This window comes from Bacillus sp. T-10(2022), from assembly GCF_056502895.1.
Map to the genome: position 1 here is coordinate 2,949,690 of NZ_CP113518.1, position 115,343 is coordinate 3,065,032.

Consider the following 115,343-nt stretch of genomic DNA (forward strand, 5'->3'; position numbering starts at 1 on the left):
ACTTTGATATATTTGCCTGTTCAGCAAGTTCAGATAAGGTATATCCTCTTTTCTTTCTTAATTCTGAAATATTTTTTCCAATCATTTGGTTACCTCTTCATTATTTTTTTCAATTAACTTTCACCTTCGCTGTTCGAAAGGATTAATTGCTCTTTTTATTGTATGAATGACTCTCATTTGTTCATCACGAGTCATATTTGATCCGGATGGTAAGCATATTCCCGTATAAAATAATTGTTCAGAAACATTTGTCTGTCTACTATGAGGATAGTAACGGCAGGCATCAAATAGTGGCTGCAAATGGAGAGGTTTCCAGACATGCCTTGCTTCAATATTTTCATCTTCCAATGCCTTAAGTAATTCCGTTGTAGAACTCCCGATTTCTTCGTCGTTTATTGTAACTGCAGTCAACCAGCGATTAGAATGAGTATTTGCTAATTCAGGCATGAATTTAAAACCGGGCAGGGAAGCCAATTCCCGATGGTACAGATCGTATATTGCCCTTCTGGCACTTACTCTTTCTTCTAATACCTCTAATTGACCTCTGCCAATTCCTGCAAGTATATTACTCATTCGATAGTTATAACCCATCTCACTATGTTGATAATGTGGAGCTGTATCTCTTGCTTGAGTAGCTAAAAATCTAGCTCGGTCCAACGCTTGTGTATCATTTGAAATCACCATTCCTCCACCAGAGGTTGTGATTATTTTATTTCCGTTGAAAGAATAGATTCCGAATTTACCAAATGTCCCACTTGCTTTTCCTTTATAAGTGGCACCTAATGACTCGGCTGCATCTTCGATGATTGGGACTTTATACTGATTACAAATCGTTAAAAGCTCATCCATTTTTGCGGGTTGTCCATATAAATTAACGATGATGACGGCTTTAGGTAGTTTTCCAACTTTTACAGCTTCTTTAAATGCTCTTTCTAAAGCAGAGGGTGACATATTCCAAGTTTCAGGTTCAGAATCAATGAAAACAGGTTCAGCTTCAAGATAAAGTATGGGGTTGGCAGTTGCTACAAATGTTAGACTTGAACAAAAGACCGAATCCCCTTTTCTCACACCCAATAAAGAAAGAGCCAAATGAATCGCTGCAGTACCGGAACTGACTGCAACAGCTTCTTTGACTCCTACATATTCTGCTAATTCTTTTTCGAAAGCATCGAGATTTGGTCCTAATGGTGCAATCCAATTGCTCTCAAAAGCTTTTTTCACATACTTCTCTTCATTTCCGCTCATGTGGGGCGGTGAAAGTAGAATTCGCTTTTTTGTTGTTACATTTAACACACTACACACCTTCTATACCTATTTTATTTTTTCATAATTGCAGGAGTTCCTACCGCTAGACTATTAGGTGGAATTTCATTTATTACAGTCGCTCCTGCTCCAATAACAGCCCATTTTCCAATTATCACATTGGGGATCAGTGTTGAACCGGCACCAATATGAACTCCTTCATCTACTCTTACCGAACCAGTTAATGTCGCATGGGGTGATATATGTACAAAATCACCTATTTCGCTATCATGTTCTATCACAGAAGCTGTATTGATGATTGAATGACGGCCAATTTTAGCATCAGCATTGATGACAGTTGATGGCATGACTACTGTCCCTACTCCTATCTTTATGCTTGGACTAATAATGGAAGAAGGGTGAATCACCGATACATAATAAGAATCAGGTATATTCAATTCCTCTACAACTTTTTTACGAATATGGTTATTACCTATTGCAACAATGAATTTTATATCCTTGAATTGCTCTAATAAATCGGATACGATTGAAAGCGGTGCAAAAAACAGATGACCTTTCACGATTGTTCTATCATATTTATCGTCTAGGTATCCAATTAATTCGTAACCATCAGCTCTATCAATCATGTCCTTTATAACTTTACTATGACCGCCTTCCCCAATTAATACAATTTTCATCCCTGCCCCTCTCTTTCCTGATTATCAGATCCCCTAAAGGGAAGCATGGTTTCATTTGTCCCTGAATTTACTCCTTCAGATCTAACCACTTTTACTATCGTGAGTAATAATATTTTAAAATCGAGTAAAAATGATTGATGATTTACATACCAAACGTCCAATGTGAATTTTTCTTCCCATGATATCGCATTTCTACCATTTACTTGTGCCCAACCAGTTATACCAGGACGAACATCATGTCGTTTAGCTTGATCGTCGTTATATAAAGGAAGGTATTCCATTAATAAAGGACGTGGTCCGACTAAACTAAGATCACCTTTAACAACATTAACTAACTGTGGCAATTCATCTAGACTTAACTTTCTAAGTGTATTTCCAAATCTGGTTAATCTCAAATGGTCAGGAAGGGGTATACCGTGTTCATCGGTTTGATTATTCATGGAACGAAATTTATAAAGGGTAAAAGGCTTTCCATTAAAACCTGGTCTTGTTTGTTTAAAAAGTATAGGCGTTCCAAGGTTAAACTTTATTAAAATTCCTAGTATCATCATTATTGGACTTAGGATAACCAATAAAATAAATGAAATTAAAAAATCAATTATTCTTTTCATAATCTTCACTTCCGAGATTTTTATTTACCATTTGTCATGACAATTTTTTGTTTGATTTCTTCTATTATAATAGATACTTTCATATCTGATTGATTACCCAAGTTGTAGGCAACTAATAAAATATCTTTAAAGTTATCCTTCTTTGCTTTTTTGCTCATCCTTTACACCATTTTTCTAATTATTTGGTATTAAAAAATCCTCGCTTTGTATTAAGCGGGGATTTTCCAATTCTTCATTTATTTTATATCCATCAGGATTACGTGATTGCCATCTCCAAGAATCCTCACACATTTCGTGAATGCTTTTGTTTGCAATCCAGTTTAATTCTTTTTCCGCTTTTTTAGGGTCTGCATAACAAATGGCGGCATCTCCCGGCCTGGGATGTGTAATGTTAATGGGGATTTTCACTCCTGTTGCTGATTCAAAAGCTGACACTACTTCTAAAACGCTGTATCCTATTCCGGTTCCAAGATTATAAATATTAACACCGGTGGATTTTATAGTTTTATCCAGTGCTGCTACATGGCCATTTGCAAGATCAACTACATGTATATAATCTCTTACACCTGTCCCATCTTTCGTTGAATAACCATTCCCGAAAATATTAAGTACATTTAACTGACCTACGGCCACTTTAGTGATATATGGCATTAAGTTATTAGGGGTTCCGCTTGGATCTTCACCTATCATACCGCTTTCATGTGCCCCTATTGGATTGAAATATCTCAGGATTGTAATGCTCCATTCATTGTCTGAAATATATATGTCCTGAAGAATTTCTTCGACCATTAATTTTGTCCTGCCATATGGATTCAAAGCTTTTAAGGGAAATCCTTCTGATATTGGAACTGTATCCGGCAATCCATATACAGTGGCAGATGAGCTAAATACCAGTTTTTTTACACTATATTTTTGCATAAGGTCACAAATTATAATGGTCGTAGTGATATTGTTTTTATAATATTTCAAAGATTCTTTAACAGATTCACCTACCGCTTTAAGTCCGGCAAAGTGGATAACTGCATCAATTTGATTTACTAGGAACACTTTTTCTAAAGATTGCGAATCTAAAAGATCTAAATGATAAATCATGATGGATTTTCCTGTTATTTCACAAACACGTTTTAGCGATTCGGGTTTACTATTAGAAAAATTATCTACCACAATAATCTCATAACCTTCATTCAAGAGCTCTATGCATGTATGGCTGCCGATGAATCCAGCTCCACCTGTTACTAATATTTTCAAGAAAAGCCCTCCTCTCTTTATTTGCAATATATTTTCTACCTAAAATAAATTATTAATTAGTTCACTTTTATACAAAATATTCAAACTGATAACATTTTCGTAAAAATAAAAAACAAAAAATAAAACGAGAATTGAATAATATAAGAGCTTTTGATCTTTTTCACTAAATAATTCAATTAGCCAGGAAATCAGAATTAGTTGATATAAATTAAAATAAATTGAAATCCTAGCAAATATCCATTGTTGTGTGGAAATAATCATAAACACCAGTCCCAATAAAGCCATATTCACTATAAAGTCGCTCTTAGGAAATATTTTGCGAAGTTTATCTTTACCCAGGTAGGCAATTAATAATGGCGCTGCACTGACTGCTACCCTAATTACACTAGCCCCACCTTCATTAAAATTAGAATAGTCACTATACTGGGTATCTTGTAAAGCAGAAAATAAAAACGATGTAAATTGCCCAAAACCAAGGACGACAATGACCGAAAAAGATAACCAGGCAAGAGTTGATTTTGTCCATGCCTTTGTTCTAACTAAAAAATAAATGGGTATAAGGATAAGGGCACTTTGGTGAAATGTAGATGCAATTAGTACAATTAATGTGTATTTCACAAAATTTCCGTTTAATAAATATTTGGTAGCTGTAAAAATAATGGCAGCTGCAAGCACTTGCCGTATTCCATTCATTGATACTAAGTGCAAACCACCTGTAATATATACAAAGGTGCTTAGTTCAAAAAGTCGTGAATATTTATATAAAACCATGACAATTAAAACATTTGTGATCATAGCAGTTGTAAAAATCAGTATCTGAGGGTCATCCGAGAATTTCTTTAATAACATCTGCAGAATGCCAAATCCCATATCCTTTTGTGAAGATATATACTCCCAAGTAAAGTCATTTTCGATATAAATATTTTTATAATTGAAAGTATCACCAATGTTGGTCCTTAGTCCTGAAACGCAAACTATACACAAAATAGCTCCAAAAACTAGTACTTTATTTGGCTTAAAAACATACAAACCAGTCTCCGTGTTAAGTGAATATGTTGAAAAATACCTACCTAAATATGAAAAAATAAATACGATGGCGAGATTGATCCAAAGTATGGTCATTTAACATTAATTCCTTTCAATTAACCTAGTCCTTGTTTTACTGATGATCAAAGCATATAAAAGTATGCCTAATGGAAAGGCCAAAACAGTGAGTGCTTTCTTAGGAGTTTCAATGAACAGCTTCGGGTTTTTCATTAGTAGGTTGCTTGATACATAATGAATGGCTTGCTTATATTTGAAAAGCTTCCCTCCAAAAGGTAACTTCATAAGCTCTTTCCGGTAAAATGAGAAGCCTCTAGGATTTTTAAGATATTGGTTATACATATTTCGAGAGGATCCATCAGGAAGATATTCAACATGACACAGCACTTCATTCATCAGTAACAATTCATATTTCTTATCCAGCATATAGTATTTATATGCTAGCCCTACATATTTCTCGTTTTTAAAAACAGGATAGGGATATTGCTTCGTCAATTCTGTTCGATAAACCAATTTCTTGTCTCCTGTTACACCATATTTGTTATAGAGATCAAACAATGTAGAACTTTTTAATTTCTCTGGTAACCTTGACCCTATAATTTGATTATCAATTGTTGCATCTAAAGCTGCTATTCCACTTACATTTTCGTTACCATGCTTTCTCCAAAATGAAAGGATACTTTCTACTGCCCCATCCGCCATATAGTCATCGGAATCAATACAAACATTCAATTCCGTTTCAATTATTTTATAGGCTGTATTATGTGCACCATGCATTCCTTGATTTTCTTGCCAGTAATACTTAATATCAATTTTCTTTTCCTGAATCCAATGATGTGCCATTTCTTTTGTATTATCTGTTGATCCATCATCAATAATTAACCAAATAAAATCTTTATTGTTTTGACGTACTAAGCTCTTATAACATTTTTCTAGACAATAAGCCCTATTATAGGTTGGTGTAAACACTGTTAAAGTTTTCATATGATTCACCCTGACATTGATATATAAAAATCTTTTAGTTCATTGGCTGTTTCATTTATCGAATACCCCTGTTTGGATAATGAATCCGGTTGTATACTTCTTTTCGTATTGTTAGTAGTTAATTTCATTAAATGGGAGGTCCATTCTGATTTACTGGTAATGGGCAGAAATTTAATAAGATTGATACCCAAATCTACCTCTTTGGAAATTTGGTCCGAGATTAAGCAAGGCAGTCCAGCTGCCTGAGCTTCGATAAGTGAAACCGGCAATCCTTCATGTAAAGAAGGAAAGACAAAAACATCGAAGGCTTGTAGGACTTGATTTATATCACTCCGTATCCCAAGGAATTTAACTTTTTCTTCTAATTTATGAGCTTTAACCTTTGCTAAGATTTCTGGTTTCAATGGCCCATCTCCGACTAAAATCAAGTAGGAGTTTTCCTTTTCTCTAATAAAATTTGCAAAGATATCAATCAAAAAAGCATGATTTTTTTGTTGAGCAAATCTTCCAACGTGTCCTAAAACACATGCATCACTTTCGATATTTAATTCTTTTCTTAATTTCCATCTTGTCTCAGGTGAGAAAGAAAATAATTGGTATTCAATGCCGTTTTTTAAAATATTCGCAGTATTTGTCTTATCTTTAAATAACCACTGTGCTGCCTGTCTAGAACAAGCTAATAAATTTGTAGCATTGGGCAGGATCAATGTCCCTGCATACCATTTATATATCCTGGAAGCTAAGCCACCTTCACTTTGGGTGTTATGACTATGTGAAATTCTTTTTGGAATTCCTGCTTTTTTAGCTGCTTGAAGAACGATTCCGCTCATTTTATCCATATGGGCATGAACGACCTTATAGGAATGATTTTTCCTAAAGAATCCATCTAACTGTTTTTTATAAGCAAAGTGACCTACATCAGAAATATAAGGAATTCTATGAATCTTACCGCCAAGTTTTACGATTTCATCATCAAATACGCCTTCTTTGGATGTAAGAAAATCAAATTGAATTTTCGAGCGGTCCATATTGCGATACAAGTTCATGATCAAGGTTTCCGCTCCGCCCCTATTCATATTAACGACAACATGCAGGATCCTTAGTGGATTCCCCATACTCTTTCCTCCGTATCTTCCATGTATGATTTATATAGTTGGCTTTTAGCTTCCAAGATTTTTTTTGTACTATATTTCCTTTCCACCATTTTATAGCTACTTTCACCAAGCATTTTTCTCATACCCATATTTCCAGCAATTTTTATGACCTTATCAGAAAATGATTTTTCATCATTCCTGCCAATTAACCACCCATTTTGACCATTGAAGACCAACTCCCTATGGCCTCTATTTTCATTAGCTATTATTGGCAGCCCACAAGCCATTGCTTCCATGATATTTACCGGTAGTCCTTCTCTCAAACTTGATGCTACAGCGAGATCACTGATTTTTAATAATTCATCAATATCTTTCCGAAAACCAAGAAAATCAACCCTATTTCTAATTCCTAAAGAATCTGCAAGCATCTTGCATTCGTCTAATAATGCTCCATCTCCGGCCAATAGTAACCTTGCATTTGAAACCTCCTCTTTTATCAAGGAAAAAGCTCGAAGCAATAGTTGCTGGTTTTTGTTTTTATTGAACTCGGCTGCATAAAACATAAGGAAATCCTCTTCACAATACCCTTTTTCTAACCTTAGTTCAGTTTTCTTATTTGTGGAGACAGGATGATATTGATTTGTATCAACTCCAACACCAAAGATATGAGTAATCTCATGTGCCCTGAAGTTTCTTTGTATGGCAATTTGAAAATCTTCACTATTGATCGTAATCAAACAATCTGTCATTCTTGCTAAAAATTTTTCAATGGGATAGTAGACTAGCCAGTTTAGGATAGGAGCGCCTTTGAAAAAATGGAAGCCGTGTGCCGTATATAGCATTTTTGTATCACGTTCTCTCGCTTTCCGACCAGCAAGTCTGCCTAGAACTCCCCCCATTGGCGTATGACAATGAATGATTTGAAAATTATTGTTATCGATAATGTACTTTAATTCTTTGTATGCCATAATGTTTTCTTTTTTAAATGGAGACCTCTGAATGGGAATAACGTGCTTTTTATCAACAAATGGGAGATTCAAATCACCATGTGCTGCTGTATGAACCTTATACCCTTGCTCTTTAAACCATTTAAAATATGGCAAGTGAAACGCTTCAAAATGATAATCCTTTGTTGCACAAAATAGGACTTTCTTCTCCATCATTCACTATCCTTTCGATATCCTGTTCCTTGTATCATTCCATGTTTCGTGCAGCAATATTTTCTTATATATAAGATCTTAATTATCGTTTAGTTGTTTAGTTGGAAACTTGCACAAGTAAAGGGGCAGTGTCACGCTCATTCGCCAGATCTACAAGTTTTTTTCTTAGTGATTCTTTATCCATATCAGGATAACTGTTTATAATATCTTCAATCTCCTTTGAATATAAATTCCCTGTCTTTCCTATGTAAATATTTGGATATATTTGTTTTTCATGAATTTCATCTTGATTCAACAGCTCTTCAAATAGTTTTTCACCTGGTCTTGTTCCCGTGAATTCTATTGATATATCATCTTCAGAATGTCCGGAGAGTTTAATCAAGTTTTTCGCCAAATCTACAATCTTCACTGGATGGCCCATATCAAGTACAAAAATCTCCCCGCCTTGTGCTAACGCCCCCGCTTGGATGACAAGTCTTGAAGCTTCAGGGATAGTCATGAAATAACGAATCATATCAGGATGTGTCACTGTGACTGGCCCGCCTTTTTCAATTTGTTTGGTGAATAGCGGGATGACACTTCCTCTGCTCCCCAGCACATTCCCAAAACGAACGGCTACAAACTTCGTTTTGCTTTCTTTATTTATTTGTTGAATCGTCATTTCCGCTAACCTTTTTGTGGAGCCCATAACACTGGTAGGGTTAACTGCCTTATCACTGGATATCATCACAAAAGTCTTTACTCCGCTCCAGCTAGCCGCATTGGCAACATTCCTTGTACCTATTAAGTTATTTTTGACGGCTTCTTCAGGGTTTCGCTCCATCAATGGTACATGTTTATGTGCTGCTGCATGATAAACGACATCTGGTTGATATTCTGCCATAACAGCCAGCATTTTTTTTTGATCTTGAAGATCAGCAATTTCTGTTAAAAACTCGATTTTTTTGTTTTTATATGTTTCTTTCAACTCCATTTCTATTGTATAAATACTGTTTTCACCATGACCGAGTAAAATTAACCTTGATGGATTAAATTTAGAAATTTGGCGGCAAATTTCTGATCCAATTGAACCTCCCGCCCCAGTGACTAGAATTACCTTTTCGGTTACATACTCTGAAATTACATCAATATCTAATTCTACAGGTTCTCTTCCAAGAAGATCTTGAACCTGTACATCTCTAAATTTATTGACTGAAAGCTTTCCTGTTAATAAATCTTCTAACATTGGGAGGATTTGAGTCTTAGCATTTGTTTTTGCACATTCATGGAAAATTCGATTCATTTCCTGTTTATTCAATGAAGGAATGGCAATGATAATATGTTCGATATTCAATGCTTCAACTTTTCCGGAAATTTTGCCCACTCCTCCCACAACAGGTATGCCTAAAATATCAAGATTATGTTTTCGTACGTTATCATCAATAAATGCTACTGGTAATAAATCCACATCATTATTCTTTAATAATTGCCGGGCAACCATCGTACCTGCTGAACCTGCCCCTATTATTAACGTTCTTTTCTTATTTTCATATTTGATTAAGTATTGATCTCTAAACATTCTCCAACAAAATCTTGATCCGCCTATCAATAGCATGTGAAGTAACCAAGTTACCGCCAACAACCTATAATATACATCTTGAAAAAGGAGCGCCTGTACGATTGATGTAGTAAAAATTGATACCGTAACAGTTTTGAATATAATGACTAATTCACCTATGCTCGCATACTCCCACGCTTTTTTATATAGATGAAAGGTAATAGCAAAAATATGATGGCTGAGGAGAATCGTAACAGAGCTGAGCACAATCGGAATAGTAAAAACATAAATACTGGCATCTACTAAAAATCGCCCTAAAAAAATAGCTGATAAGACAATACATGAATCTATTAATATAAAAAGTGATAGTCTTTGCTGATATGTCAATACTTTCCCCCCTTTTAGATCAATTTATTGTTACAGTTAAACGGAATTAAATGATAAAGTGCTAATGAATGCTGTCTTATTAAGACAGCATTCATTAGCACTTTAATAGAATTATAGGGCATTTAACCCTCCCTCACCCCACACTCTTGACGACTGGCGTCTAAGGTCTATTAAACCCACAGCATGATCGAGTGCCTCCGTTTATAATGGCAAGGAGACATCACCAAATACTTTATTAATTTTATTTTTGTTCGCAATAAAGAACATTACTATAAAAATTTTTTCGTCTTTATAGGATTTTCTTCAATAAATTGGTAAAGAGATTTTCTGGATTATCGTTTAAAACGACTCCTACAATCTTTTCTTCAACAAATTGAAGGATTCTTTTTGTAGCTAAAGCTTTTTTTAACTCTGTTTTGCCGTTATTGAACACCAGAATGATCCCATTGCAATAATTGGCCAAAATTTTTGTGTCTGTAACCTCCAATATTGATGGGGAGTCTATCAGAACAATATCGTATTGCTCTTCACACTTAACAAGGAAGTCCTGCATGATTGGCAACCCTATTATTTCGCCTGGATTGAAGGGTATAGGCCCACTTGTCAAAACATCTAAATCACCCATTCCCGTCCTGTATACAGCCTTTTCAAGAGATGTGAAATTTGAATCAGATAAAATATTTGTCAATCCTACTTTATTTGGAATCTTAAAAATCGAGTGAATTGCAGGATTCCTTAAATTAGCATCTATCAGTAAAACCTTTTCTTTGTTTTGGGCCATTGAAACAGCTAGATTTGCAGCAGTGGTTGATTTACCTTCTCCAGATGATGGAGAGGTTATCATGATGATATTCCGTTTTTTCGATACGGAGGAAAACTTAATATTTGTTCGAATCGTTCTATATTGTTCGGAGATAAAAGAATCCGGACTTGAAAAAGCTACAAGATTCCTTTTCTTTAGTCTATCCCCGATTTTTTGTTTATTCATCGTCATTCAAACCACCTCACAATTCTGCTCTTGTTTCTTTTGAATGTTTAGCTTGTTGCACTTCTTTAATTTTTTTTATATTGTTTTTACTGACATTCGAATTCTTTTTATTCATTTTAGATACATGTCCTATAACTGGAAAACCTATGATATCCTCTACTTCTTGCTCGTTACGAATTGTATAATCCAATGAATTCAATAAAAATGTCAGCCCGATGCCCAAAAATAAACCTATAATTCCGCTTTTTATAATTGTTCCATTATTGTCTCCGTTAATGGGCACTAAGTTTACCTTAGCCGGGGACAAGTTTCGTATTTTTTTAAAGTCCACTATATTAGGAGCCTCATTTTTAAATACTCTCGCCGTCGTATTGGCGATATCGGCAGCTGTATAAGGATTGGATGATGTGACGCTGATACTGACTACTTCTGATTCCTCTACACTGGTTACGTTTATAGACCCAGCCAATGCTTCTGGTGATAGCGGTAATTCCATTTCATCGATAACTTTCTGTAAAACTGTTGTATCTTTTATTATGACTTGAAGAGTTTTCATTTTATCTTGATTGGCTTCAATAATAATTCTCGTAGATGCCTGGTAAAGAGGGGTTGTTGTTAAAGTTTTCAAATATCCTGCCAGTATGAATAAGAGTGTGACAATAATGACGATCCAGATACGCCTACTAATGATTCCGATCAGTTCTTTTAAATTTATCTCTTTGGCAGGTTGTTGATTTTCAAAGTTCCTTTTTGAGTAATTTGTCATTGAACCACCTTTTCAACTTACTTTTCTTTATTAAGAACAATAGTGTTTTAAGCCTCGATGTAAAACAGCTAAAACTGTACTATTCTTCTTATGTGTTAATTTTCCTATGAATATATCCTTATTTTAGTTCTTTATAAAGAACGAGTCAACTAGTTATCTACTTTTATTTTAGAAATTCTTTCATGAATTTATCGTATCCACTTCTCTTGTTAGCAATTGTTTAAATAAACCTCTTTCTTTAGACAACTCACTATATTCACCGTTCTGTAAAATTTCACCTTTCTCTAATACGATGACTTGATCGGCATTCCTTATGGTGCTTAAACGGTGTGCAATGACAATGATGGTCATGCGGCCCTGTAAAGTTTCGATAGCTTTTTGAATTTTGGCTTCAGTGTCGTTATCAAGGGCGCTGGTAGCTTCATCCAAAACCAGAATCGATGGTTTACGTAATATAGCCCTTGCTAGAACTAGTCTCTGTCTTTCTCCCCCGGATAACCTAATGCCTCTATCCCCAATTACCGTATCTATATTTTGAGGCAATTTAATCACAAAATCAGCTGCGGCAGAAAATTCCAATGCTTCCCATATTTGTTGGTCGCTTGCCTTCGGATCGACTAAAAGCAAATTCTCCTTTATACTTCCATTGAATAAAAATGGATCTTGGGAAACATAACTAATCGATTTCCTTAAACCGATTAAATCTTTTCTAGAAAGTTTTTTACCATCAACTATAATCTCTCCCACATCAGGGAGCATGAGGCCCATTATTAGATCGATTAATGTGCTTTTACCTGCCCCGGATGGACCAACGATAGCCGTCAACCTATTAGCGGGTATTGCTATATTGATATTTTGCAGAGTATAGTCTGCTTCAGTTTTGTTATAACGAAAAAAAAGATCATGACATTCCAGTTTTTGTTCGATGACAATTGGCATGATATTCTCAAGACTATAAGCCTCTTTGTAGCCTTTCGCTTCACCTTCTATTTTCATAATGGATTTGAAAGCTGGTAAAGTTGAAGAAATATTTTCCATATTGCTTTGTATGGCTGTAAATCTAGGCCATAACCTTGAAAAAATAAGGATAATGAGTAAAAGTTCTTCCTGTTGAGCAGCAAAAAGTGTAATGGATAAAAAAACGAAAGATGCAATAAATAAGGCAGATGATACTTTATATGATAATTGAGATTTTGTGTTTAATTTAATATACTCAACTTGCTCGTCATTCATTTCTTTCGTTAAAGAACTGATCCAATTTACATGCGATTTCTCTAAATGATAGCTTTTTATATCCTTAATTCCATTTAACTGATCGGTAACGCTGGCTAAATATCTTAGTGCTAATTGAGACGTCCTACTTCCTAATGACTTAGCTTTTCGGATGAATTTCCTTGAAAATAAGGCCAGGACCAAACCAGCAACCAAAACGAATATTGTAATTTTCGGAGCTAACCAAAACGCCACACAAATTTGAATGAAAGTAAAGATCACTGAGGCTAATAATTGTAAGATTAAATTAATTCCTGCACTAACTCGTGCTAAATCGTTTGTCATGATATTTATTAAATCCGATTTCCGTGTTTTAATAAAGAACTCCCAGTTGGCATGTAATAATGACTGATACAATTGAATCCTTAAATGACTTATATATGCTTGCTGCATTCTCACATCACGTATTGTAAGATTTCGTTGCAGGATGTTTTGGAGAATCACTAAAACAATATAAAAACCTAAAATAATTGATAGACTTATCATTTTAGGTATCTCGACTATCCATGAGAGCGTGGAAGGAAGATTATTTGATAGATCTATATCTATAATTCCACTAACACTTATCATCGGTACTAATAAAAGAATGCCTACACTGTCCAATAAGCTAACAATGACCATTCCTAGCATATTGATAAAAAGTATTTTCCCTGTGAAAGTGTATAGCCTTTTGAAAAAGAACCACAGCTGTTTCATCTTATCCTCCTATGACATTTCGTATTCTCGTTTTTCTCCAAAACCATAAAAAAGGCCTCAAAGGAAAATATAAAAAATGGAACTTTTGAGGCAACGGCAAGGTTTTTGTATCCTCAAAATAAGGATGAAGAAAACTGAGGATGAATAACAGTTTATTCTGAAATGACATGAGTGAAAATAGATGCTTTTTATGATAACTAGCAATCTCTTCAGATAGTGGTTCATCATGAAGGTTAATGAATCGTTTAATATAAAATAGTGCTTCTTGTGCCAATCGATTGGAACGGTATTTTAATGTAAGATCGTTTACTTCCTTGTATATCGGTGTATTTAACAATTGGGAAGTCAGGACTAATGTTTGACCTGCAACATGCATATATTGATATTTTTTTAGCAGGCTAATGATTTTATCCCAATCCAATTTTTTTTGGCAAAGTCGGTCGATATCCACTAGCCAGCGAAGGCGTGACCATCCATGACGTGCCCCATGTGAAGTTAGAAATAAAAAGAGATCCTCATTACCTAAACAATATATCGGATATGAAGTAGTTAGTGAGCTAACCCTTTTTCTTAGCCATAATTCATTAAAAGTTGGTTCCTTGGCTGGACCTGGGTTTAAACGCCAATGAATTTCAAGTTTAATCTCTTTCTCGGTATGAAAATAGACAAAATGATGATGGCGCCACTTCCAATCATTTAATACGGTTTGTATATATTCATCTTTTACATATCCCATTTGAATTAAAAGGGACTCGATCTTTTCTAGATCATCGATGTTAACCAAAATATCAACATCACTTGACGTCCTTTGGGATATACCTCCATATAAGTCAGCTGCCAGTATAGGTCCTTTTAAAAAAAGCGTGGAAATTTCATTTTCAAAAACAACTCGAGAAATTCTTTCGATTTCCCCACTTAGCTTTAACATTTTAAAGGTGTTTTTTTGATAATCGTAGTACATCGATTGAGTTATAGGTGCAGGAATATAATTTGCGGATTTTAGTTTTGGATAAATAAGTGGGTAAACCCGATGATGCCTGGCTAGTTTCAAGAACAAATTCCAATCAATGTTTTGTTCTACATTAAATGGAGACTGCTTGTTTGTTTCACTTTTCAGACAATCCAATAAAAACTTTAATTCATTAGATATGCTTGAAGAATCGAAATTGGTTTTGTCATTCATTTAATTCCCTCTTTTTAAGCTTTTTTTGTTTTAGCGAATTTCCCGACAACAATGAATTTACCCATTTCTTCTGCGCCCGTTACATAATACGGACCACTCCGCAACCAAGCATGAGCAATCAAATCACCTTTTTCATCTCTTGCCGTGCCAAAGTAAACTGTACTTTCCATTCCTCTTCTTTCAAGCATTTTCATTCCAGCTACCGCCTTAACTAAACATTGGCTCTCCCAGAATGTATAACGGCTCATGATATGTATGGCATCTGAAATGTTCTTGATTACTTCTTTATCTAAATATTTTATAGAATAGCTGGTTTCTTCCATGTGGTTTCCCAGTAATCGGGCACTCTTAATAAATGGAAACAATTTAAAAATACGGCCCACTGCTAAAAAAAATAAAGCTTCAAACAATAACCCCTTCATGCTCCTATTGAATGATATGAACGTGTTAATTTTTTTATAAAGATTCATATTTTGCCCCTATATAAACTGGAATATAAATGCTTAAATTTCAGCTGGTAAGATAATTAACCCCTCATTATATAAATCACTTAAAAACGATAACACTTCTTCTTCGCATTCTTGTTGACTGACGTCATACTGTGAAATCAATTTATCTAGTAAGTCACTAATTATAATTGGTTTTTCAATTAAACTCCAAATTTCCCCACCTAGAACTCCCAGATTATAATAATTCCCTTTTTCAATGCTAAGCATGACCAATTCCCCATCCATATCACTAACAATATTTCCCTGACTTTGAGTAATTACTTTATTTTTTGATAGAACTGATGCGTTAATCATTTATTTTCTCTCCTTTAATTACACTTAGAACCGTGGTTACAATTTCGTGGGCTGTGAATGTTGAGGTTGGACGACTTAATCGATAAATCGGCACGGAATTCATACACTTTGCACAAATCTTGAAATGCCAATCCATCATATGCATTCTTTCAATTAGAGATCGTCTATAGGTATGTTCGTGCATTACTTGAAATCGATGAAGCTTTTCAATAGTTTGAAGTTCAATCGATTCTATATCAGCACCAACTAATTCGAATATCCCTCCAAGTGGCAAAGGTTTGTTATAGAAGTCTGCTTGCACTGGTATCGAAAATTTTGTCGTCCTATCGAATAAAGGTTGGTAATCAGTTGAATTCAATCCAAAAGCGTTTAAACTTTCCTGCCATAACTTTTGTTGAGGGTATGAGGGGTTAACCCATGGCTGGTTTTCCTCCATTAGAGATATTGCCACTACATCATCACTTAAAAGTTTATACCCCTTGTTTACGAAAGAGGAAGCTAGAGTAGATTTGCCAGCTCCTGATTCACCAATAAAAGCATATGCTTTTCCTTCAATCGCTATTGCACTTCCATGCAGTGGCAATACCCTTTTTTGCATCAATAAAATTCCTAAACAGCTTCCTAAAATATAAAGCCGAATTTTATCGTCGTTATCATTGCCGTAAGTTGAAAACGTAATGGTTTTCCCACCTTCTATTAAAAAAACAGCGAGTCCCGGCACTTCGAACATAACCTGATTTCCTTCAACGATAAAACCTCTACTATTTAAAGGGTTTATTTCAGACCAAACATTTGATAAATCTTTCTTTGTGATCGTTAAATCTACTTCCCTCTCTTTATCTGTTACTTGCTCTAATTCAGGTAGGGGCAGTTCACTTTCTACAATTAACCCAAATGTGGTATACGTATATGTTTTTTTGGTGCTTAACATTCTTCTTCACTCCAAACATATCATCACTTTTTTCAATAGAAACCCTTACACTTTCAAGGTGTAAGGGCTTTAATCCTCTTTAAATGAAACTCAACTGTATTTTACCGGATCATCCGGATCTGGTTGAACCGCATCCGGAAGTCTCCTTCCTGGTCCAGCCATTGTCAAATTAACATTAAGTATTTCTAATTTTGGTTTTTCCCATTCTTGTTTCATCGTTTCACCTCCCTTCAAAAATGTTTTTTTATAAATCGTGACACGATTATGCTTCGCATTAAAATCCTGAAATCATCATCAAACACTTTTTCTGGAAGAGGGTTTTGTTCGACGCTACTAAGTGCTTTTCTAACTTCCTCCATATTTAAAAATTCGGACATGACTTCATCTTTACTAAGACTATGCATTTCATCTATGAAAGAACTCCATGATAATGCCATCCTATGAATTCCATCTGATCCTTGTATTCCGCGCGTTTTATTATTCAGCCTAACATTATCAGGCAGATAGTCCTTAGTGGCCCTTCTTATTAAGGAGCGATCCTGACCATTTAATACATATTGTGATTCTGGAACTGAATTGCAAAATTGGATGATACGCAGATCGTTAGTTGGATCACGTTCAGCTATAGAATGTCTTAAGGATAGCTTGGTGGAAATATTCCCATTGATATTCCAATAGTATAATTGTTCAAATTGAGTTCTTTTCATAGTAAAAACATTTTGTCTAATGGTACCTTTAACATCAATGTTATGTTCTTCTAATTTGGTGAATACTTTCGTTCTTCTTGCGAATTCAGGGTTTATTAACATTGGATAAGGTTCTCCTGCTGATGATAATGATGGGAAGGCTTTTTTTCTTACCTCTGTCATAACTCTTGATTTGTTCACTCCATGATTTTCACAGAATGAATGTAATTCTTTGTAAAAGTGAACCAGTTTAAACTGCTTTAATAAACTAGCTTGATAGTCTAAAGCATGTCCCCATGATATGGTCCAATTACCTCTTTGACCATTTAGTAGCACCCTGATATTCTCTTGTGCAGCTTTTTCATAAATTCCTTTTAACCAAAAACTATTTTCATAATATTTATAAGGCATTTCTAGCACTTCAAGCCAATCATCCACCTCTGATAAAGGGCTTTTATCTTTAAAATCCAAATAGTGATCCCTGATATTTCCTACATGTTCAACAGTAGAAGAAATGAAAGGCCTTTCATCAGCTACTCTGCTTTTAGGAGTCCAATCGACAAAATCCTCAACTGGTACATAGCTGTATGTATATAACTGTTTTTTTTGCTCATCTAAAGCCCTGGCTGCAAAGCTAACGACGGATCCAGAGTCCAGTCCTCCACTTAAATGTGAACCAATATTAAATGTGGTCCTTAATTTGGATCTCACTACTTTATCGAAAACTTCTCTGAAAGCTTCCTCATATTCTTCATTAGTCTTTAACTTTAGCTTCACTTCGTTTTTAATAAAGGAATAACGTGAAAACGTTATATTTCCATCAATGATCGTTATTGAATGTGAAGGGGATATCTGTTTAATGTTTTGATAAACTGTTGAAGAGGAATCTACTGATTCCACATTAATGGGAATGGCCAAAAACTCCGATAACCACTCCTCATTCAATCTCTTTTCTATATATGGCAAATTAAGCAACGGTTCAACCGTAGTACAAAATGCTAATTTATCTTGATTTTTAAAAAAATAAAGAGTGCGACTTCCTGAAAAGTCACGAGCTCCAAACAATTTGCGTTGTTTTTGATCCCAAATCATGAAAGCAAATTCACCAACCAAATACTTTGGTGTTTCCTCTTCCCACTTATAATAGGCAAGCAGAATCAATTGGCTATCCGTCATATTCAGTCGGTCAGAATTCTTAACCTGTAATCGTTCAAATAATTCTTCCCGATTATCAATGATTGCGTCGGCGGTAATGGCAAGCTGTCTGGCATAATCATAAAATGGCAGAGTTTCATTCACCGATTCAGGGGTAATCCATTGATTATGGCAGCCAAATAGGACTCTCTCATCATTCCATATTTGAATGCTGTCTGCCGGAAATTTATGTAATGATTTCATTAATATATCCCCATGATGGAGATTGATTGGTTCTTGGTTTAAATGATAGAGGCCAGCGATTGCACTCATATTTTTCCTCCTGCCGGTGAATGCTCAAGATAAAATACATCATATGATATGTACTTAAAAAAGAACTTCCCAAACCATAATTCTTGTAAGCTTTCAATATTCGTTCTTTATAAAGAACGCCTATGTATAAAGTACCACCTTCGTTAATCAACTGTCAATATACAACAAATATATTTTACGAATATTTTGATTTGCCTTTTTTATTGACATTTATTTTATTTTTCGGAAATCATCTTTTAATACTATATTGAACGCGGAACATCATAAAGGAAACAACATTAACATTTTTTAATAAATTGAGGTTTTTCATGAAATTTTATCCATAATATGAATATACTAATCTATAAGGGGAGTGATTCAGATAGCTTTTTTAAATGCCTTCAATAATTTTAAAAATGGGAAAAAGTCTAAGAAAATAAAGAACATGGATTTTAGGGAACAGCATGTCAATAAATCGTCTGAGCTCATTGGAAACAATGAAATTGTCCAAAATATAATTAACAATCACCTTTCCAAAAAAAATAACCACTTGTAGGGTGGTTTTTTTAATTATTATGGGAAATGGTTTCATTCTTTTCCAACTTCTCGCTCGCTTCGTAAATATAGTTATATTGTAAATAGTAATCGTAAATGACGTTTTGCAGGATTTTTAGCAGTGATTTATCGAATGTATCGAATTCAGTTTGATAACTATTTAAGACAGTGACGAATTTCCCGTCCATGTTTTCGAAATAAAAAAGAAGGAAATTCTTGTAATACTCACTATCGCTGTTACTTTTATTCGTAATGCACGGATCGCCGGTTTGAATCGACTTATCAAGCATCGTTTTGATGGATTTAGGCAGCTTTGCTTTTTTGAACTGGTTCAGGGTATAGATATCATAGGTAAAGGAAAGTCCTAATTGATCGGAATAAAAATCCACGGCACAGTCCAATGTATAGACTAAGGGTGCTTTAAAATCCTTGCTGTTGGCAATTTCCTCTGATATCTCCAATTGAAATTCCTCGGATGTTAAATACGCAGCAAATTTCATTTTTGAACTGCTCATGCTGAATACTTCATAAACGGCTGCATCTTGTTTTTCAATTTCAATTTCGATATTAAAAAATTTAAAGTGTTTTAAACGGTAAAAAGCAATCGGTGCTAATAGGAAAAGCAATATCCAAACTAGGTAAAGAAATAACGTGTTAAAGATGATTTGATAAAATTCAGATGTTACGATCGGTTCGATGATTAACGATATCAATGTATGTTCAAAGCCTTGAGAAACAGGGGGGGCAGGTACAACGGTTTCCTCTGGCTTTTTCAAAGTTTGGATACCTAAATGAGCCATCGCAACTAGCGTATAAACAAAAATTAAAATTGTTCCAATCACATAAAATTTCGGCATGAATCCAATAATCCTGTCGAAAACAGAAATCCGTTTATCTTTCTGCTCCTCTATAGCCAATGTGGTTGCTCCTTTTAAGATTATTAATATCAGGAAAAGTCTACAGGGACTTAGAACTTCCTGGAGACTGCCTATTAAATTTATATGTTTGCTATTATGTTAAAATACGTAAAATTCGTTTAATCATTGACATATTCCAAATTACTTTCGACGTTTTCATTAAAATTAATGATATTTCGTCGTTAAAAATGCCCAACCTCTTCATTGAAAATGAAAGGATGAGCAAATGTTTAAGGTTTTATTTAGGACGGCCCTTTATCGCAAATTCTTCGACTTTCCTTAAAAACAACTCCATGGCTTTTGATGCTTCGAAGTCCAACTTTTTCACGATCGAAAAAGGTCTTATAATGGGCTCTTTTTTCAAATGGAAGGTTTTCAATTCATTGGACTTCAATTCTTTTTGTACAGTCAATCGGGATAAAAGGGCAATGCCAAGCCCAGCCATCACCGCTTCTTTCACTCCTTGGATACTGGTGAAAATAAAGGTTTTCTTTATGTCTAACTCCAGACTGCTGAGAAGTTTATCGGAATATGTACGGGTTCCCGATCCTTGCTCCCTTAGTACCCATGTTTGGTTTTGGAGCAAGGTGCCCTCGATGAGATCCATCTGTGAAAGTGGATGATCAGGGGGGACGACAACTATCATCTCGTCATTCATGAATGGTCTGACATTTATATCTTTATAATCCGTTTCACCTTCAATCAACCCGATATCAAGCTTATTCGAACGTATTCCTTGAATGACATCATTTGAATTCGAGATGATGATTTGTATGTCCACCATCGGATATTGAGCCGCAAATTCTGCCAATACTTTTGGAAGGTAATATTCCCCTATCGTGAAGCTTGCACCTATTTTCATCGTTCCGCTAACCACGTTATTAAATTCATTTATTTCTCTTTTTGCTGTCTCATAATGATTAAGCATTTGCTTTGCATGTCTATACAAAATTTTTCCCGGCTCTGTTATTTGAACTTGTTTGGGAGAACGATAAATTAATTTCGTTCCTAACTCATTTTCCAGATTCCTTATGTGAAGACTGACTCCTGGCTGCGACAGGTTCAGAATGTCCCCTGCTCTTGAAAAGTTTTTCTGTTCGATTACGGTTACGAATACTTTTAATGGATCCATGGTTCCCTCCCTATTTACCTATGCGTTTCATTTTATCATAAGTAGAAGTAATCATTGAAATAGCAAAAATATATTTCACTTATTTTTAATTAAGCTTTAAAGTTAAGGCATCAACATAGATGGAGTGATCACACTGGAACAAACAAACGTTATAACTAAAAAACTTGGATTTACAAAAGGAATAGCATTGACTTTGCTAATTGCCATTGCAGCAAAATACTTAGCAGAGCTTCCATTCCTTCATATAATGGGACAGTTAGTCATTGCGATACTGATTGGTGTTGTTTGGAAATCGCTAATTGGCGTCCCAGCCTACGCCGTTGCAGGGACAAATTATTCAAGTAAAGTCCTTTTGAGAGTGGGCATTATCTTATTGGGCATGCGCTTGAACCTAAAGGATATTTTTAATGCCGGTCCGAAAACATTTGCAGTTGGTGCCATTAGTCTTGCATTTGGTATATTAGTAGTTTATGGATTGACCCGCCTATTTAAAGTTGAGAAAAAACTTGGCATATTGACAGCTTGCGGAACGGGAATTTGTGGAGCTGCTGCCATCCTGGCAATTTCCTCGCAAATAAAAGCAAAGGAAAAAGATACAGCAATAGCTGTAGCGACGGTTGCTGTTTTAGGCACAACCTTCACTTTCGGATATACGATCCTATATCCATTATTGCAGTTATCCGATCAAGGATATGGTATTTTTTCGGGTGCGACACTCCATGAAATTGCTCATGTCATCGCTGCAGCAGCTCCAGGGGGAAATGAGGCAGTCGACTTGGCAGTGGTGGTCAAATTGACAAGGGTGGCACTGCTCATTCCCGTTGCCATTTTAATTGGGTTCATCATGAATTGGAAAGACCGATCAACAGTTACCGGAAAGAAATTTTCCTGGAATTCCATTCAGATACCGTGGTTCATTTTTGGATTTTTAATAATGAGTGCCATTTACTCTACTGGTGCAGTTCCTGAACCTTTAGCTGATAAACTTGTTATGCTTTCCTATATCCTCATGGCTATGGCCATGGCAGGACTAGGATTGAATATTGACCTTGTAACTTTTAGAAAATATGGAGGTAAACCTTTTTTAGCTGGACTGATCGGCTCTATCTTATTGACATGCCTCGGGTATGTATTGGTGCAGGCATTCCATTTAAATTAACTTTTCAAAAAAACAAGCATCCCTTAATCGGCATGCTTGTTTTTTTCTATTGGATGCGGAACATTGGCACCAAAAAAAATTTCATCCATCTCCGTTTGAAGCCTTTCTATAATTTCTTGCCTTTCCTCTTTATTCAGCTTTTCCTCTGTATAACCGAATAAGTAATTATTAATATCAAATCTTTTCAGCTTACATTTTGTATGGAATATATTTTCCTGGTATACATTCACATCAATCATGTCATATAAACCCTTTACTTCATCAGGAATATAGTTTTGAATGGAATTAATATCATGGTCAATAAACAATTTCCGCCCATCTTTATCTCTCGTAAAGCCTCTCACTCGGTAATCGATCGTGATAATGTCGGTATCGAAGGAATGAATGAGATAATTAAGGGCTTTAAGAGGTGATATTTCTCCACAAGTAGAGACATCGATATCGGCCCTGAATGTGCTAATGCCTTCATTTGGGTGGTATTCAGGGTATGTATGTACGGTAATATGGCTTTTATCCAGTTGCATGACCACATTATCAGGTAAAGGCCCTGGTGATTCCTCATAAGTCCCCATAGGTACTTCGACGACAGGTCCTTCTGAAACAAGAATGGTTACACTGGCGCCTTGAGGGACATAATCCTGTTTGGCCGTATTTAAAACATGCGCCCCTATTAAATCCGCAACATTGTGCAAGATCTTCGAAAGCCGCTCTGCATTATATTGTTCATCGATATAATCCAGGTAGGCCTCCCTCTCTTCCCTGGTTTTTGTGTAACAAATATCATACATATTAAAGCTTAAAGATTTCGTAAGATTATTAAAGCCATGAAGTTCAATACGCTGCTCTGGTGTAAGTTTCATGATTGATTCCCCTTATATTTTTTTAGCACTATCCTTATAGTTACCCTTTTTCTGAAATAAAAAACTAAGCAGACAGGGCTCAACTTCCATCTTCTAAAAGGAAAAAGTTATTTTCTGGTATATAAACCTGATAAAAAGAGCCATTGCATCAGCATTGGCTCTGAGTCTGTAGACAACCGTTAAAATGATTTTGCCTATAGTTTCTTTATGGCTTACATTTTGAACGTTGATTTCCGTTCCAGGCACTCGCTTTCCGCTGGCGGTCCGGGAGCCTCCTCGGCTTGTGCCTGCTGGGTCTCCCCTAGACGCGCTTTTCCCGCAGGAGTCTCGCACACCCGCTCCAATCAACTTTGTTATAAAATATAGATAGAAAACATACCTGAGAGTTGAAGGCGTTGCTTCAAATCAGTTGTTTTGGAAACATCACTTGAGGAAAGATTCTATTAAACGAAGAAATCACACCTGCTTTCCCCCTATACACGTTCTCGCACAAAAGAAGGATTCTTTCGCATCAAAAATGACTTTGTTTACGATAAACACTTTAATTGTTAATGTTACCTTTGCCCCTTCGGACGAAATTTTTAATTACTCAACAATTAAAGAAGGTTATCGCGAGTATCGCCAAAACAAATTAGTGCAACATGCTCATCTTTATCACGATGTACAGAAAGCAAAGACCATCAAAAGGTAGTGACACGGCATCTGGCAAGCTTATTAGAAGAAGCAGATTATCTGCGGGAATCATCAAGATGTAAAACCTATATATGCGAAACGCAAAGTAACGAGCGTGTTTTCGCAGATGCAACAGAAAACCAAAGGGAATTTTAAAAGGGGTTCGGAATTTTTTTATTCCGAACCCCTTTTGCCTAGAAATTGAGAGCCGTTTCATCAGCATTGGCTCTTTTATTGTCTTGATTTTGTTCTATGCAGTATGAATTTTTTTCTTTTTTATCGGTGAAAGAATTCGTTCCAGCCATCCGAGTATAAGATCTGAGAGAATGGCCATCATTGCCGTCGGGATTGCTCCTGCAAGTATGATTGCCGTTCCATTTGAAGCATTCGTTCCCCTGACAATGATATCCCCCAGTCCGCCTGCCCCTACGAATGTACCGACAGCAGTTACTCCAATTGCAACGACAAGCGCTGTACGTAAGCCAGCCATGATGACAGACAGAGATAATGGCAGTTCGACCATTCTTAGTAACTGCAGCTTCGTCATCCCCATTGCCTTTCCAGATTCTAAATAAGCATGATCTATACTTGTAATACCGACATAAGTGTTCCTCAGGATCGGCAGTAAGGAATATAAAAACAATGATAAGATTACTGTATTTGTTCCTAACCCCATTACTAGCATCAAGAGTGCGAGCATAGCCAATGCTGGTGTGGTTTGTATGACATTCGTTATCGAAAATACCCAATTACTCAATTTCTTATGTTTAGCGATGAAAATGCCTATCGGGATGGCTACAATTGCTGCAAATAAAACCCCATATGCTGACATTAAAAAATGGCGATAAAATTCAGTAAGTACATACATCCAATTCTGTGAATAATAAGTTCCCAGCTGTTGCAAGGTTTCCATTAGTTTGCACCTCCCATTTATTCAAAATATTTATGTGCTTTAAGGAATTCTGAAGCTACGACCGATGGCTCCTTCAAGTTCCCATCAACTTCATAGTTCAGTTCCTGCATGGTTTCAGTAGTGATTTCGCCAATTAACTTATTAAGTTCATCTTCAATCTCAGGATATCGTTCCAATAATTCTTCGGTAACGACCGGTGAACAGTCATATGGTGGGAAATATTGTTTATCGTCTTCTAAAAGCTTCAAATCATTAACCTTAATCCGTCCGTCTGATGAGTATGCAAGAACAATATCCATCTGTCCATTTTTGACTGCATCGTATACCAGGCCAATCTGCATCGGATAAGTTTCCCCAAATTCCAATCCATATGTATCGACGAACCCTCTATAACCATCCCCTTTTCTTTTCAGCCAAGCACTATCTACACCTAACCTTAAATGATCTGCATCCTTTTCCAAATCAGATATTTTCTGATACCCTTTTTCCTCAGCCAATTCATTTGAAATCGTAAAGGCATACGTGTTATCGAACCCATAGGAATCAAAAAATTTGAACCCATATTGTTCTTTGAATTCCCTTTGAACAATTTCCATCGCCTTTACTGGATCCTTTTCGATTTCCTGTCCCAGGACACTCGTTAAATCCGTCCCTGTATATCGAGTTGCGGCAATGTCTATATCACCGGTCTCCATCGCTTTTTGCTGAACGAAATTGGAACCTAGATTTTTGATGATTTTCGTATCAAGTTCCGTATTCCTTTCAAGGAGTTGAGCAATCATGTTCGCAAGAATTTCGGATTCGGTCATGCTTTGGGCACCGATCTTGACAGTAGATTCAGAAGATGACCCTAAACCAGGTAAAGAACAACCGGTGATCATTAATGAACAAACTAAAAGGGCCATTAAAATTGTACGTCTCATTTTTTTATACATGGTAATCCTCCTCAAGCAACTTCCTTCATACCTTTCAATCCTTTTGGAACGACTTTTCGTTCAATGATCGAGAATACATAATCCACAAGGATAGCCATGATGATTACCGGAACTGCACCTGCGATGATATATTCTGTTTGGTATAAATTCAAACCGATAAAAATGTAATCTCCAAGTCCTCCGCCTCCAATAAAAGAAGCCAAGGTGGCCCACCCGATTAAATAGACGGAAGCCGTACGGATACCAGCCATAATGACTGAAAGTGCCAGCGGGAATTCTACCAGACGAATTCTCTCCCAGCTTGTCATTCCGATGCCGCGGCCGGATTCCAGCAGATTTTCATTCACGCCTTTAATGCCTGTGTATGTATTCCTGAGTATGGGTAAAACAGAGTAGAAAAATAACGCAATTATTGCGGGTGTTTTCCCAACGCCGAGGAAAGGAATGAAAAAGGCCAGGACTGCAAGGCTCGGCAGTGTCTGCATTATGTTTGCAATTCCGATTATTATCGAAGCGCTCCTTTTCATTCGGGTCAACATGATCCCTAATGGTACAGCAACTATTATTCCGAGGAAAACAGCGATCATGGATATATATAAGTGCTCCCATGCCTTAAAAATCAATTCTTGCCAGTTCGTTTGTAAAAAATTGAGCAAAGCTTCCATCTGATTCACCTCCTAAAACATTTCTGCCATTTCTGCCATTTGATTTTCTTCCTCTCCCCAGATGCTGTCATATACGATGTCGACCAATGTTGCCCTAGTGACAATTCCGACCAAATGTTTATTCTGGTCAACCACCGGCACATATTTGAACCCTCGCTTTAAAATCTTTTGAACGGAATCACGGATTAAAGTATCCTGTTTCACTGAATAGATTTCAGTATTAATGACTTCACTGATAAATTTAGCTTTTTTTCGATATTCACTGATCGTTTCAACATCTACGAACCCTTTCAAAACATTTTGCTCATCGACCACAAGTAAAGAATCGACTCTTTTCTCCCGCATTATCGTTATAGCATCGGTAAGGGATTTTTCTTCTGTAATGGATATAGGGTTTCGACTCATGATTTGTTCGACCAACTCAACATTCGGTCTTGTTTGGAGCAATCGATCTTTGCCGATGAATTCTTCAACGAACTCATTGGCCGGGTTTCTTAGGATTTCATCCGGTGTTCCCACTTGGACTATTTCACCAGCCTTTAAGATGACGATCCTGTCGGCTAGCTTAATGGCTTCATCCATATCATGGGTAACAAAAACGATTGTTTTATCAAGTGTGCGCTGCAGATTTTTAAATTCCTCCTGAAGGGCATCGCGGGTGATTGGATCTAGTGCACCAAAAGGTTCATCCATTAAAATGAGTGGAGGATTGGAAGCAAGTGCTCTGAGAACGCCTATCCTTTGTTGCTGCCCGCCGCTCAATTCGTAAGGATACCTTTCCAGGTATTCGGGTCCCATATCGACAAGCTTTAGTAATTCCATTGCGCGTTCCTTTTTCTTCTGTTCATCCCATTTAAGAAGTTTTGGAACGAGGGTGATATTTTCTAGAATCGTCATGTGAGGGAAAAGTCCGATTTGCTGGATAACATACCCAATCTGTCTTCTTAGCTCGACTGGATCTTTATCCATGATATTTTCACCATTAATAAGTATTTTGCCTTCAGATGGTTCGATAAGGCGGTTAATCATTTTCATTGTCGTTGTTTTACCACATCCACTCGGACCAATGAAGCAAATGAACTCCCCTTTTTTAATATCCAAAGAAATATTCTTTACAGCTTTCTTTCCTCCCTTATAGATTTTCGATACATTTTCGATTTTTAACATAACAAGCACCTCCATCATTCGCATACAATTACAAATTTTACAAATATATTAATTTTTCATATGCACAGTCTCTTGTACCCATAAGATAAGCTGTATAAACCTTTTTATTTAAAAAACTAGTCATATGTAATTATATTGAAAAAATGGTATAAAAAAACCACCTCATTTTAATTGAGGCAGTTGATTGATTTAAAGTATTAATAATGAATTAAAACCCGATATTTTTAGCAATCAGAATTTTTACTGTTTCATCTGTCTCTGTAAAGAATGTTGACAAAGGAATGTCCCGGTGACGCCGGGTAATTTTATCGTCTTCCATATATCCGTATCCATCATGTAACTGCATGCACTTTTCAGATATTCGCTTAGACATCTCTGTTATCCAATATTTAGCCATCGATACTTCAGTAATGATATTCTCCCCAGTCATATGTTTACAGATCAACCCATCAACAAACGTCCTTCCCAGGTGAATATCGGTCGCTATTTCAGCAATGGTAAACTGTGCATTTTTAAATTTACTTATTTTCTTATCAAATGCTTTTTGTCTTTTTATAAAATTCATCGTTAAGTGAAGCATGTCTTTCGCTGCGATTAAGGACCTGATCGCACATATTAGTCTTTCCTGCTGCAGTTTTTGCATGACATATGAAAGACCCTTCCCTTCCTCACCAAGGAGGTTGCCAACAGGTACTAAAGCATCATCGAAAAAAAGCTCGGCTGTGTCTGAACTTCCCTGTCCTGCATTACCAAGCTTTCTTCCTCGTGAAAACCCTGGCGTATCTTTATCAATGAGCAGCAAACTGATTCCGTCCTGAGAAGGAACAGCATTAAGATCAGTTTTGCATGCTACTATCATGAAGTCAGCTGTAAAGCCATTTATGACAAACGTTTTAGCTCCATTGACAATATAATATCCATCTTTCTTGATGGCAGTGGTTTGAATATCCGCTATTTCCGAACCCATTCCCGGCTCTGTGAATGCAAATGCGGAAATCATTTCTCCTGTAATGGACTTTGGTAAATACCTTTGTTTTTGATCTATTGTTCCGAATGAAGCTATATAAGGGGCTACAACATCCGAATGAATGGATATTCCCCCTAAGGCTGATCCAACCATTTCCAATTCTTCTGCCAGCACAACTGAATATCCAAAATCTGCTCCTAACCCACCGAATTCCATATCAAGCCACGGACATAAAAATCCATTATCTCCAATCTTTTTCCAAAACGAGCAAGGTATCCCCCCTTCATTTTTCCATTGATCATAAAAGGGGACAGCCTCCTTGGCGAGGAATTCACGAATTGATTGTTTAAATAATAAGTGCTCTTCCGTTAGGAAGGAACGGGAATCATCTTTATTGATTGCCATCGTGCTAACCATGGGTTAACCTCCATTCGCTAATGGTTTTGTTAAATACATCAATGTGAAAATAACCTATAATCACTCCCACGAAAATATGTTAAATGCCCAGATGTAAACGATTACAAGAACACATCATCAAACAGTAAAAATGTTCCACAATATTCATGTTCAACAAAAGTATTGAATTCCCTTTAACAAATCTATTTTTTACCATTTTAATTATGTATTACTTAACTGCTTTGAATATGGTTTTATCATATATTCTACCGAGGTTATTTTTGGAATACTGATTGGAATAAATTAACACGACTTCTTTTTTAAATCCCATATCCCATATTTTCGACAAATTGTTCAATTAAATTATCTCAATATAGATGTTAGCAGAATAAGAAACAGTTATATAACAACGTTTATGGTATAATTAACAGGGAAACCGCTTACAGAAACTAATTGTTCGGAAAATTCATTCTTTTAGGAGTCGATGAAAGTTGACAGTTAAAGAACAAACCATCTTTAATCATATTGGAAATAAAATTATAACAGAAGATCGAGAAATTAACGTAATTGCTAGATTAGAAGAACCTCTAATTGTAGTTTTAGGAAATGTTTTAAGTGAGGATGAATGTGACGAACTTATTAGATTGTCAAAAGACAAAATGCACCGTTCCAAAATTGGAGTTACACACGAGGTAAATGAAATAAGAACAAGCAGTAGCATGTTTTTTCAAGAAAATGAATTTGATATCATAACCAAAATTGAAAAAAGAATATCAACCATCATGAATATCCCCATTGAACATGGAGATGGTATTCAAATTCTTAAATATACTCCTGGTCAAGAATATAAAGCTCATTTTGATTTTTTTACATCTACAAGTCTGGCAGCAAAAAATAATAGAATTAGCACAATCATCATGTATTTAAATGATGTGGAGCATGGAGGGGAAACTTTTTTTCCTAAATTGAATTTTTCAGTGTCACCTCGAAAAGGAATGGCTGTATATTTCGAATATTTCTATAACGATAAAAACCTAAACGAACTAACTTTACACAGTGGAGCGCCAGTTATCACTGGTGAAAAATGGGTTGCAACACAATGGATGAGGAGACAAAAAAAATAGTCAGCAGCTTGATAATGTAAACGCTGGACTATAAATGCTTCAATTTTAGGTGCCAAATGAACTGAGGCACCTATTTGTTCATTTGGAATCTGTTTATTTAAAATGGCCAAACGAATGGAATCAAAATATTAATGTTCCCTTGAACTTCATAGCGCTCTGGATCCTAAACAATCGATTCGTTTCAAAACATGCTTTTTCCCTGGAATTCTCGTTAAGTTTGATTTGATCATACTTTGTATTATTTAAACACTCTCATTTACCTTTGTTGCTCTTTCTAAAATTATCGTAATCAGTCTTAATGTAATGAAATACCTTCGCGTTGCCATTATGGTCAGGATGAGTTATTTTTAATAACCCTTTATATTCTGCTAACACTTCTTTATTGCTCGCCATTTTAGAAAGCCCTAATTTTTTACTATAATCATTTGATTGAGCAGTGGAGTCAATATTGTAATTATTTCTGATGTTTTCTTTTAATTTTATCAATTCATTACGTAATTCAATATTTTCTTTTAATAAATCCTTTGTTTCATTCTGTAATTCACTTTTCTCATTCTTTAGTATGGCAACTTCCTTTTTGAACATATCCCTTTGCTGAATCAATATTCTTTTTGCAGTTTCATGAAGTTCTTCGATTCCTTCTATATGCTTATCTTGAGTTTGTATTTTCAATTTTAATCGGTGTATGATTTCGTCCTTATTTTGATCTATAAAATCATTTATAGCCAGCTTTGAAGCAGTTTCATCGCTTATGTATCCAGTGTTCCTCTTTCCGTTTCCCGCCTTTTTAATTTTACCTTCACGAAGCCAGCGCCTAACAGTTTGTAAGCTATTACTTTCTGTTATTCCTGCATCTTTTAACATTTCAAATGCTTGATCTGTGTCATCCATTATGTATCCAGTTTTTCTAATCCCGTTTCCTCCCTCATATTTAATCTTACCTTCACGAAGCCAGCGTCTAACAGTTTGTATACTGCTGCTTTCTGTTACTCCTGCATCCTTTAACAGGTCGAAAGCTTGATCTGTGTTCACGTTGTTCCCCCTTCCCCCTTATTACGCAATGTAATATTACTTCGATTGATATTAGCCTATTAAAAGGAATATATTTTACAAACAATGCGGCTAATTTGTATGCCAATGTTTTAAATGATAGCATAGCCATTTTCTAAACAAAGAACAAACAGATGAAGAATATATGACGAATATCACAGAGAGATAACGATAAGGTATCAAAGTTAAAAGTGGACCAGAACGGAGCACGGAAAATTGTAGATAAGGACAAATGACAGCGAGAGCCCGTATGGCAGTGAAGAAAGCACGTGAATTGACCCGGAGGAAAAGTGTTTTATTTTGGAATCTTTCTGAAGGCCTATATAATACATAAACGTGGTCTTACCTGACATGATATCCTACCGCCGGAATGAACTTAGACAGCATGGGAAAAGCGATAGGTATCATACCTATAATTCCATAAGCAGTAATGTTAAGGATACACACCAATATTAAAAATCCCAATCCCTCAGTGATATAAAATTGAGAAATTGGGTTTTTTATTAAAGCTGTTTTCGCATACTTTGTTGCTATTTACTAAGTAGTGCGGTGTGGTTGATTTCCCCTCCAGATGCTCGCTTTCCGCGGGGCGGGCGGTGAGCCTCCTCGGCGTAAACGCCTGTGGGGTCTCACCTGTCCCGCTGCTCCCGCAGGAGTCTCGCACTTCCGCTCCAATCAACCTTAAATAGTTTCGTTTTAAAAACAACAATCTTTACGAAAAGAGCCTTTAATAACAGTTGTAACTAATATTCACCAAAGCAGCTGCTATTATTTTACTAGAGATTATTGTTGACCCTCTGTATACACTTGAAAGGTTACACCGAATTTGTCTGTTACAATTCCATATGCAGGGCTGAAAAAAGCTTCCTGCAGCGGCATTTTCACTTCTCCGCCTTGAGACAAAGTTTCAAAGATTCTTTTTGATTTTTCAATATCGTTTATTGAAATACAGATCGTGACTTGATCTCCAGATTGACTGGGTTGACCTGGAAACGTATCGGAAAACATGAGGTCCGTTTCCCCAACCCTTAACATTGCGTGTGCCACAAGATTTTTTGCTTCTTCTGGCAGAGGAAATTCCGGATTTTCTGGCATTTCTCCAAAAGATTGATTAAAAAGGACTTTTGCATCCAATGCTTGTTCGTAAAATTGGATCGCTTCCTTCGCATTTCCGTTCATCATTAAATATGGAGATAATCGCATGGTCATAATTAAATTGCTCCTTTTGCTATAAATTTTTATAAAGCGTAACTCAAATTCAAAGTTTCCTTTTGAACTGGTCAGTGGAAACAACCACTATACCATTATTACCCATGATTGTATTTTATAATAAAGAACATGTGTTCGTCAACAAAAATTCACTGGAAACTATCAATTATTTTGGTTTGTTAACGAATGAATAGATGATTGTTTCAACCTTGCAGTATTGTCATTTCGCAAAGTATGTCACGATAACGTAGTCATGGGAAGCTTCTGTTGATTAACAAAATCTGAATTGATTTATTACTGTTTTTCAAATCATGAAGATTTTCAAACTAGAACAAGGTTAAATGAAAAAGGCATGCCCCCAGTAGATTACCGGTTTCATGCCTTCATGACTGCCTAATAAAGAAAATGTTCAATTTTTCAAAGTCGCTGTTATAACGTTCATTCTTATTAACTTGCTTTTATTTCTGAATCTTGTTCTTTTTTAAGGGCAGGTAACTTAGAATCTATCGATAGGAATCGACTTCCATTTAAAACTAGATGAAGTGCAATAATCATAAGAACGAGATCCAGTTCGTACCCTGAAGCTTCTCCACTCCCCATAAAACCTGCAGGGAATTTCACATAAACAATTGCACCAGCCATTATGAATACAAGTAGGGCAGATATTATTCTTGTTCCAAGACCTAAAATTAAAGCAATTCCTCCAAACAATTCAATAACACCGACTACATAGGCCATAAATCCCGGAATGCCTATACTTTGAAACCATCCAGAAGTGTTCTCCAATCCACCTTGGAATTTTGACAATCCATGTAACAAAAATGAAATTCCCAACATAACTCTTAATAAAAAGGTACCGATCTCTTGTTTATTCATGTCACATCTCCTTTTTTTATTTTACACTACAAAGTGTAGTGTAATGTGGTAAAAAAATCAAGTGAAAGTCATCAGACAATCACTATAGTCATTCCCAAAAGTATAAGTAAAACATAAATAGAAACAAAAATCGTAGCAGTTTCAGCCCTCAAAGGAATTTTTTTATGGGGATCGATTAATTGCTGAAGTCTATAGTTAACTGATTCATTGGAGAAGTGGACAAGGACGGGCGAGGATTTATCAGTGTAACCATGTTTAATTAACTTCAACAAAGCAGTACTTATGCCTAATTCAGTCCCCATTTTATTTACCGCATTTTCGTCGGCTGATAATTCACTTATTATTTTGTAATTTTTATGACACCATTTTGTCAGTGGGACAAACCATAAAGCATCCGATATCAACTGTAAAATAAAGATTACCAGCGGATGATATTTTTTTTGGTGAAAGGCTTCATGCTCTACTACCGCTTCTAGTTCATCCAAATCCAATAATTTAATTAAACCCGAACTGAACACAATGAATGGCCGCCCAAAACCAAGCGTAAACGCAAGAGGCTGATCAGCATTCACAACTAAGATATCATCGTTGACCCGGTTGAATGTTTCATTTATAAACCTTGTCTTTTCAACATTTTTGGAAAGAAAAAGCTTTTGTTTAAACCTTCTGGATAAGAAATATTGCTCTGCAATTTTGAATAGGGTGCTCAATATGCTATAGGATATTATTAAACTAAGCAGGGTGACGACTACAAAATAGTATACTGAATCTTCCTTGAATAGACTAAAGCAAAATTTAAAAAAGTTGGCTTTAATATTCACACCAAAAAAGATGTGTACCAAAAACGCTCCCATTTGGCACCATACTACACAGGCAATTAAAAGACTCAGGCTTATCACAAAATAAGACTTCCTCTTCCACATTATAATTTATCCTTTTTTAACGATTGGATTTTTTGTTCCAATTTTTCAATTAAACCTTGGTCAGCGTCTTTCATGGCATCCAGCATATGGCTTATGACCGCTCCACCAAATTCATCGAGCAAATTCTCAGTCAGTTTCTTTGACTGCTCTTCTAAAAACTCCGCTTTTGATTGTACCGGGCGAAATAATGAGAGCCTTCCTTCAGACCTCTTTTCAAGAATGCCTTTTTCGACTAAACGATTCATGACGGTCATTACTGTGTTGAAATTGATAGGTTTGTCAAGTTCCAATGATTGCTGAACCGCTTTGATGCTCTGTTCATCTTTATCCCATAAATATTCCATGATATTAGCTTCCAATGGACCAAAGAAACGATTCAGTCCAACTTCATCATATTTAAAATTTTTAATATTCATCCTTTACCACCTCCCACTACAAATTGTAGTGGATATCACTGTTACAATCAAGTTTCATCTGGAAGATTAGTATCAAGGATTTCTCTAGATTGACTTTAATTAATATTAAAAAATCTTTTGGCCTTGCTTTTTCTTCTGGTTAACTGCCTCTATTACACTCCACTACCTTTTTTCAGTAGCAAAAGGTCATCCGTTCTTTTTCCTTTTAAGCGTATTAGATTAAAAAACGAGCCTTTTGCAGGCTCGTTTCACTAATTAACCCTTTGTGCAAGTTTCTCTATTTCATCAGAATTATAATAATGATATCCTTTTGCCGTCGTTTGGGCAGCAGCGTACATTGCAGCAGCTACTTTGTTTGCTTCTATTGCACGATATGGGCGTAAAGGGCCTACAAAGACAAATTTAGCAAAATTGCTTAACAGCCCAGAAATCTTTTCACCTGCCCTGAATTCCTCGCGTTCTCCAAGAAGTAAGGAAGGGCGGAATATATGTACAGTATTCAATTCCAGGTGTTGTAGTGTTCCTTCCACATCTCCCTTAACACGACTGTAAAAAAACTTTGATTTGGAATTGGCTCCCATGGCCGTTATGACGAGTAATTTTTCAACATTGGATGTCTTCGCCATTTTAGCTGCTTCGATTATATAGTCATAATCAACTTTACGAAAAGCTTCCTTCGATTTAGCCTTTTTGATCGTTGTACCCAAACAAATGAAAACATCGGTGACATTGAACAAATAGGCATACTGGGACAAATTATCGAAATCCACAACATGTCCTGTGCACTTGGGCTCCGCGAATTTCATTTCCCTTCTTGTCAGCAAATGGATTTCACTATATTTATTGCTGTTGCTCATTTCTTTAACCAACTGGGTGCCGACCACACCTGTAGCGCCTAAAATCAATGCCGTCTTATTAGTCATGATATCCCACTTTCCTTCATTAGCTGCTGAATAATATAGGACTAGGATAAATGATTCACTTGATTGAAATCATCAATTATCCAAGAATCGACTTCAAATCTAATCGTACACAAACATGCATTGAACAAGCGCATTTCATTTGATACGATTGACTCGTTTGACATCAAGCGTAAAATAAAATGAATGACTGCACCATGTGCAACAAGGATAACTTTTTTCTCAGGATACTCCTTCTGAATTTCCTGAAGTCCATTCATCAGCCTGCTTCGTAAAGATTCCTGATTTTCCTGACCAGGATATTCTTTATCAATGAATGCTGACGCCCTTTCAGCTGCTGTCATTCCTTCAGCGACGCCAAAGTTCTTTTCAATGAATTCCATTTTTTCAATGACCGGGACTTCAATATAATGCGAAATGATATCTGCCGTTTCCCTTGCCCTTTTTAGGGGGCTCGAGATAATCACATCCCAAGTAGCCTCTTTTGACAAAAATTCACCACATTGCCGTGCCTGTATCCTTCCTAGTTCATTTAAAGGAATATCAGTTTGCCCCTGCAGTTTCCCTAGTGCATTCCAATCTGTTTGACCATGCCGCACTAAACAGATAGTAGTAATTGTCCTCAAACCCTTCTATGTAGATTGTTATTTTTTCACTTCTTCAATGATGGAGTGTCCTTCAGTCTGTTCTAGATCTGACCATTTCCATTTTTCATGCAAGCGTATCCTACCATCTGGCAATAATTCAGGAGTGGAAAGACAGCTGCCTCCTCTAATTTCACCTTTTTCATTGATATGATTATACCTGAATTCTAAGGAACCATCCATATTGACAAGCCCTATTAAAGTTCCTTTAACAATCTCTCCACCATGATAACTTGCTGAAAGAATTGAGCCTTCTTGTGAATAGTGGAAGGAAGTATTTCCTGATACTTCTCCATTTTTAGAATTGACTAAAGCTTTGAAAATCCTACCATCATAATTAAACATCATCATTCCCCCATATGAATTAATAAGGATAATGATACCAAATTTATCAAAAAATGAATATTCAAAAATCTTTCGGGGTTTTAGTTTTGTGTCAATGGAAATGACACAAAAAATACATAATATTCCCCATTGAATTCCCCTATTATGTTGTGGTTAGATTATGGAAGATGTTACTTATGGAATGAACAATTCCTTAGTTGAAACGTCTAATCAAACTGGAAGATGTTGGTGAGGTGCTCAATTGAAAGAAATACTTCTGATTCTACTATTACAACTTATTTATGTTCCGATTTATACGTTGCGAACCATTTTCTTAGTAAAAAATATTACCATACTTGCCTCGATACTGGGTATCGCAGAAATGTTAATATACGTTTTTGGATTATCCCTAGTATTTGGCGGTGACCAAAGCATACTCGCCATGGTTGTATATGCAGTCGGTTTTGGAATCGGAATAATTTTTGGTACGAAAATTGAGCAAAAACTTGCCATCGGTTTTATTAATGTAACCGTAAATACTCAAACCAAAAATGAACAGTTGGTAGATACATTGAGGAACAACGGATTTGGTGTGACTCTTTATACGGGCGAGGGCCGGGATAGCAACCGTTATCGGATGGAAATTTTGACAAAACGCAATCGGGAACAAGAATTGATAGCAACCGTTGAAAAGTACGAACCTAAGGCTTTCATCATTTCATATGAACCACGTTATTTTAAAGGTGGTTTTTTATTGGACCGGTTGAAAAATAAAGCAAGCTGAATGTAATGCAAAAGCCCATCTTTTTAAGATGGGCTTTTGCATTATTTCGTTTTTGATTTTCTAATCTTCACTGCCCTCGTTACCGGCTGTTTTTTGATCCACTTTAAGTATTTTTTTAATGCTTCATCATCTTTTAACAAAAGCACGGTATATAGTCGGATGGCCAGCTCTCGGTTTGAATACAGTGCGTGAATCTGTTTGTGACAAGATTTACAGAGATAGGCAATGGGTAAATGGCTGCCACCTAATTCTCTAGGTGTTAAATGATGGATGGTCAGTTCTATCTCACCCCTGTCACAAAGCTCACAAGTACCTTTCATCTCATTAATCGACCGTTAAGGCTTAACGGATTTTCCTTCTTCAACAATATGAAACATCAAATGGGCAAGATGATGGATTGGTCCATACTCTTCATTGTCATCATCTTCTTCATCTTCCACTTCCACTTCATCCATGCCTTGTAAATAAAGTGCCATGAACTCATAAAAATCATTTTTAGTAAAAGAGTAACAATCACTTGGATCCTGATTATCTTCTTCATACTGTAAAACTAGATGAGATAAATCACCCTCATCATCTTCAGCATCAAAAAATACAAAATATCCGATATTTGTATCCAGTTCAAATAGTCTGCGAAAACCGCGTGATGTTGCTTTTTCAAACTCAGCCGCCGTCAATTTTTGCACTTGCATGCTGTCTACATTATCTTCTTGATGAAAGCCCACGATAAATGTGTTCATAATCAAACCTCCTGTTGAATATGGATAACCATTAGTATCCCCATTTAACCGAATTTATTCCATTTAGAGGTTTGTTTCCAAGACGACCGGGCAATGATCGCTGCCCATGACATCACAGTGAATATTAGCCTCTTTTAAATATTCCGCCAGACGTTTTGAAACAATGAAATAATCGATTCTCCATCCTATATTCCGCTCCCTAACTTTTGCCATATATGACCACCAAGAGTATGCACCTTCCTGGTCTGGATAAAAATGGCGAAATGTATCGATAAACCCTGCATCAAGTAATTCAGTCATCTTTCCACGCTCTTCATTAGTGAATCCGGAATTCCCAATATTGGATTTTGGGTTTTTCAAGTCGATTTCCTGATGTGCAACATTGAGGTCCCCACAAAAGATAACCGGCTTCACCAAGTCCAGTTCACTAAGATAATCTATCATCCCATCTTCCCATTCAAGACGATAATCAAGCCTTGATAAATCCCTTTTTGCATTGGGGGTATAAACGTTCACCATATAGAATTTTTCGAATTCCAGTGTTATGATCCTGCCCTCCGGCTCCTCGTCCAGCTCCCCTACACCATATTTCACTGAAAGCGGTTTTTCCTTCGTGAAAATGGCTGTACCTGAATATCCTTTTTTCAGTGCATAATTCCAATATTGATGGTACCCTTCCAATTCAAGTGTAATCTGCCCTTCTTGAAGCTTAGTTTCTTGAAGGCAAAAAATATCTGCATCCACATCTTTAAAGTAATCTAAAAATCCTTTTTTAACACAAGCTCTAATTCCATTCACATTCCAGGAAACCAATTTCATATTCTCTTAAATTCTCCTTATGGCCAATTAATTTCTTTACATTTCAACTATACTATTTATCTGCTGTTTTTCCCATTAGAGTACATTCGAAAACAATCTGGCAAATGATTCTTTTGAACGTTCCAGCAAACCCCGATTGTTATATCTAATAGGATCTAGTTTGTCACTATCCATCATATCCTCTTTGTAGTGAGTGATGAGATCTTCGATGGAACGGCTGCCCATTAGAAAGACATTCACTTCAAAATTCAGGTGAAAGCTCCTCATATCCATGTTTGCCGTCCCTATGGAAGCCATATCACCATCTACGATAATAAGTTTCTGATGTAGAAAACCTTTTTTATACGTGTATACCTCTACACCGAATTGAAGCAGCTCCCCGAAATAGGAGCGACTGCCGTATTGGGTTAAAAACCCATCATTTACTGCCGGAACCATAAGCCTAACTTGTATCCCCTTAATTGCGGCATGTTTAATTGCTGCTTTAATCGCTTGATTTGGTACGAAGTATGGACTTGCAATCCAGATTGATTTTGTGGCGCTTGTAATAAGTGAATAGTAAAAATCACTCATGATTCCCTGTTGTGTATCAGGTCCGCTTGCCACCACCTGGACAGCTCCATCCCCTTGTTCCACTATATTGTTGAATTCTGGACGCTCTTCTAATACATCTTCCCCACTGACATATTCCCAATCCAAAAGGAAAACAGTATGAAGCATATATACCGCTTCACCTTTAAGGACCATATGTGTATCTCTCCAAAATCCGATCGTTTTATTTCGCCCTAAGTATTCCTCTCCTACGTTTAAACCTCCTACAAAGCCAACTTCCCCATCAATGATGATTATTTTCCGGTGATTCCTAAAATTAAACTTTTGATTAAAAAAACCATGTTTCAATGGTGAAAATGGATAAGCCTTTATCCCTGCATTTTTCATCCGTTTAACTTCATTATTTGAAAGGCTTAAACTACCGGCAGCATCAAAAATGAATAAAACTTCAACACCATTTTTCGCTTTTTCAATAAGGATATCTATAATTTCAGTACCAAGCCTGTCGGAACGAAAAATATAATATTCTATATGAATGAACTTTTCAGCTTTTTTTAACTGTTTAATGATTTCGGTAAACGTTTCGTTACCATTTTTCAACACTTCCGTTTGCGATGATGTACTAATGGTGGTCTCAGATGCATTTTTGGCAAAAGCTGCGAATGATTGCTGATGATCATTCAAGAACGATAAATCTGGAGATGATACATGTGTAACAAGACTCTTCCATTCTTCGCGATCTTTTTTCCTTTTACTTTGAAATAAATACCCCTTTAAATAGAGCTGACCTGAGAATAGATAAAATACATATCCAAATACCGGGAAAAACAAAAGCACATACATCCATAAAAGTGTCTCGTGGGCAAATCTATTTTCGAGCATGAGTGAAAATAGGGTAATAAACATGACCAAAATATACAATCCAATAAAAAATAGCTTCACGTCGAAGCTAACATGAGTGAACAGGATCATATAAACTGCAGCAATTAAAATAATTAAAAATACAAATTCCATTCTTCTTCTTTTCATTGTTTCATTCTCCTACACAGCAATATTTTATATATAAATAACATATACCCATATTTGAAGGTAAAAGAAACAAAACACTTACGAAAACAATGTTCGCAAGTGCTTTGTGTATTACCTATCCAATTATCACTTCATGACAGGAATCAAACTTTCATACAGCTCCATATACTTTAATGAGGATGATGTCCAACTGAAATCTAACTTCATTGCATTTTCGGTCATTTTCCTCCATCTTTTCGGCTGGAATTTGTACAGACCAACAGATTGCTCAATTGTATGGAGCATATCGTGTGCATTATAATTCGTAAAACTGAAGCCATTGCCTTCACCAGTAAATTGATTATACGGGATGACCGTATCACGAAGTCCGCCAGTTTCCCTCACTAAAGGCAGTGTACCATAACGCAGTGCCAAGAGTTGGCCGATACCACATGGTTCGAATTGTGACGGCATCAGGAATATATCAGAACCTGCATAAATCCTTCTTGCCAACCCCTCATCAAAATATGTATGGACTGAAACCTGATTTGGATATTGGTCAGCTAAATGACGAAATGCTGATTCATATTGCTCTTCACCCGTACCTAAAAGAATGAATTGAACTCCTTGGTTCATCATTTCATGAAAAACATGAAGAACAAGATCTATTCCTTTTTGATCAACAAGCCTCGTTACCATTGATAAAACCGGTACGTCATCATTGACAGGAAGACCCAGCGATTCCTGTAGCTGACGTTTATTCTCCATCTTACCCTCATAAGAATCGAATGGAACAGCAAGATGTTCATCTGCTGCAGGATTATATTCCTCATAATCGATTCCGTTGATAATTCCTTTAAGCTCACCTTTTCTCTTACGTAAAAATCCATCCAGATTTTCCCCGAAATAAGGAATCTGAATTTCTTCCGCATAACTTGGGCTTACAGTTGTGACTATGTTAGAAAAAGCTAGGCCGGCTTTCAAATAACTTACATTCCCATGAAATTCAAGACCATCGATATTAAAATATAACTCACTCAAATCGAGTAATTCAGCTAATACAGCTTTAGGATAAACTCCTTGATAGCGTAAATTATGTATCGTAAATATCGTTTTAATATCCTGATAGAACGGATGGTTATGATAATGGGCTTTCATCAAAACGCTGACAAGGCCCGTTTGCCAATCATGGCAGTGTATAACATCCGGTTTTTCTTCTAAATAGGGTAAAGCCTCTAAAATTGCACGGGAAAAGAAGGCGAACCTTTCGCCATCATCGAAGAAACCATAACTACCATGCCTTTTGAAATAATATTCATTATCCAGAAAATAATATGTAATTCCGTTAGCAACAAGTTTTTCGATGCCGCAAAATTGCTGGCGCCAACCAACAGGAACTTCAATACTCGTCATATGTTCCAATTCCTGTTTGAATCGGTTAGGAAGATCCCCGTATTTAGGAAGGATGACACTTACATGGACTCCCTGTTTTTTCAGCGCTTTCGGGAGCGCGCCTATAACGTCTCCGAGCCCTCCCGTTTTTATAAAAGGGGCGCATTCTGAAGCAGCAAATACAATATTCATTGCCGCACCTCCTCTATTAAATTACTTCCGCTTTTTTTATTACAGTAGGCTGTTTTAAACCAATAACTGATTTTTCACTAGTAATTCTCACTTCTTTATCAGTTATGATATTTTCAACGATGGCTCCTTCTTCAATCACGCCTTTTTGCATGATGATGCTGTTTCTTATTATCGCTCCCTTTTTCACCTTTACCCCACGGAAGAGTATACTGTTTTCCACAGTCCCTTCAATATCACAACCGTTGGCTATCAATGAATTGGTAACCTTCGAAGAACTTGAATATTTGGTCGGTGCCTCATGTTTGATTTTCGTATAAACATCCCAAGTATCCCCGAAGAAAGAACGGATTACCGAAGGGTTCAGGAAATTCATATTACTGGAATGAAAGCTTTCAATGGAATGAATGAATGGCATATCTCCAGTAAAATTGTAGCCTTTGACGGTAAAACGATGAAGATTGGCTTTCACGGCGTCTTTCAAAAAGTCATATTCCCCACTCGCAACACAGCTTTTGATCAAATTCACCAATAGCGTTTTACTTATGATGAAAGTTTCCAGACAAACATGGTCACCAGGTCTAGGGATCGTATAAAAGCTAATGTCAGTAATGTCTTCATCCGAATCTACCGAGCAGGTGTGATAGATTGGTTTTTCAATCAATTCCCCTACATAATCCTTATATACGACCGTGATATCCGCTTTATGTTTTTTGTGATAATCAAGCACTTCATTAAAATCCAATTTGCATACATGGCTGCCAGGGGAAATGATGACAGTATCTGCCTCTGCACGTTCGAAAAAGCTGAGGTGATCATAAAATTGCTTCATATCGCCTGTTACCGTTTCATCCGGGTGGATAGGGGGCAAGATGTATAAGCCTCCTGAACGCCGATCCAAGTTCCATTCTTTACCTGAGCCAAGATGATCCATAACTGAAAGATACTTTTCTTTTGGAAAAACGGCTACTTTTGATACATCTGCATTAATGAGATTCGACATCGTAAAGTCAATCAAACGGTAGCGTCCACCAAATGGCACGGATGCTACATTACGGTGAGCAGTCAGATCTTTTAAATGTTGTCTTTCATTGATTAAGTTAATAATACCCAACACATTTTCCATAGCATCTTCCCCTTTTTCTAGTTAAGAGTGATCTTTTTTTTGTTTGGATTGATAATGGTCTGATTTTCACCAATTAAGGTTATATCGGATGTAACCGCTGAATTGCCAACTATGGCACCATCTTCAATAACACAATTGCTGGCTATGATGCTTCTTTCTATATGAACGTTTTCACCAATCGTAACATTAGGCATGATGACTGAATCTTTTATGGTTGACCCGTAGCCCACCTGTACATTATAGGATAAAACCGAATGTTCAATGTTCCCTTGAATCATGCACCCTTCATTGATAAGCGACTGACTGACCTTGGCATCCGGTGATATATATTGCGGCGGGTGATTTGCATTGCGGGCAAAAATTTTCCATTGCTGATCATCCAACTGGAAATTTGGCGTATCCTCCAATAAGTCCATATGGGCCTGCCAAAGGCTTTCGACCGTTCCAACATCTTTCCAATAATCATTAAAACGATAGGCAAATAGCTTTTTTCGGTCTTCAAGCATCTTTGGAATGATGTTGCTGCCGAAATCATTGGATGAATTTTCATCTTTTTCATCATTTATTAAATACCGTCTTAAGGTTTTCCAATTGAAAAGGTAAACTCCCATGGAAGCAAGATTACTCTTTGGATACTTTGGTTTTTCATCGAATTGAGTGACTTTATCATCATCATTGGTATTCATGATTCCGAAACGGCTTGCTTCCTGCCATGGCACTTGAATGACAGCTATGGTAGCCTCGGCATTTTTTTCGATGTGATAATCCAGCATCTTACTGTAATCCATCTTGTAAATATGGTCACCAGAAAGAATCAATACATGTTCCGGATCATAGTTATCAATGTATTGGATATTTTGATAAACAGCATTTGCCGTCCCTTTATACCATTCACCGCCTTCTTTACCTTGATAAGGAGGAAGTACGGAAACTCCGCCAACATCAAGATCAAGGTCCCAAGCTTTGCCATTACCAACATAATCATTTAGAATCAATGGCTGGTATTGGGTCAGTACCCCAACCGTATCAATACCAGAATGAGTGCAGTTACTTAATGGAAAATCGATGATTCTATATTTACCGCCAAAGGGAACAGCTGGTTTTGCCAAACCGATTGTCAATTCACCTAACCTTGAACCCTGGCCTCCTGCCAATAACATTGCTATCCATTTTTTTGCTCCCATTATTCGTTCACTCTCCCCCGCCTTTTTTTTGTTTGCTTCATAAAAATAGAAATGCCTAATGGAGGTACAGTTATTTCCATGCTGTATGGTTGATTATGGTATGGTTCCTTTTTGACATTAATGGGTTCTTCATTGATCTGACCCGATCCACCGAAAGCTGCTGAATCACTGCTGAAAACCTCGATATATTTGCCTTGGGATGGTACACCTATTTGATATTGAGCATGAGCCTGCGCAGAAAAATTACAGACAACGATGCAATAGTCGCCTTTCCGTTTACCTTTTCTTATAAAAGTAATGACACTCTGATTACTATTGTTCGGATCTATCCATTCAAAACCTTCCGGGTCATGATCCAATCTCCATAAAGAGGAAGTTTGCCTATAAAAATCCTGGAGAGTACGGAAGTAATAGGCCAGCGTGTCGTGTGATTCATATTCCAAAAGCAGCCAATCCAATTGTTCCTCATCTTTCCATTCTATGAATTGGCCAAATTCACTGCCCATAAATAGAAGCTTCTTTCCAGGATGCGTCATGAAATACCCAAAGAGCAACCGTAAATTTGCAAACTTCTGCCAGTAGTCACCTGGCATCTTATTCAATAATGACTTCTTGCCATGAACCACTTCATCATGTGAAAAGGGCAAGACGAAATTTTCTGAAAAAGCATAGAAAAATGAAAATGTTAAGAGGTTATGATGATATGGCCTTTCATGTGTTTCAAGTTTCATATAACGAAGGATATCGTTAGTCCATCCCATATTCCATTTATAATTAAAGCCCAGTCCGCCTATATCGGTAGGAGAAGTAATGAGCGGCCGGTCTGTTGCTTCTTCAGCCATCATTAATGCATTGGGATATTTTTTGAAAACCACTTCGTTAAGTTTTTGCAAAAACTGTATGGCTTCAAGGTTTTCCTCACCGCCAAACTGGTTTTTCAGCTTGACCGGCAACGGATTATCATGATTAAGATAAACCATGGACGATACCGCATCGACACGGATCCCATCTATATGGTATACATCCATCCAAAACATAACATTTGAAATAAGGAAACTGATTACTTCCGGTTTGGTAAAATCAAAATTGTATGTCCCCCATAACGGGCGATCTGCTCTAGTGTGTTCAATTGGTTCATAGAGAGGCGTACCATCGAAACGGGAAAGTCCATGTGCGTCTTTACAAAAATGGGCGGGAACCCAGTCAAGGATCACACCTATGCCCTTTTGGTGGCAAAGGTTAATTAAATATTTAAAATCTTCAGGTGAACCGTACCGACTGGTTACCGAATAATAGCCCGTGACCTGATATCCCCACGATTTATCAAATGGGTGTTCCATTATGGCCATGATTTCAATATGTGTAAAACTATTATCAATCACATAATCAACTAATCTATCAGCCAATTCACGGTACGTATAAAATTCGCCATCTTCTTTCTGTTTCCATGTTCCTGGGTGCACTTCATAAATGGACATGGGTTTATGATAAATGTTTTCCTTTTTCCTATCGGCTATCCACTTCGAATCTTGCCATTCAAAATTATCCAGCTTTTTAATGACCGAGGCTGTATTTGGTCTGACTTCCGAATAAAAGGCATATGGATCGGCTTTTAGGATACGTTTATTTCCAGGTGTATGTATTTCATATTTATAGAGTTCCCCTTCTTGTAGCCCTGGTACGAACAACACCCAGATACCTGAACGCTCGATCCGTTTCATCGCATGATCTTTTCCGTCCCAATTATTAAAATTACCGACTACTGAAACTTGCTTCGCATGGGGGGCCCAAACGGCAAACCGTACTCCTTCATTACCTAATGATGTCACAATGTGTGCCCCAAGCATCTTATAGCTTTCATAAAGGGTGCCTTCATGAAACAAATATAAATCGAAATCGCTTGGATAATTCTCTTGCAGCTGGTCCATAATTGTACTCAATAAAACCCCTCCATCAGTATTAACTCGATAGTATTTTACCCATCCTTCCCCAGTTATTATATATATTCGGTAAAAATGGTATTAATCCTTCAAATGGAGGTGAAGTTATTGTAATAAATGCCCGTTTTTTTGATAAATAAAACATTTTTTTGCGAAAAATAGTCATTTATTGTAAAAATATTATTATACCAATAAAAACTCTTCCCATTTTTCAGGAAGAGCTTTAAGGTATCAAGTATGAATGCTTCATGTTATTTGTTCAGTTCGAATACTGTGAGTCTTCGTCAAGAATAAATAGGATAATGAGACTGACCATGCCAAAGGAGTATTCCTGTTTGGTACATTACTGCCTCCTATATATAACTCGGGAACTTCCCAATTTTCCGGAATGATCATTTTCGTTTTATCTATATACTCCTTAACTTTGTTCATCATGCCAAGTTCAAGGTAGCATAAGCCCAGCCATGGAAGCCCGAAACACCATTCCGCTTCTTGACCGTCATTATAATAAAGGTCATTTTCATATCTAATGCAACCTTTTGTTCTTTCTAGGCGCTCTGTGACATTCTTCAATATTTTAAGCGCTATTTCACGGTCTACCAGACGATAAGGATAAATTAAGGATAAAAGGGCTAAATCCGTCTCTTTTGAATAACTTTCCCTTGGAAGCAGGAAACGAAGAGTTTCTTCTCCTTTTTTAATCAGTTCTTCCTTGACGTTGACCAGCATTTTGACTGAATTCAAACCAGCAACACATGCCCCTATGCTTGAAGCATGGATTTCGATATTCTCTTCCCACATCCCGTTATCTTCCGCTTGCCAATATTGCAGGCATTCCAAGTAACTGACCAACTTTTGAACGATCTTTAAATCACGTTGGTTTCTTATCACCTTTTTCCCATGCCTATATCCTTCACCGACACCCCATAAAAAGGCACCTATCGCATCATTTTGGGCATGGCCCCACTCATCGGGCAGTTCTTTAAGCTCAGTGGAATACCGTGCATGGATATGTTCAAATAGAAACTGGGGTTTCTGTTCCGTATGAATATCTATCTTCCACTCATAGGATTGAAATAAGTCGAATAAAGCATGATATGCTTTCTCATAACGACTGGACGGATCATTTATAAAAGGTATTACTGTATAAACGACATCCCTTATCCAGACATAATTATAATCATCGGAAATACTTGCAGTATATGCGCCATTAGGAAGCCGCATGCGATCAAGAACCTCTAGGGCACCATTTACATTCATTAATTGAACACCTCCATAGTTATTTGCTTATTCCCATTGTTGACAGACTCCCATTTTCTAAACGTTGGTTGTTTCATTTTTCAATTAAAAGCGCTTTCAATTCAGTTATCCAAAACGACTTTTTCAGAAGTTCATTCACCATAGTTTATGTAATCACTGCCTTTTTTGATAATCAAGCTTCCAATGTTCATTAAAAAAGCGTCATTTGCCTAACCGTAATGAAGTTGCCGTTATGAAATATGTTCTTTGGAAAATAAAAACCCAGTAATGGCAATCCATTACTGGTTATATCGGCCTATCATTCAAATGTTTAGTAGTTATTAAAAGAATAATCGCAATATCATCAATGAAAGCACGCCAATCATTACCGTACCCAATAGAAATCTCGTAAACATCGCAACCAGGAAAGCTGGTAAAAGCTGCGGCCAATTATAGCATTACCCTTAATTGAAAAGACCTGTTCCGCACAATTGATGCGCCAAGGATGGGGGCAAGGCTATACCCGCTTATTTCCATTTGTCAATCCTTATCGCCGAAGCTATAACCGTTGCAACTATGACGCCAGTACTGCCAGGAAAGAAGAAACCTACTGCAACATCGATTAATACGCTGCTAAAATCGACTGCAAGATCTATAAAAAAGTTTTTTTACTCAATATTCACAAAACTATAAAGGCCGATGAACATGGCTGTCAGGGAGAAATCCATCCCATATTTTTCTCGGGATTTGAAACCCATTGGCGCAAAGAACCGCCGGCATATTTGGTAGTAACCAATTTAAATAGGCTCCAGATTCAGACCTAGCATCCATTTAAAATCAAGCTGTTTCCTCTGCTGTGCCGTTGTGACGGCCACTCCAAACGTTTCTTCAGATAGTAAGGCTCCAAGTTATCAGGTATTGTTTCAAACCTTGCTGCCTGAATTACGGAGCCAATGCAGCAATAGATGACGACTGTTAACAAAAAAATCGTAAAAATCATGGACGAGACTGGATGACTAGCAGCTATCATCCCTGCCGCTATGAATTGTCCAGAGCCTGCATAGAGAAAAAAGCGACATTAGTGCCGCTTCAATTATGCTTAATCCTGATGTATTTTTCGATTACCCCTGCAGCGAAACCGATACATTACTCCTTGCTCAAAGCATTCCCCATAATTGGAAAAGCCATCGCTTTTCCAATCCACCCTTATATTAATAATTTCCTTCAATTGCTTTTCAGCTTGCCAAGCAGAAGTGGCAACTCACTATATATTTCGATGATCTCATCTATCGGCATTCTAACTAAGCCGCTGGAGGAAGGGGCAACGAATTCCATGGATTTATTCGATGAAGGTTCTTCTTGCAGCCCCCAAGAGATTTTTCGTAATTGACGGTATTCCTGATAAACACCCTTGCCTACAAAACAGACAAGTTTTGGTTTATACTTTTCAATTTTCCTTTTTAATTGATTCCTTCCTATTGTGTACTCTTCTTTAGTGATATCTTCCGCACCTTTTGTAGGCCTGGAAACGATATTGGTAAACCCATAACCTAACTCCAGTAATGACGAGTCTTCAGTTGGGGCATATTTCCTTGGTGTCAGCCCGGACTCGAAGAGGATTTTCCAAAAGCGGTTGTTTGGATTCGCATAATGATGGCCAGTCTCGCCTGAACGAATGCTTGGATTGAAACCTACGAACAATATATCCAAATTTCCCTTTAAATGATCAGAGATGCCTTTCATTTTAAAACTCCTTTTCAAATTTGGTATTTAATCATTGTACAAAACTGAAAAATAATTAACTACCTTTTCCGCCATTTACACAACATATATCCAAAACTTAACACGTTTCTTGGAGAATGAGGGATGATTGTTTCATAGTGATAACCTTATTATTGATAACATATAATTCCGCTTTTAATTTACATATAAAATAACTGCCTTTTAAACAGGAAAAAACCAAATTCATGTCTCTGTCTTGACATGAGTTTGGTTTAGAAGTATCAAGAATCATAGGTGATCCCGACCTTTATTAACACAGTTCCTTTTATTTACGAGTGGAATGGCTGATTATGAAATATAAAAGGTAGGGAAACGATGCATTTTACTCGTTCAAAAGAAACAGCCACCTTATAGATGGCTGCTTCTTCATATAGCTTATTGTGCGTGACTTACGCGAACATAATTTATTTGATTTAGTGGAATGGTTATGATATCTAGATTGCCTTCATAACCTGGAGACGTTTCTGTTAATCGGCAAACATCATCAGTTACTTCATGTAACACTCCCTCGAATAAATCACTGCTCGTTGCCACTTCGACCGTGTTCCCAATGTAATGTCTTAATTGTACATAAAAAATACTAGCTAACAATGCATTCTCCTCCTTATATAGGCTCTCTAACAGAATTGATGGAACGGAACGGAACAAATACTACAGTTCCTGCAGCTTCAGTAATTACAATATAATCAGTTTGAATTGAACTTAATATTCCCGTTACCGGGGCAAAATCAGTTGTAATAGTCACCGTTCTTCCTAATAATCTTCGTAAAACACTTCTCAAATCATAGTACACATCTCCTGAAGTTTCCGGTGTCCTTGGTGTTGTTTGACCATTTTCAACAAGCCATTTATAGTAAAGATAGTCGCAACTATTCTTTTTACATTGCTTCTCACTTTGCTTCTCAGTGTTCATTTTTTTACCACCTTTTTTATTTTCTATTTTATTACCTTCGTCATGGTTCTCTTCTTATTCTTTATCCCCATGCTCGCATTTCTTTCCCTTCTCTCCTTTTTGCAACGGTCCCCCCTTCCTTATCTTTACTGCAGCACTGAACTCGTTGTCGACCGAGAATGTGAATCCTTTTATGTCCAACCGAAAATGAATTTCGATTGAATTTTTGAAGAATATTTTGCCTGGATTCGATCTCCTTGAATTCCTTGATCCACTTGATTCCTTTGAGGATCTTGACAATTTGCTGCTGCTTCTATATCGCTTCAAAAGTAGTATATTGATGACTGATGTTTTCGGCTTGGACTAATCAACCTTTTTTTAAATTCCTTTACTTTTTTTTGAAGGTTTTACGAAATCATGTCCATTTCTTTAATGAATGAATATGATACGGTTGAGGTGATAACTATGACAAACAAACAAAAAAAGGATTACATAGGCATTGTAATCCCTTCATGTCACAAAGAGTCTGCATTAAAAGCAGAATGTATGGAACAATCAAAATCCCCATTTTTCAAATATTCTCTTCCTATTAATAAAGGTTTTTCTGAAGCGGACGATACTAATTGTTGCGCACTTATAAATGAGCCAGGTTCCCACATTAAATTGTTACTTTCACCATTAAAATCAAATAAAATTAAGCTTCATTCAATTCCTGGATCGGATGAATTTTCCCAAAGAGGTAAGGCATCATGAAATCCATAAGAGTCCTGATGGTGTTAGATACAATGGATGTAAGCGGAACGGAAACGCATGTATTGAGTCTTGTGAAGGAATTACAGTCTAGAGGAATATATACAGCAGTTGTTACTGGAAAAGGCAGCATGATTAGCCGGTTACGAGAAACGGGATGTAAAGTTCACCAAATGAATTTCCCTAAAACATTAACGATTAACTCGAATGAGGAATCTCCATTATTGAACAGCTTGGTAGAATTGTTACGAAAAGAACAGATTACACTAGTGCACGGGCACCAGATTATATCCGGCTACCTCTCTGCAAAGGCAGCTAAGCTCTCCAATATTCCCTTCGTCTTCACTCTGCACGGGACATACTTCCAGAAATCGGATATAAAAAGTGTGTTACAGTTTACAGATGCTGCGGTTGCAGTTAGTGAACCGGTAAAAAAACATATTCAGCCACTTTTCCCAAAGAATATTTCAGTCATTGCAAATGGAATTGATACAGCAGATTTTTCCCCTTCCCCTTCATTGGAATTAAGAAGAAAAATGAATATCCCCCTGAATGCAAAAGTAATTCTTTACTGCAGCAGGATAACTCGGCATAAAGCAAAGATCTGCATGCTTTTAATCAAAGCTTGCAGGGATTTAAAATTAAAGGATATCCCCAACCTTCATGTAATCATCATCGGTAACGGCAGCCAGCTCAAGGATATTAAGAATGTGGCGGCGAGCATCCAATCTTTATATAAAGAAGAATTCATTCATTTCACTGGGGAACAAAAGAATGTGAAAGACTTTTATGCACTTGCAGACTATGTTGTAGGTACGGGCAGGGTTGCTTTGGAAGCAATGGCATGCGAAAGACCCGTTATTTCTTGTGGAAATCTCGGATATTTTGGGGCAGTGAATAAGAAAAACTTTCAACAAGCCTGGGAATGCTACTTTGGGGATCACGCTGCAAAACAGACTTGCAGCCAAGCCATTCTTTATCGGGACTTACGCAACCTCCATCAATCAAATGCCGGTGCTCAAACAGGCAGGGATTTAAGGAAATTGGTATTGAAACAATTCGATATTAAAAAAAATATATTACCGCTTATTGAATTATATGAAAGTACAATTCAATCATTTGAACAGCAGCAGGCCATAAATTAATGGTTCTGCTGCTGTTCAAACTCTCACGATGGCCATCTTTAGTATAAGGGTTCTATTGATTCTTTATTAGGGGAATTAACTACATAGATATTGGCGGCATAAATCTCTCGATTAAAAACAGCCAATAAATGGTTCTAGAAAATGAATGAATCTATTAAATAGAGTTTAGAACAATATTAAAATTTAAAGGCGGAATCCCATTTGTCAAATGGCTTTACTCGTAGGTATTTATGTACCTACGAGTTTTTATGTTACGTATCGCAATATACTTTTGAGTAAATTCGCTTCTATCAAACTCGGGGTTCAGGAAACATTCTGCCGTTGTTCGATATGATCATGTTTTCTCGCATTGGACATCTTATTGATGGTAACAAGAATTCCAGAAAGCCATATAATCACGATGCCTGTATAAATATATATGTGGGCTTCAATCGGAATCCATGTAGCTAATAATGTTCGTACATTGATCAAGATAATGAAACCACCGACTAAAACACCCATTAATTGAGCAGGAAGCATCCGGACTAACCAGGCTGCAATTGGTGCAGCAACCACCCCGCCAATTATCAACGCTACGACCCAAAGCCAATTGACAGCTTCCCATCCAAGCGAAATGATAAAACCAAGACTTCCGAAGAAAGCAATGGCAAATTCACTCGTATCAACAGTCCCTACAGCTTTCCTCGCCGTCATTCCTTTTTTTGACAATAAAACAGGCGTTGCAATAGGTCCCCAACCGCCTCCGCCTGTTGCATCACAAAAGCCTGCAAAAAGGCCTAACGGAATGGATTGTTTTGCGGTCAATGGCCTTACGGTTTCATTGTCCTTTGACGGTTTAAAAATAAATAAAAAGCGGAATAAAACGTATACACCCAGGCCAAATAAAAATATGGCAATATACGGTTTAGCTAATTCGGCTGGCAGGTTACTCAGGAAACATGCACCTACAAATGCACCAACAGAACCTGGAATGATCAAGCGATAGACCATATTCTTATCCACGTTCCCAAACTTTATATGTGAAGCTCCGGATACGGCTGTGGTCACTACTTCCGATAAATGTACGGATGCTGATGCTACTGCAGGGGCAATCCCGAATGTCAACAATAAGGAAGTGGAACTCACTCCATACCCCATTCCAAGCGAACCATCGATTAATTGGGCTAAAAACCCGATAAAGGCTAAAACGATTAACTTTTTCATGACATTCCCCTTTTTCCACTTAAATAGAACCTAGATAACATCGACCCGACGTTGCAGCCTATATAGATCATTTTGATCCATAAGACACAAAGAGGCACCTAACCAACATGAAATGACATGTTGGTTAGGTGCCTTCAGTTTTTCTGATCAGCCCATATTTTTTTATTCAGCTTCTACTGGCATAAGCCTAGCTAAGAAACGATATCTTTCTTTTAGGGAATATTTATAAATATCCTCTATTGAATCTTTCAATAACTTAGATTTTTCCTCTTTTGAAAAGGAACCACTTTTAATGATCATCCTTGCTTCGAAAAGGAATTCAAGATAATCTTCATAAGATTCATCATATACTTTACCTAGGTCATTCCGAATTTTTTTTGCGAGAGTTGGACTTGCTCCATTGGTAGAAACACTAATGGAAAGCATGCCTCTATTCAATGTGGCCGGTATATGAAAGTTACCCAGCTCATGATTGCTGATTACGTTCACCAGCTGACTTTGGGATGCATTCTCGTACACTCGTTCATTAACTTCAGTAGAATTTGTAGCAACAATGATTAAAAACGCATCTTTATAGTCAGTTTCTTCCACTTCTTTAAGTAAGACTCGAATCTTACCTTCTTTCTCCAACAGTTGAAAACCCGTGCATATCTCGGGGCTTACGACGGTCACTTCGGCACCAGCTTCCAATAAGGGGCCCGCTTTAAAGTAACCTATTTTACCACCGCCGATGATGACACACTTTCTGTTCTCAATATTAAGCGTAATTGGATACATAGGCTCCCTCCCCACTCACTTCATGAATTCGTTCCGATATTGCTTGTTCAATCTTTGGATGATAACCTAGATATCGGCAAAGTATGATTTTTTGCTTCCCCTTTTTTTGGATCTTTTTTATACTATTTTCAATCGACTGCATTAAGAGACCGGTAAACAATAGGTAAGGAATGATAAATACTTGGTTTGATCGAGATTCCCCTGCAAATTCCAATGCTTCTCCAAAGCTTGGTGTGGCAGCTGTCAAATAACACTCTTGCACACGGATTTTAGGAAACCTGTTCCTTAGCAAATCAGCCAATCGAGACAAATCCCTTTTCACGTCGGGATCGCTGCTGCCCCTTCCAACCAATAAAACCAAGGAATCCTCCGAAACCCTTACATTTGTTTCCTCCAACCGTTCCACTAAAATGTCAACCATTTTATCACTGACACCAATCGGTCTCCCATATTTCAATTCAACGGCAGGGTACCGTTCTTTCATTTTGTTCAAAATGACCGGAATATCATGTTTTGCATGTACAGCCGTTAGCAATAGAACTGGAATGGCGATGATTCTCGTCGCACCTTTTTGCACGCATCGTTCGTAGGCCTCTTCTATCGTAGGAGTTTCCAATTCCAAGAAGCATTGCTCCTGTATGGAATTTGGCTGTGCTTGCATACAAACTTTAATAAAATCAATGGCTTGGGCTGAAGCTTCTTTAACGCGGCTTCCATGGCAAATATATAAAATGGCTTCCATTAAAAGGCCTCATTCGCCAACAAATTTTCGGTTTGTTTTCCTTCAAACCATTTAATTTTTTCCCGTAAATTAACGACATCGCCCACGACTATCATGCAAGGATTGGAAATCTGTTCGTTATTGGCGGTTTCCACTACATTAGCCAACGTACTGACAGCTGTTCTTTGCGTTGTTAATGTCCCCCAATGGATAAGGGCTACCGGAGTCTCTGGATTTTTTCCATGTTCCAAAAGTTTCCCTTGAATATATGGCAGGTTTTTAACACCCATGTAAATGGCTAGTGTATCGATACCTTTGGCAAGGGATTCCCACTTGATATTATCCTCTTCATCCTTTTTCCGATGACCGGTAACAATTGCAAAAGATGAAGCGTGGTCCCTGTGTGTAACTGGAATTCCCGCATAAGCTGTAGCGGCGATTCCGGCCGTAATGCCTGGTACGATTTCAAAGCTCACGCCACTTTTGGCGAGGGCTTCAGCTTCCTCCCCGCCTCTGCCAAAGACGAATGGATCGCCGCCCTTCAAACGGGTGACCACTTTTCCCTTTTTTGCATATTTGACCAGGAACCGATTGATGGTATCCTGTTGCAACAAATGATAATCCGGAAGTTTACCGCAATTAATCAGCTCGACACCGTCTTTTGCATGATTCAAAAGTTCTTTATTGACAAGTCTATCATATAAAATGACATCAGCTTCTTGAATGCATTTTAATCCTTTTAATGTAATTAAATCTGGATCTCCGGGACCGGCTCCTACTAGATATACTTTCCCCATTTTTGCAACCTGCCTTCCCTTAGAGAATCGTTTCGAATTCCGATAAAACGAAACCTGCTCCATTTTTAATTTTCTTTTTTTCGTATAATGAGATGTCATCCACTTCAGGCATTTTCAAATAATGCTTTTCCAACTCGATATCAACAAGTTCAAACGCCTTTTCATCTGAATCGGCAACAATGATGACATGAATCGGTTGTTCCTTGATAGTGACTTCAAAACGGTATAGATTCATCGATTGCTTACCTTCCCCTATTAAACGGCCACTTCCGTTAATATATCATCAAGCTTACTTTGTAACTCGGATATCCCTACCCTTTCCACAAAATCAAGAAAGGTTTCCGATAGAAGTTTTGTTTCTTTGAAAAATAGAATCAGTTCTTTCAGAACATGATAGAGCTTTTCAGCTTCCACTTTCCCTTTAAGTTTTTCATTGAATTTCCCGCCCTCATTCAGCGTTCCACCGACGTATATTTCAAAAGCCTCGACCATCTTTTTGTCCTGGTTTTTCATTTTTATGCCTTGCAGGCCAATTTCGGCGATGGCTCTTTGACCGCAATTATTCGGACAACCGACCATATGCATCCTTACAGGAACATCGAGATCTATTTCCTTGTCCAATGATTCAGAAATGGTCCTCATTCGTTCTTTTGTTTCAACGAGTGCCAGGTTGCAATACTCGATGCCTGTACAAGAAACGGAATAACCAATGAATTTTTTTGGGTGGTATGGAAATCTTTCAAAGATGGATTCCTGTTTTAATTCCTCAAGTTTTGCATCCGGCACATTTGGAATGATAAGATTTTGAGAATTACAGTTTCGGATTTCACCATTTCCATATTTCTTCGCAAGTTCGGCAAACTCGATCACTTCGTCTGGGTTTAGGCGACCAACTGGTATATTGACTCCAACATAGTTCAGACCATCTTGTTTTTGTTTATGGATGCCGTAGAAATAACCTGCATTCCATCCCTCCACCGCACTTTCACCCTTTTCAGGAAGCGGACCGGTGTATTCCAGCAGCTTTTCCTTGAATTGTTCAGGACCCCAATCAGCGACAAGGAATTTCAATCGTGAGCGATGACGTTTTTCACGGTACCCGAAGTCACGGAATATCGTCGTGATGGCTGCCGCTACTTCGACTGTTTTTTCAGGTAAAATGAATAAATCAAGTTCCTCTGCCAGCATCGGAACGGAGGACAGCCCACCGCCTACTTTTACGTGAAAACCAACTTCCGTTACTCCATCAATTTCTTTAGTTGCTGGATTGAAAGAAACGCAGTTGATTTCAGCATTTGATGCATTATGGATATTAGCACTTATGGACATTTTATATTTCCTAGGAAGGTTCGAATAGTCTTCGTTAAGGCGGAAATACTCAAATACATCATATAGAACCTCGCGTGTATCGAAAAGTTCGTCAGGATCGATGCCTGCCAATGCATTCCCGATGATATTGCGTGTGATATCACCACAAGCACCAGCCGTAGTCATTCCAACCTTTTCCAAACGATTTAAGATATCCGGGACTTGTTCAATGGTCAGCCAATGGAATTGAATGGCTTGACGGGTTGTAATGTCATATACACCCCTCCCGTAATCTTTAGCGATGTTTGCCAGCGTAATTTGTTGATCATAAGTCAGGATACCGCCGGGAATAACGACACGCATCATCCAATAACCAGCTTCTTTTGGCCGTTGCAGGTAGAGACCTGCCCACTTGAACATATCCCAATTTTCCTTAGGGATGGAATCAAAACCATTTGCTGCGTAATGTGGAATATCATCAAATATCTTCAAGCCGTCTTTTTCCAATTTCCAGACTTCCGTTTTATTTTTAGCGATTAGTGGATTTTCCGACCAAAATTTCTCGTAAACCATTATATTATCCTCCTTGATTAAATCGCTTTCTTTGCTGACAAATAACCGATTACCTGTTCAACGCACTCTTCAATGCTGTATTGGTCGGATTCTAAAATGATTTCCGGTTGTTCAGGTTCTTCGTAAGGAGAGTCGATTCCGGTAAAATCTTTAATGATTCCCTTACGCGCCTTGTCATAAAGACCTTTAGGATCACGCACTTCGCACTCTTCGATCGGACACTTTATGTATACTTCAATAAACTCCCCTTCTTCAAGTAAATCACGTACAATCTGCCGATCTGCCCTGAAAGGTGATATGAAGGCGGTCAATACGAACTGCCCACTATCCACGAATAACTTGGAAACCTCACCGATTCGCCTAATATTCTCGGTTCTGTCCTCTTCAGAAAAACCTAAATCTTTATTCAAACCATGACGGATATTATCACCATCCAAAACATAACTTCGAATATTCCGATTATATAACTCTTTAGCGACTGCATTCGCAATCGTTGATTTTCCGGAGCCCGAGAGACCAGTGAACCATAGAACTGTGCTTTCATGGCCGTTCTGCTTCCGGCGGAGCTCCTTGGTCAATGACGTTTCATGCCAAGTGACATTCGTACTTTTACTCATTAAAAATCCCCCTCTTCATGTGATCCTTCAATTTATGTCCGATCAGTTATAAACTTCATTCTTTTTTAGACCTTCGATCAACACCTCGATGACTTCTTTACGGCTAAAGGTAGCTGGAGGAATTTCTCCGTTACGCAGCATTTCCCTTACCTTCGTTCCAGACAGGATGACATGGTCTTCCTTGCCATGCGGACAAGTTTTAGCGGAAGCCATATTGCCACATGCTTTACAGTAAAAGCTATGTTCAAAGAATAATAGCGTGATCCCTAACTCATCTGCGTTGAAATTCCCAAAGATTTTTTGAGCATCATATGTTCCATAATAATCGCCCACACCCGCATGATCACGTCCGACGATAAAATGTGTGCAACCATAATTTTTACGGACCATCGCATGGAAAATGGCTTCCCTAGGTCCTGCATAACGCATGGCAGCAGGGAAAACTGCAAGGGAGACGCGATCCTTAGGATAATATTTTTCAAGCAGCACTTTATAGCTTTCCATTCTTACATCTGCCGGAATGTCATCTGATTTGGTGGCACCTACAAGAGGGTTTAAGAATAAGCCGTCGACAATCTCCAATGCTGTCTTTTGAATGTATTCATGTGCACGGTGAACAGGGTTCCTCGTTTGGAAGCCGACAACCGTTTCCCAGCCTTTTTCAGCAAAAGCTTTCCTTGTCTCGACTGGGTCCAAATAGTGAGCTTGAAACTGCGGACGCTCTATTCTCTTGATCAACTTTATTTCCCCACCGACATATACATCACCGCGGTTATATAAATTTTTCACTCCAGGATGCTTCTCATCATCCGTTTGATATACTAATGTCGCTTCCAATTGCTTATCTGGCGTGTAAATATCGGAAACGGAGAGAACCCCGTATGTTTCACCTTCATGAGTCAACGTTACTTCTTCACCTATAGTAAGGGTTTCTGCAGTTTCTTCGGTCAAAGGAAGCGTAATTGGGATGCTCCATACATGACCGCTGCTAAGCCTCAAATCCTTGACCACTGTCTCGTAGTCACTTTTTGTAAAGAATCCTTTAATTGGACTGTAGGCACCAGTGCCTATCAATTCAAGATCACTTAAAGCAATTTGATCGATTTCGATTGACTTTGTTATTTTACTAATATCATAATTTGGTTCCCAAAGATCGATTAATGTTCCTCCGTGCGGTAAACTGATTGTCATGCTAATTTCCCCCTATGGTTTCTATTTATTTAAGCCTATGGTTTTTATTTATTTAAGCCTATGGTTTTTATTTATTTAAGATAAATGCAATCCGCATTCCGTTTTTTGAGCTCCTTGCCAACGGCCAGAGCGTAAATCATCTGCATTGAAGGCTGGTGCTGTACATGTTTTACATCCAATGCTCGGATATCCATTATCATGCAGGATATTATATGGAAGTCCGTTTTTGTGGGCGTAGCGCCAAACATCTTTCCATGTCCAATGTATGAGTGGACATATTTTAACTGACTTGAACTTATTATCCTTATTGATATACTCGGTTAAAGCCCTTGTTTCGGATTGCTCCCTCCGCAGTCCCGAAAGCCATGCTGTTGCCGTTGAAAGCACATCGGTAAGCGGAATGATTTTACGGATATTACAGCACTTATTTGAATCTCTAACCCATAATTCATCCCCATATTCCGCTGCTTGTTCCTCTAGCGTCAAGGCAGGTTTCTTCATTTCGATCGAAAGCTTTGGATATCGCTTTTTCACTTGCTCGATCAATTGATAAGTTTCCTCAAAATGAACATCTGTATCAAGGAAAACTATTTTGGCAGAAGGATTGACCTTCGCCAATAAATCCGTAAGCACGATGCCTTCTATGCCAAAACTGCAAGCATAAATCAGTTCGTTTCCATAATGGTCATTCGCCCATTGCAGAACTTCCAAAGCACCTTTTGTCTCACTGTCTTCGGGAAATACAGGGAAATCCCCAGTGTTGAAATTTTCATAGTTTATTAATGCAGCCAACTTTGTAGCCCCCTCTAAAAACTTGCTGTATCAGGTTAGAGTAACTGTTGATCAATGCCCGTTGTAATTGTTTGACTCTAGGAAAAAAGAGACGAATCTAACCAATACTCTCTTTATATCAGTTAAACCCGCCTCTAGTTTTTCTAGTCAGCAGATACCTTATTTAATTCTTAATTTTTCATTTCTTTCCATTTGAATGATTTTACCATCCTGGACAATAAGTGTAATGGATCCATATTTCATAGAATTAAGCATTTCTTGAAGTCGTTCAAATATTTCTTCAAGCTGATTCTCTTTATCCAAGCCTGTTCCTCCTTTAAGAAAATCCGCGAATTTCTTATTTTCACCGCTGATTCAATGAATTTCTTAGATTTATATAATTCCAAACAACCTTACATTGTTATGGTTTGCCTACAACTTTCCCAAAAAACAAAAATCTTTCCATGATGGAAAGATCCCAAGGTAAATATCTTTACCTTATCTTCCAAAATGATCAACATTTTGTTGGAGGTAGCACCTTGCATCGATCATGCAGGTTGCTGGACTTCAAAGGGCCAATTCCCTCCGTCGCTCTGGATAAGTTTTATTATTTTAAATATTAACATATATTTAATCCTTGTCAATGGAGTTTTCTTATAAAATAACTTGGTTTAATATTATGGATGAACTGTTATTTTTATACACACTATTCCGATTATGATTTTATGTTCATGTAAATACGAAAATAGACTCGTCTTTTTAGATAAAGCATCCAAAAAAATGAGTCTATTTTCATTAACAAACCTATTATTGGCGCCTGTCATTCTTTGAAAAAATAATTTCTCGAATTCCAGTCCTTTTTATAGAAGGAATTACTCGAATTCATTAATTTCTTAACTGTATCGCTTCTACAAATTCTTGAACTTGACTCTGGACGCGATCAATTAAATGCAAATCATTTATCGGGTTTTCTGAATTCTGTTTATCTATTTCTTTATCAACGAAATAAATCCCCTGCAGCGGCTCGCCTTTTAATATTGAAATTAATGGTTTAAGTGCATAGTCAATCGCCAATAGATGCCTGTTACTTCCGCCAATCATGATTGGCAGTACTGGCTTACCCTTAAAAGCACCTTCTGGCAGCAAATCGATCAAGGCCTTCAATACACCTGTATAAGAAGCCTTATAAACCGGTGAACCAATAATGACACCTCTAGCTGCTTGAATTTTCTCTGAAAGCTTTAAGATATCTTCGCTATTATATTTGCCTTGGAATAAATCATCTGCTGAGAAATCCGTAATTGAGAAATAAGCTGTGGTAAAACCTTCGTTTTCGACTAATGATTGAATATGTTTTAGTGAAATGTCCGTTCTGGACGGAATAGCCGGACTTCCTGATAAAATTACGATATCGGTCATTTAATCTCCCCCTCCAATATTACATGATTTCAAGATAAAATCTTCGTAAGCATTTCGTACAGCATGCATTTATCGTAATAGTCTGAAAAATATAAGTCAAATCTTACACTCTGGTTTAAAAAATTTTCAAGTTTACTCCATCGGATCTTAAGGAAAATAAAACGGTCATATTGAAGGGCTTGAGCATCAAGCCGCAAATATGACCGTTTCATTATGTATGTTTTTGTTTGCCATGAATACCATATACCAAAAGTTGAGCAATGCTCTTAATTCGTTCAGAAGTAAAATATGGCTCCTTTTTCTGCTGATGGATCTCATAATGTGTAGATAATGCCAATGTGAAAGAAATGATCCCTACATTAAATAGGATAATATCAGAGATATACTGTATCTCACCACTATCTATTCTCTTCTGTATTTCAATATGCCTGGCATTCGGCTTGAAAATCTGATCTACATATTGCTTAGAAATATCTTGATCAAATTGTGTTTCCCTGAATAGTATCGAAAACTGTTCTTTATTATCAAGAATTTTATTTATCATGGTGCAAACATGATTCTCCACTAGATCATCCGTAGATAGATGGCTAGTCCCATCTTCAGATTCCTCTTTCTCATCAGGGGTAATGGTAGCCAATAGCAAATCTTTTTTGCTGTCAAAGTATTTGTAAATAGTAGCTTCGGAAACATTGCAAGCAGAGGCAATTTCATTCGTTCTTGTCATGTCAAAACCTTTAGTGGCAAAAAGAGTCCGGGCTACATTTATGATTCGTTCTTTCGTTTGCTGCCCTTTTTTCAAAAATATCAACCTTCTTTTATAATGATAAGACCGGTTTCACCAATCTATTTTCCATGATATCCCGATGGTATCAATCGGTCAATATTACCTTTGATTCATTAGAATTCAATATTCCCATATATCATAAATAGAAAACATCGTCTGATTGGGACGATGTTTTCTTATAGAGAAAATCACTTAAAGGATGCATAGCCATCATCGACCATGACTACACTTCCATTGATCGCATCCGCTTCCTCTAAAGATAATAGATAGACGGCATTTGCAACGGCTTCTGGCTTAATTAATTTACCGCGCATTTGACTTGCATTCAATTTATCGATGATTCCCATATCTTTATAGCCTTGAATGATAGGAGTGTCAACCCCGCCTGGCGCAATGCCCACTACCCGTATGCCATAAGCACCTAATTCCAAAGCAGCTGTCTGTGTCATCATTCTTACAGCTCCTTTAGTCGCCTGATAGGCAAAGGTTCCGTGGGAAGCTAAGTAAGCAAACACAGAAGCCGTATTAATAATGACACCCTTGTTACCTAGCTCCTTCATTTTCCGTCCTGCTGCCATGATTCCAAAGGCAACTCCGTGCTGATTCACTCCAATCGTTTTGAAGTAACCCTCCATATCTTGATCGAGGATCATACCGCCTGCACCGATGCCGGCATTATTAAACATGATATCGATCCTTCCGAATGTTTCCACTGCTTTATTGATTAAGGATTCAACATCTTCCTGCTTAGAAACATCCGTTTTTACAAAAATGGCCTCTCCGCCATACGCTGTAATCTGTTCAACGGTTTCCTGTCCCATTCCTTCATTAAAATCCGCAACAACGACCTTGTCCCCTTTTGCTGCAAATTTCAAGCATGTGGCCCGGCCAATACCGCTTGCTCCTCCTGTAATAACTGCAACTCTTGCTGTCATGTACATTCCCCTTTCAACACTAAAAATATAGTAAGTGTTTACTTACTTTTTTTATTATAAAAGTAAGGAATATTTAATTCAAGCAATATGTATTTATATAGGGTTTTGAGCTTTCATAAGTAAAGCTGTCCTATTACTAGGACAGCTTCATTTTTTTAACAGGTTTTCAATTCGGCCTTACTTATGGATGTCTTCACCATTTCAATGAAAAGCTGCATAAAACGATCATCACCTGTTAATTCTGGATGAAACGCACTAACGAGGACATGGTCTTGTCTCGCAGCCACTACATTCTCTTCATAAACAGCCAATACTTCTACACCTTCTCCAATTCCATCAGCAAATGGCGCCCGGATGAAAACTGCCTTATAAGGGGTTTCCATTCCTTTGATTGATAGTTCAGCCTCGAAACTATCCTTTTGACGTCCAAATCCGTTCCTTTTCACGGAAATGTCCATTAGTCCAAGATAGGCCTTCTCATCGCCAGTCAATTCATTGGCCGCCAATACCATCCCTGCACATGTACCGAAAATTGGTTTTTTATCTTCGAAGAAAGTTTTGACCGGTTCCATAAATCCATAGCGATCCATTAGTTTCCTCATCGTCGTGCTTTCTCCGCCTGGAATGATCAAGCCATCGATTTCTAGCAACTGCTCCGGCTTTTTTACTATAACTGCTTGTTCGCCGGCAGCTTTGATTTGATTCAAGTGTTCTTCAACTGCTCCCTGTAAACCCAAAACACCGATAGTTATCATATTACCATCCACGTTCCTGCATCCGTTCTGCCGGAGCTAGTTTGGAAATATCAATTCCTTTCATTGCACTGCCTAACTCTTTGGACAACTTGCCAATCAATTCATAATCAGTGAAATATGTAGTCGCTTGAACGATTGCGGATGCGAATTTTTCTGGAGTTTCAGATTTAAAAATACCAGATCCAACGAAAACGCCATCTGCTCCCAATTCCATCATCAATGCTGCATCTGCTGGAGTCGCAATTCCACCGGCTGCAAAATTAACTACAGGCAATTTACCTGTGCGTTTGATTTCTCTTAAAATTTCATAAGGGGCTCCAAGATTTTTTGCCTCTGTCATTAATTCATCATCACTCATGATGCTCACTTTACGAATTTGTGACTGTACCTTTCTCATATGACGCACAGCTTCCACAATATTACCCGTTCCTGGTTCTCCTTTTGTACGAAGCATTGATGCTCCTTCACCAATACGGCGTGCAGCTTCACCTAAATCACGGCAGCCACAAACGAAAGGTACGGTGAAATCACTTTTTAGAATATGGTATTCTTCATCAGCAGGAGTCAGCACTTCACTTTCATCGATATAATCCACTCCCATGGATTCCAGGACCCTTGATTCAACGATATGACCAATCCTTGCTTTAGCCATGACCGGGATGGACACTGCATTCATTACTTCCTCTACAATTCGCGGATCTGCCATTCTTGCTACGCCGCCAGCCGCACGGATGTCGGAAGGAACCCTTTCCAATGCCATGACAGCCACAGCACCTGATGCTTCTGCGATTTTTGCTTGTTCTGCGTTAATGACGTCCATGATTACGCCACCCTTTTGCATTTGTGCCATTCCTCTTTTTACTGTGTCAGTTCCTAATAATTTTTCCATTTTTCTCTTCCCCCTAATATTTGCATTTTTTAGATTTGTTAGACTTAGTATAAAAAAGAGTTGACCGCATTGAAAGTGTCAGTTTTAATAAATTTAATAGGGTCAGTAAATTTATAAAAAAAGGTGGAAACAAAATGAATATGCTTTCTTGCGATTTAAATCGGTTAAGTGAAGTACCTTTGTACGAACAATTATATTCATATATTAAAAAAGAAATCATTGATGGCCGTCTTCTTTACGGCACAAAACTGCCTTCCAAACGGAAATTGGCAGAGTTCCTGCAAATAAGTCAAAATACTGTCGAGACTGCATATGAACAATTGACTGCTGAAGGATACGTTGAAGTCATACCAAGAAAAGGGTACTATATTCAAACATTCGAGGATTTAGAGTATACACAAACTAACCAAGTATCAGTGGAACAAATCAATCATAAAGAAGGGGAATTGCTATATCATTTTCATCCCAGCCAAATTGACACGGAACACTTCCCATTTGAAAAATGGAGAAAATACATGAAAAGCAAAATCGATGAATCACATCAAGATCTTCTTTTACTTGGGGATTCTCAAGGGGAATATGAATTACGATGTGAAATTGCCCATTATTTGTATCATGCACGTGGTGTACAATGTGTTCCCGAACAGATTATCATTGGTGCAGGAATGGAAATTTTATTGCAGCAGCTTGTCCTTCTATTCGATAAAAATGCCATCTATGGTGTTGAAGATCCTGGGTATCACTTGATTCACCGGATTTTACGAAGCTACCCAAATGAAGTCCATCCACTGCAAATTGATGAAGAAGGCGTAAAGGTGAACCAAATTGAAGATTCAAACATCGACGTCGTGTATGTCACTCCCTCACATCACTTCCCCAATGGGACAATCCTATCCGTTAACAGACGGACGCGATTGTTGAACTGGGCTCAAGGGGCTGCAAACCGCTATATTATCGAAGACGATTATGATAGTGAATTTCGTTATAGTGGAAAAACAATCCCTTCCTTACAAAGTATGGATGCTAGTGATAAGGTGATTTATTTAGGGTCATTTTCAAAATCATTGATGCCATCAATTCGAATCAGTTATATGGTTCTTCCCGCTCCATTGTTACAAATGCATCAACAGGAATTATCTTTTTACCATTCAACCGTTTCTCGGATTGATCAGCATGTATTGACACAGTTCATGAAGGAAGGGGATTTTGAAAAGCATTTGAATCGGATGAGGAAAGTGTACCGTCGCAAGTTGGATAAAGTGATCGAGCTGTTTAAACCCCATCAACAAATAAAAATCATTGGAGAGCGTTCAGGATTGCATATCGTCCTCATCGTTAAGAACGGCATGGATGAACAGACACTTATTCAAAAGGCAAATGAAGACCATATTAAAATTTATGGCTTATCGACATATTCGATCGAAAAAATTGACGAACATCCTCCAAAAATCATATTGGGCTTTGCAGGGATCCCTGAATCCGAATTGGAAAAAGCCATTCAACTTTTATTAAACTCATGGGGTTTATAAAGAAAAAAGAAGTTCACTTTCGTGAACTTCTTTAAGTTTGTCGACAAAATGGGGTTCGGAATGGTCTCTTCCTAATTCCCTTTCATGATTTTAACCAATACTTTTATTTGGAATGAAACCACAACAGATTGAACCTACACTCTTGCCGAATGCTGGCTAGCCGAGACCCGCCTAAATGCTTGCTTTGATGAGGCTGGGCAGGAAGTTGGCGGAAGGGAACGGTTTCAATATATGGACCGCAAAATGAATGCACGGGGTCCGAATAATACGGTGAACGGTCGAATAATGTGCGGTGTGGATCGGATAAAATGGGTGAACAGTCGAATAAAGCACGGTGTGGGTCGAATAAACTGCGTGAACGGTCGAATGATGTGTGGTCAAGGTCGAAAAACTGCTTTGGCTGAAACAACTGAGACGTTTTTTCAATAAAAAACTGCAGGCAAACTCGCTTTTCTTCGAGTTTGTCTACAGTCTGATAAATTAACTCTAGTGAACATTTTTTACCTTTTAGATAAATACTGGTCCATCATATCCTTTGGCACCATGCTCCCGCCGGTCGCCCAGATGATATGTGTGGACTGGTTCATTTTATCCAGCAGTTTTTGGTCCATGAGATATTTCTTTCCTTCTGGAGCTTTAAAAAGTTGTACCGGACCCAATGCTCCTGCGAGGGCAGATGGCTCTAAATAATGACCTTCCGTCTCTGCCATTCCCCTGAGCAGATCGAATAACCTTTTATCCTCTATGGTATAGCTGCCGCTTAACATGGTCGTCATCATACGGGAAACCAATGCTGAAGGCCTTCCGACAGCAAGACCATCAGCTTCCGTCTTATTATCGATGCCAAAGTCCTGCACCGAGATTTTGTCATGAAGGCCTGTCATCAATCCGAGCGTCATGCATGGTGAATGTGTCGGCTCTGCAAAAAAACAATGTACATCATCTTCAAAGGCTAACTTGAGCCCATATGTAATACCACCGGGCCCGCCGCCGACTCCGCATGGCAAGTACACAAACAAAGGGTGATCTTCGTCTACTGGTATGGACATATCTTTCAGTTGTTTCTTCAGGCGCGTTGCAGCTGTCGCATAACCTAGCAGTAGATCCATTGAATTTTCATCATCAATAAAATGGCAATCGGGATCAAGTGATGCTTCATTACGGCCTTCTTCTACAGCTTTACTATAATCATCATCATATTCCTTTACAATGACTCCAAGACTTGTTAATTTATCCTTTTTCCACTGTTTGGCATCTGCCGACATATGGACCGTTACTTTGAATCCCAGCTTAGCGCTTATTATTCCAATACTCATTCCTAAATTGCCGGTTGAACCGACTGCAATCGAATATTTTGAAAAAAGCTCTTTGTATTCATCGTTCGCAAGTATCCCATAATTATCAGTCCGTTTTAAACCACCATGCTTCATTGCTATTTCCTCAGCACGTTTTAAGACCTCATAAATACCTCCGCGAGCCTTGATGGAACCTGATATTGGTAAATGACTGTCACATTTCAGCAAAAGTTTCCCAGCCATTTTAGTTCCATAGGATTTTTCCAAGTTTTTTTGCATGGAAGGAATCTCGACTAGTGGTGATTCAATGATCCCCTCCATTGGTTCGGTTTCTGGAAAGGCTTTAATTATATAATTGGCAAATCTATTTAATCTTTCTTCAGCAGATTTAACTTGTTCAGCTTGGACGATTGGGTTTTCTTGCTTGTTACCGTAATCTGGATTCGTCCAGAAGACTTCGTTCATCTTTATCACATTATTAAGTATAGGATCTTTCGCTTTCCAATCCATGATCGATAAACCTGCGATTTTATGCATCTCCACAGCAGTCCCTCCCGGAAATGTAGTTTTCATCTTCTACTATAACTCAACAAACTGCGATAAAGATTACAATTTTCACTTTTTCACGAATAATCAGCTTAGAAAGTCAAATTCACTTTTAATTTCCCTCGCACACTATTAATAAACCAAATTTCCTCAGCGTTATTAAGGTCAGCCTTTGAAATGGGTTTTTCCATGATTTCCTTCTTCCTGATCAAGTCTTGACGAAATGTTCCAGCAAGCAGACCTGCTTCCACCGGAGGGGTATAGAGTTCACCATTTATCTTCACCACCACATTTCCGTTCGTGAATTCCGTGATGAATCCTTCTTCATTCCAAAGCAAAACATCATGGAAGTCAGGATTATTCATTTGAAAGCCTTCATATACATCACGATTGGTGGTCTTATGAAATAGAAATGGATTTGCACTTGATATTGGAGTTTCAGCCAAGATAGCCGTAAATTCTGATTCAAGGGGCTTGATTGCTTGTCCAGAGACTTCAATTTCACCATTTTCATGAAGTAATACTCTTACCTTTTGTAACGTCCCTTGATTCATATCCGCATACTTTTGGAGTTGATCTCTAAGATTCAATTCAGGGAACCGGTAATCGAAGTAATCAGCGGATTGTTTCATCCGATCGATATGATCAGTCAACAAATAATATTCGCCATCGCTGAGCTTCATCGATTCCAATAGTTTGTAAGCAGGCCTTTCTACCGTCAATAATTTGGCTTTTAAAAACGCTTCGTCATATTCTTCAGATAGCTCGGAATCCCAAGTAATTCCACCTCCTACCCCATACTCGGCTTTCCCAGTTTCGTTATCGATCACGACCGTACGAATCGGCACATTAAAAACGGCTTCGGATTCAGGGGTGATGAACCCGATTGCACCGCAATAAACTTCCCGTGGTGAATTCTCGATATCAGCGATGATTTCCATCGTTTTAATTTTAGGTGCCCCTGTTATCGATCCACAAGGAAAAAGAGCCCTGAATATATCAATGATTGTTGTTCCTGGATACGTATCGGCCGTAATCGTGGATGTCATTTGCCAAACGGTCGGATATTTTTCAATTGCCTTAAGCTGTGGAACCTTGACGCTTCCTGGTTCTGCAATCATTCCCAAATCATTTCTGAGCAGGTCCACAATCATGTAGTTTTCTGCTTGATTCTTTTCCGAGGCTGCTAACCAGTCTGCATTAAGCTGATCCATTTTCAGTGTCGTTCCCCGCTTTACCGTTCCTTTCATTGGCCGAGTAATCAGCTGGCCATCTTCCCAACGGAAAAACAACTCGGGTGAAGCAGATAGGATTCGATGTGTCCCCACATTCAAATATGCACTATAGTTCGAGCGTTGAGCTCTCTTCAAGCGATCAAAGAAAGCGAAGTCATCTCCTTCGAACCTGGATTGCAAACGCATCGTGTAATTGACTTGATACGTATTGCCTTTCTCGATTTCAGATTTTATCATTTGAAACCCGGAATGATAGTTATGTGAATTCGTTTCTGATTGCCATTCAGCTAAATTAAAAGCCCCTGTCATTTTTTCAGGTAATTCTTCTTCCGGTTTATCGAAAATCCCGAACCATAATAATGGCATTTTGGCTCCATCTTTTACTTTAAAAGATTTTTCAAAAGCAGGTGCCGCTTCATAGGAAACGTATCCCGCTGCATAATGCCCCTGTTCTATCGCTTCCTGGACTTTTTGGAATTGGGGAATGACATCCTCAATTGAATGGGCGGTGAACACTTTTTTCGGGTTCGTAAAATATAGAGGCCTGCTGTCACCTTGTTTATCTGTGAAGTGAAATATTAAGGATAAAGGATCTTCTCGTTTCATTCTTGTCTCCTAACTTTGTTTATGAAGTAAATCGGTATGTATTTTATAAAAAAGCTTGCAGACACGGAATCTGCAAGCTCATTCTTTGACACTTATTTCATTCCAGTAACCTCTGCAATGATTTCATAAGAACGAAGGCGTGCAACCTGATCATAAATGGCAGAGTTTATAATCATTTCGTCCGCCTGCGTTTCATTTAAAAATGCCTGCAACTGCTCTTTAACCTCTTTTGGATTTCCTATGATGGAAGCGTTCAGCTGCTTCATGACAATGGCCTTTTCATATTCTGTCCAAAGGCCTTCCATTGTATCAACTGGAGGAGCAAGTTGACCGGGCGTGTTCCGTATCAAATTCAAGAACTGCTGTTGATAAGATGTAGCAATCCTTTGCGCTTCTTCTGTAGTATCAGCTGCAAAAACATTGACACCAACCATGACATAAGGTTTATCGAGAACGTCGGATGGTTGGAAATTATTGCGGTAACGGGCTAAAGCTGGTTGAGTATTTTCAGGGGAAAAATGACTTGCAAATGAAAATGGCAATCCCAGCTGTGCTGATAATGCTGCACTGAAGCCGCTTGAACCAAGCAGCCAAATCGGGATATCCTGTCCTTCGCCAGGGATGGCGCGAACACGATTATGTTTGGAATCCGCATCTAAATAACTGCGGAGCTGCGCCAATTGTTCAGGAAAATCCTGACCGTTATTACGTACGTCACCCCTGAGTGCCATGGCTGTATATTGGTCGCTTCCCGGAGCTCGCCCAAGCCCTAAATCTATTCTACCAGGATACATTGCTTCCAATGTCCCAAATTGTTCTGCGATAACAAGCGGTGCATGATTCGGCAGCATTATGCCGCCAGAACCGACGCGAATTCTTTCCGTCTTTCCTGCAACATGGCCTATAAGCACTGACGTTGCAGAGCTTGCGATCCCTGGCATGCTATGGTGTTCTGCAACCCAGAAACGGTTATAATTCCATTGCTCCACATGCTTGGCTAAATCTACTGTATTTTTAAAAGCTCCAGAAACTGTACCACCCTCAACGATTGAAGCCAGGTCCAGAACGGAAAAAGAAATGTCGCTAAGTTTTATTGCATGTTGATCAGCATTCATATCTTCATCTTCTTTCTTTCAATTATGATAAATTGGACGCAAAGCCATCATATAGAAAATGCACACAAAATGCACACAAAATGCTCGAACGGATTAACTGTTAAGAATTTCACTGGCAATCAAACGAAACGAATTAAGCCTATCCTCCAACTTATGAGTGATGGTTATCAGCATGATTTCATCTGCTTGATATTTCTCCTGAATCTCGTATAGCCGATACTTCACTTGTGAAGGGGTACCAAAAATCAGTTTTTCATGCATCGTTTCCATCAGTGCTTTTTCTTTTTCAGTCCAATCATGGCTCCTTACCTCTTCTATGCTTGGAACCTGCTTTCTTCCACCTTGTCCACTTTGAATTTTCCATAGAATGTTGCTAAGGGCGATTTCTTTCGCATGTTCCTCCGTTTCTGAGCAAATGGCCGAAACCGTAACAATCGTTTTAGGTTCTTTAAGCAACCCTTTTGTTTGAAAGTGTTCACGGTACTGATGAAAGCTCTGCACTCCATCATTTTCACTCATGAATTCACCAAACGCGTATGCAGTCCCATTCTCAGCGGCAAGCTTTGCACTTTTCCCGCTTGTTCCCAATATCCATGGTTCAGGCGGCACCTTTGGGATAGGAGCAGCAGAGACATTTGAAAATGGATGTTCATTCGGAAATTCATTTCTTAGAAAATTCAACAGTTCTTGAACTAGTTCAGGCATTTTATAAACATTCTGAAGAAAATTATCGGATAATGCCATCGTTGCTTCGGCAGATCCACCAGGAGCACGCCCGATTCCCATATCAATCCGGCCAGGAAAAAGTGTAGCTAGCATATTATAAGTCTCTGCTATCCTGTATGGCTTATAATGTGGAAGCAGCACTGCCCCTGAACCAATTCGGATATTTTTTGTTTGTGCACCAATATAGCTTATCAAAACCTCTGGAACGGAACAGGCCAATCCTGGGAGATCATGATGTTCAGTTAACCAGATTCTGCTATAACCAAGTCTATCTCCTTCTTGTGCGAGTTGCAGTGAAGCCTGTAAGGCTTCTTGTGCTGATTGTCCTGATGCAATTGGTGATTGATCCAAAATGCTAAGTTTCATTTTGTTACCTCCTTTCTAGTCTTTCGTAATTTAATGGTAAATCATAACTAGTCGAAAGTCGCCTGAAACGCTTGCTTTGTTATTTTAGTTTGCGGCCTTTAGCAAAAAATATAAGGAGCTGAATTCAAATTTGGGGAGTATAAGTAAATGGTATATTCTAGCGAGGTTTTTGATTTAATACATCAAGAAGGCAAGTGACACAAATGGTCGTCACTTATTCTATCGAGGTCTTTTTAGGGATATATGTAAAAAAGAAAAGCCCTTTTAAGGGGCTTTCCAGTTTGTAGACAAAAGGAGTTCGGAATTAAAAAATTTTGAACCCCTTTTGAAATTCCCTCTGAATTTCGCCTAAAGTTAAGAGATTGGGGGCTCTACGAGCCCACTATCTTATGCCATTTTTGGTCCTCGCCATGTCCAATTGGTCATCTTCTTTAAATTAATGGCAGCGAAAGTAAGCATCGCCTGCATCGACAATTTTTTAAGTCCCCTTAAAGTAGTCCAACGCATACCATGCTTTTCTTTTGCATCTGCGAATACACGCTCATTCGTTTCTTTACGCTTCGCATATATAGGTTTTACATTTTGATGATGACGCAGATGATCTGCTTCTTCCACATGTGTTTGCCAGATATGCCGTGTCACCAGGTTTTAATACTTCTATTTTAAAACAAAAATAACTCTAGGCAAAAGTGTTCTATCTAAAAGGTAAGACAAAGTTGATTGGAACGGAAGGTACGAGACTCCTGCGGGAAAAGCGAGTCTAGGGGAGACCCCGCAGGCGAAAGCCGAGGAGGCTCCCGGACCGCCCGCGGAAAGCGAGTGCCTGTAGTGGAAATCAACGTCCAAATTGTACAAGCCATAAAAATAGACAAACTCGATTTTCATCGAGTTTGTCTACAGTCTGAAAAGCCCTTTTAAGGGGCTTTCCAAAGCTATTCACTTTTTTTGAATTGAGATAGTAATTCATCCGCCATTATTTCCGAATCCAAACGAGCCGCTATATATGGAGGCTGGACCCGATTATTGGACTCTACGGGCAAACCTAGCCAGACAACTCGTTTATCCAAGATGATAAACGAAAAGGAAACAGGTGAACAAATAAATTGATCAGAGTGGATATCAGGGTTTCTTTTTGCTGAAATGATCGTCAATTTCACTGCAGGGTTTCGTTTCATTAAATATTGCTGCCATTCTTCTGACAAACTGTTCAAATCCGGAACAGCGAAAACCATATCTTGTTTTGTTGATTCAATATCTTCCTGAAAGTCCCCCAATTTACGGGCATGCATCCATTGTAATCTCGGATGCTGATGTTTAACCCATTTTCCAATGTCTTTCTTTGATACAATCTGATCATTTTGAATTTGATGATCGACAAGCTGACGAAGTGTTTTGCTGCGATAAACGTGTTTGTTAACAAATGAAGTGTCACATACATGTACGAACTTTCCCTTTGTCCTTGTTATGGCCACGTTAATGAGCCTTTCACTTTCTCTCCCTGTCAATAACATTCCAGCCCTGTTTTGCGGATAACTATCAACTGTGTCAAAAATCATCATCTCCCGTTCACTTCCCTGTAACCGATGTACAGTTGCAGCGATGATATCCGCCGTTTGCCGTTCTTTGTCATATAAGTCATCCAATAGTTTTTCCATCAAATCCGCCTGGGCACGATATGGGGCGACATAACCGATTGATCTTGCCCCGCCCACATAAGCTTCATGAATCAGTTGAAAAGATAAAAGCAATTGCCATATATTCATTCTCGAGTGGGATGTGCGTTCAGTGATGCAATATTCCCCTGCTAAGCTAGTATCGAGCAGTGCCGCTGCCTTATTGGCAAATGGTTCCGCCAGCATTATTCCCTCCCTGCTGGTCGCAACACTTTTATGATCGCCAACAAAATTGTTATAGACGACACGATTAGTGAATGCTGAAATATCCGGATGCATGCGGCGCTGTTCCTTTAATAGGAATAAATGGGGATGAAGTTCTCCTTCTTCAACAGACTGGGCGACACCAGCCCGATGAAAAATGTCTTCCTTCAGCCAAAGTTTCACTAGGGAATCTCGAGCCGAAGCAATAGGCGGCAATTGTTTGAAATCACCACAAACGATAATATGCTTGGCTAACGCTGCAGCAAAAGCCACCTGAGGTACGTATGCCATACTCGCTTCGTCCAAAATGACCAGATCATATTCCTTTTGATAAACCGTTTCATCATTTGCGGCTTTAGCCAAGGTCGTTCCGATGACTTTTGCTTCTTTTACGAATTGAATCTCTTTTTGGCGGATTTTCTCCAAGACTTTGGCCAGCTTTTTCTCTATCTCAATTAATTGATCTGTATCCCTTTTACTGAAGGACCCTGCCAAGTCATGCTTTAACAGACGTTTCTCTTCGCCAAGCTCTTCTTTTTCTTTAATTAATGTCGGTTCATGTTTACCTAATAATTGCCCTGTAACAATATCATCATGAATGGCTAGTGATTCACCGATTTGAGATCCATAGCGAAGCACATCGCCTTCTTTGAAACGATCTTTCTTTTTAATGAATGACGAAATTTCAGCCATCAAAACATCGACAGCCTGGTTGCTATGGGACAAAACCAGAACTTTTTTATCCTGTAAATAATGATTGGCTACTGTACGAGCCAATGTATAGGTTTTTCCTGTTCCAGGGGGTCCCCAAACAAAAGTGACAGGGTTGAATTTCGAGCGCGCATATAATTCTTTCACGCTGCTTTGATTTTCAATTAAAGGATGTTTTTGCGGCATGGACGGATCCATCAGGCGCTTGATCCGAAGCCTTTTCCTTTTGCTTCTCTTGGTTTCATCCAAGCGGATGATCAATTGCTCAAGCAATTCCCAGGGGTCGTGGTATAAAAAGGCTTCATCGATCATATCACCTAGCGAGCGATCAAAAACAATGATTATACTTTTCCCTTCAGATGAGAGGATTCTTCCCTCCTGCTTAATCCCTCCCCATTCCAGTCGAACGAGGGAACCGACAGGGATTTTTATCGATGAACCTGTTTCGAAATAATAGTTGAAAGAATCGTCACCTGTAAGCAGATGGCCGTTCGAAACCAGGTATTTTGTACTGCCATATTTTTTTAAATGCAGGATTTCAAGTTGAAGCGCCTGCTGCCATTCTTTTATATAATTAACTGTCGAATTCATTTTTCACTTTCCTCACAAAATATGCCATTGAACAAAGAAACTGGCCCATTGGCTAGGCTCCGAAGTAGAAAGTAACGCTGTTACCCAGACTTTTTTGCGCGATACCTGTTTCATAAGCATATAAAATAAGGCCCAATCAATAGATTGGGCCTCTCCTACGCCAATGTTTTAACTATAGCATTTTTTTAACACACATACCATGGGCTCTTTTGGAAGAAATGGTTTAGATTAGCCTTCTGTCAACTCAGTGAATTGGTCGACAAGATCGCTGAAAATCTTCATTGCGTTTTCGATTGGATCAGGTTTAGTTAAATCTACACCTGTTTTCTTAAGCAGCTCCAATGGGAAATCGGAACTCCCGCTTTTCAAGAAGGTCAAATAACTTTCAAGTGTTTTTTGGTCCCCAGAGAGGATCTTATCAGCGATAGTGATGGCTGAAACGTAACCAGTAGCATATTTGTAGACATAAAATGGACGATAAAAGTGTGGGATTCGTGACCAGCCATACTTCACTTCTTCATCGAAAATCATTTCATCTCCATTATAAGCCCGAAATATCGATTCATAGGCTGTATTAAAAACCTCGGCATTTAGAGGTTCATCATTTTCAGCTTTTTCATGTACGATCTTTTCGAACTCCGCAAACATCACCTGTGTGAAGAATGTTCCTTTAAAACTATCTATGAAATGGTTAAGTAAGTGTTTTTTCTTCTGCACGTCTTTTGTAGTCTTGATTAAATGGCGAATCAAAAGGATTTCATTCACAGTGGAAGCAACTTCAGCGACAAAAATGGAATACCCGGCACTTATTTGCGGTTGATATTTTGAACTATAGTATGAATGCATACCATGTCCAGATTCATGTGCAAGTGTAAAGACACTGTCTAAATCATCACGGTGATTTAATAAAATGAAAGGATGAACGCCATAAAGTCCTAAATTGTAAGCACCTGACCGTTTTCCAGGTGTTTCCCTGACGTCGATATATCTTTTTTCCTTAAAGGTTTTCAAGATTGTGATATACTCTTCGCCAAGAGGCTTCAGTGCTTCAACCATCAAAGAAAAACCATCATCGTAAGAAATCTCCTCTTTAGCGCCTTCGACTAATGGCACACTTAAATCAAAGGCACGCAATTCTTCTACACCCAGCAATTTTTTTCTTAAATGAATGTATTTATGCATGGGTCCGATATTTTCCTTAGTAGACATAATCAAATTATCATAAACCTCTTTTGGAACTTGATCCCCAAATAAGGATTTTTCCAAGGCTGATGGATAATTTCTTAGTTTTGAAAGATTCACATTATTTTTGATTGCCGTGGCAAGTGTGGAAGCGATTGTATTCTTCAACTGTACATATGGCTGATAATAGGCGAAATAAGCCTCTTTTCTTTTATCGCGATCATCGTCTTCAATCAATTTGGAATACATTCCCCGCGTCAGCTCTACCCTCTCGCCGTCTTCATTCGTAACTTCCCCAAATTTTATATCCGCATTGTTGATCATCCCGAACGTTTTTTGAGGTGCTGAAAAGGCTTCGCCTATTTGGGAAAGCACCTCTTCTTGTTCTTTCGTTAACACATGGGCTTTATAGCGGAAGGAATCCAGTAAATCCTCTTCAAAATATTTCAAACCCTCGACTTCTTTTATGTACCCTTTTAATGTTTGTTCTTCCAGGCTTAGAAGAAACGGCATGAAGAATGCAGAAGCATTACTTATTTTCTGCCCTAACTTACCAGCTCGATCCAGCAATGCTTGTGATGAGGTGACCCGTGTATCCAAATCGGCTTGAAGCATGGCAAATACATATAGCTTGTTATAAATGTACCCAACTTCCTCACTTAACCGTAAATACTCGAATAAATCTTGAGCGGACTGAATATGCCCATCGTAAGTTTTTAATTTTTCTGTCATCTTCAGGACTTCTTGATAATCTTTTTCCCAATTAGCCTGATCTTCGTAAATATCCTTTAAATTCCAAGTTTCTTCTATCTTTAATTCGTCACGTGATTTAAACGTTTGCATATTTTCTGCACTTCCTTTCATGCTTATAGCTTACCCTTTATTATAATCGACTTTCAGAAAAATCTGCATAGAAAAACCAGTATGCTAAAAATACATACTGGTTTCCCCTTTAAAGAATTAGAATTTTGCTGCAGTTTCAGCAACTTTCGCCAATCCTTCTGCAACGATATCCTGTGAGCGATCTGGATATTGATTATGTCCCTCGATTACAACTGTTTCTGGGTTTGATATGCCCCATAAGTTTAAATTCATCGTTACGTATTTCTCAGCCATTTCGCCAGCTTCCATTCCAGGCAATGCATAATCGGATCCGCGTGCATTAAGTAAAGCCACTTTTTTATCTCCAGCTAAGCCAACTGGGCCTTCCGCTGTATATTTGAATGTTGTTCCCGCTTGAGCAAGATAAGAAATATAAGTTACCAATGGTGCCGGAACCGTTGCGTTCCATAGCGGGAAGGCAAATACTACTTTATCGGCAGCAAGAAATTGATTCAAGTATTGTTGCACGATATCGGCAATCTCCACTTCTTCTTCTGTCAATTCCATGCCTTGGTTGCGTTTATATAAGGCAGTGATTGCAGTATTTCCGTAGTAAGGCAAGTTCAGTTCAAATAAATCCAATTCAGTTATTTCATCGCTACTATTTGCTTCCTTATATGTGTTCAAAAACGTTTCATACATTTTGACACTGATTGCTTGATCCGCTGGACGGTCATTTGATTTAACAAATAATACTTTAGACATTTTTGTTCCCCCAATTGTTAATTTTGTATGTTTTTTTAAAAATAGCATTTAATCCATATATCTCGAATTAACTGCAATTACTACTTTCACATTATAAAACTGAAAATCTCATAAGGCAAGAAATATGTTTTTTATTTTCATTTTACATTTCATGAATTTGCGCGCCTGTATTATTTTATCCCGACGCCCTCTAAGTAGCGCGAAAAAAACCGAGAGCATTTGCCCTCGGTTAAGTTAACTCTTTATGATGGAAGGGGCACTTACCTTTTATCGGTTCTATATCATCCCCTATGAAAAATTGTTTCCATTCATTATGATTTACATCTCCAAAGTGACTTATATCCGGATGTTTAGGAAGGTTATCCCATTTCTCCACTCGTTCACGAACCTTTTCACGAGACATGATTCCGCCTTTTTCCGTTCCTTCCAAGCCTTCAAATATCATCCGGGGTTGGAATCCAAGTACAAGGCTATTTCCTAAATCACGGGTTTTACGCTGTTTATAAGCAGGTGCATTACCAAAGACAAAGATTGGCTCCCCTGCAAAATGATAGTCCCATAAATAATGCTCAGGGTCTTTCGGCTTTTCAATTGGCCAAGGTTTTTCATCCGCTTTATGCAAGTATTGCAGGATATCCCAAAACCTTTTACGGTAAAATTCTATATCACCCTCTATTGATTCAGGCTCCATAAAGACGAAAAGGCCGTGCCTGATATATGGCGGTTCCTGAAATAAATCAAGAAAGCTTTCCACTGCTTTTGGGAGATTGGACCAATCTTTCTGTGTTATATAAGCATAACGAAGTTCCCCTTTATTTTCAGCTTTCATACCAAAATAACAAGGAAAGGTTTTATCGGTCACTGTATTATGGAATGTTTGATATTCCTTAATTAGCCATTGCGGCACTCGATCGGGATTTGTCATATCTTCTTTTGTTAACAAACTTGAATTAGCAGTCAGCATCATTTTTCTCCTTAAATCGTTTTATTATATGTTACCCGCTTTAAATAAACTAAAACTTCTTCGGAGCGCAAAGCAGCTCAATCAGGTGCCCCTATATAATTACTTCTTTATTAAAGAGTTTATGACTTCCTCAAGGTTCATCGTAATTCAATTAAAAAACATTCATTCTGCATGTTAATCATTTTTTTTTAGGATAACCTAAGAAAAAAATAGGAGTGATTTTTTATGGCAAGGAGAAGGAAAATTCTAGTATCTGAAGCGAGAAAAGGACTCGATGATTTAAAAGCCAAAGTTGCTGGTACAAAGAATCCCGAAGAAGCAAAGTTTGAAGTGGCAAAGGAAATTGGCGTACCGCTGAAAAAAGACTATAACGGTGAGCTGACATCCAAGCAGAATGGAAAAATAGGCGGAAAATTAGGCGGAGGCATGGTCAAGGAACTTATAAAGATGGCACAGGAAAACTTAGGAAAAAAACATTAACAAGAGTCGATCCCAGGTGGTAGTGCTCCACCTCAAAAGCTCATATATAGAAACCAACAGACTTAACGAAAAAAAATTTGGGACTTAACACTTTGGATGGCATTAAACTGTAAAAAAAGCCAACCTTTACGGGCTGGCTTTTTAATATTAACTAATTCTCACGGGTGAAACTCTTGAAACTACTGACATTATTAATTCCTCCGACATCGGGTAATTAGTGGCAGCTGGATCCGTCCTTACTGCTTTAAGAATTCTTTCCATATCGGATTGGTTAATTCCATAGGCGCTGAAGTCGGAGGGCAGCCCAAGATCGGATAGGAAAACACGGAGCTTTTCCACCACTTTCGCTAAGGTCCCTTTTGAATCTTCATCATGGATTTTCACATTAAAGGCTTCGGCTATCAAATGGGCCTTTGGAAGATATAAATCCGGGGTTGATTCCATGACGACCGGTAATAACACAGCATTTGCCAATCCATGAGGAATACGGAATAACGCCCCATATGCGTGGGCAAAGTTATGAACCGGGATCGCATTCAATGCACTACAAAATGCAGTGATTCCCATCATGCTTCCATGAAGCATTTCCATTCTGGCCTCAATATTCGTTCCGTCCTTTACGGCCCTTGGTAAATTTCTTTCAATAACTCGAATGGCCTGAAATCCATAAGCATCGGTTATTGATGTCGCCGCAGGTGAAACGATCGCTTCCATTGCATGTGTCAATGCATCTGCACCAGTAAACGCCGTAATGTCAGACGGCAGTCCGACTGTTAACTCGGGATCTAGAATGGCAACATCCGAACTTAAAAAAACATTGTATATATTCATTTTCACTTTTTTATGTTCATTATATATGACTGCGATCGGGGATACTTCAGAACCGGTTCCTGCTGTTGTGGGTACGGAAATATGCGGGATACTCATGGATTGGGCTTTTGGAAAACCCTCAAACAGATAACCGCTTGGAATCGCATCTTTAATTTCCGTAATTCCTTTGTATAATCCGAATTTCAATGCCTTTGCGGTATCAATGACACTCCCTCCACCGATGGCCAGTATGGCATCGGCATTCACTTCGCGTGCATATTTCAATGCTTCATTTACACATACACTCGCTGCGTCTTGTGTAACACCCAGAAACTGTCCAACTATTTCAGCTTTGGCACCTAATTTCTGCTGATCAAAAGTTTCGGCAACTTTCTTAACTACACCTGCATTTTCCAAGCCCGCATCACTTACGAGTAGAATCCTTTTGGCCCCGAGACCATTGAAAAGGTTTGGAATGAGTGATCGAGTGTTAGTGCCACTGTAAACCGAAGTCCTTAGCCAAAAATTCGAATGAGCGTTTACGTTCATACAGATCACCTCAGATATATTAGTCTATATTCACAGTTAAGGATTGTTCATACCCTGCCTCAAAGTTCCTGATGGCCACACATTAACAAATATACTAAATAGTAAGCTTGTATCTTGTATCGGCTTTACAAAACCCCATATTCCTTTTCGTTACTTTGATAGATCTCTTCAATCCCCTTCCCTTTTGCCCTGGCTAAAATCTCCATCCGCACCGTTAATTGTTTCATGGTAAAATTCAATATAGCTTGTTGGTCATTGCCAAATGGATTTCCTAACCGATCATATCCCTCCGTATTTAACGCAATGGCCAGAGGTGAAAGTTCCTCCATTCTCTTTTCAACCTGTTTAAAGATATGTGGATGTTCACTGATGATTCGCTGCAGCAGGAAGGTCCCATAAGCAATATGACGTGATTCATCCTTCTTCAAAAGACCCACGCCTTTTAATAAACCAGGCATCATTTTATTAGCTTCGAGAGTCTGATAAAACCCGAAATATCCAGTTTCTGCAAGAACACCCTCGGTAAACATATTATAAACAGTGGCTGCTTCTGCCAAAGCTTCAGGGGATTGGTCGGATAAAAGTTTCTCCATCGCTTCAGGCAATATTTCATAAAAAATCGATTTATAAGTGTCTGAGTGATAAACCGTCAAATCACCCGTTTCACCAATCTGATCTAATGTATAACGAAAGAACTCCATATGCTTCGCTTCCTCGAACAGAAATGTCGTTAAATACATTTCTTCTTCGATCCTGCCTTCTTTGGCTATCGTCATAATGAGGGGCAGCAAATCCAAGGTCACCGCTTCTTCTCCGCCCTGAAAAAGGGATATGATCCTTAATAACACTTGCCTTTCAATATCAGTAAATGACTTCCAATCTTCTTTATCCTGGCTGAAATCAATGTCACGAGGATTCCATATACCGAATTTCTTTGCCTTTTGATAAAGTTTAAATGGCAGGGTATCTTCTCTAAAACTCCGGCTGGTGGTCGTTAAAGTCTTTCTTTTCATGGTAATGCCTCCTTGAAATTATGAACTTTGATTCTCTAAGGAATTTTTTGATTTGTAAGAGTTTTCATTATATTGTAAGATATTAGTAGCATTTATCCTAGCACTGAAAATGTAGGGAGGAATAAAGTCGAATGCTTGAGGAAACTCTGATGAATCATGTAAAAAAGATTTCCCATCAAAAAGATATGGCAAATAAATCACAAATGATCGTAAAGGGCTGTGTGGATTTTTTTTCATTTCAACGCGCTTCTTTATTCAGTTACTCAAGTTTAACAGGAATGGGTGAAGGAATATGTGCATGTACAAGTGAAGATACCTTTTCATTACATAATGTTAAAGAAAATATTCATGATATATACCCCATCCACCAAGCAGTCATCCATAACAAACCCATATACTTAACCATCCAACATGCGAAATCCTCCATCCCTGCAAAATACGTTAAAAGATTTTCCATCTCTTCATTGGCTATCATTCCGATAAATGTGAATGACATGGCCATCGGTTTAGTGTTGGTTGATCCCATTCACCCCACCGAGCCTGTTACCAAGAATGATTTAATGAAGCTTTCCCATTATTTAAAACTGGCTGTCGGTTCGACATTGGATTCCGCCCCTCCAACTTACCTTCTAAGCAAACGTGAAGTGGAGGTCCTTCAATATTTAGCCAATGGATTGGGTTTAAAGCAAATGGCACCAAAAATGAGCGTTAGTGAATTTACAGTCAGAGATCATATTTCTTCTGCTATCAGGAAATTGGGAGTGAATCACCGGACCGAGGCCGTCGCTGTTGCCATAAGACACAAAATGATTATGTGAAACAAAAAACCTTCAAAGAAGGTTTCGGACTGTAAACAAACTCTATGAAAATCGAGTTTTTTACGGTTTGTACAATTTGAACGTTGATTTCCTCTCCAGGCACTCGCTTTCCCGCGGGCTCCCCTGGACTCATTTTTCCCGCAAGAGTCTCGTATCCTCCGTTCCAATCAACTTTGTTTTAACTTTTAGATGAACCCTTTTGCCTATAGTCTTAATTTTAAGGTGATGAGGATGCTTTCTAAACCAGGATTTTATTCAGCGAAGACACGGAGGTCTCGTTGAGCCCCAATACTTAAATTTAGGCCAAAATTCAAAGGGAGTTTCAAAAGGGGTTCGGAATTTTTTAATTCCGAACCCCTTTTTTTTAAGTCTCATTGAGTCACTTTTTCTTCAACTTTCGTAGTCCAATTCAACTCGTCTGCGACTTTACCTGTTTGGACACCTGTCAGTGTATCATACAGCTTTCTGGAAAGTTCGCCAGTTTCCCCGCTTTGAACAATCATTTCTTCACCATTCCACAAAAATTCACCAATTGGTGATATGACCGCGGCTGTTCCGGTTCCAAAGGCCTCTTCCAAGTGACCTAATTTATGGGCTTCATGGACTTCCTCCATCGAAATGCGTCTTTCCGACACGGGAAGACCCCAATGTTTCAGCAATTCTATAATGGAATCACGAGTAATGCCCGGAAGGATGCTTCCATTTAAAGCAGGGGTGATGATTTCACCATTAATTTTGAAGAACACATTCATGCTTCCAACTTCTTCGATATACTTTTTCTCCACTCCGTCTAACCAAAGAACTTGGGCATAACCCATCTTTTCGGATACTTCCTGGGCTTTTAGGCTCGATGCATAATTACCGCCCGTTTTGGCTTCACCTGTACCTCCATTAACTGCACGTGTAAAAGCTGACTCCACTGCAATTTTAACTGGATGAATGCCTTCTTTATAATACGAACCTACTGGTGACATGATGATGATGAATTGATACTTATTCGATGGAGATACTCCAAGATAAGGCTCAGTAGCTATAATGAATGGCCTGATATATAAAGATGTCCCTTCTACCTGGGGAATCCAATCCTTATCAACGCTAATTAAAGTCTTTAAGGCCTTCAACGCAAAATCAACGTCGATATCCGGTATGCATAATCGGCTATTTGAACTATTTAAGCGTTGGAAATTCTTTTCCGGACGGAATAAGATAATTTCATCCTCTGGTGATGCATATGCCTTCAATCCTTCAAAAACGGATTGACCATAGTGAAAAATCATAGCTGACGGCTCTAATGAGAGCGGTTGATAAGGAACAATTCTTGGATCATGCCACCCTTGCCCTTGTGTGTAATCCATAATAAACATATGATCGGTAAACTGCTTACCGAACTCAAGCTGATCCGCTTGTGGTTTTTCTTTCTTTGTTGTACTAAGCGTGATTTGCATGTCATGTTCCTTCATTACCAAAACCCCTTGTTGATTAAATTTACAAGATTTCACTTCCATAAAATCTATCTTTAATTAGTTTACTCCTATAAGGAATCATAGTTCAAGTCTTTAAGACGAAATTTTCGGAATTTTTTTAAAATAAATGGGTTTTTCTTTGATTTCCAGACTATGATTCCTGAAAAAAGAATCAATTATCCTGAAACCTCTAAAAATATCAATTCCGAGTGTACGCTAAGATGTCTTGAATATTAGATTAATTTTATCAAAATAATCACATTAAAGCCAATGAGAATAATTCTGGTTCATGGCACCTCAAGATTAAATTCAATCGTTTCCCCTTTTTGTAACCAGGAAAATCGATAAATTAAAAGACTTTTAGCAGATTCGTGAATAGAACACTAAAGCAAATACCTGCAAACCTTATATGTATAATAAAAAACCTAAGAATATATAACATTTTTAACCCGAATCCCTAAAGTGTTTTTTTCGTACCATTCCCATTTTTAAGCCAATGTAATATAGAGGGAATTTTTTCATGAATTTCAAATTAGTAGTTTACTACTAATTAATATTCTTATATACTTATTCCACAAGATAGATAAAACGCATGCAAAACGTTATATTATAGATAAAACGCATGCAACTTTCTTATTTTTGACGAAAAGGGGTAACAATATGACAAAAAACAGATGGTTAATCGCTTTATCCGCTATCGCCATTCACCTTTCAATTGGTGGGGCATATGCATATAGCGTTTACAAAAAACCATTAGTTGAGACTATGGGATGGTCAGAAACTGAAGTAACGTTAGCATTCACAATAATGATGGCGCTTGCAGGAACTTCAGCTGCTTTCTTTGGCAAATTCGTAGAAAAAAATGGTCCAAGGAAGTCAGCCATGGTCGCTGCTGTATTATTCGGTTTAGGACAAGCTGGTTCCGGTTTAGCAGTAATGGTCGATTCACTTCCGCTTTACCTATTGACATATGGGGTTTTAAGTGGACTTGGTATGGGGATCGGGTACATTTCACCAGTATCCACTTTAGTCAAATGGTTCCCAGATCGCAGGGGATTGGCAACAGGAATGGCAGTATTAGGTTTCGGGGCCGGAGCGCTCATTACAGCGCCAGTAGCTGCAAGCCTAATGGAATCCGTTGGCATTTATTCTACATATTATATTTTAGGCGCAGGCTATTTCATACTGATGTTCTTAGGGGCATCCTATATTGCCCCTCCAAAGGCCAACTGGCTACCTGAAGGAATGAAGAAAGATATTGAGTCAGGTAAGAAAGAACTGAAGAAAGACCTAAGGCAATTAACTGCAAAAGAAGCGGTTAAAACTAAACACTTCTGGATGTTATGGTCCATGAAATTGATAAATACAAGTGCAGGTATCATGATGATTTCGGTAGCTTCACCAATGGCTCAAGACGTTGTTGGTCTGTCTGTAGCAGGTGCAGCAACATTAGTCGGAATTATGGGAATCTTTAATGGCGGAGGAAGACTTGGCTGGGCAGCAGCATCAGATTATATTGGACGTCCAAATGTTTTCGTCATTTTCTTCATCATTCAAATCGGAGCGTTCCTTTTACTTCCAACGACTACAAATACACTATTGTTCCAAGGACTCATCTTGTTGGTCGTTAGTTGTTATGGAGGAGGATTTTCAAATCTCCCTGCATTTGCCGGGGATTTATTTGGAACTAAGGAAATTGGTGCCATCCACGGTTACCTTTTAACTACATGGTCTCTAGGCGGGGTTTGCGGACCTATGTTAGTTACCGCAATCAGGGAAAGTACGAACAGTTATATCCCGGTATTCTACGTTTTCGCAGCATTAATTGCAATAGCATTTGCCATCTCCATCTGGTTGCGTCTGGACATTAAAAAAATGCAAAAAGCACAGAAACAAGGAGTAACGAACACATTCAGTAAAATATCCTAATTTAAATCCTTGCAAAAAGGCATTATCAAGTAAAGTTCCATAACCGGAATTTACCTTTGATGATGCCTTTTTTGTTTATGACCTTAACGGCGGCTGCTCTTAAAAAGCCATCGTATATCTTCCGAGATTGAGATAATTCGAAATCTTTTTGGAACTTTTTATGATTTATCATCCCAGCTTTGCTGGTGCAGTTTTCAGCATTGAATAAACTAAATCGCAATAGTCTAGGGAAATGCAGTTATTGGGATTATCGACTTATGAACGTGAGGACAGGTAAAAGTCATAGTGACCAAATATTTTTTTATGTTGACCTTCATTTTGCAATGAAAGTCTTGTTTTCGTTTGCTTGCCGCTATTTTAACAGGCTGTATTCCCATTTCCTTCTGGTCAGCCCAAACAATTTGAACAAGTTATTTAGTTTAACATTAAGCTAAATCAGGGAATCAAGTAAGAGATGGAATTAGGGGGGATTGTCTTGTGGATCAATAAACCGTTTTTCAAATATGCATGCGCGATCATTTTGATCATTTTAATTATTTTTTTACTAGGTAAAATTGATTATGTTCTGCAGCCGCTACAAAAAATCATTGCTGCCATGTTTTTCCCTATTATTGTGGCTGGGCTTTTATACTATATATTACGGCCGGTCGTTAACTTTTTAACTGAATTTATCCCGAGGTCAGCTAGCATCTTCATCGTTTTTTTAATTATATTTAGTATGGTTGGGATGGTAGGTTACTTTGGCAGTCCTGTAATCGTGGACCAATTTCAAAAATTATCTGAAAACCTACCCAGCAAAGTGAAGGAATTCTCTAAAGAATCTGAAGTCATGATTGAAAAAAATGATTTTGGCATGGTTAATATGGAAGAATGGAAAGAAAAAGCGGTCACACATTTGAAAGATTACTCTGAAAAACTCATAGTGAATGTCAATACGATTTTTTCCACGATCACTAGTGTATTAACAGTATTGGTCATTACACCATTCATTTTATTCTATTTCTTGAAGGATGGAGATAAATTAAGACCATTTCTATTAAAATATATTCCGACCGATGTAGAATCAGAGGGAAACACGATTTTAAAAGACGTCGATAAAACCCTTTCAACTTATATTATCGGTCAATTCATCATATCAATCGTCATTGGGACTTTAATGTATATTGGCTACCTTATTATCGGTCTCGATTATGCACTTGTATTAGCCCTATTCGCCATGATTTTTACCGTTGTACCATTCCTTGGTCCATTAATAAGCATCATCCCTGCCCTCTTCATTGCCTTACAGCAAGACATTGGGTTGGCAGTAAAAGTACTCATTGTCCTTACCGTTGTTCAACAAGTCGAAGGGCACTTGGTTACACCGAATATTATGGGAAAACGTCTTAACATTCACCCACTTACCATTATCTTATTGCTGCTTGCTGCAGGATCAATATACGGTTTCATTGGCATTTTAATCGCTATCCCCACTTATTCCGTAGTAAAAACGATCATAGGAAATTTCAGGAAGTTTTATAACTTACGGAAAAGGGTTGCATAATCAGGAATGGTTGTCTACACAATTAATTAAAGACGCTATAAAAAATAAAAACAAAAATCATTCATCAACTTTTCAGACGTAGACAAACTTTAGGATAGGTGAGTTTGCCTGCAGTTTTTTGATTTTAAAAACGTTCCAGTTGGTTCATCCACATAAAACAGTAAAAAACAAGAAGGATAACCTTCTTCCGTGCCTCCTTTTGTAGACAAACTAAAAACGTTGATAATTCTATCAACGTTTTAATAATTTTTTAACAAAGCGTTTGAAAAACGCTTTGAAGCTTTTCTTTTTGATAACTTGCTGGGCATGAAATTTCTTCTCGATATGAATTTCCTCTTTGTTTATGGCATTATTTTCTGCTAATACCAAACCCAAATCGGAGTTGTGATCTTTGTTTAGGACAATTTTATAAGGAATATTATGACTCATTGCCAATTTAATATATTTCCCTAAATATTGATAGTCCATCTGACCATTTAAAAACAAATTGGAACGGGGATACTGCTTCATCATTTGCTCTATCTCGGGATATACATTCGTTTCAAAGACTTGGCTTTTTTTTAGTACGATGACGACGCGCTCCCGTAATGTGCCCAGAAATTCCCTTCGTTCGCCTGGCTTTATTTCTTTTGGACCATGGATTCCTTGTTCTAGATAGTCCTCCACATTTAGGCGTGACAATTCTTTTCCTCCTCCGCTTTCACTTCAATAATGTATGTAATATGGCCAAAAATAGTGCCCATCATTCTTTAAGTATGCATAAAAGTGAAATTTGGTCTAAGTTTGACTTTTCCCATAGTTAATTAGTCTACTCTTATTTTAAAATAATGTCACTTTAGCCTTACTTCATGCATAGGATAGTATGTCTGTAAATTTAGGTTGCTTAAATGAGGGACGGGGAAAAACATGAAAAAATTAATTGTATTTGTATTGATATTCGCCTTTAGTTTTTTGGGGTTCAGTAATACTTCAGGTGCGGCAGCAAGACAACTGATTATCATCAATAAAACCAATAATCAGCTTGCCTATTACGAAAATGATAAATTGGTGAGGGTATTTATCGTGGCGACTGGTAAGAAAGCCTCCTACACTCCTGAAGGAAAGTTCAAGGTAGTGACAAAGATTGTGAATCGTCCCTATTATAAAGGCAACATTAGAGGCGGAGACCCAAAAAACCCTCTAGGTAAAAGATGGCTGGGGATCAATGCAAGGAATACACCAGGAAATACGTACGCAATACACGGCAATAATGATTCTACAACCATTGGGAAATATATAAGTGCCGGTTGTATTCGTATGTATAACAATGATGTTCAATGGCTTTACGATAGGGTGAGAATGAACACTGTAGTCTTGATAGCCAGTTCGAATAAATCATTTGCCAACATAGCTGCAACGAATGGATATAAAGTGAGCGGATCTGTGAGCCTACCTGTAAATACCAACTCTACCCTAAAAAAAGGAAGCAGTGGCCCCCAAGTAATTGAACTGCAAAAAAGATTAACTAAACTTGGATTCAGCACTAAAGGAGTAGATGGGTCATTTGGAAAAAACACAGAAACAGCTGTAAAAAAATTCCAAAATTCTAAAAAGCTTACTTCTGATGGGATCGTTGGACCAAAAACGAAAAAAGCGCTTGGACTTAAATAATTTTCATTGCCGATATCCACTTTTAGAGGATATCTTTTTTGTGTTTTAACTTTCCGACCTATACATTATTACCCATATCGTCTTTAATTTTCCACCATCAGTTATTGACTTTATGTTATAATTTATACATCAACAGCTAATCATAATCGCACTGTCATTACATACAAGGAGGTAATACAAATGTACGATGAAATTCTCGTAAATTCCATTAAAGCAATTTTTGTTATTGGCACCATCTCGATGTTCGTGATATTAGGATTCGTAAAAGGACGACGGTTTTAACTTTATCCAATTCTTTAAAATATCCTCACTTGCCTGATTACTTGTATTTTTTTCATACCGGTAATCAGGTTATTTTCAGTCAGAAAAAAAGCATATCCTCTCTGGGCATGCTTTTTCTTACCAATTATCCGTTTTATCTAAAAGTTGATCGATGTCAAATGTATCAAGATGGAATGGAACTGACTCTTCTGCAATCGCTTCAGTGGCTAACAATAATTGGTCGATATCGATAATGGCCAAAACAGTCCTCTCCCTTTTTTAATGGTTTTACCCTCATTTTTAATACACTAAACAATTCGTTCAAAAGATATATTATTAGAGGGTATCCTTTAAATTTTACATTTGACAATTATTTAAGATGCAGAGAATCCTTTTCAGATCCTTCCGGAGAAAGCGTATGTATCAATTTAACCAGCTTATAAAAGGTCCCGCTGCATATTGTTACCTCGGGAAGATTATGAAATATTGATTTTTTATTAATATGATAATTGTCTTTCTCAGGTGAATACACAATAATTTTCTTATTTAAAGACAAAGCATATCCAAGCTCATATAGATTACCTTTTCCTGCTGTTAGGAAGATCAGCATGAAATCGGCTTCCTCAATCCCCTTTTTCTCATATTCTCCAATGCCGTCCGTTATTTGGTTTTTCTCATCATTCGTAATTAAATTCAAGTCATTCACACATGTAAACCCTTTTGAAGTCAATTTCTTGATCAATGATTTGACTTGCTTTAAATTTTTTTCATCTGATGCTATATAATATTTCACACATACACCTCCAAAAAATATAACTATTGATACTTTTTACCTACGTTACCTATACTATACATATTCGTTATAAAGAACGCAATATCCTTTCCCCAAAATTAAAAAATAATTAATTGGAAATTTTAAGCGAAATAAAAAACCATCATTCCTTTACAGGTCATGATGGTTTCAGACTGTAGACATACTCAATGAAAATCGAGTTTGCCTGTTTTTTTAGGGGTTTGTACAATTAGACCGTTAATTTCCTCTCCAGGCACTCGCTTTCCGCGGGCTCCCCAGGACTCGTTTTTCCCGCAGGAGTCTCGCACACCCGCTCCAATCAACTTTGTTTAACTTTTAGATAGAACCCTTTTTTTCCAAAAGTCTTCATTGTTTTAAATAGAATGATTAAAACTTGAGGTGATGATGGTGCTTTCCCCTGGATAAATACTTGGGCGTCCTACTCTGAAAACATATCTTTCACCAAATCATAAATGAAAGTGAAGTCGATCCGGGGTATTTTATACAGGGAATCAAGATCACCGTCGAGTTCTCATTACTACAAAAAATAATACTATGTACGTATTGACATTCCGAGTTACAAAATTTCCATAGAATTTCAAGAAATACAAAATAAAAACCTTGTCCTTTAACCGGCAAGGTTTTTTATTTTTCATATGTGATATTTTCTATTTCAATCCTGAAGGGTGCAGCCTCACAAATATTGATTCCCCTATCCAGATTTACCTTTTCCATTTCACTTGCATCCGGAATTGTTTTTTTATCGTGAATAAAATGTTCGACCATGGATTCCAGCAATTCTTGAGCACAAGCTAAGGCATCTACCCGATTCCTACCGCTAACGGAAGAAATAATTCCTTCTCGCCTAAAATCCGGGAAACAAACCTGAACGGAAAAAGAGTCGATAATTAACGGGTGTTTTTCATAATAGAATACGGCTGGGTACTCAAAGATTTGAATGGTCAAAATATCATCCCTTCATACAAAATTTAGGCTTTTATATTAATTATAACATGAATTTCCATTTTATATAGGTTTAATTTACTTTTCTTTGTTTTGTCAAGTTAATTTTAGCACTCAATAGGTTGTTATGTCCGTATTTACTGTGAAATAAAAAAACACCAGGAAAATCAGAATCACGAGAACATTCAAGATTATACCTACAATGCTGCACACTTTTCCGGCTGTCACCAATCCATCTCCAGATTCACCAGTAAGCTTAATTTCTTGTTTACTCTTCGATGCAAATATTAAACCGAGAATACCTAATATGATGCCTACGAATGGAATAAACAGGGATAATACCCCCATGATCAATGATACAATTGCTTTGCTATTGCTTCTTTTAATTTCCGACATGCATTCCACCTTCTTTCTTCCATTATATATACGGTTATTAAAAGCAAAAGATTCATTTTTTGTGTACTCATTCATCACTAATATTCCAGTTGATTCCAGAAGTCCGCTCCCTTTACGCCGACTGTCTGCCAAGCCTCTTCAAAGCAAGCGCCTCCGGGGTCTCGGCTAGTTAGCTATTCGGCAAGATTGTCGCATATTTCTTCCATCCATTAAGGATTACAGTTATAAAACCATGAAGGATAACCTAGTTTTAAACTCGGTTCGAATGAGTCCAGCCTACGGTTTCTTCTTAAAATAATATTCCAGTTGATTTCAGAAATCCGCTCCCTTTCCGCCGACTGTCTGCCAAGCCTCCTCGGCACAAGCGCCTGTGGGGTCTCGGCTAGCCAGTTATTCGGCAGGAGTGTCGCATATTTCTTCCATCCATTAAGGATTAAGTTATAAAATCATGAAGGATAACCTAGTCTTAAACTCGGTTCTATGAGTCCAGCCTACGATTTCTTCTTAAAATAATATTCCAGTTGATTTCAGAAATCCGCTCCCTTTCCGCCGACTGTCTGCCAAGCCTCCTCGGCACAAGCGCCTGTGGGGTCTCGGCTAGCCAGTTATTCGGCAGGAGTGTCGCATATTTCTTCCATCCATTAAGGATTAAGTTATAAAATCATGAAGGATAACCTAGTCTTAAACTCGGTTCGAATGAGTCCAGCCTACGATTTCTTCTTAAAATAATATTCCAGTTGATTTCAGAAGTCCGCTCCTTTTCCGCCGACTGTCTGCCAAGCCTCTTCAAAGCAAGCGCCTCCGGGGTCTCGGCTAGTTAGCTATTCGGCAAGATTGTCGCATATTTCTTCCATCCATTAAGGATTACAGTTATAAAACCATGAAGGATAACCTAGTCTTAAACTCGGTTCGAATGAGTCCAGCCTACGGTTTCTTCTTAAAATAATATTCCAGTTGATTTCAGAAGTCCGCTCCTTTTCTGCCGACTGTATGGATCATGGAGTATAAACGAGTCTTCTTTTAAAACAAGGTTAAGGGTGAGACACTTCCGAACCTCGTAGACAAGTAAAAAACGACTCATTTCTGAGCCGTTTTTTTAGGTTCGTTTCAATTCAAGTCTCTGGGCTACCAAAGAAAGGCTATAATTCACAATGAAGTACATGAGAGCCACCAGGATCAAAATCGGTATTAAATACTTTTGACTTTGTCCATATATGATTTGACCATGATGGGTCAGCTCCGGCAAAGAGATGACAACAGCTAAAGAGGTATCCTTTAATAAAGAAATGAATTGGCTGACAATGGGAGGAACCATACGGCGCAGCGCTTGGGGCAGAATAATATGTATCAATGCCTGTGTATAGCTCAATCCTGATGAACGGGCAGCTTCCATTTGGCCTTTATCAATGGATTTTAGCCCACTTCGAATGACTTCAGAAAGCATGGCTGACTCAAAAATTGTCAAGGCAACTATGGCTGCTGGAATGATTTCCAGTTTAATCCGTATCTCCGGCAAAGCAAAATAGGTAAAAAATATTATTAATAACAGAGGCAAATTACGAACCGTTTCTACAATCAGAGCTAATATTTGTGATAACACCGGCACTTTTGCGTATCGGATTATACCTACAAGGCCGCCAATAATGAAACTTAGAATAATGGATATAAAAGCTACCTGGAGCGTTACCCAAAATCCTTCTAATAAAAACTTAAGATTATCTGGTGTATAGGCACCTGCAAAATCCATATCTTATACCTCCCTCAATTACTCTTAGCCAGACGTTTTTCCAAATAACCAACGCCAAAACTTAAAGGAATGGTAAGAATTAAGTAAAACGCTGCAACGAAAATGTACACATCAAACACGACAAATGTCCTTGAAGAAATCAAATCCCCGTGGTACATAAGATCGAGTCCTGCAACAACGGCTAAAATGGAAGAATTCTTTACTAGATTGATAAATTGGTTTCCTAAAGGAGGAATGACTATTTTAACGGCCTGCGGCAGAATGACGAACCTCATTGCCTGTCCATATGTCAGGCCTGAAGAACGGGCAGCTTCCATTTGACCCTTTGGCACAGAAAGTATGCCTGCTCGAATTGCCTCAGCTATGAAAGATGATGTGTAAATGGTCAAGGCTAATGTCCCGGCGTATAGACCGCTTAGTTTAAGACCGAGAAAGAAGAAAAAGGTAATGATCAATAACGGTATGTTCCGAATGAACTCGACATAGGCGGTACCCAGCCAGTTTAGTGGCTTTATTGGCGCAATCCGCATGATGGCAATTAGCACACCAAGAATCAAACTCGCTATCAACGCGACCAAGCTCGACATGATCGTATTTTTAAAGCCTAATAAATACATATCCAGATTCTCTGTTAAAATGGAGAAATCAAGCACGGCATACACTCCTTTAACTAGTAAGGATGAGCAAAACGCTCATCCTCACTGACAAATGTTCAAATGTTATTTTAGGTCAGCTTTCCTTATCAATTGCTAAAATGTTTAATGTTTAATCCATTTATCATGGATTTCATCGTACTTGCCTGAATCTTTAAGTGACTTAAGGGCTTTATTCAACTCTTCAACAAATTCGGCATTTCCTTTTTTCACGGCAATTCCATAAGGTTCTTCCGTAAATGTACCGCCAACAAGCTCATAACTTGGATCTTCATCTGCCATTCCATAAAGGATGGAATCATCCGTGGTCAATGCATCTCCTTGTCCGGATTTAAGTGCAGCGAACGCTTCGGAATAGTTTTCAAATTCAAGCACTTGTGCCTCAGGAGCTTTTTCACGGATATTTATGGAAGAAGTAGAGCCCTTGACAGCCAATACCTTTTTCCCTTTTAAACTATCAATACCCTTGATATCGCTGCCCTTTTTGACTAACAAAGATTGTCCGGCGTCGAAATAAACATCAGTGAAGTCTACTTCTTTTTTACGATCTTCCGTGATTGTCATGGTCGCTACAATCGCATCAATATCACCATTATTCAATAATGCCATCCTGGTTTTAGATGTCACTTCTTTAAATTCAACTTTATTCTCATCACCAAGGATTTCTGCTGCAAGAGCTTTGGCAATATCAATATCAAAGCCTTCAACCTCTCCTGTACTAGGATTCTTCAATCCGAATAGCCTTGTATCATTTTTCACCCCAAAAACGATCTTATCCTTTTCCTTCACTTGTGCGAGAACATCTTTTTCTTTGTCTTTGCCTCCACCCTCTTCAGCTTTGTCTGAATCGTTCCCCCCGCCGCATCCAGCTAATAAAATGACAGCCAGTAAGGATAGCAAAGATAATTTTAACCATTTCTTTTTCTTCAACATGTAATTCACCCCTGTTTTTTTAATGATTTAATATACGGCTAAGGAATAAACGAGCCCTCTCTTCACGAGGATTGGCGTAAAACTCAGCCGGTGATGCCTCTTCTAAAACCCTGCCTTCGTCCATGAATACGATTCGATCCGCTACTTCACGGGCAAATCCCATTTCGTGCGTGACCACGACCATCGTCATTCCTTCATGGGCAAGTGCTTTCATTACATCCAGTACCTCGCCAATCATTTCTGGATCCAAGGCTGAGGTAGGTTCATCAAATAGCATGATTTCGGGGCCCATTGCCAAACCTCTGGCAATCGCTACCCGTTGCTGCTGTCCACCTGAAAGCTGAGAAGGAAATGAATTCGCTTTATCTCCAATCCCCACTTTGTCCAGATACTTCAGTGCAATCTTTTTCGCTTCCTCTTCAGATTGTCCTAGAACCTTCCTGGGAGCAAGCATGATATTCTCGAGCACTGTTTTATGGGGATACAAGTGAAAATGCTGGAAAACCATACCGATATTCCGACGAAGTTTGTTTATGTCCGTTTTTTTATCCGCTACATTTAGACCATTTATGGAAAGGGAACCTTGCGAAATGGTCTCTAGACGATTAATGCATCGAAGCAGTGTACTTTTCCCTGAACCGGAAGGACCGATGACCACTACCACCTCCCCCTTCTTAATTGTAAGATTAATTTCTTTCAATACATGGAAATCACCATAATACTTATTCACTCGGTCAAAAACTATCATAATTAGCCCCCTGCCCAAAACTGAAAATTTATAATAATCAGAATTCTAAAAGCGTAATCTAGCACTCTCTTAACTCGAAACAAATCTTATGTATAATCCTTTCTTCAAATATTATTTCCCAATATTTCATAATTCATAGTGAATAGTCCCTTTTTATTGTTATTTTAAACTAGTAATTTAAATAATATATTCAATATTCACATTTTTTATTATATATAATATTTCTTAAAATTACCATATAAACTTTAAATTGTTAAAAACGATATTATATTTCATGATATTATTGCTATATTTCATAAAACTGATAAATTTAAACTGATATCCTATTAAAAAATTCCCTCTTTTTGTAAAAAAACATTTATTTCCCGAGGGCTTAATCAGCTCTTAAAAATACAAAAAGACAGCAATCGCTGTCTTTTTCATCATTCCTTTATCGCGTCTTCAAATGGCGCTGAATATAAACCCCTCGGCGCCAGCATATCCGTATCCGATTCACGGATTTCCCCGCCGTGAGTATATGGACCTGCTGGAAAAAAATCAAACAAATCACTTTCCTTATGTATGATCAAGAAATAATCGTATAAATCATCCATAAGTTCCTGATGTTCATCTATGTTCATGATTTCACCACATTCATCAATTTCAAAGTTTTCATTTATCGCATCCTGAAGTTCCTCATTATTTGAATACGCGATATAAAAATCGACATCACCGCACTCCATGCATAGCAAGAGTTTTTCTTCTAGTGACTCTTCATAGGTTTTCAGAACGATTCCCTTTAAAATGGTATCAATCTTTCCAGTATTAGTCAGTTCAATTTTAGTCTGGAACATAAAACCCCTCCAATCAAATACAGGCATTAAAAAAGTAAACGCCATGTTTAACAAGCTTGCCCTTTAAATTTAAATGAAAATTTTTGGACACCTAAATCCAGTCGCCAAGTCCGTTCACTAACCGCGAGGTCAGGGGTTATTCATATAATCTTTCCGGATCCCACTTTTAATTAGCCAGGATTCCTCCGCTTCTTGTATATAATAAGTTTGCCCACATAATTAGAATGATAATCTCCTATAATACAAAGAAAAAGATGATTGGAAGCGTAATCAGGCTTAATGATGTACTTATGAACGTAGCACTTGATACGAATTCAGGCTCCGTGTTGAATTGGAGCGCATACATCGTAGTGTTTGCCGCCGTTGGCATGGCAGCTACGATGATCATGATATGCCTGACCATTTCACCCACTGGCAAGGCGAGAGATAACAGGAAGGCAATGGCCGGTGACACGGCAAGTTTAAGGATCAGCGAAACTGATAGCTTCCGATAGGCTATTTTTTTCAGCGAAATGTTGGCCAGCTGCATTCCCAGTGTAATCATTATTGTGGGGATCGCTGCATTTGCAACAAGGTTAATAGCTTCCATAACCGAATTGCTTAAAGGTATGTTAACGAACTGAAATACTGTACCGGCAATAGCTCCATAAACAATTGGCATTCGACATACTGCTTTAATCGCCGTTTGAACTCCGTTACCTTCCGGGCTGCCCTTTGCTGCGAAATAAATGCCGATCGTGCACATCACTAACTGCTGTCCCACCATAAGGATGATTGCATAATCGAGTCCTGCGGCTCCGAATAACAGGAAAATGACGGGTGTTCCGTAATTCCCGTTATTCATGAATGCCGATGCCAATATCATGCCGCTCGTCTCAGTGACTGTATAATTGCGAAAATAAGATATGATGTAGACCACCAGTATAAGAGAAAGACAAAGTACTATCGTGAATAAGAACAGGTAGAAATAATTAATCGTGAATTCTGCGGAATAAAAAGTCCTGAACACAAGAAAAGGTGACATTAAATATAATGCCATCGTGGAAATCGATTTTGTATCAAGTTTGAACTTTTTCTGACCGATGAACCCTAAAACAAAAATACCGAATATCGGTAAAAGAACTCCCAAAAACCCCATGCACATCACCTTCATAATCCCAATGATTTTCTTCTAACAATATCAGTTTTATTATTATTTGTAAAAAATCTTTTAAACCATTTTGCTTGCACGTCATATATTCTAACACAAACTGATTTTTCTTTATTTTCAGAAAATAATATTCCATTTTCCCATGCATATGGTATATTGTTTATTATATTTACGTTATTAAACGTAACATCAGTACTTTGGGTTATAAATATATATGAAGGGGTGTTTTTATTGGATGTAAAATTCATGGAGATGGCTGTTCAGCTTGCAAATGAAAATGTATTGGCGAAGAACGGAGGTCCTTTCGGTGCTATAATCGTAAAAGATGGCAAAGTCGTAGGCAGAGGATGTAATAATGTGACAACGGCCAACGATCCTACTGCTCACGCCGAAGTACAGGCGATTCGTGATGCATGCAGGAACCTCGACAGCTTCCAGCTTACAGATTGTGAAATATACACTAGCTGCGAACCTTGCCCCATGTGCATCGGTGCTATTTATTGGGCACGTCCAAAAGCCATTTATTACGCATGCACTAAAGAAGACGCTGCAATTATTGGTTTTGATGATCACTTTATATACCAAGAACTTGCCCTGCCAATGGAAAATCGCAGAATTAAAATGAAACAATTGTCTTTTAATGATCATGATTTACCATTCCGAACATGGGAAACCAATACTGAAAAAGTGAAGTATTAACCGGATATATTTTGCCAAAGGGGTTACGAATATGAAAAAAAACTTGCTTAAAAGGAGAATTGACGTTGCAGCAGGAAGAACACCAGCAGATAGCGTCATTAAAAACGGGCAAATCATAGATGTTTTCAATGGGGATATCTATACAGGCGACATTGCGATCGTCGATGGTTACTTTGCTGGAATTGGGCGTTATGAGGGTATTTCGGAAATCGATGCTGCAGGAAAATTCCTATGCCCTTCATTCATTGATGGCCATGTCCATATTGAATCATCGATGGTCAGGCCTTCTGAACTCGCAAAAATCCTACTTTTACATGGTGTGACCTGCATCGTTGCAGATCCTCATGAAATTGCCAATGTTTCTGGCAAAAAGGGCATGGAATATATGATTGAACAATCCGATGAACTTCCTTTTGACTTTTACTTCATGATGCCCTCTTGCGTACCTGCTACGGAGTTTGAGCATTCTGGTGCTGTCTTAAGAAGTGAAGATTTAAAATCATTTTATCAAAACCCGAGGGTGCTCGGTTTAGCCGAAGTCATGAATTTCCCTGCTGTTTCACATACGGAGGAGGATATGCTGCAAAAAATATACGATGCAAATAGACTAGGCAAAAGCATCGATGGCCATGCAGCCGGATTATCCGGACAACAGCTCGATGTTTATATGAGTGCAGGCATAAAAACGGATCATGAATGCACTACTGCGGAAGAGGCAAAAGAAAGACTGCGTAAAGGAATGTATCTTATGATCAGGGAAGGCACGGTTGCCAAAGACTTAATAAACCTGATTCCGGTTATTAACGAGAAGAACTCCCGCCGTTGTTTATTCGTCACCGATGACCGGCACCTAGATGATATTGCATCTGAAGGAAGTATCGATCACAACGTTCGACTTTCCATAGAAACAGGTGTCCCGCCAATTACCGCCATTCAAATGGCGACCATTAATGCAGCAGAATGCTTTGGTTTAAAGGAACATGGTGCAATTGCACCTGGATACAAGGCAGACTTCCTTCTATTGGATGATCTTGATTCTATCAACATCCACTCGGTCTTTAAAGATGGAAAGCTAATGGTTCATAATAATCATTTACTTAACTTTCCAGATGATAGGAAACAGGTTGTTGACGACGGGTTGAAGCACTCCGTTCATTTTCATGAAATAACCCAAGATGATTTGGCGATACCTTTTAAAAATGAGTTCGCTAATATTATTGAGATAACTCCAAACAGCTTGATTACAAAGCATTCGATTGAACCGGTCACACTTAATCATGATGGACTATTCCATTTCTCCGAACATGTTGATCATTTAAAACTTGCTGTTATTGAAAGGCATCATCTGACCAAACAATTAGGTCTTGGAATCGTCAAAGGGCTCGGGTTGAAATCAGGTGCAATTGCCACTACAGTAGCCCATGATTCACATAATTTGATCATTGCCGGAACGAATGATCAGGATATGCTGCTGGCAGCAACGGAAATCAAAAAAATGCAAGGTGGATTGACCGTAATCCAAAATGGGGAAATACTCGCTTCCCTTCCCCTTCCAATAGCTGGATTGATGAGTGAATGTAATTATATGGATGTGGTCCATTCATTGAAAAAAATCGATGAAGCCCTATTGAAACTCGGTGCTAACAGGCATTTCAACCCTTTTCTTACACTTGCATTCTTGGCGTTACCTGTCATCCCTGAAATCAAACTGACGGATCAGGGTTTATTTTCCGTTTCTGAGTTTAGGCATATTCCCATCGAAGCCTCAAAGCCAGTCGATTAAATTTGACCCCCTAGTCGGGGTTTTTTCTTCGCACCAAAAACTTCTAAATAAAAAAAGGTTCCAACTCAACAGAATACGGGAAAAGGATATATGGGTATCATCTATGTTAAAATAAAAATAAACACAAATCTTTCTTGGAGGAGATAAATATGGTAAAACATGATCAACAGAACATTATTGGATACATAGGCACTTACACAAAAGGAAACAGCAAAGGTATTTACCGATTTACTTTAGATACAGCAGAAGGAAAACTCAGCACACCGGTTCTTGCAGCAGAATTGACCGATCCTACTTATGTCGCCATCAGCCAGGACAAAAAGAATCTCTACGCCATTTTAAAAGAATCGGGCAGTGGAGGAGTTTCAGCCTATTCGATTAATGAAGATTCAGGTGAGCTTACCTTCTTGGGCAAACAACTGACACCAAATGGCTCTTCCTGCCATATAAGTGTCGACAGCAAGAAACAGGTTTTGGTCACTTCCAGTTATGGAGAAGGCGTGATTGAATCATATCCGCTTCATGACGATGCGACCCCTTTGCCTGTATCTTCAACTGTTCAACATGAAGGTCAAGGACCGAATGAAGAACGTCAGGAAAAAGCACACACTCACTTCGCTGGTTTCACACCAGATGAAAGGTTCATTGCTGCAGTCGACCTCGGGATAGATAAAGTAATAACCTATAAAATACATAGTGGGGTTTTGGAAGAAGTAAACAGCTTATCTGTTGCTCCCGGCAGCGGACCACGGCATCTGACCTTTCACCCAAACGGAAAATTTGCATATGTTATGGCAGAACTGGTACCAGAAGTCATTGTTTTGAGCTTCGATAGTCAAACTGGAAGTTTTTCTGAATTACAAACTGTTCGGACCGTCCCGGAAGATTTTAAGGAAAATAACCAAGGAAGCGCCATTCATATTTCTGATGACGGGCAATTCGTATATGCCGCAAACCGGGGACATGATAGTATTGCCGTTTACCAAATCAATCAAGAAACAGGCAAACTGGCATTCGTGGAACTGGTTTCTACCGAAGGTCATTGGCCACGTGATTTTTCATTGGATCCTAGCGGAAAATTCCTGATCGCTTCTAATGAACAATCAGGAAACCTGACACTATATGCACGGAATGAACATGACGGAAAATTAACATTATTGCAAAAGGATGTTCAAGTTCCCTTCCCTGTTTGCGTAAAATTCTTATAATCTAAAAAAAAGGATTGAAGCTTGTACTACAGCTTCAATCCTCTTTATTATATTCTTCTTTAATTCCATTTCTCCGCCATTTCGGGAAAATCTATATATGGGTTACGATTACCCTGCATTTCATGTATAGCCTGATTTCTATGTTTTTCATAAGTGCTGACGGGAAAAAGCCGATGCCATTCCAAAAGCAGTGCCAGGTCGGTTTTGCCGCTATCGATGATTCCCTCATATCTGAGTAAAAAATACAAAGTTGCCCTCGCCACGATCCCTTTTCCATATTCAGGCTCGAATTTACTTTCGTCTGATTTCCCGCAACCCGCTTTTATACCGGCAGCGGATCTTTCAGGGATATAATCCTCAAAATCATGGTATGGATAGTTACTACGGCTGCTATTACACGTTGGTTCACAGGCAAACAGATGATGCAAATCCCCCCTCATCGGTTCTTTTTTATCGAACCATGATTGAGGTACTACATGTTCACAATTAACGAGAATGTTCTCCGAATTTGTTGATTCAATATCTCTTGACAACACTTCCAGTATACGGATATCTTCCTCAATCACTTGTACAGGATCCATCCCTTTACCGGAATACAGACTTTTCAGCTGGCCATTTTCCTGTAAGTCCACCCATGGGTAAACATGACGATGCGGTGAGTAGTTCAGCTGGTTTTTATGGGTTGCCACAAGTAGGTCCTTCAATCCTTCCCGGTCCAAGGAACCATCTTTGTAGTATGCTAGCTTAAGTTCCTGATCTTTGGTTTCATCATAGTATTCGCGGTTTTCATTGAAGTTGACTAGTGCAGCCATCGCCATTTCCCGTTCTTTTTCAAGTACTTCAAAACTATACTTCATCCACTCATCCCCCCGCTTCTATTAAAAACCTAACTTTTACCATAATTAAAGCTTAATAGAAATAGACCGAAAAAAAAAGGTGCTTTAGAAGGGTCTAACGAAGAATTTCAATAAAATGGGTAAGGATTTTCGCCGTCATTCCCCAGATTACCCGACCATTATATAAGTAAAAATATTCTTCCATCTGTTTCGGCTGCCATTTATAATTCTCCCCGCCAACGACTAAATCGTGGGGGAAGTTTTCATGCGGTTCCACTCTGTATTCCACATGGTAAATTTCTGGCGGTTTTTCCATGAAGAAGGATAGCGGGACCGTAAAAATGGTTTCCACCTCAGCTGGATTGGGTATTATCCGTTGATGGTTACGAACAAACCCTGCATAAGGATAGACGATCATCCCAAATGGAGATACCAAATAATCGATAGGAAAGACATTATCGATATCTTCTTTTCTCAAATTAAGTTCCTCATATGTTTCCCTTAGGGCCGCCGCCTGTTCATCATGGTCCAGCTTGTCTATTTTCCCGCCCGGAAAACATATATCCCCCGGCTGCCTCCTCAGTTTGTGTGAACGTTCTTCGAAAAGAACATGAATTCCATCTTCTTTGTCTAGAAGCGGAACCAATACAGCATACTTTGAAAAATTCCCACTCCCTAAAATTTCAGGGATATGTAATGTTAGTTTTTTTGTTATATCTTCATTATTCATGTCCCTCACCTCTTCGGTTAATATTGAGTTTCTACCACTCCTTATCATTCCATTTTCGAACATCTGCTATAACTAAGCAAGGAAAACGATTCCAAAATATTGTCTTTAATTTCTACTAGATTCCTTTTCCTCTTATTCTTCCTTGATCATAGACAAAAGCACCGTTCAAGGTTCTGAACGGTGCTAAAACTAAACGCATCAGTACCATTTAAATGCATAGTATGTGTATCAACAGGTACACGCACAAACTTAATTGAATATTCAGGTTTTTCTCCTTATTTTCATAGTTCAGCTAGCGTTCGCTTTACCGTCGTTATGATGAATGAAAAATCCTCTTCAGTTATACTAAGTGGGGGAGCAAGAGTCAGGACATTATTGAAACCTGCTACTGTATCACCATTTTTACCTATGATCAGCCCCTTTTCTTTGCATGATGCAATCACTTTATTGATTTTGGAAAGTTCGATCGGTTGTTTTGTCAGTTTATCTTCCACTAGTTCAATCCCTACCAGCAAACCTTTCCCTCGCACATCCCCAACATTGGGATGAGTTTTGATTTCTTCAAACTCTTGCAGAAAGCGCAGCCCTAACTCCTTAGACCGTTCTATAAGCTTTTCATTTTCATATATTTCAATATTCTTCAAAGCGACGGCACATGCAGCCGGATTGCCTCCAAATGTATTTACATGCCGAAAGCGGTCATATACGTCAGAACCAATATACGCTTCATAAATTTCACGTTTGACGGCTGTAGCGGATAATGGCAGATAAGCGCTCGTGATTCCTTTAGCCATTGTTACGATGTCTGGTTTTACATCATAGTTCATAAATCCGAATCTCTTACCAGTACGGCCAAACCCGCAAATGACCTCATCCGAAATGAGAAGGACACCATTTTTCTCACAAATTTCTTTGACACGTTTCATATAACCATCAGGTGGCATTAAAATTCCGCCCCCAGTGATGATTGGTTCCATGATGACCGCAGCCACCGTTTCGCTCAACTCCCATGTAATGGTACGTTCAATTTCCGCTGCACTTTTTTCACCGCTTTCATCCTCAGGATTTCTGTAAGAATCTGGCGGTGATACATGAAGAAACCCTGGAGCGAGAGGTTCATATTTATATTTCCGCTGCGCCTGCCCGGTAGCTGACAGGGCACCCATTGAATTGCCATGATAGCCGCGATAACGCGAAATGAATTTATAACGTCCATGTTCACCTTTTTGCTGATGATACTGCCGCGCAATTTTAAAGGCAGTCTCATTTGCTTCTGAACCGCTGTTAGAGAAGAAAATCACATAATCCCCACCAAGCCATTCATTTAATTTCTCTGCTAGCTTAATAGCCGGAATGTGGCTATTCGTTAAAGGGGCATAAGGAAGTTCCTTCAGTTGCTCGTAAGCTGCTTCAGCCAGTTCCGTGCGGCCATAGCCAACGTTGACACACCATAAACCTGACATCCCATCCAGGAATCGATTCCCATCAACATCCGTAATCCATGCTCCTTGCCCTTTTTTTATCACCATTGCCCCAGGGGTGGGTTCAGCCCCTTTCATATGATGCCACACATATTTACCATCCATCGCTTTAAGATCCTGACCCTGTTTTTCAACCTGCATAAGCTACACTCCTCCTAAAAAGATGTATAAAGGAAGGCCGACCACAATTTGAGCCGACCCCCTTTTTCCTATCAGTATCTTGCCGTTAACATTTTCTTTCTAGTGTAAAATTCCACTCCGTCTTTCCCGTTGGCATGAAGGTCTCCATAAAATGAACTTTTATAGCCGGAAAATGGAAAGAATGCCATTGGCGCGGGTACCCCAAGATTAATGCCAAGCATCCCTGCATCAATTTCTTCGCGAAATTCCCTAATGGCTTTTGCACTATCCGTATAGAGGCAGGCACCATTTGCAAATTCGGATTGATTGGTCAATTCAATTGCTTCTTCAAGGGTATTGACCCGTACTATGGATAAGACAGGAGCAAAAATTTCATCCCTCCATATTTTCATGTTTGTTTTTACATGATCAAATAATGTCGGTCCAACATAATAGCCATTTTCCTGATCGCCTTCATTCCTGCCATCACGAAGGAGGACAGCTCCTTCTTTCTCCCCGATTTCAATATATTGTTCTGTTCTCTTTTTATGAGTATCACGAATCACAGGCCCCAAGAAAACGTCCTTATCCATTCCATTTCCTATCTTGATGTCATCCGCTGCAGCCTTTAATCTCTCAACGAGTGAATCTCCCACTTCTCCCACCGCAACAACCACTGACGCAGCCATGCAGCGCTCGCCTGCAGATCCGAAAGCGGCATTCGTAATGTTCGTTACCGCATTATCCAAATCCGCATCAGGCATGACGATTGAATGATTTTTCGCTCCTGATAAAGCCTGGACACGTTTTTTATTGGCAGCTGCCGTTCTGTATACATACTCTGCGACAGGCTGGGATCCAACAAATGATACCGCTTTAATGTCTTCATGTTCCAATATCCCATTCACGACATCATGGGCACCATGGACAATATTGACAACACCATCCGGAACACCGGCTTCTGTCAATAATTCCACAAGACGGTTGGCTAATAGCGGTGTCCGTTCTGAAGGTTTTAAGATAAACGTATTTCCACAAGCTATTGCCAGCGGGAACATCCAACATGGCACCATCATCGGGAAATTAAACGGCGTAATCCCTGCAACGACACCCATTGGATAACGATACATGCCAGATTCAATACCTGGGGAAATATCAGGAAGCTGGCTGCCCATCATCAAGGTAGGCGCACCTGCTGCGAACTCCACGCATTCAATCCCACGCTGAACCTCACCATATGCTTCTGTATAGCTTTTTCCATTTTCGATTGTGACCAGCTTAGCAAGCTCATCCCAGTGTTCTATCAATAATTGCTGATAACGGAATAAAAAGCGGGCTCTTTTTGGAACGGCGACCTTTTTCCATTCTTTATACGCCTTTTTAGCAACCTGCACCGCTTGGTTTACATCTTCCTTTGTTGAAAGGGGAACGATCGCCAAAGCTTCTCCTGTTGCCGGATTAGGCACTTGTTCATGTTTCGATGTTGTGGAATCCACCCATTTGCCACCGATATAATTTTTCAACGTTTTTACTTCATTTATTACTGCCATTAAAGAAACCCTCCATTTCAACACGATTTTATAGTTTCATTATATTTTTCAAACGGACTTTTTACATTAGACGTTTTGTATAGTTTTTGATTCAATATTTGCACATATTGTTCGTTTTTGATTTTCCCATATTCATTATAATCATGAACAGAAATTCCCGCTGTCAAAACCGATGTATTTTTCCTTATTTCTTCTTTAATCAGCAGACTTCAAAGCCATCATTTTATAATGGAATATAGCTTTAAGTCTTGATGCTTTCCCTTAACAAACATTCCTTTTCTTATGACTCCCTCAAAAGACATACCAGCCTTTTGCATGACCCGCTCTGAACCCAAATTTTCAACGAAGCACCTTGCTTGTATACGAACTAGGTTCATATTTTCAAAGCCAAAGGCGATTATTTTTTGCGCTGCCTCCGTCATCAAGCCACTCCCCCAATATTCGGGTGCAAGCACATACCCGATTTCTGCACTATGATGATCAACCTGCCATGAAACAAAATCAATAGTACCAATCAAATTACCACTTTCCTTGTGTTCTATGCCCCATGGAGCGATTTTCTTATCCTCATAATTTTGCTGGATAAATTTGATAAAATCTTTTGTGTCACTTAGGGAACGATGAGCTTCCCATGTGACGTAACGGGAAACTTCACTGTTGGATGCATAAGCGAACATGTCTTCAGCATCATTCATGGTGACTTTCCTCATGACCAAACGTTTTGATTCTATAATAGGCAGCTGTCCATATATGTCTTTCACGTTCATGTATACACCCCATTCCATTGATTATTAGTATTATAGCAAGATTGTTAAGCAATCGCTTTCCCAATTGAAAGATTTTCGAAACTTACGTATAATTCAGAAAAATAGATACAGGAGGTTAGTTATGCCAAAAAGGAAACTCATAATAAGCCAAAATTTGAATGAGATCTTACTACAGAAAATTAAAGAATTGGTTCCCGAGTGGACGGTTATCACCGGAAGATCTCCGGAAGTATGGAGAGATCATATAGCCGATGCTGAAGTGATTGCAGGCTGGAAAGCGGAAATGTCTGTATCGATTGATGCAAGCAAAGTAAAGTGGATCCAGACATGGAGCGCCGGAGTGAATGCTTTACCCCTGGAAAATTTAGAACAAAAGAATGTTCAGATTACAACTGCAAACGGTGTTCATGCGTATCCCATTTCAGAGACTATTTTTGCGTTAATGCTTGCCTTAACAAGAAAAGTAGATACATATATTAAGCAACAGCAGACAAAGACTTGGCATCACGCACATATGAAGCAGGAAATTCATGAAAAGACCATAGGAATCATCGGTGTCGGAAAAATCGGAAAGGAAACCGCAAAAATTGCCAAGGCTTTTGGCATGACCGTATTAGGAATGCGCCATTCCGATAAATCAGAAGAATTTGTCGATGAGATGTTCACACAAGAACATTTGAATGATCTTCTTCCTAGATGTGATTATATTGTCGTGACATTACCTTTGACCCCAGAAACAAGGAATATGTTCGGGAAAAAGGAATTCAGGTTAATGAAGCGCTCCGCTTTTTTCATTAATATAGGAAGGGGAAATCTCGTCATTCAAAACGAATTGGTTCAAGCGCTTATGGATAAAGAAATTGCGGGTGCTGGACTTGATGTGTTTGAAACGGAGCCACTTCCAGAGAATAGCCCATTATGGGAGCTGGACAATGTTATCATCACGCCGCACACATCCGGAAATACGGAATTTTACGACCAAAGGCTCATTCATGATATTTTCATGCCGAATTTAAAGAACTATCTAAATGGTAAAAAACCTTCAACAAATTTACTTGATTACAAAAAAGGGTATTAAGAATTGTTCATTGAATGTATATATAAATAATCTTCCCATGTTAGCTTGCAGATTCCGACATTATCTGTTATATTTAAAAAGAATTATTTTTGTTCGGGAAGATTGATAAGTGAAAAACTTTTCGTCTAATGATTGAGCAAGGGTAGTAACACAATGTGTGGATTCACACTAGGAGGCAACAACAATGGAACAAGGTAAAGTAAAATGGTTTAACGCAGAAAAAGGATTTGGCTTCATCGAACGCGAAAACGGAGACGATGTATTCGTACATTTCTCAGCTATCCAAAGCGAAGGATTCAAATCATTAGACGAAGGTCAAGAAGTTACTTTTGAAGTTGAGCAAGGTCAACGTGGACCCCAAGCTACTAACGTTCAAAAAGCATAATTTTAAATACAATATATAACAGACCCTACTTGTAGGGTCTGTTTTTTTGATTAAAAAAGCAATCATAAAAAAACCCTATTCACGGGGAATAGGGAACATGAAACAAGTTTAGTAAATGGTAAACCCAGTATAACACACTAAGAATAGAAACCCTAATTTATCCGAAAAGTAAAAATTATCACGCACTTCCCCTGGTTTCCCTGGCCCATTCTACTCAATCATTTCTTATCCACTTCATATGTTCGATCCGTTCCCCAAGGATAAAACGGAGGCATATCACTACTGCTTTTCATCTTGAAATCAGCTTTCCTTTTTTCGAGGAAAGCTTCGATCCCTTCTAGTGCATCCGCTTGTTTTCCGGTCCAATGAATCATTTTCGATTCTATTTTGTGTGATTCAACAGGATGGTTTGCACCGAGCATGGTCCACATTAATTGCCGGGATAACGTCACAGAAACGGAAGATGTATTTTCCGCAATATCTGTTGCAATTTCCATTGCAGCAGACATCAATTCGTTTGGCTCGACGATCTTGTTTACCAACCTTCCCTCATATGCTTCACTGGCCGAAATCATCCTGCCGGTAAAAATCCATTCGGAAGCTTTGCCCATTCCGACAAGCCTGGGTAAGAACCAGCCGCTGCATGCCTCCATCGTTATCCCCCGCCTCGCAAATACAAAACCCATTTTTGCATCTGTTGAAGCGATTCTAATGTCCATGGGCAAAGTCATTGTTATCCCAATCCCGACTGCCGCTCCATTAATGGCCGCTATCATAGGTTTCTTCATCTCGAAAATCCGTAATGACAACATTCCCCCTGCATCGCGATATTCAACCAGAGGAGTGTGATCCATAAAGGTTTCTGCGCCTTTTTCCAAGTCCATTCCAGCACAAAATGCATCCCCTGCGCCAGTTAAAATGACGGCTCGTACGTCATCATTTTCATCCGCTTCATTAAAAGCGTGAATCATCTCCTCACACATCTTTTCATTGAAAGCGTTCATTCTCTCAGGACGATTCAGAGTAACAATCATGACACGATCGACGATTTCACTAGTTATCGTGGAATACAATAACAGTCCCTCCTTCTCTCACAAATTGAAACATTCAACAGAATTTAATATTTACATATAATTACATATTATATGTTTTATTTTCAGATTCCTAGTTTTTTATTTTGACATACTGATAAATAATTTGATAATCGTTTCTATTCTAAAAATATTTTACATAAATGTGTAAAAAAAGACCAGTCGCAAATGCAACTGGTTTTTTTGTTTACCAATATAAATGACAAGCAACGAAATGCCCTGGTTTTTGTTCTTTCCATTCAGGTACAGCACTGGAGCATATCTCCATCGCCTTAGGGCAGCGAGTCCGAAATACACAGCCGCTCGGCGGATTGATCGGACTTGGTACATCGCCTTTAAGGACGATTCTTTCCCGTTTAATAGTCGGGTCTGGTATCGGCACTGCGGATAGCAAGGCCTGTGTGTATGGGTGTAGCGGATCTTTCGTTAAAGAATCACTATCCGAAAGTTCCATCATCCTTCCAAGGTACATGACTAAAATGCGATCTGAAATATACTTGACCATCGATAAATCATGCGCGATGAATAAATAAGTCAATCCCATTTCTTTTTGTAGCTCTTTTAATAAGTTGACCACTTGGGCCTGTATCGAAACATCCAAGGCAGAAATTGGTTCATCACAAACAATGAATTTAGGATTTAGGGCCAACGCCCTTGCAATTCCAATCCGTTGGCGTTGTCCACCACTGAATTCATGCGGAAAACGAGTGATATGTTCGGGACTTAAACCAACCAGCTTTAACAGGTCTTCCACCCGTTTTCTTCGTTCTTTACCTTTTGAAATCCCATGAATGGCAAGTGGTTCCCCTATTAATTCCTCCACCTTCATCCTTGGATTCAAGGATGCGTAGGGATCTTGGAAAATCATTTGTATTTCACGGCGGATATGTGACATTTCCCCGGGTTTGTAATCGAAAATATTTTTCCCCTGAAAAAGAACTTCTCCATCTGTCGGTTCATATAATCGAGTGATTGTACGACCTGCAGTCGACTTACCGCAACCGCTTTCCCCAACAAGTCCGACAGTTTCCCCTGGATAGATTTTGAGATCCAAACCATCTACCGCTTTCAGCGATTGAGAACCAATAGGAAAATGCTTCTTCAGATTCTTTATTTCAACAAGAGGAGAATTTTCGTTGTCTGTCTTTTCTTTTACGGCCTTATTTTTCAGTGAAACCATTGTTTCTCCTCCTTTATACATTAGTCGGTGCTTGTACCTGTGCTGCCTTGGCCATCGGGTGGTGCAGCCAGCATGCGGCTGTCTGACCTTCTTCCACTACTTCAAGCTCCGGATCATGGTCTTTGCACACTTTCATTGCTGATTCACATCTTGGGTAAAATGGGCATCCTTTTGGCGGATCCAATAAATCCGGTGGTGAACCGATAATCGGAACCAACGGAGCCGTTTTTTCCATATCCAGCCTTGGCACCGTTTTAAGCAGACCTCTTGTATATGGATGCTGCGGGTTTGAAAATATAGCCTCTACCGTACCCGTCTCAACAACCTTGCCTGCATACATGACGACTACCCGTTCACAAGTTTCCGCAACCACACCTAAATCATGAGTGATTAAAATGATGGAAGTATCCATTCTTCGTTGGATATCTTTCATCAGTTCCAAAATTTGCGCTTGTATCGTTACATCCAATGCAGTTGTAGGTTCATCGGCAATCAGTAATTTCGGTTCACAAGCAAGGGCCATCGCTATCATTGCCCTTTGGCGCATACCACCTGAAAACTCATGCGGATATTGCTGCATCCTTTTTTCAGGCTGTGGAATACCTACCAGTTTCAGTGTTTCCAACGCCCGTTCGTATGCATCATTTCGGGACATGTTTTTATTATGCTTTAAAATGCCTTCCATGATCTGGCTGCCGATTTTTGTCGTTGGATTGAGCGAAGTCATCGGATCCTGGAAAATCATGCTGATTTCATTTCCACGAATCTTCTGCATTTCCTTTTCACTCATTTTAAGAAGGTCTTTACCCCCAAAGTTTATCGACCCTTTTCCATACTCTGCTGGGGGTGTTTCCAATAATCTCATGATAGATTTCGCTGTAACACTTTTGCCGCATCCGGACTCCCCAACAATCGCAACGGCTTCCCCTTTTTTCACGTCAAAATTCACACCGCGAACCGCTTGCACTTTTCCTGCATAAGTATGGAAGGTGATTTGTAAATCGTTGACTTCTAATAGGTTCTCCATCATCGTCCCTCCTATTCTAGTAATATCACATCATTATGTTAGGACTCATTATTTCCGTAGTTTTGGATCTAAGGCATCCTGCAATCCGTCACCAGCCACATTGAACGCGAACATCGTTAAGGAAATCAATATTGCCGGAATTAAAAGTTGATAGAAATTCCCTACCAGAATGCTTCCCAGTGCATCACTTGTCAATGTTCCCCAGCTTGCCTGAGGTGCCGGAACTCCCAGTCCCAAAAAGCTAAGTGTAGCTTCGGCAAAAATGGCAGTAGGTACAGTCAACGTTAAATTGACAAGGATCGGTCCCATTGTATTTGGAATCATGTGTTTTCTTAAAGTCCAGCTCGTATTGGCTCCAGAGATTGTTGCAGCATGGATATATTCATTCTCTTTCAGTTGTAAAACCTGTCCCCGTACCAGTCGCGCCATTGGAATCCACCCCGTAATCGACATTGCAATGATGATTGGCAGAATACCAGGTTTTAATACGACCATCATTAAAATAACCATCAATAGGTAGGGAATCGCATAGATCACCTCAGCGAAACGCATCATGATATTATCCGTGCGTCCACCGCGAATGGCTGAAATCCCGCCATAAAGGACACCAATTAAAAAGTCAATCAACGCGGCCATCAATCCAATGAACAAGGATATCCTCGCACCATACCAAGCTCGCGTAAATAGATCCCTTCCTGATGAATCCGTTCCAAACCAATGCTCGCTATTTGGGCTAAGATTCTTTTTCTCGAAATCTTGTCCATAATAAGTATATCCGTTAATATACGGACCAAAAATCGCCATCAAGACCAAGAGGATTATAAGAATAAATCCAGTCATGGCCAGCTTATTTTCTTTAAATCGACGCCAGACGTCAGACCAATATGAAACTGTAGGTCTTGCTATTTTTTCAGCTTCCTTAAAGTTGCCTTCGGCGGGTTGAAACATATCTTCGGTTAAATGCACTTTATCTGCCATTATTTCTTCTCCCCCGTCACTTTAATTCTAGGATCAATCAACGTATAGGCTATATCAACGATGAATATCAATAGAATAAGCACCGCACTATACACAATTGTGGAACCAAGAATCACCGGGTAGTCCCTGTTGGATATTCCCTTTACGAACATATCTCCCATGCCAGGAATACCAAAAATACGTTCAATGATGAAGCTTCCTGTCACGATATTAGCCGTAAGGATGCCCAGAACCGTGATAATCGGCAATAACGCATTCCGAATCGCATGTTTGATTATGACACCGCTCCGTTTCAATCCTTTGGCTTTTGCTGTCAAAATGTAATCCTGCCCCATTACTTCAAGCATGCTTGTCCGCATCAGTCTCGCGATGAAAGCAAGCGGCATCATGGAAAGGGCAATGGATGGTAAAATGGTATGCTGCCATGTCGCCCATGTAGCAACAGGGAATATATTCCATTTAATTGCAAAATAATTGATTAAAATAGTCGCCAGGATAAAGTTAGGAACGGAAATTCCTACGATGGCAATGATCATTGATAAATAGTCGGGCCATTTATTTCTTTTCAGTGATGCCACGACACCCAAAATGAGCCCAAAGAAGATGGCAATCACCAAAGCTTGTGCCCCTAAGTGCAATGACACCGGAAACCCCTTCAAAATGTAATCATTCACGGAAATGGATGAAGATTTCAATGAAGGACCAAAATCAAATTGAACGACTTCCAATAAATAATTCCCATATTGGGTCAACAACGGCTTGTCCAATCCATAGTGGACTTGAAGGTTTTCATAAACAGCAGGAGGCATGGCTCCTTCTTTTGCAAATGGATTTCCCGGAATCGTATGCATTATGATGAACGTTAATGTAATAACAGCCCATAAAGTAATAATCGCCCATTTAAAACGGTTTAATGTATATCTCAACATGGTAATCACCCCAATCATCGATTTTCTAAGAAGTTGAAAACGGAAATGAATTCATGAAATATTCAAATTCGCAATTGAAAAATGGAGTATGTCCTTAATCGGACATACCTCCCATTTCACTATTATCCTTCTATTATTTTTTATCCGCGTAAATAAAGTTCGGATAAGCGTTAATTGGAGCAAAAACTCCAGTAACATTCGATTTAACCATATATGGTTTTGTATAGAAGTAAACCGGAAGGATCGGCATTTCGTCAATCATGACTTTCTCTGCTTTATGCAAAGCATCCATGCGTTCTTTTGGATCCATTGTAGATTTTGCTTCTTTTAATAAATTATCATATTCTTTGTTTGACCAACCTGCATCATTATACGCGCCGTCCGTTTCCCAAAGCATGAATGTCATCGGGTCAACATAGTCACCAACCCATCCTGCACGGGAAATTTCAAAGTCACCAGCTTTTTCACGGTCAAGCTTAACTTGGAATTCTGCATTTTCAAGTGTCACTTCAACACCCAAGTTATCGCGCCACATTCCTTGAACCGCTTCAGCAATTTTCTTGTGTGAATCTAAAGTGTTATACAAAATTGAAAACTCTGGTAATTCTTTCATGCCTTCTTCAGCAAGTCCTTCTTTTAACAATTTCTTAGCTTCGGTAACATCTTCCTTAAATAGGTTACCTGTATTTTCCTGGAAATCTCCAGATGCATCAGGAATACCCGGAGGGACTACGCCGAAAGCAGGCTTTTGTCCGCCTTGAGCAACATTTTCGGTGATTTTTTGACGCTCGATAGCCATTGAAAGCGCTTTCCTTACTTTAGCATTATTGAAAGGTTTCACTTCTGTATTAAAGTTGTAATAGTAAACGGCAAGTTCTTTGCCCATTTTGAATTCTTTATCATCAGAATTGACCATTTGACCTTGAATATCCACTGGCAGTGGATAAGCGAGGTCCAATTCACCACTCTGATACATTTGCCATGCTGTATTTTCATCTTCAATTAGAGCAAAGTTAACTGCATCCAATTTGATTTTATCTTTATCGTAGTAATTTTCATTCTTTTCGATTTTCAGGCTTTCTTTATGTTTCCATTCCGTTAATTTGAACGGCCCGTTTGAAACGTGAGTTTTTGCATCCAAAGCCCATTTTGGATTTTCTTCCTGTACCTTTTTATTGATTGGATAGAAAGTATAGAAAGAAGTCAAGTCAAGGAAATATGGTGTAGGCTGTTCCAAAGTAACGACTAATGTATGTTCGTCTGTCGCTTTAACTCCTACATCCTCTTCCTTCCCTTTCTTACTGTTGTATGCTTCCCCGCCTTTAAGATAATAAAGTTGGTAAGCATAATCTGCAGCCGTTTCCGGTTTCAAAGCATATTTCCAAGCGTATTCGAAATCATTGGCTGTAAGCGGATCTCCATTTGACCATTTCAAACCATCTTTCAATTTGAATGTCCAAGTTAATCCATCTTCACTGATTTCCCATGATTCTGCAGAACCAGGGACGATTTTGCCTTCCTCTGTTTTCTTTGTCAGCCCCTCGAACGTATGTTCAA

General features: G+C 38.4%; 112 protein-coding genes, 2 pseudogenes and 1 riboswitch (2 of these 115 cut by a window edge). Of the genes and pseudogenes, 17 read left to right on the forward strand and 97 right to left on the reverse strand.

Going from position 1 to position 115,343, the window contains the following annotated elements; all coding sequences use genetic code 11:
- From OSJ91_RS14410 to OSJ91_RS14515, 22 genes are all read right to left on the reverse strand, one after another.
- On the reverse strand, positions 1-85 hold the 5' portion of the coding sequence (locus OSJ91_RS14410) for a helix-turn-helix domain-containing protein (protein WP_485889903.1). Its footprint begins 260 nt before the window's first position; the window shows 85 of its 345 coding nt (coding positions 1-85); its start codon is at positions 83-85; the stop codon falls past the left edge of the window.
- 35 nt (positions 86-120) lie between these two features.
- A complete protein-coding gene (locus tag OSJ91_RS14415) occupies positions 121-1,293 on the reverse strand; it encodes a DegT/DnrJ/EryC1/StrS family aminotransferase (RefSeq protein WP_485889904.1) in 1,173 nt (390 codons plus the stop codon).
- A gap of 23 nt (positions 1,294-1,316) precedes the next feature.
- Positions 1,317-1,940: an acetyltransferase gene (locus tag OSJ91_RS14420; protein WP_485889905.1), complete on the reverse strand. Its 624-nt coding sequence runs from the start codon at positions 1,938-1,940 to the stop codon at positions 1,317-1,319.
- Positions 1,937-2,551: a sugar transferase gene (locus OSJ91_RS14425; protein ID WP_350298870.1), complete on the reverse strand. Its 615-nt coding sequence runs from the start codon at positions 2,549-2,551 to the stop codon at positions 1,937-1,939. Before OSJ91_RS14425 ends, OSJ91_RS14420 begins: the two co-directional genes overlap by 4 nt.
- Before the next feature lie 20 nt (positions 2,552-2,571).
- On the reverse strand, positions 2,572-2,709 hold the full coding sequence (locus OSJ91_RS14430) for a YwzD family small protein (RefSeq protein WP_350298871.1): 138 nt from the start codon (positions 2,707-2,709) through the stop codon (positions 2,572-2,574).
- A gap of 16 nt (positions 2,710-2,725) precedes the next feature.
- Complete coding sequence (galE, locus tag OSJ91_RS14435; RefSeq protein WP_485889906.1) at positions 2,726-3,799, reverse strand: UDP-glucose 4-epimerase GalE; 1,074 nt, start codon at positions 3,797-3,799, stop codon at positions 2,726-2,728.
- Between the two features lie 39 nt (positions 3,800-3,838).
- The gene (locus OSJ91_RS14440) at positions 3,839-4,921 is read right to left on the reverse strand and encodes an EpsG family protein (RefSeq protein ID WP_485889907.1); all 1,083 of its coding nucleotides are present in this window, start codon (positions 4,919-4,921) and stop codon (positions 3,839-3,841) included.
- Positions 4,922-4,927: 6 nt separating this feature from the next.
- On the reverse strand, positions 4,928-5,827 hold the full coding sequence (locus OSJ91_RS14445; RefSeq protein WP_485889908.1) for a glycosyltransferase family 2 protein: 900 nt from the start codon (positions 5,825-5,827) through the stop codon (positions 4,928-4,930).
- A 5-nt stretch (positions 5,828-5,832) separates the two neighbouring features.
- Positions 5,833-6,942, reverse strand: a complete 1,110-nt coding sequence (locus tag OSJ91_RS14450; protein ID WP_485889909.1) for a glycosyltransferase family 1 protein — start codon at positions 6,940-6,942, stop codon at positions 5,833-5,835.
- Positions 6,927-8,084: a glycosyltransferase family 4 protein gene (locus OSJ91_RS14455; RefSeq protein WP_485889910.1), complete on the reverse strand. Its 1,158-nt coding sequence runs from the start codon at positions 8,082-8,084 to the stop codon at positions 6,927-6,929. Before OSJ91_RS14455 ends, OSJ91_RS14450 begins: the two co-directional genes overlap by 16 nt.
- A 94-nt stretch (positions 8,085-8,178) precedes the next feature.
- Positions 8,179-10,005, reverse strand: coding sequence for a polysaccharide biosynthesis protein (locus tag OSJ91_RS14460; protein WP_350298878.1), 1,827 nt, complete (start codon positions 10,003-10,005; stop codon positions 8,179-8,181).
- A 289-nt stretch (positions 10,006-10,294) separates the two neighbouring features.
- Entirely contained in the window at positions 10,295-10,993 is a 699-nt protein-coding gene (locus tag OSJ91_RS14465; RefSeq protein ID WP_350298879.1) for a CpsD/CapB family tyrosine-protein kinase, read from the reverse strand.
- Between the two features lie 16 nt (positions 10,994-11,009).
- Positions 11,010-11,759 (reverse strand): YveK family protein, encoded by a 750-nt coding sequence (locus OSJ91_RS14470; protein WP_413017955.1) that lies wholly within the window; start codon positions 11,757-11,759, stop codon positions 11,010-11,012.
- A gap of 180 nt (positions 11,760-11,939) precedes the next feature.
- Positions 11,940-13,727, reverse strand: coding sequence for an ABC transporter ATP-binding protein (locus OSJ91_RS14475; RefSeq protein ID WP_485889911.1), 1,788 nt, complete (start codon positions 13,725-13,727; stop codon positions 11,940-11,942).
- A 1-nt stretch (position 13,728) separates the two neighbouring features.
- Complete coding sequence (locus OSJ91_RS14480; RefSeq protein WP_485889912.1) at positions 13,729-14,910, reverse strand: nucleotidyltransferase domain-containing protein; 1,182 nt, start codon at positions 14,908-14,910, stop codon at positions 13,729-13,731.
- A 14-nt stretch (positions 14,911-14,924) separates the two neighbouring features.
- The gene (locus OSJ91_RS14485) at positions 14,925-15,380 is read right to left on the reverse strand and encodes a lasso peptide biosynthesis B2 protein (RefSeq protein WP_350298883.1); all 456 of its coding nucleotides are present in this window, start codon (positions 15,378-15,380) and stop codon (positions 14,925-14,927) included.
- A 33-nt stretch (positions 15,381-15,413) separates the two neighbouring features.
- Positions 15,414-15,713, reverse strand: a complete 300-nt coding sequence (locus tag OSJ91_RS14490) for a lasso peptide biosynthesis PqqD family chaperone (protein ID WP_350298884.1) — start codon at positions 15,711-15,713, stop codon at positions 15,414-15,416.
- Positions 15,706-16,644, reverse strand: coding sequence for an aldolase (locus tag OSJ91_RS14495; RefSeq protein ID WP_485889913.1), 939 nt, complete (start codon positions 16,642-16,644; stop codon positions 15,706-15,708). Before OSJ91_RS14495 ends, OSJ91_RS14490 begins: the two co-directional genes overlap by 8 nt.
- Before the next feature lie 90 nt (positions 16,645-16,734).
- Complete coding sequence (locus tag OSJ91_RS14500) at positions 16,735-16,860, reverse strand: paeninodin family lasso peptide (protein ID WP_413017964.1); 126 nt, start codon at positions 16,858-16,860, stop codon at positions 16,735-16,737.
- A gap of 14 nt (positions 16,861-16,874) precedes the next feature.
- Positions 16,875-18,797: an asparagine synthase-related protein gene (locus OSJ91_RS14505; RefSeq protein ID WP_485889914.1), complete on the reverse strand. Its 1,923-nt coding sequence runs from the start codon at positions 18,795-18,797 to the stop codon at positions 16,875-16,877.
- 545 nt (positions 18,798-19,342) lie between these two features.
- Entirely contained in the window at positions 19,343-20,248 is a 906-nt protein-coding gene (locus tag OSJ91_RS14510) for a hypothetical protein (protein ID WP_485889915.1), read from the reverse strand.
- Between the two features lie 238 nt (positions 20,249-20,486).
- The gene (locus tag OSJ91_RS14515) at positions 20,487-21,380 is read right to left on the reverse strand and encodes a selenium metabolism-associated LysR family transcriptional regulator (protein WP_485889916.1); all 894 of its coding nucleotides are present in this window, start codon (positions 21,378-21,380) and stop codon (positions 20,487-20,489) included.
- 133 nt (positions 21,381-21,513) lie between these two features.
- On the opposite strand from OSJ91_RS14515, the gene OSJ91_RS14520 reads away from it, so the two are divergent.
- Positions 21,514-22,539 (forward strand): YeiH family protein, encoded by a 1,026-nt coding sequence (locus OSJ91_RS14520; RefSeq protein ID WP_485891902.1) that lies wholly within the window; start codon positions 21,514-21,516, stop codon positions 22,537-22,539.
- Positions 22,540-22,562: 23 nt separating this feature from the next.
- Here the strand turns inward: OSJ91_RS14520 and speD are convergent, their stop codons facing one another.
- From speD to OSJ91_RS14550, 6 genes are all read right to left on the reverse strand, one after another.
- Complete coding sequence (gene speD, locus OSJ91_RS14525) at positions 22,563-23,399, reverse strand: adenosylmethionine decarboxylase (protein WP_485889917.1); 837 nt, start codon at positions 23,397-23,399, stop codon at positions 22,563-22,565.
- Between the two features lie 922 nt (positions 23,400-24,321).
- A complete protein-coding gene (locus tag OSJ91_RS14530) occupies positions 24,322-24,984 on the reverse strand; it encodes an ABC transporter permease (RefSeq protein ID WP_350298889.1) in 663 nt (220 codons plus the stop codon).
- 17 nt (positions 24,985-25,001) lie between these two features.
- Positions 25,002-25,919 carry an osmoprotectant ABC transporter substrate-binding protein gene (locus tag OSJ91_RS14535; RefSeq protein ID WP_350298890.1) on the reverse strand — a complete coding sequence of 306 codons (918 nt, stop codon included), beginning with the start codon at positions 25,917-25,919 and terminating at the stop codon, positions 25,002-25,004.
- An 11-nt stretch (positions 25,920-25,930) separates the two neighbouring features.
- Positions 25,931-26,584 (reverse strand): ABC transporter permease, encoded by a 654-nt coding sequence (locus OSJ91_RS14540; protein ID WP_096339448.1) that lies wholly within the window; start codon positions 26,582-26,584, stop codon positions 25,931-25,933.
- 12 nt (positions 26,585-26,596) lie between these two features.
- The gene (locus OSJ91_RS14545; RefSeq protein WP_350298891.1) at positions 26,597-27,751 is read right to left on the reverse strand and encodes a betaine/proline/choline family ABC transporter ATP-binding protein; all 1,155 of its coding nucleotides are present in this window, start codon (positions 27,749-27,751) and stop codon (positions 26,597-26,599) included.
- A gap of 208 nt (positions 27,752-27,959) precedes the next feature.
- Positions 27,960-29,135, reverse strand: coding sequence for an acyl-CoA dehydrogenase family protein (locus tag OSJ91_RS14550; protein ID WP_485889918.1), 1,176 nt, complete (start codon positions 29,133-29,135; stop codon positions 27,960-27,962).
- 470 nt (positions 29,136-29,605) lie between these two features.
- On the opposite strand from OSJ91_RS14550, the gene OSJ91_RS14555 reads away from it, so the two are divergent.
- Positions 29,606-30,238: a 2OG-Fe(II) oxygenase gene (locus OSJ91_RS14555; RefSeq protein WP_350298893.1), complete on the forward strand. Its 633-nt coding sequence runs from the start codon at positions 29,606-29,608 to the stop codon at positions 30,236-30,238.
- Between the two features lie 252 nt (positions 30,239-30,490).
- Here the strand turns inward: OSJ91_RS14555 and OSJ91_RS14560 are convergent, their stop codons facing one another.
- Positions 30,491-31,270 carry a hypothetical protein gene (locus OSJ91_RS14560; RefSeq protein ID WP_350298894.1) on the reverse strand — a complete coding sequence of 260 codons (780 nt, stop codon included), beginning with the start codon at positions 31,268-31,270 and terminating at the stop codon, positions 30,491-30,493.
- 218 nt (positions 31,271-31,488) lie between these two features.
- Between OSJ91_RS14560 and OSJ91_RS14565 the strand changes: the two are divergent.
- Positions 31,489-31,586 (forward strand): annotated as a pseudogene (locus OSJ91_RS14565) (hypothetical protein); the annotation flags it as partial.
- Between the two features lie 485 nt (positions 31,587-32,071).
- Here the strand turns inward: OSJ91_RS14565 and OSJ91_RS14570 are convergent.
- The 7 genes from OSJ91_RS14570 to OSJ91_RS14600 all read right to left on the reverse strand — a co-directional run bounded on the left by OSJ91_RS14570 (position 32,072) and on the right by OSJ91_RS14600 (position 36,621).
- Positions 32,072-32,497, reverse strand: coding sequence for a VOC family protein (locus tag OSJ91_RS14570; RefSeq protein ID WP_350298895.1), 426 nt, complete (start codon positions 32,495-32,497; stop codon positions 32,072-32,074).
- Between the two features lie 447 nt (positions 32,498-32,944).
- Positions 32,945-33,373 carry a DoxX family protein gene (locus OSJ91_RS14575; RefSeq protein ID WP_350298896.1) on the reverse strand — a complete coding sequence of 143 codons (429 nt, stop codon included), beginning with the start codon at positions 33,371-33,373 and terminating at the stop codon, positions 32,945-32,947.
- Between the two features lie 71 nt (positions 33,374-33,444).
- Complete coding sequence (locus tag OSJ91_RS14580) at positions 33,445-34,272, reverse strand: M56 family metallopeptidase (RefSeq protein WP_485889919.1); 828 nt, start codon at positions 34,270-34,272, stop codon at positions 33,445-33,447.
- A gap of 23 nt (positions 34,273-34,295) precedes the next feature.
- Entirely contained in the window at positions 34,296-34,712 is a 417-nt protein-coding gene (locus OSJ91_RS14585; protein ID WP_101225362.1) for a BlaI/MecI/CopY family transcriptional regulator, read from the reverse strand.
- A 251-nt stretch (positions 34,713-34,963) separates the two neighbouring features.
- Positions 34,964-35,635, reverse strand: coding sequence for an NAD(P)H-binding protein (locus tag OSJ91_RS14590; RefSeq protein ID WP_485889920.1), 672 nt, complete (start codon positions 35,633-35,635; stop codon positions 34,964-34,966).
- A gap of 41 nt (positions 35,636-35,676) precedes the next feature.
- On the reverse strand, positions 35,677-36,249 hold the full coding sequence (locus OSJ91_RS14595; protein ID WP_485891903.1) for a histidine phosphatase family protein: 573 nt from the start codon (positions 36,247-36,249) through the stop codon (positions 35,677-35,679).
- 27 nt (positions 36,250-36,276) lie between these two features.
- The gene (locus OSJ91_RS14600) at positions 36,277-36,621 is read right to left on the reverse strand and encodes an avidin-fold protein (RefSeq protein ID WP_485889921.1); all 345 of its coding nucleotides are present in this window, start codon (positions 36,619-36,621) and stop codon (positions 36,277-36,279) included.
- A gap of 241 nt (positions 36,622-36,862) precedes the next feature.
- On the opposite strand from OSJ91_RS14600, the gene OSJ91_RS14605 reads away from it, so the two are divergent.
- Positions 36,863-37,384: a DUF2179 domain-containing protein gene (locus tag OSJ91_RS14605; protein WP_350298901.1), complete on the forward strand. Its 522-nt coding sequence runs from the start codon at positions 36,863-36,865 to the stop codon at positions 37,382-37,384.
- A 41-nt stretch (positions 37,385-37,425) separates the two neighbouring features.
- Here OSJ91_RS14605 and OSJ91_RS14610 read toward each other — a convergent pair whose 3' ends face one another.
- The 12 genes from OSJ91_RS14610 to OSJ91_RS14665 form a co-directional block, all read right to left on the reverse strand.
- Positions 37,426-37,704, reverse strand: coding sequence for an HNH endonuclease (locus OSJ91_RS14610; protein ID WP_350298902.1), 279 nt, complete (start codon positions 37,702-37,704; stop codon positions 37,426-37,428).
- Between the two features lie 15 nt (positions 37,705-37,719).
- Positions 37,720-38,124, reverse strand: coding sequence for a cytosolic protein (locus tag OSJ91_RS14615; RefSeq protein ID WP_241594546.1), 405 nt, complete (start codon positions 38,122-38,124; stop codon positions 37,720-37,722).
- A gap of 63 nt (positions 38,125-38,187) precedes the next feature.
- Positions 38,188-38,943 (reverse strand): exodeoxyribonuclease III, encoded by a 756-nt coding sequence (locus OSJ91_RS14620; RefSeq protein WP_413017991.1) that lies wholly within the window; start codon positions 38,941-38,943, stop codon positions 38,188-38,190.
- A gap of 75 nt (positions 38,944-39,018) precedes the next feature.
- Entirely contained in the window at positions 39,019-40,524 is a 1,506-nt protein-coding gene (gene cls, locus OSJ91_RS14625; protein ID WP_485889922.1) for a cardiolipin synthase, read from the reverse strand.
- A gap of 126 nt (positions 40,525-40,650) precedes the next feature.
- Complete coding sequence (gene glgA, locus OSJ91_RS14630) at positions 40,651-42,087, reverse strand: glycogen synthase GlgA (protein WP_485889923.1); 1,437 nt, start codon at positions 42,085-42,087, stop codon at positions 40,651-40,653.
- A gap of 16 nt (positions 42,088-42,103) precedes the next feature.
- Complete coding sequence (glgD, locus tag OSJ91_RS14635) at positions 42,104-43,210, reverse strand: glucose-1-phosphate adenylyltransferase subunit GlgD (RefSeq protein ID WP_350298907.1); 1,107 nt, start codon at positions 43,208-43,210, stop codon at positions 42,104-42,106.
- Between the two features lie 17 nt (positions 43,211-43,227).
- Positions 43,228-44,394 (reverse strand): glucose-1-phosphate adenylyltransferase, encoded by a 1,167-nt coding sequence (locus tag OSJ91_RS14640; RefSeq protein WP_485889924.1) that lies wholly within the window; start codon positions 44,392-44,394, stop codon positions 43,228-43,230.
- Positions 44,394-46,322: a 1,4-alpha-glucan branching protein GlgB gene (glgB, locus tag OSJ91_RS14645; protein ID WP_413020331.1), complete on the reverse strand. Its 1,929-nt coding sequence runs from the start codon at positions 46,320-46,322 to the stop codon at positions 44,394-44,396. The genes OSJ91_RS14640 and glgB overlap by 1 nt, the downstream gene beginning before the upstream one ends.
- Before the next feature lie 258 nt (positions 46,323-46,580).
- Positions 46,581-47,594, reverse strand: a complete 1,014-nt coding sequence (locus tag OSJ91_RS14650) for a glycoside hydrolase family 15 protein (RefSeq protein ID WP_350298909.1) — start codon at positions 47,592-47,594, stop codon at positions 46,581-46,583.
- 1,203 nt (positions 47,595-48,797) lie between these two features.
- Positions 48,798-49,316: a mismatch-specific DNA-glycosylase gene (locus tag OSJ91_RS14655; RefSeq protein WP_485889925.1), complete on the reverse strand. Its 519-nt coding sequence runs from the start codon at positions 49,314-49,316 to the stop codon at positions 48,798-48,800.
- 414 nt (positions 49,317-49,730) lie between these two features.
- The gene (locus OSJ91_RS14660; RefSeq protein WP_485889927.1) at positions 49,731-49,946 is read right to left on the reverse strand and encodes an LSm family protein; all 216 of its coding nucleotides are present in this window, start codon (positions 49,944-49,946) and stop codon (positions 49,731-49,733) included.
- A 13-nt stretch (positions 49,947-49,959) separates the two neighbouring features.
- Entirely contained in the window at positions 49,960-50,268 is a 309-nt protein-coding gene (locus tag OSJ91_RS14665; RefSeq protein WP_485889928.1) for a DUF2642 domain-containing protein, read from the reverse strand.
- Positions 50,269-50,712: 444 nt separating this feature from the next.
- Here OSJ91_RS14665 and OSJ91_RS14670 point away from each other — a divergent pair, with 444 nt between their 5' ends.
- Both OSJ91_RS14670 and OSJ91_RS14675 read left to right on the forward strand, forming a co-directional pair.
- Positions 50,713-51,000, forward strand: coding sequence for a hypothetical protein (locus tag OSJ91_RS14670; RefSeq protein WP_485889929.1), 288 nt, complete (start codon positions 50,713-50,715; stop codon positions 50,998-51,000).
- On the forward strand, positions 50,997-52,142 hold the full coding sequence (locus OSJ91_RS14675) for a glycosyltransferase (protein ID WP_485889930.1): 1,146 nt from the start codon (positions 50,997-50,999) through the stop codon (positions 52,140-52,142). Before OSJ91_RS14670 ends, OSJ91_RS14675 begins: the two co-directional genes overlap by 4 nt.
- Positions 52,143-52,445: 303 nt before the next feature.
- On the opposite strand, the gene OSJ91_RS14680 is transcribed toward OSJ91_RS14675, so the two are convergent.
- The 15 genes from OSJ91_RS14680 to pdxS all read right to left on the reverse strand — a co-directional run bounded on the left by OSJ91_RS14680 (position 52,446) and on the right by pdxS (position 64,882).
- Positions 52,446-53,345: a sulfite exporter TauE/SafE family protein gene (locus tag OSJ91_RS14680; RefSeq protein ID WP_350298916.1), complete on the reverse strand. Its 900-nt coding sequence runs from the start codon at positions 53,343-53,345 to the stop codon at positions 52,446-52,448.
- 162 nt (positions 53,346-53,507) lie between these two features.
- The gene (locus tag OSJ91_RS14685) at positions 53,508-54,122 is read right to left on the reverse strand and encodes an NAD(P)-binding protein (protein WP_241590770.1); all 615 of its coding nucleotides are present in this window, start codon (positions 54,120-54,122) and stop codon (positions 53,508-53,510) included.
- On the reverse strand, positions 54,103-54,864 hold the full coding sequence (locus tag OSJ91_RS14690) for a sirohydrochlorin chelatase (protein ID WP_485889931.1): 762 nt from the start codon (positions 54,862-54,864) through the stop codon (positions 54,103-54,105). Before OSJ91_RS14690 ends, OSJ91_RS14685 begins: the two co-directional genes overlap by 20 nt.
- Positions 54,864-55,640: a uroporphyrinogen-III C-methyltransferase gene (gene cobA, locus OSJ91_RS14695; protein WP_350298918.1), complete on the reverse strand. Its 777-nt coding sequence runs from the start codon at positions 55,638-55,640 to the stop codon at positions 54,864-54,866. The genes OSJ91_RS14690 and cobA overlap by 1 nt, the downstream gene beginning before the upstream one ends.
- Positions 55,641-55,659: 19 nt before the next feature.
- Positions 55,660-55,875 carry a DUF3906 family protein gene (locus tag OSJ91_RS14700; protein WP_350298919.1) on the reverse strand — a complete coding sequence of 72 codons (216 nt, stop codon included), beginning with the start codon at positions 55,873-55,875 and terminating at the stop codon, positions 55,660-55,662.
- A gap of 20 nt (positions 55,876-55,895) precedes the next feature.
- A complete protein-coding gene (locus OSJ91_RS14705) occupies positions 55,896-57,521 on the reverse strand; it encodes a nitrite/sulfite reductase (protein WP_350298920.1) in 1,626 nt (541 codons plus the stop codon).
- A gap of 17 nt (positions 57,522-57,538) precedes the next feature.
- On the reverse strand, positions 57,539-58,138 hold the full coding sequence (gene cysC / locus OSJ91_RS14710; protein ID WP_283914658.1) for an adenylyl-sulfate kinase: 600 nt from the start codon (positions 58,136-58,138) through the stop codon (positions 57,539-57,541).
- 42 nt (positions 58,139-58,180) lie between these two features.
- Positions 58,181-59,329 (reverse strand): sulfate adenylyltransferase, encoded by a 1,149-nt coding sequence (gene sat / locus OSJ91_RS14715; protein ID WP_350298921.1) that lies wholly within the window; start codon positions 59,327-59,329, stop codon positions 58,181-58,183.
- Between the two features lie 75 nt (positions 59,330-59,404).
- The gene (locus tag OSJ91_RS14720) at positions 59,405-60,109 is read right to left on the reverse strand and encodes a phosphoadenylyl-sulfate reductase (protein ID WP_387549249.1); all 705 of its coding nucleotides are present in this window, start codon (positions 60,107-60,109) and stop codon (positions 59,405-59,407) included.
- Between the two features lie 171 nt (positions 60,110-60,280).
- Complete coding sequence (locus tag OSJ91_RS14725) at positions 60,281-60,424, reverse strand: YezD family protein (RefSeq protein ID WP_072273036.1); 144 nt, start codon at positions 60,422-60,424, stop codon at positions 60,281-60,283.
- Between the two features lie 171 nt (positions 60,425-60,595).
- Positions 60,596-60,704: riboswitch (SAM riboswitch) on the reverse strand.
- Between the two features lie 281 nt (positions 60,705-60,985).
- The gene (ssuE, locus tag OSJ91_RS14730; protein WP_350298922.1) at positions 60,986-61,519 is read right to left on the reverse strand and encodes an NADPH-dependent FMN reductase; all 534 of its coding nucleotides are present in this window, start codon (positions 61,517-61,519) and stop codon (positions 60,986-60,988) included.
- A 211-nt stretch (positions 61,520-61,730) separates the two neighbouring features.
- Complete coding sequence (locus OSJ91_RS14735; protein WP_350298923.1) at positions 61,731-62,318, reverse strand: TetR/AcrR family transcriptional regulator; 588 nt, start codon at positions 62,316-62,318, stop codon at positions 61,731-61,733.
- A gap of 173 nt (positions 62,319-62,491) precedes the next feature.
- The gene (locus tag OSJ91_RS14740; protein ID WP_485889932.1) at positions 62,492-63,238 is read right to left on the reverse strand and encodes an SDR family NAD(P)-dependent oxidoreductase; all 747 of its coding nucleotides are present in this window, start codon (positions 63,236-63,238) and stop codon (positions 62,492-62,494) included.
- A gap of 155 nt (positions 63,239-63,393) precedes the next feature.
- Positions 63,394-63,993 (reverse strand): pyridoxal 5'-phosphate synthase glutaminase subunit PdxT, encoded by a 600-nt coding sequence (pdxT, locus tag OSJ91_RS14745; protein ID WP_260357991.1) that lies wholly within the window; start codon positions 63,991-63,993, stop codon positions 63,394-63,396.
- Position 63,994: 1 nt separating this feature from the next.
- Positions 63,995-64,882 carry a pyridoxal 5'-phosphate synthase lyase subunit PdxS gene (pdxS, locus tag OSJ91_RS14750; protein ID WP_350298925.1) on the reverse strand — a complete coding sequence of 296 codons (888 nt, stop codon included), beginning with the start codon at positions 64,880-64,882 and terminating at the stop codon, positions 63,995-63,997.
- Positions 64,883-65,016: 134 nt separating this feature from the next.
- On the opposite strand from pdxS, the gene pdxR reads away from it, so the two are divergent.
- Positions 65,017-66,411: a MocR-like pyridoxine biosynthesis transcription factor PdxR gene (gene pdxR / locus OSJ91_RS14755; protein WP_485889933.1), complete on the forward strand. Its 1,395-nt coding sequence runs from the start codon at positions 65,017-65,019 to the stop codon at positions 66,409-66,411.
- A gap of 500 nt (positions 66,412-66,911) precedes the next feature.
- Here pdxR and dsdA read toward each other — a convergent pair whose 3' ends face one another.
- The 9 genes and pseudogenes from dsdA to OSJ91_RS14800 all read right to left on the reverse strand — a co-directional run bounded on the left by dsdA (position 66,912) and on the right by OSJ91_RS14800 (position 79,212).
- Positions 66,912-68,243, reverse strand: a complete 1,332-nt coding sequence (gene dsdA / locus OSJ91_RS14760) for a D-serine ammonia-lyase (protein ID WP_485891904.1) — start codon at positions 68,241-68,243, stop codon at positions 66,912-66,914.
- A 101-nt stretch (positions 68,244-68,344) separates the two neighbouring features.
- The gene (gene pabB / locus OSJ91_RS14765) at positions 68,345-70,093 is read right to left on the reverse strand and encodes an aminodeoxychorismate synthase component I (RefSeq protein WP_485889934.1); all 1,749 of its coding nucleotides are present in this window, start codon (positions 70,091-70,093) and stop codon (positions 68,345-68,347) included.
- Positions 70,094-70,185: 92 nt separating this feature from the next.
- Positions 70,186-71,208, reverse strand: a complete 1,023-nt coding sequence (locus tag OSJ91_RS14770; RefSeq protein ID WP_485889935.1) for an LLM class flavin-dependent oxidoreductase — start codon at positions 71,206-71,208, stop codon at positions 70,186-70,188.
- A 93-nt stretch (positions 71,209-71,301) separates the two neighbouring features.
- Positions 71,302-72,300 (reverse strand): LLM class flavin-dependent oxidoreductase, encoded by a 999-nt coding sequence (locus OSJ91_RS14775; RefSeq protein WP_485889936.1) that lies wholly within the window; start codon positions 72,298-72,300, stop codon positions 71,302-71,304.
- 387 nt (positions 72,301-72,687) lie between these two features.
- Positions 72,688-72,945, reverse strand: a pseudogene (locus OSJ91_RS14780) (transposase); the annotation flags it as partial.
- A 287-nt stretch (positions 72,946-73,232) separates the two neighbouring features.
- Positions 73,233-75,479: a DEAD/DEAH box helicase gene (locus tag OSJ91_RS14785; protein ID WP_485889937.1), complete on the reverse strand. Its 2,247-nt coding sequence runs from the start codon at positions 75,477-75,479 to the stop codon at positions 73,233-73,235.
- A gap of 228 nt (positions 75,480-75,707) precedes the next feature.
- A complete protein-coding gene (pepF, locus tag OSJ91_RS14790; RefSeq protein ID WP_485889938.1) occupies positions 75,708-77,504 on the reverse strand; it encodes an oligoendopeptidase F in 1,797 nt (598 codons plus the stop codon).
- A 117-nt stretch (positions 77,505-77,621) separates the two neighbouring features.
- Positions 77,622-78,296 carry an FMN-dependent NADH-azoreductase gene (locus OSJ91_RS14795; RefSeq protein WP_485889939.1) on the reverse strand — a complete coding sequence of 225 codons (675 nt, stop codon included), beginning with the start codon at positions 78,294-78,296 and terminating at the stop codon, positions 77,622-77,624.
- Positions 78,297-78,477: 181 nt separating this feature from the next.
- A complete protein-coding gene (locus OSJ91_RS14800; RefSeq protein ID WP_101225402.1) occupies positions 78,478-79,212 on the reverse strand; it encodes a YqcI/YcgG family protein in 735 nt (244 codons plus the stop codon).
- A gap of 225 nt (positions 79,213-79,437) precedes the next feature.
- Between OSJ91_RS14800 and OSJ91_RS14805 the strand changes: the two genes are divergently transcribed.
- Positions 79,438-79,692, forward strand: a complete 255-nt coding sequence (locus OSJ91_RS14805) for an alpha/beta-type small acid-soluble spore protein (protein ID WP_305161567.1) — start codon at positions 79,438-79,440, stop codon at positions 79,690-79,692.
- Positions 79,693-79,839: 147 nt separating this feature from the next.
- Here the strand turns inward: OSJ91_RS14805 and OSJ91_RS14810 are convergent, their stop codons facing one another.
- Together OSJ91_RS14810 and OSJ91_RS14815 are read right to left on the reverse strand one after the other, a co-directional pair.
- Positions 79,840-81,051, reverse strand: coding sequence for an iron-containing alcohol dehydrogenase (locus OSJ91_RS14810; RefSeq protein WP_350298933.1), 1,212 nt, complete (start codon positions 81,049-81,051; stop codon positions 79,840-79,842).
- A gap of 125 nt (positions 81,052-81,176) precedes the next feature.
- Positions 81,177-82,064: a R2-like ligand-binding oxidase gene (locus OSJ91_RS14815; RefSeq protein WP_350298934.1), complete on the reverse strand. Its 888-nt coding sequence runs from the start codon at positions 82,062-82,064 to the stop codon at positions 81,177-81,179.
- 131 nt (positions 82,065-82,195) lie between these two features.
- Here OSJ91_RS14815 and OSJ91_RS14820 point away from each other — a divergent pair, with 131 nt between their 5' ends.
- Positions 82,196-82,882 carry a response regulator transcription factor gene (locus tag OSJ91_RS14820; protein WP_485889940.1) on the forward strand — a complete coding sequence of 229 codons (687 nt, stop codon included), beginning with the start codon at positions 82,196-82,198 and terminating at the stop codon, positions 82,880-82,882.
- A 371-nt stretch (positions 82,883-83,253) separates the two neighbouring features.
- On the opposite strand, the gene OSJ91_RS14825 is transcribed toward OSJ91_RS14820, so the two are convergent.
- Entirely contained in the window at positions 83,254-84,342 is a 1,089-nt protein-coding gene (locus OSJ91_RS14825; protein WP_485889941.1) for a branched-chain amino acid aminotransferase, read from the reverse strand.
- Positions 84,343-85,005: 663 nt separating this feature from the next.
- Between OSJ91_RS14825 and OSJ91_RS14830 the strand changes: the two genes are divergently transcribed.
- Positions 85,006-86,274, forward strand: coding sequence for an L-lactate MFS transporter (locus OSJ91_RS14830; RefSeq protein WP_350298937.1), 1,269 nt, complete (start codon positions 85,006-85,008; stop codon positions 86,272-86,274).
- A gap of 475 nt (positions 86,275-86,749) precedes the next feature.
- On the forward strand, positions 86,750-87,817 hold the full coding sequence (locus OSJ91_RS14835; protein ID WP_350298938.1) for an AI-2E family transporter: 1,068 nt from the start codon (positions 86,750-86,752) through the stop codon (positions 87,815-87,817).
- 231 nt (positions 87,818-88,048) lie between these two features.
- Here OSJ91_RS14835 and OSJ91_RS14840 read toward each other — a convergent pair whose 3' ends face one another.
- A complete protein-coding gene (locus OSJ91_RS14840; RefSeq protein ID WP_350298939.1) occupies positions 88,049-88,498 on the reverse strand; it encodes a YueI family protein in 450 nt (149 codons plus the stop codon).
- Positions 88,499-88,723: 225 nt separating this feature from the next.
- Here OSJ91_RS14840 and OSJ91_RS14845 point away from each other — a divergent pair, with 225 nt between their 5' ends.
- Entirely contained in the window at positions 88,724-89,467 is a 744-nt protein-coding gene (locus OSJ91_RS14845) for a L,D-transpeptidase family protein (RefSeq protein ID WP_485889942.1), read from the forward strand.
- Positions 89,468-89,866: 399 nt separating this feature from the next.
- Here OSJ91_RS14845 and OSJ91_RS14850 read toward each other — a convergent pair whose 3' ends face one another.
- The 10 genes from OSJ91_RS14850 to OSJ91_RS14895 form a co-directional block, all read right to left on the reverse strand.
- Positions 89,867-89,989 (reverse strand): hypothetical protein, encoded by a 123-nt coding sequence (locus OSJ91_RS14850; protein WP_272492815.1) that lies wholly within the window; start codon positions 89,987-89,989, stop codon positions 89,867-89,869.
- Between the two features lie 109 nt (positions 89,990-90,098).
- Positions 90,099-90,521, reverse strand: coding sequence for a nucleoside 2-deoxyribosyltransferase (locus OSJ91_RS14855; RefSeq protein WP_350298941.1), 423 nt, complete (start codon positions 90,519-90,521; stop codon positions 90,099-90,101).
- Between the two features lie 645 nt (positions 90,522-91,166).
- Positions 91,167-91,487, reverse strand: coding sequence for a type II toxin-antitoxin system HicB family antitoxin (locus tag OSJ91_RS14860; RefSeq protein ID WP_048686335.1), 321 nt, complete (start codon positions 91,485-91,487; stop codon positions 91,167-91,169).
- 111 nt (positions 91,488-91,598) lie between these two features.
- Positions 91,599-91,880 (reverse strand): DUF4190 domain-containing protein, encoded by a 282-nt coding sequence (locus OSJ91_RS14865; protein WP_350298942.1) that lies wholly within the window; start codon positions 91,878-91,880, stop codon positions 91,599-91,601.
- 1,096 nt (positions 91,881-92,976) lie between these two features.
- Positions 92,977-93,627, reverse strand: coding sequence for an amino acid ABC transporter permease (locus OSJ91_RS14870; RefSeq protein ID WP_034307000.1), 651 nt, complete (start codon positions 93,625-93,627; stop codon positions 92,977-92,979).
- Between the two features lie 14 nt (positions 93,628-93,641).
- Positions 93,642-94,280, reverse strand: a complete 639-nt coding sequence (locus OSJ91_RS14875; RefSeq protein ID WP_352923141.1) for an amino acid ABC transporter permease — start codon at positions 94,278-94,280, stop codon at positions 93,642-93,644.
- 105 nt (positions 94,281-94,385) lie between these two features.
- A complete protein-coding gene (locus OSJ91_RS14880; RefSeq protein ID WP_101225415.1) occupies positions 94,386-95,213 on the reverse strand; it encodes a transporter substrate-binding domain-containing protein in 828 nt (275 codons plus the stop codon).
- Between the two features lie 19 nt (positions 95,214-95,232).
- Complete coding sequence (locus tag OSJ91_RS14885; RefSeq protein WP_048687119.1) at positions 95,233-95,961, reverse strand: amino acid ABC transporter ATP-binding protein; 729 nt, start codon at positions 95,959-95,961, stop codon at positions 95,233-95,235.
- Between the two features lie 422 nt (positions 95,962-96,383).
- Complete coding sequence (locus tag OSJ91_RS14890; RefSeq protein WP_350298944.1) at positions 96,384-96,794, reverse strand: hypothetical protein; 411 nt, start codon at positions 96,792-96,794, stop codon at positions 96,384-96,386.
- Positions 96,795-97,029: 235 nt separating this feature from the next.
- A complete protein-coding gene (locus tag OSJ91_RS14895) occupies positions 97,030-97,932 on the reverse strand; it encodes an AEC family transporter (protein ID WP_485889943.1) in 903 nt (300 codons plus the stop codon).
- 258 nt (positions 97,933-98,190) lie between these two features.
- Here OSJ91_RS14895 and OSJ91_RS14900 point away from each other — a divergent pair, with 258 nt between their 5' ends.
- The 3 genes from OSJ91_RS14900 to OSJ91_RS14910 all read left to right on the forward strand — a co-directional run bounded on the left by OSJ91_RS14900 (position 98,191) and on the right by OSJ91_RS14910 (position 101,634).
- A complete protein-coding gene (locus tag OSJ91_RS14900; RefSeq protein WP_413020335.1) occupies positions 98,191-98,643 on the forward strand; it encodes a nucleoside deaminase in 453 nt (150 codons plus the stop codon).
- 31 nt (positions 98,644-98,674) lie between these two features.
- Positions 98,675-100,426 carry an adenine deaminase gene (ade, locus tag OSJ91_RS14905; RefSeq protein WP_485889944.1) on the forward strand — a complete coding sequence of 584 codons (1,752 nt, stop codon included), beginning with the start codon at positions 98,675-98,677 and terminating at the stop codon, positions 100,424-100,426.
- A gap of 149 nt (positions 100,427-100,575) precedes the next feature.
- Positions 100,576-101,634: a lactonase family protein gene (locus OSJ91_RS14910; RefSeq protein WP_485889945.1), complete on the forward strand. Its 1,059-nt coding sequence runs from the start codon at positions 100,576-100,578 to the stop codon at positions 101,632-101,634.
- A gap of 59 nt (positions 101,635-101,693) precedes the next feature.
- Here the strand turns inward: OSJ91_RS14910 and OSJ91_RS14915 are convergent, their stop codons facing one another.
- The 5 genes from OSJ91_RS14915 to OSJ91_RS14935 form a co-directional block, all read right to left on the reverse strand.
- Positions 101,694-102,491, reverse strand: coding sequence for an endonuclease I family protein (locus tag OSJ91_RS14915; RefSeq protein ID WP_485889946.1), 798 nt, complete (start codon positions 102,489-102,491; stop codon positions 101,694-101,696).
- Positions 102,492-102,585: 94 nt separating this feature from the next.
- A complete protein-coding gene (locus OSJ91_RS14920) occupies positions 102,586-103,200 on the reverse strand; it encodes an NUDIX hydrolase (protein WP_485889947.1) in 615 nt (204 codons plus the stop codon).
- A 281-nt stretch (positions 103,201-103,481) separates the two neighbouring features.
- Entirely contained in the window at positions 103,482-104,822 is a 1,341-nt protein-coding gene (locus OSJ91_RS14925) for an aspartate aminotransferase family protein (protein WP_434167029.1), read from the reverse strand.
- A gap of 71 nt (positions 104,823-104,893) precedes the next feature.
- A complete protein-coding gene (locus tag OSJ91_RS14930) occupies positions 104,894-106,351 on the reverse strand; it encodes a CoA-acylating methylmalonate-semialdehyde dehydrogenase (RefSeq protein ID WP_350298950.1) in 1,458 nt (485 codons plus the stop codon).
- Positions 106,352-106,569: 218 nt separating this feature from the next.
- Entirely contained in the window at positions 106,570-107,118 is a 549-nt protein-coding gene (locus OSJ91_RS14935) for a GNAT family N-acetyltransferase (protein ID WP_350298951.1), read from the reverse strand.
- Positions 107,119-107,239: 121 nt separating this feature from the next.
- Between OSJ91_RS14935 and OSJ91_RS14940 the strand changes: the two genes are divergently transcribed.
- Together OSJ91_RS14940 and OSJ91_RS14945 are read left to right on the forward strand one after the other, a co-directional pair.
- The gene (locus OSJ91_RS14940; RefSeq protein WP_485889948.1) at positions 107,240-108,196 is read left to right on the forward strand and encodes a D-2-hydroxyacid dehydrogenase; all 957 of its coding nucleotides are present in this window, start codon (positions 107,240-107,242) and stop codon (positions 108,194-108,196) included.
- A 184-nt stretch (positions 108,197-108,380) separates the two neighbouring features.
- A complete protein-coding gene (locus OSJ91_RS14945) occupies positions 108,381-108,581 on the forward strand; it encodes a cold-shock protein (RefSeq protein ID WP_029714163.1) in 201 nt (66 codons plus the stop codon).
- 218 nt (positions 108,582-108,799) lie between these two features.
- Here OSJ91_RS14945 and OSJ91_RS14950 read toward each other — a convergent pair whose 3' ends face one another.
- The 6 genes from OSJ91_RS14950 to OSJ91_RS14975 all read right to left on the reverse strand — a co-directional run.
- Positions 108,800-109,654 (reverse strand): crotonase/enoyl-CoA hydratase family protein, encoded by an 855-nt coding sequence (locus OSJ91_RS14950; protein WP_413018093.1) that lies wholly within the window; start codon positions 109,652-109,654, stop codon positions 108,800-108,802.
- Between the two features lie 205 nt (positions 109,655-109,859).
- The gene (locus tag OSJ91_RS14955; RefSeq protein WP_076369598.1) at positions 109,860-110,852 is read right to left on the reverse strand and encodes an ABC transporter ATP-binding protein; all 993 of its coding nucleotides are present in this window, start codon (positions 110,850-110,852) and stop codon (positions 109,860-109,862) included.
- Positions 110,853-110,865: 13 nt separating this feature from the next.
- A complete protein-coding gene (locus OSJ91_RS14960; RefSeq protein ID WP_350298954.1) occupies positions 110,866-111,879 on the reverse strand; it encodes an ABC transporter ATP-binding protein in 1,014 nt (337 codons plus the stop codon).
- A gap of 48 nt (positions 111,880-111,927) precedes the next feature.
- Positions 111,928-112,857, reverse strand: a complete 930-nt coding sequence (locus OSJ91_RS14965) for an ABC transporter permease (RefSeq protein ID WP_076369602.1) — start codon at positions 112,855-112,857, stop codon at positions 111,928-111,930.
- On the reverse strand, positions 112,857-113,786 hold the full coding sequence (locus tag OSJ91_RS14970; RefSeq protein WP_034311122.1) for an ABC transporter permease: 930 nt from the start codon (positions 113,784-113,786) through the stop codon (positions 112,857-112,859). Before OSJ91_RS14970 ends, OSJ91_RS14965 begins: the two co-directional genes overlap by 1 nt.
- A 133-nt stretch (positions 113,787-113,919) precedes the next feature.
- A protein-coding gene (locus OSJ91_RS14975) for a peptide ABC transporter substrate-binding protein (protein WP_230175882.1) crosses the window boundary here: on the reverse strand, positions 113,920-115,343 show its 3' portion. It continues 211 nt past the right edge of the window; only the last 1,424 of its 1,635 coding nucleotides appear in the window; the start codon falls outside the window, past its right edge; its stop codon occupies positions 113,920-113,922.

What these genes read in the sequence shown, in the direction of transcription:
- OSJ91_RS14420 (WP_485889905.1), bottom strand. Translation starts at nt 1,940, where the DNA reads ATGAAAATTGTATTAATTGGGGAAGGCGGTCATAGTAAAGTTATAAAG.
- OSJ91_RS14425 (WP_350298870.1), bottom strand. Translation starts at nt 2,551, where the DNA reads ATGAAAAGAATAATTGATTTTTTAATTTCATTTATTTTATTGGTTATC.
- OSJ91_RS14430 (WP_350298871.1), bottom strand. Translation starts at nt 2,709, where the DNA reads ATGAGCAAAAAAGCAAAGAAGGATAACTTTAAAGATATTTTATTAGTT.
- OSJ91_RS14440 (WP_485889907.1), bottom strand. Translation starts at nt 4,921, where the DNA reads ATGACCATACTTTGGATCAATCTCGCCATCGTATTTATTTTTTCATAT.
- OSJ91_RS14445 (WP_485889908.1), bottom strand. Translation starts at nt 5,827, where the DNA reads ATGAAAACTTTAACAGTGTTTACACCAACCTATAATAGGGCTTATTGT.
- OSJ91_RS14450 (WP_485889909.1), bottom strand. Translation starts at nt 6,942, where the DNA reads ATGGGGAATCCACTAAGGATCCTGCATGTTGTCGTTAATATGAATAGG.
- OSJ91_RS14455 (WP_485889910.1), bottom strand. Translation starts at nt 8,084, where the DNA reads ATGATGGAGAAGAAAGTCCTATTTTGTGCAACAAAGGATTATCATTTT.
- OSJ91_RS14465 (WP_350298879.1), bottom strand. Translation starts at nt 10,993, where the DNA reads ATGAATAAACAAAAAATCGGGGATAGACTAAAGAAAAGGAATCTTGTA.
- OSJ91_RS14470 (WP_413017955.1), bottom strand. Translation starts at nt 11,759, where the DNA reads ATGACAAATTACTCAAAAAGGAACTTTGAAAATCAACAACCTGCCAAA.
- OSJ91_RS14475 (WP_485889911.1), bottom strand. Translation starts at nt 13,727, where the DNA reads ATGAAACAGCTGTGGTTCTTTTTCAAAAGGCTATACACTTTCACAGGG.
- OSJ91_RS14480 (WP_485889912.1), bottom strand. Translation starts at nt 14,910, where the DNA reads ATGAATGACAAAACCAATTTCGATTCTTCAAGCATATCTAATGAATTA.
- OSJ91_RS14485 (WP_350298883.1), bottom strand. Translation starts at nt 15,380, where the DNA reads ATGAATCTTTATAAAAAAATTAACACGTTCATATCATTCAATAGGAGC.
- OSJ91_RS14490 (WP_350298884.1), bottom strand. Translation starts at nt 15,713, where the DNA reads ATGATTAACGCATCAGTTCTATCAAAAAATAAAGTAATTACTCAAAGT.
- OSJ91_RS14495 (WP_485889913.1), bottom strand. Translation starts at nt 16,644, where the DNA reads ATGTTAAGCACCAAAAAAACATATACGTATACCACATTTGGGTTAATT.
- OSJ91_RS14500 (WP_413017964.1), bottom strand. Translation starts at nt 16,860, where the DNA reads ATGAAACAAGAATGGGAAAAACCAAAATTAGAAATACTTAATGTTAAT.
- OSJ91_RS14505 (WP_485889914.1), bottom strand. Translation starts at nt 18,797, where the DNA reads ATGAGTGCAATCGCTGGCCTCTATCATTTAAACCAAGAACCAATCAAT.
- OSJ91_RS14515 (WP_485889916.1), bottom strand. Translation starts at nt 21,380, where the DNA reads ATGGATCCATTAAAAGTATTCGTAACCGTAATCGAACAGAAAAACTTT.
- speD (WP_485889917.1), bottom strand. Translation starts at nt 23,399, where the DNA reads ATGAAACTTACACCAGAGCAGCGTATTGAACTTCATGGCTTTAATAAT.
- OSJ91_RS14530 (WP_350298889.1), bottom strand. Translation starts at nt 24,984, where the DNA reads ATGGAAACCTTGCAACAGCTGGGAACTTATTATTCACAGAATTGGATG.
- OSJ91_RS14535 (WP_350298890.1), bottom strand. Translation starts at nt 25,919, where the DNA reads ATGTATAAAAAAATGAGACGTACAATTTTAATGGCCCTTTTAGTTTGT.
- OSJ91_RS14540 (WP_096339448.1), bottom strand. Translation starts at nt 26,584, where the DNA reads ATGGAAGCTTTGCTCAATTTTTTACAAACGAACTGGCAAGAATTGATT.
- OSJ91_RS14545 (WP_350298891.1), bottom strand. Translation starts at nt 27,751, where the DNA reads ATGTTAAAAATCGAAAATGTATCGAAAATCTATAAGGGAGGAAAGAAA.
- OSJ91_RS14550 (WP_485889918.1), bottom strand. Translation starts at nt 29,135, where the DNA reads ATGGTTAGCACGATGGCAATCAATAAAGATGATTCCCGTTCCTTCCTA.
- OSJ91_RS14570 (WP_350298895.1), bottom strand. Translation starts at nt 32,497, where the DNA reads ATGACCATGCGATTATCTCCATATTTAATGATGAACGGAAATGCGAAG.
- OSJ91_RS14575 (WP_350298896.1), bottom strand. Translation starts at nt 33,373, where the DNA reads ATGAATAAACAAGAGATCGGTACCTTTTTATTAAGAGTTATGTTGGGA.
- OSJ91_RS14585 (WP_101225362.1), bottom strand. Translation starts at nt 34,712, where the DNA reads ATGAATATTAAAAATTTTAAATATGATGAAGTTGGACTGAATCGTTTC.
- OSJ91_RS14590 (WP_485889920.1), bottom strand. Translation starts at nt 35,635, where the DNA reads ATGACTAATAAGACGGCATTGATTTTAGGCGCTACAGGTGTGGTCGGC.
- OSJ91_RS14600 (WP_485889921.1), bottom strand. Translation starts at nt 36,621, where the DNA reads ATGTTTAATTATGATGGTAGGATTTTCAAAGCTTTAGTCAATTCTAAA.
- OSJ91_RS14610 (WP_350298902.1), bottom strand. Translation starts at nt 37,704, where the DNA reads ATGAAAGGTACTTGTGAGCTTTGTGACAGGGGTGAGATAGAACTGACC.
- OSJ91_RS14615 (WP_241594546.1), bottom strand. Translation starts at nt 38,124, where the DNA reads ATGAACACATTTATCGTGGGCTTTCATCAAGAAGATAATGTAGACAGC.
- OSJ91_RS14620 (WP_413017991.1), bottom strand. Translation starts at nt 38,943, where the DNA reads ATGAAATTGGTTTCCTGGAATGTGAATGGAATTAGAGCTTGTGTTAAA.
- cls (WP_485889922.1), bottom strand. Translation starts at nt 40,524, where the DNA reads ATGAAAAGAAGAAGAATGGAATTTGTATTTTTAATTATTTTAATTGCT.
- glgA (WP_485889923.1), bottom strand. Translation starts at nt 42,087, where the DNA reads ATGAATATTGTATTTGCTGCTTCAGAATGCGCCCCTTTTATAAAAACG.
- glgD (WP_350298907.1), bottom strand. Translation starts at nt 43,210, where the DNA reads ATGGAAAATGTGTTGGGTATTATTAACTTAATCAATGAAAGACAACAT.
- OSJ91_RS14640 (WP_485889924.1), bottom strand. Translation starts at nt 44,394, where the DNA reads ATGGGAGCAAAAAAATGGATAGCAATGTTATTGGCAGGAGGCCAGGGT.
- glgB (WP_413020331.1), bottom strand. Translation starts at nt 46,322, where the DNA reads ATGGACCAGCTGCAAGAGAATTATCCAAGCGATTTCGATTTATATTTG.
- OSJ91_RS14650 (WP_350298909.1), bottom strand. Translation starts at nt 47,594, where the DNA reads ATGAATGTAAATGGTGCCCTAGAGGTTCTTGATCGCATGCGGCTTCCT.
- OSJ91_RS14655 (WP_485889925.1), bottom strand. Translation starts at nt 49,316, where the DNA reads ATGAAAGGCATCTCTGATCATTTAAAGGGAAATTTGGATATATTGTTC.
- OSJ91_RS14665 (WP_485889928.1), bottom strand. Translation starts at nt 50,268, where the DNA reads ATGAACACTGAGAAGCAAAGTGAGAAGCAATGTAAAAAGAATAGTTGC.
- OSJ91_RS14670 (WP_485889929.1), top strand. Translation starts at nt 50,713, where the DNA reads ATGACAAACAAACAAAAAAAGGATTACATAGGCATTGTAATCCCTTCA.
- OSJ91_RS14675 (WP_485889930.1), top strand. Translation starts at nt 50,997, where the DNA reads ATGAAATCCATAAGAGTCCTGATGGTGTTAGATACAATGGATGTAAGC.
- OSJ91_RS14680 (WP_350298916.1), bottom strand. Translation starts at nt 53,345, where the DNA reads ATGAAAAAGTTAATCGTTTTAGCCTTTATCGGGTTTTTAGCCCAATTA.
- OSJ91_RS14685 (WP_241590770.1), bottom strand. Translation starts at nt 54,122, where the DNA reads ATGTATCCAATTACGCTTAATATTGAGAACAGAAAGTGTGTCATCATC.
- OSJ91_RS14690 (WP_485889931.1), bottom strand. Translation starts at nt 54,864, where the DNA reads ATGGAAGCCATTTTATATATTTGCCATGGAAGCCGCGTTAAAGAAGCT.
- cobA (WP_350298918.1), bottom strand. Translation starts at nt 55,640, where the DNA reads ATGGGGAAAGTATATCTAGTAGGAGCCGGTCCCGGAGATCCAGATTTA.
- OSJ91_RS14700 (WP_350298919.1), bottom strand. Translation starts at nt 55,875, where the DNA reads ATGAATCTATACCGTTTTGAAGTCACTATCAAGGAACAACCGATTCAT.
- OSJ91_RS14705 (WP_350298920.1), bottom strand. Translation starts at nt 57,521, where the DNA reads ATGGTTTACGAGAAATTTTGGTCGGAAAATCCACTAATCGCTAAAAAT.
- cysC (WP_283914658.1), bottom strand. Translation starts at nt 58,138, where the DNA reads ATGAGTAAAAGTACGAATGTCACTTGGCATGAAACGTCATTGACCAAG.
- sat (WP_350298921.1), bottom strand. Translation starts at nt 59,329, where the DNA reads ATGACAATCAGTTTACCGCACGGAGGAACATTAATCGATCTTTGGGAA.
- ssuE (WP_350298922.1), bottom strand. Translation starts at nt 61,519, where the DNA reads ATGACCGATATCGTAATTTTATCAGGAAGTCCGGCTATTCCGTCCAGA.
- OSJ91_RS14740 (WP_485889932.1), bottom strand. Translation starts at nt 63,238, where the DNA reads ATGACAGCAAGAGTTGCAGTTATTACAGGAGGAGCAAGCGGTATTGGC.
- pdxT (WP_260357991.1), bottom strand. Translation starts at nt 63,993, where the DNA reads ATGATAACTATCGGTGTTTTGGGTTTACAGGGAGCAGTTGAAGAACAC.
- pdxS (WP_350298925.1), bottom strand. Translation starts at nt 64,882, where the DNA reads ATGGAAAAATTATTAGGAACTGACACAGTAAAAAGAGGAATGGCACAA.
- pdxR (WP_485889933.1), top strand. Translation starts at nt 65,017, where the DNA reads ATGAATATGCTTTCTTGCGATTTAAATCGGTTAAGTGAAGTACCTTTG.
- dsdA (WP_485891904.1), bottom strand. Translation starts at nt 68,243, where the DNA reads ATGCATAAAATCGCAGGTTTATCGATCATGGATTGGAAAGCGAAAGAT.
- pabB (WP_485889934.1), bottom strand. Translation starts at nt 70,093, where the DNA reads ATGAAACGAGAAGATCCTTTATCCTTAATATTTCACTTCACAGATAAA.
- OSJ91_RS14770 (WP_485889935.1), bottom strand. Translation starts at nt 71,208, where the DNA reads ATGAATGCTGATCAACATGCAATAAAACTTAGCGACATTTCTTTTTCC.
- OSJ91_RS14775 (WP_485889936.1), bottom strand. Translation starts at nt 72,300, where the DNA reads ATGAAACTTAGCATTTTGGATCAATCACCAATTGCATCAGGACAATCA.
- OSJ91_RS14785 (WP_485889937.1), bottom strand. Translation starts at nt 75,479, where the DNA reads ATGAATTCGACAGTTAATTATATAAAAGAATGGCAGCAGGCGCTTCAA.
- pepF (WP_485889938.1), bottom strand. Translation starts at nt 77,504, where the DNA reads ATGCAAACGTTTAAATCACGTGACGAATTAAAGATAGAAGAAACTTGG.
- OSJ91_RS14795 (WP_485889939.1), bottom strand. Translation starts at nt 78,296, where the DNA reads ATGCTATTTTTAAAAAAACATACAAAATTAACAATTGGGGGAACAAAA.
- OSJ91_RS14800 (WP_101225402.1), bottom strand. Translation starts at nt 79,212, where the DNA reads ATGCTGACTGCTAATTCAAGTTTGTTAACAAAAGAAGATATGACAAAT.
- OSJ91_RS14805 (WP_305161567.1), top strand. Translation starts at nt 79,438, where the DNA reads ATGGCAAGGAGAAGGAAAATTCTAGTATCTGAAGCGAGAAAAGGACTC.
- OSJ91_RS14810 (WP_350298933.1), bottom strand. Translation starts at nt 81,051, where the DNA reads ATGAACGTAAACGCTCATTCGAATTTTTGGCTAAGGACTTCGGTTTAC.
- OSJ91_RS14815 (WP_350298934.1), bottom strand. Translation starts at nt 82,064, where the DNA reads ATGAAAAGAAAGACTTTAACGACCACCAGCCGGAGTTTTAGAGAAGAT.
- OSJ91_RS14820 (WP_485889940.1), top strand. Translation starts at nt 82,196, where the DNA reads ATGCTTGAGGAAACTCTGATGAATCATGTAAAAAAGATTTCCCATCAA.
- OSJ91_RS14825 (WP_485889941.1), bottom strand. Translation starts at nt 84,342, where the DNA reads ATGAAGGAACATGACATGCAAATCACGCTTAGTACAACAAAGAAAGAA.
- OSJ91_RS14830 (WP_350298937.1), top strand. Translation starts at nt 85,006, where the DNA reads ATGACAAAAAACAGATGGTTAATCGCTTTATCCGCTATCGCCATTCAC.
- OSJ91_RS14845 (WP_485889942.1), top strand. Translation starts at nt 88,724, where the DNA reads ATGAAAAAATTAATTGTATTTGTATTGATATTCGCCTTTAGTTTTTTG.
- OSJ91_RS14865 (WP_350298942.1), bottom strand. Translation starts at nt 91,880, where the DNA reads ATGTCGGAAATTAAAAGAAGCAATAGCAAAGCAATTGTATCATTGATC.
- OSJ91_RS14870 (WP_034307000.1), bottom strand. Translation starts at nt 93,627, where the DNA reads ATGGATTTTGCAGGTGCCTATACACCAGATAATCTTAAGTTTTTATTA.
- OSJ91_RS14880 (WP_101225415.1), bottom strand. Translation starts at nt 95,213, where the DNA reads ATGTTGAAGAAAAAGAAATGGTTAAAATTATCTTTGCTATCCTTACTG.
- OSJ91_RS14885 (WP_048687119.1), bottom strand. Translation starts at nt 95,961, where the DNA reads ATGATAGTTTTTGACCGAGTGAATAAGTATTATGGTGATTTCCATGTA.
- OSJ91_RS14890 (WP_350298944.1), bottom strand. Translation starts at nt 96,794, where the DNA reads ATGTTCCAGACTAAAATTGAACTGACTAATACTGGAAAGATTGATACC.
- OSJ91_RS14895 (WP_485889943.1), bottom strand. Translation starts at nt 97,932, where the DNA reads ATGGGGTTTTTGGGAGTTCTTTTACCGATATTCGGTATTTTTGTTTTA.
- OSJ91_RS14900 (WP_413020335.1), top strand. Translation starts at nt 98,191, where the DNA reads ATGGAGATGGCTGTTCAGCTTGCAAATGAAAATGTATTGGCGAAGAAC.
- ade (WP_485889944.1), top strand. Translation starts at nt 98,675, where the DNA reads ATGAAAAAAAACTTGCTTAAAAGGAGAATTGACGTTGCAGCAGGAAGA.
- OSJ91_RS14910 (WP_485889945.1), top strand. Translation starts at nt 100,576, where the DNA reads ATGGTAAAACATGATCAACAGAACATTATTGGATACATAGGCACTTAC.
- OSJ91_RS14915 (WP_485889946.1), bottom strand. Translation starts at nt 102,491, where the DNA reads ATGAAGTATAGTTTTGAAGTACTTGAAAAAGAACGGGAAATGGCGATG.
- OSJ91_RS14920 (WP_485889947.1), bottom strand. Translation starts at nt 103,200, where the DNA reads ATGAATAATGAAGATATAACAAAAAAACTAACATTACATATCCCTGAA.
- OSJ91_RS14925 (WP_434167029.1), bottom strand. Translation starts at nt 104,822, where the DNA reads ATGCAGGTTGAAAAACAGGGTCAGGATCTTAAAGCGATGGATGGTAAA.
- OSJ91_RS14930 (WP_350298950.1), bottom strand. Translation starts at nt 106,351, where the DNA reads ATGGCAGTAATAAATGAAGTAAAAACGTTGAAAAATTATATCGGTGGC.
- OSJ91_RS14935 (WP_350298951.1), bottom strand. Translation starts at nt 107,118, where the DNA reads ATGAACGTGAAAGACATATATGGACAGCTGCCTATTATAGAATCAAAA.
- OSJ91_RS14940 (WP_485889948.1), top strand. Translation starts at nt 107,240, where the DNA reads ATGCCAAAAAGGAAACTCATAATAAGCCAAAATTTGAATGAGATCTTA.
- OSJ91_RS14945 (WP_029714163.1), top strand. Translation starts at nt 108,381, where the DNA reads ATGGAACAAGGTAAAGTAAAATGGTTTAACGCAGAAAAAGGATTTGGC.
- OSJ91_RS14955 (WP_076369598.1), bottom strand. Translation starts at nt 110,852, where the DNA reads ATGGTTTCACTGAAAAATAAGGCCGTAAAAGAAAAGACAGACAACGAA.
- OSJ91_RS14960 (WP_350298954.1), bottom strand. Translation starts at nt 111,879, where the DNA reads ATGGAGAACCTATTAGAAGTCAACGATTTACAAATCACCTTCCATACT.
- OSJ91_RS14965 (WP_076369602.1), bottom strand. Translation starts at nt 112,857, where the DNA reads ATGGCAGATAAAGTGCATTTAACCGAAGATATGTTTCAACCCGCCGAA.
- OSJ91_RS14970 (WP_034311122.1), bottom strand. Translation starts at nt 113,786, where the DNA reads ATGTTGAGATATACATTAAACCGTTTTAAATGGGCGATTATTACTTTA.